Genomic DNA, 111,896 nt, shown 5'->3' with positions numbered 1-111,896 from the left:
CCTGCGCGGAAGATGTAACGGGGCTCAAACTACACACCGAAGCTACGGGTTCATCGCAAGATGAGCGGTAGAGGAGCGTTCTGTAAGCCTGTGAAGGTGAGTTGAGAAGCTTGCTGGAGGTATCAGAAGTGCGAATGCTGACATGAGTAACGACAATGCGAGTGAAAAACTCGCACGCCGAAAGACCAAGGGTTCCTGCGCAACGTTAATCGACGCAGGGTGAGTCGACCCCTAAGGCGAGGCTGAAAGGCGTAGTCGATGGGAAACAGGTTAATATTCCTGTACTTCTAATTACTGCGATGGGGGGACGGAGAAGGCTAGGCCAGCTTGGCGTTGGTTGTCCAAGTTTAAGGCGGTAGGCTGACTGTTTAGGTAAATCCGGACAGTTAAGGCCGAGAGCTGATGACGACTCTTCTTATGAAGAGGAAGTGGTTGATGCCATGCTTCCAGGAAAAGCCTCTAAGCTTCAGGTAATTAGAAATCGTACCCCAAACCGACACAGGTGGTCGGGTAGAGAATACCAAGGCGCTTGAGAGAACTCGGGTGAAGGAACTAGGCAAAATGGCACCGTAACTTCGGGAGAAGGTGCGCCGGTGAGGGTGAAGGACTTGCTCCGTAAGCCCATGCCGGTCGAAGATACCAGGCCGCTGCGACTGTTTATTAAAAACACAGCACTCTGCAAACACGAAAGTGGACGTATAGGGTGTGACGCCTGCCCGGTGCCGGAAGGTTAATTGATGGGGTTAGCGCAAGCGAAGCTCTTGATCGAAGCCCCGGTAAACGGCGGCCGTAACTATAACGGTCCTAAGGTAGCGAAATTCCTTGTCGGGTAAGTTCCGACCTGCACGAATGGCGTAACGATGGCGGCGCTGTCTCCACCCGAGACTCAGTGAAATTGAAATCGCTGTGAAGATGCAGTGTATCCGCGGCTAGACGGAAAGACCCCGTGAACCTTTACTGTAGCTTTGCACTGGACTTTGAGCCTGCTTGTGTAGGATAGGTGGGAGGCTTTGAAGCGAGGACGCCAGTTCTCGTGGAGCCATCCTTGAAATACCACCCTGGCATGCTTGAGGTTCTAACTCTGGTCCGTTATCCGGATCGAGGACAGTGTATGGTGGGCAGTTTGACTGGGGCGGTCTCCTCCTAAAGAGTAACGGAGGAGTACGAAGGTGCGCTCAGACCGGTCGGAAATCGGTCGCAGAGTATAAAGGCAAAAGCGCGCTTGACTGCGAGACAGACACGTCGAGCAGGTACGAAAGTAGGTCTTAGTGATCCGGTGGTTCTGTATGGAAGGGCCATCGCTCAACGGATAAAAGGTACTCCGGGGATAACAGGCTGATACCGCCCAAGAGTTCATATCGACGGCGGTGTTTGGCACCTCGATGTCGGCTCATCACATCCTGGGGCTGAAGCCGGTCCCAAGGGTATGGCTGTTCGCCATTTAAAGTGGTACGCGAGCTGGGTTTAGAACGTCGTGAGACAGTTCGGTCCCTATCTGCCGTGGACGTTTGAGATTTGAGAGGGGCTGCTCCTAGTACGAGAGGACCGGAGTGGACGAACCTCTGGTGTTCCGGTTGTCACGCCAGTGGCATTGCCGGGTAGCTATGTTCGGAAAAGATAACCGCTGAAAGCATCTAAGCGGGAAACTTGCCTCAAGATGAGATCTCACTGGAGCCTTGAGCTTCCTAAAGGGCCGTTGAAGACTACAACGTTGATAGGTCGGGTGTGTAAGCGCTGTGAGGCGTTGAGCTAACCGATACTAATTGCCCGTGAGGCTTGACCATATAACACCCAAACAATCTGTTGTTTGGTAAAGACCAGCCGAAAGCTTGGTTGAACCGCAAATACCGATCACATACCCATTCGGGGAAACGACTAGACACCGGTTCCCCACCCGAATTGCTTGACGACCATAGAGCGTTGGAACCACCTGATCCCTTTCCGAACTCAGAAGTGAAACGATGCATCGCCGATGGTAGTGTGGGGTTTCCCCATGTGAGAGTAGGTCATCGTCAAGCACCTATACCCAAAACCCCCAGGCCTAACCGCCCGGGGGTTTTGCTTTTGCGGCAGAAAATAACGGCGGTGGGCTGCCCTTTCCTGCGTGGCCTACAAGAGCTGCTTATTTGCTGCCACCTGTCTCTCCGCCTGGTTTGCGGATCAGGGATAATGCCTGGTTGGCCGAGGCGATGCACTTCTTGGTATCACCTGCTTGTTGATGCTTTACCGCCTCTTCATGAAGCTCTTTGATACGTTGCACCTGGACATTGGAGTCTGTTGCGGTAGCGGTTGCCATTGATGGTGTGGTTTTCATGGCGTCATCAATTTTTTGCAGCTGAATAGCGCAAAGATCTTCAGCAAAAACAGGCGAAGCCATTAGGGCAGCTACGGCAGCTACTAAAGCGGTGCGTTTCATAGACATCTCCTTGAGCATGAATGACGTAAGCGAATTTCCAGGCTAAGTCAGAAGGACCTTGCTGGCTCCATTAAAGGACTAACCAGCCTCATACGAGTGGACTGCTATCGGCCGCTTACGTTTCATTTATCTTTTAAAGAAATACTTCAAATACCCTCACAGAAGCGCGCTCCAAACCGCTATGTAAGTTAAGCATCTTCAATTATTAGGACGACCAAATCCTTGGGTCCATGTGCGCCGTACGCTAGAACTTGTTCTATGTCAGCGGTTTTGGATGGCCCGGAGATGAGCAATGCATTGGTAGGCATACTTTCCGGCCACTGGTATTTGTCGTGAAACGTATAAAGGTTGTCTTCGATCTTGCTGGCCTGCAGGAGAGCAATGTGAACGGGTGGAACCAGACTCATTAGTCGAGGTTCTTCACGGGTTGGCCAGAGCACTAGGCTACCTGTTGCTGCTATGGCTCCGAGCGTCCCCGTTAAGCTGGCTGGGGTCTCGTTGAAGAGTTCCGCTTTCCATTCCTCAATTGGGCGGTCATAGGCCTTGAGAAAAGGAAGTCCCGCTTTATCTTTCCAATAGGCCGTAAGCTGGTCGCCATGGGGTGTCTGAGGGGCTATAAGCAGGCTAGGAATTTGTTTGTCGCGAAGAAGTTGTTCGACCAGTGCGGGCCAACGTTCTTTTGTGGTGAGGTGTATCTCTGTATGAACCGCCTCCATAAGTGCTCGTAGTCGACTGATGCGCTCCTCAGGCGCATAGCTCCAGGGTTGGGTTACTAGTGATACGTCATAGTCATCTTTCACAGGCGTTGTGCCAGCCAAGCTTTTCCGAAGTTTGCCTAAAATATTGCTGCGGGCATTCATGCTTTGTCCTCCCCTAGGTGCTCACGAGCCAACTCGTGAAGTGATCTTGAGGCGGGTTTGGGCGCAGCATGGTTCTCGCTCCATGGCCCAACATTTCCGGGAGTAAGATTTCGAAAGCGTGTTGCGATGTAGGTAAACGATTTATAGAGCGTTGGGGATGTGTAGAGTGTCTTCCAGCCTTTCCAGGTCAGTCTTTCACGCGGAGAGAACTTGCTGCCTTGGCCGCGCATGAGATGAGGGGTGGCTTCTGGTGGTTTAATATTTTCTTCTCGTAGCCGGCGTAGTAGCGCAGGAATGGGGATTTTTACAGGGCAGACTTCTCCGCAGGCGCCACACAGCGATGAAGCACTTGGGTGGTCCGGTGTGTTTTCCAACCCTAGCAAGTGTGGCGATATGATCTTTCCGATAGGGCCAGGGTATACTGTGCCGTAGGCATGTCCGCCGATACGGGTATAAACCGGGCAATGATTCATGCAGGCGCCACAGCGAATGCAGTTAAGTGTCTGTCGCAACTCTCCATCGGCAAAAGCCTGGCTACGCCCATTGTCTAGAAGGACAAGATGTACCTCCTCCGGGCCATCTCGCTCATTGGACTTGCGTGGGCTTGAGATCATATTCACATAGGTAGTTATCGGCTGGCCTAATGCTGAGCGTGTCAAAAGCGATAGCAGCGGCACGACGTCACGCAGGTTTTCCACAACTTTTTCTATTCCGGTGACAGCGATATGTACGTTAGGAACGCTTGTGGACATGCGGCCGTTCCCTTCGTTTTCAACAAGCAGCAGAGTGCCTGTTTCAGCTACTGCGAAGTTAACGCCTGATATGCCGATATCTGCTTCGAAAAATTTTTGTCGTAATACGCGCCGGCCCGTTTGAATCAGTTCATCGACATCTGTGGTGTATTCGGTGCCAAGGGTGTTACTGAATAGTGAGGCCACCTGGGCAGCATTCATGTGAATCGCAGGCATGATGATATGCGAAGGTTTCTGCCCGGCCAGCTGAATGATGTACTCACCCATGTCTGACTCAAGGCACTCTATACCTTGCTTTTCCAGCACATGGTTCATGTTCATCTCTTCGCTGACCATGGACTTTCCCTTGATCAGGCGTGTGGCCTTGTGTGCTTCGGCGATGGACTGAACGATAGCGTTGGCTTCGTCTGCCGTTTCTGCCCAATGAACTTGAATACCGTTGCGTGTCAGGTTGGCTTCCAGCTTTTCAAGGAGGTCAGGCAGCTTAGAAAGCGCCCGTGCACGAATGCGATTGCCCATTTCTCGTAGCCGCTCACGCTCATCAGGATCACTCATGATGGCCAGGCGTTTGGTCATCAGTGAATCCATGGCAACACGGAAATTACGGCGCAGCTGCTCATCGTTCAGCGCTTGGCGCGCTCGCGCCTTAAAGGGTGGTGTGGGAATCTCCAGAGCGGGAATTCGGGTCATCTGGTTCATACGCTATCTCCGGTTCGCTGCCAGATGAAACTGGCAAGATGCCGCCCACGCAATGTAGCGTTCTGCTTTTCCAGGGCACCATTGATGTTCATCAGGCAGCCGCAGTCAGCGGTCACGATTTGAGCAGCACCGGACTCCTGAAGAGCACGTGTCTTGTCTGCCACCATGGCACCAGAGATATCTGGCATACGGACCGAGAAAGTGCCGCCAAAGCCGCAGCATTCGCTTTCATGGTCATGATCCACCCGTTGGACCGCCTCTAGCTGAGCGAGTAAGGCTCTGCCATGGAGGTGTGTATTCATCTCGCGGCGTGCGCTGCAGGAGGTATGAAGTGCAACCTTGGTAGGCGCCCCGCGATCCTTGAGGTCAACTTTACAAACGTTGAGCAGGAATTCGGCCAATTCATAGGTTCGGTCGGCCAGTGCTTCGATTTGACGAAGCGTAGCAGGCTCATGTTTGAACAGTTCCGAATAGTGATGACGAATCATGCCTGCGCATGATCCCGAAACAACAACCAGCGGCCAGTCCTGACGGAACAGGCCCAGCTGTGCTCGTGCGACTTCGCGTGCTTCATCGGTATAACCGGAAGTATAGGCAGGCTGCCCGCAGCAACTTTGACCTTGGGGAAAATGGACCGTAATACCTTCACGCTCCAACAGACGGATACTGTCCATGCCTGCTTCTGGATAAAACAGATCGACAACACAGGTACCAAATAAATAAACGTGTTGCGGCTTCTGCGCGGGGTATTCCCGCTGCTTTGGAATGGGTGGCGCGATGCGGGTGGCATTGGGCGCTGCGTTATAAAAAAGCTCACTCATTCAGGCGTCTCCGGGTTTGCCCGGTTATCCATCCTGTGGGATGGGGTTATGGCGGTGCCGAGGCGAGCCCGACACCCATGTCTTGGCGGCAACTTCTCAATTCGCCTTTGTCTGTTAGTGAAGGATCATGCCGGTGAGTACATAGGCTTGAACCAGCGTGATAAGGCCTACAATAGTGGCGAAGATTAGGCTGTGTTTCAGGGTGAAGCGGAACAAGTCAGATTCTTTCCCAACCATGCCGGTAGCAGCACAGGCAACGGCAATCGACTGTGGTGAGATCATTTTGCCTGTTACGCCACCGCTGCTGTTAGCCGCAACCAGTAGGGTGTCCGATACTCCAATTTGATGCGCAGTGGTGGCCTGTAGGGAGCCGAAGAGAGCGTTTGAAGAGGTATCCGATCCTGTTAGAAAAACCCCCAGCCAACCGAGAAATGGTGAAAAGAATGGGAAGAGCGCTCCTGTTCCCGCCAGTACCAAAGCGAGTGTTGTCGACATGCCGGAATAGTTGGTTACGAACGCAAAGGCCAGCACCATGCCAATCGAAAGGATTGGCCATCGCAACTCCACCAGCGTTTCCTTGAATGTGAACAGTGCTATGCCAGGCTTGATCTTGAGGATTGCCATGGAGATAAAAGCCGAAATCAGGATCGCTGTACCTGTGGCAGAAATAGGATCGAATTTGAAGACCGCAGCTATTGGAGTAGGGTCTGTCGCAATCGGTGCAGTCTTGAGAACAAGCTTGTCCAGGAACGGCACCGAAATATTAATGACCAGACTGTAGAGTGAGCCACCTGCGACAAACATTGCTTTGAAGGGTTTGAGTGTCCAGACGGTAACCAGCGCGGTCAGGATCAGGAAGGGCGACCAGGCTTTGATGATCTGTCCCAGTGTATAGGGCGAAGGTGTGCGGTTGCCTGGTGCTCGGCCAAAGCCGGGGCCACCGCCCAGGGTTGCTGCCCCGCCTGCACTGACCCCGACCACCTCTTGGGCGACGGCGTGACGGCTTTGACGCAGCTTCAGGTAGGCGGTCAGCGAAACCATACTGAACAGGGCCGAGGTGATGTCGGGTAACTCAGGGCCAATGTAGTTCGAGGTAAAGTACTGGGAAACGGCAAAGCTGCTACCGCATACGAGGGCTGCCTGCCAAGTTTCACGCAGACCACGCATGCCATCCATCATGGCCATGAGCCAGAAGGGGACCAGCAGAGACAGCAGTGGAAGCTGGCGACCGGTCATGGCGCCCAGTTTGAAAGCATCAATGCCGGTTACCTGGCCCGCTACGATTGTTGGAATACCTAGAGCTCCGAATGCAACCGGGGCGGTATTGGCAATCAGGCATAGACCTGCCGCCTTGAGCGGATTATGTCCCAGACCCACCAGCAGGGCTGCGGTAATGGCGACGGGTGCGCCAAAGCCTGCGGCGCCTTCAAGAAAGGCTCCAAAGCAGAACCCGATAAGCAGCACCTGCAGACGTTGGTCATCCGTAATGGAAAGGACTGAGCTGCGGATGACATCGAACTGACCGCTTTTGACGGTCAGTTTGTAGAGAAAAACCGCTGCGACGATGATCCAGGCGATTGGCCATAGGCCATAAAGGAATCCATACCCGGCCGCTGCCAGCGCTTTTTCTACCGGCATCCGGTAGACCAGAATGGCAATACCAAGGGATAGCGCCAGGGTAATGGTTCCGGCGAGATGGCCCTTCATGCGAAAGACAGCCAATGCAAGAAAGAAAAACACGATAGGGACAAGTGCCGCCGTCGCGGACAAGCCCAGACTGCCAAGCGGTGTATACAGCTGTTGCCAGGTTTCCATGTAGAGCTCCCTTGATTGTTGTTGTGTAGGGGGCGGTGCTTCCGATAGGCGTATCGGTTTCTTAATGTCTAAATTGGTCATACCAATTTACAATGGCTGACGGTTGAGGTTAAAAGTTGCCTGGCAAGTCTGTCAAACCTTGCTTTTTAAGACTTTAGTCTGGATGCGCAAAGGCCGTTTGGCTCAAAATCAACGCCGCCGCTCTGGCAGGCACATCAGAGGATGGAGATGGGGTTCGATCAGGTACGCCAACGTCGTTTGTCGGATGACATCGTCGAACATATTGAAGCGCTGCTTGTTGAGGGTTCACTGAAGGCCGGTGAGCGGTTGCCGGCCGAGCGGGTGCTGGCGGAGCGCTTTGGTGTGTCACGGCCCTCGCTACGCGAGGCGATTCAGAAGCTAGTTGCTCGGGGAGTATTGATCAGTCGCCAGGGCGGAGGTACTTACGTTGCTGCCTCGTTCGGCTCCACGTTTAGCGATCCCTTGCTTCAGTTACTCGAAAGTCGTGAAGAAACACGGCAGGACCTGCTCGAGTTTCGCCACATGCTTGAGGGCTCTTGCGCTTATTACGCCGCCTTGCGTGCGACCGAACTCGATCATCAGCGTTTGACGCAGGCCTTCAAGGCTTTGCAGGACTGCTATGCGCAACCTGAAACGATCTCCCGCTCGGAAGAGGGCTCAGCAGACGCCAGCTTTCACCTGGCTATTGCCGAAGCCAGCCACAACGCTATCCTGCTGCATACCATTCGCGGTCTGTTCGATTTGCTCAAGCGCAATGTAGTGACCAATATCGGCGGTATGTACGCACAGCGTAGCGAGACACGGGATATGTTGATGCATCAGCACCGGGAGCTGTATCAGGCCATCATCGAGCGGCGTGCTGACGATGCACGGGAAATTGCCAGCCGACACATTCATTATGTGCAGGAAGTGCTGGAAGAAGCACAGGAAGAAGCGCAGCGTATTGCACGCTCACAGCGCCGGCAGAAGACGGAAGACTTTTCGAAGGTATAAAAAGGCGCTTAGAGCGCCTTTTATTATTTCTGATCCTTGTGCATCGCACGCTGGATCTCTCGATTCGAGTCGCGCTCTTTCTCTGTTGCACGCTTGTCGAATTCTTTTTTACCTTTCGCCAGGGCAATTTCGCATTTGATCAGGTGCTTTTTCCAGTAAATGGACAACGCAACGCAGGCGAAGCCTTTCTGTTGCACTGCACCAAACAGCTTGCCTAGCTCTCGTTTGTGTAGAAGCAGCTTGCGAGTGCGCTGAGGATCGGCAATGACGTGGGTGCTGGCTGTCTGCAGGGGGGTGATGTGGCTACCAAGCAGCCAGGCCTCGCCATCCTTGAGCAGAACATAGCTGTCTGTCAGTTGTGCCTTGCCTGCGCGCAGGCTTTTGACTTCCCAGCCGGACAGGGCAATGCCTGCCTCGAAGCGGGTTTCGATGAAGTAGTCGTGCAGCGCTTTCTTGTTCTGCACGATGGTTCCGGAAGAGATTTTCTTTTGTTTGGCCATAGACGCGCATTATAGGGGAGTCAGTGGGGCAACCGCCATGTGCTTGAGAGGGAGCGGTGAAAGTCGGACAATAGCCAACTTTTTTGAGTACCGATAACTTCAATGGCAAATGATCAGGTTTCCGTGCATGGCGGGTGGGCTAGCCGCTGGGTGTTTATATTAGCCGCGACCGGCTCCGCTGTAGGCCTGGGGAGCATCTGGAAGTTCCCTTATATGACAGGGATTTATGGTGGCGGTGCATTTGTCATTATGTTCCTTGTCTGCATCGCCTTAATTGGCTTGCCTGTCATGTTGGCGGAAACGCTGATTGGACGGCGTGCCCGGCAAAGTCCGGCCAATGCCATGCGTGATCTGGCAGTAGCTGCTGCCAGATCGCCCAGATGGTCCTGGGCAGCGCTGGCCGGCATGGTCAATGCCTTGCTCATCCTATCGTTTTACAGCGTCGTTGGCGGCTGGTCGCTTGACTATATTCTTGGTGTCGGCCGTGGCGATTTTCAAGGTGTCGATGGCCCTAAAGCCGGTGCACTGTTTGGTGCGTTGACCTCCGATCCCTGGCGAATGACCTTGTGGCACACCCTGTTCATGGTGTTGTCCGCCTGGGTTATTGCCAAGGGGGTGGTGAATGGCCTGGAAAAAGCCTTGCGTATCCTAATGCCGCTGTTGTTTGTGCTGTTGCTGCTTCTGCTGGGCTATAGCATGACAACGGGACATTTCATGGAAGGGATGCACTTCATGTTCCACTTCGATACCTCGCGGCTCATGGATGGCCTGCTTCCTGCGATGGGGCATGCGTTCTTTTCGCTGAGCGTAGGCGTAGGTTCGTTGATGATCTACGGTGCGTACATGCCGAAGTCCTCTTCCTTGGGCAAAACCGTCGTCGCGGTTGCCCTGCTGGATACATTCGTCTCGCTCCTGGCGGGTGTGGCGCTTTTTCCAATCGTCTTTGCGGCAGGCCTGAATCCTGGTGAGGGACCGGGATTGATGTTCGTGACGCTGCCGTTGGCGTTCGGCAGTGTGACTATGGGGCAGATCGTGGGTCTGGTGTTCTTTGTGCTGGTGGCGATTGCCGCCTGGACCTCGGCAATCTCTTTGCTTGAGCCGATGGTGGCCTACCTGATCGAGCGCACCCGACTGAGCCGCGTCTGGGTGACTGTCATTCTGGCTTTCATCTGCTGGCTGGTCGGGCTAGGCACAGTGTTATCGTTCAACCTGTGGGAGCAGGCCAAGTTCTTCGTAAGCGAGGCGGGGCACTTCCACTTGTATCAATGGGGCGCTGAAGGCGGGTTGAATTTCTTTGGCGTCATCGACTTTCTGACGTCGCGAATCATGTTGCCGCTCGGCGGTCTGTTCTTTGTAGTGTTCGCAGCGTGGGTAATGGGGCGTGAGCAGGTGAGGGATGAGTTGTCGGTGCGCAGCCCGGCCTTATTCGCTCTGGCGCTTTTCCTGATGCGCTACGTTGCCCCTCTAGGCATTCTCATTGTGTTTGCCGCACAGTTTTGGAATTGAGGTACCAATGACTACGCATATACAACGCTCAGCTTTATTGCCTTACCCCGCCTCGGCGCTCTATGCGCTGGTCAATGACGTGGAGCGTTACCCGGAATTTCTGCCCTGGTGTTCGTCTGCCCAGATACTGGAGCAGGGCGAAAACGAAATGCGTGCAGGATTGACGGTCGCCAAAGGTGGGCTTAGCCAGCAGTTCACGACACGCAATACACTGACGCCGGATCAATGCATCGTCATGGATCTGGAAAAGGGACCTTTTAGTCAGCTGCATGGGGTCTGGCAGTTCAAGGCACTGGGTGAGAAAGCCTGCAAGATCTCGCTGGACCTGTCGTTCGAGTATCAGGGCGCTTTGATTCGGGCTACCTTGGGCCCGCTGTTCAATCAGGCTGCAAACACCATGGTTGATGCCTTCTGCCAACGGGCCAAGCAGCTGTATGGCTGAGCGGATAACCATCGAGGTCGCGCTGGCTTTGCCTGACGAGCAGGCCCTGATTGCGCTGGAGGTTCCGGTAGGTACCACTGTACGTGAAGCCTTGGAGCTATCCGGAATGGCTGAGCGCTTTCCAAAGGTGCCGATCGATACCTTGGCTGTCGGGCTCTTTGGAAAGGTCATTCCTGATGCAGATACGCGCGTACTGGAGGCAGGTGATCGGGTTGAGCTTTATCGACCGTTGATTGCAGACCCCAAGGAAGCCCGCAAGCGGCGCGCCGAGTTGGCAAAGGCCAGAAAGGAAGGCGGGGCGGATTAGCCGACAATAAAAAGGCCTTCATATGAAGGCCTTTTTGCTGGGTACTGATTAGAACTTGTAGCCCAGACCTACCATGTAGACCCAGGGATCGATATCGACATCAACCTTTACGCGACCCAGCGCCGAGTCGGCAGTCGCCTTGGTGTCGATATCGGCGTACCAGACGGCGGCGTTGAACAGCAAATGATCCGTTAGCTGATAATCCACGCCTGCTTGAAACGCATAACCCCAGGAATCGTCCAGGCTCAGATTGCTGAAGCCGCCACCGGCTGCCGATTTGCGGCTGCTGGTCAGATCCTCGTCAAAGAAGAGGGTGTAGTTGATACCGGCGCCTACGTACGGCTGAATACGGGACTGAGGGTTCAGCGGATAGTATTGAAGCGAAAGGGTGGGTGGCAGCTGCTTGACATCTGCTAGCTTGCCATCCAGAGCGCCCAGGCCTTTTACACCGATCCGATGATTGAACGGCGTTGCGGCCAGCAGCTCGATGCCGACGTGGTCTGTGATCATATAGGCCGCTGCCAAGCCAAGCTGAGTATCGGAGTCAACGGTGGCCTTGGTCCCTGCAACCTTGCCGCCCGCTGCTGCGGCCGAGATATTGCCGCTGTCTTCATGTGGATCCACGGTCGCTGCGCCAGCACGGATGATGATGTCACCGGCCTGGTGGGCAAGGGCGAGCGGAGAAACAGCGGTGAGGGCCAGCAGGGCGGCGGTTAGGGGCAGCTTGCGCATGATGCACTCCAAAGCATGTTGTTTAGTTGGCTAACGACATGTTAAGGATGAGAGATGCATCATATGTTGACTTGGCTCAACGAAACGCTGATTACAGCGAATAATGAGTTACCTGAGTGGCTTGCATCTGATAACCGACTTCAGCCATGTCCGTACTGGCTGAATCAACATGCAACGTACCTTCTACCCAGTACGGAAGATGTAGCTGGGCCAGTTCAACGCCCTTGGCGCCTTTGACATAGACGATCTGGTTGGACGGAGGCGGAGGTACATGAATGCAGGCACCGTAATAGGGTACTAGCAGGAACTCGGTGACTTCCCCTTCCTCAGTCACCATGATTGGCACGATGTAGCCTGGGAGCTTGACCTCCTGACCTTCCAGCGCTTTTACCACGGGAGCATTGGGTGATTGCTGCAAGGCGGCAGGCCCACTTTCATCCAGTGAGCCCTGATGCAAGGGTACAGGTGGCAGAGGCGGCGGTGCGCCCTCGGGGATCAGCTCCCCCCAGGAAAGCGCGCGAGGCGCTGCCCAGACGGAAGAGGTGAACAGCAGGGCAAGCACCAACAGCACGCGATACATGGACGCTCCGGTCTTTGAGGCTATAAGCGAACGGACAGGCCGTCGGCCAGGGATTGACGGTAAGCGCGCCAGGCAGGAACACAGCCCATCAACAGCGCAGCGATCAGGATACCGCCCAGTAACGTCCACTCGTAACGTGAAGGCCATTCCAGAGGCAGATACAGGCCATAATAAGCCTGTACGGGTGCCTGCGCGATAGCAATCGCCACATAGAGAAGGGCAAGCCCGGCCACGACACCTGCCAGTGCCAGCGCGAAGGCTTCGGCTACCAGCAGGCTGAAGATATGCCACGGGCGGGCGCCCACCGAACGCAGGATAGCCATCTCTCGCCGCCGCTCATTAAGGCTGGTCAGAATAGCCGTCAGCATGCCGATCAGGCCGGTTAGAACCACAAACAGGGAGACGATGAACAGTGCCTGCTCGGCGGTGCCCATCAGGCTCCAGAGTTCCTGGAGCGCAACACCTGGCAAGATGGCCATCAGCGGCTCTCCGCGGTATTCATTGATGGCGCGCTGGAGACCAAAAGTGGCGACTTTACTATTGAGGCCGAGCAGCACGGCGGTGATGGCCTTGGGTGTCAGGTCCATCTGGCGGGCCTGGTCTGCACTGATCTTGCCTGCGCCACGCGCCGGTGCACCGTTCTGCCAGTCCACATGAAGAGCTTCCATGCCCTCAAGGGAGATATGCAGTGTTCTATCCACGGGCGTGCCCGTCCGCGCGAGGATACCCACTACCGTGAACGGTTTGTCCCCATGCTCGACCAGGCTGATTGTGCTGACTCCATGGGCCAGAACAATATGGTCGCCCAGTTTGTAATGCAGGGCTTGAGCGACTTCGGCACCAAGCACTACATCGTAGATATCCTGAAATGGCTTGCCTTCGCTGAGCGTGAGCGCCTGGTTGCGACCATAGTGGTAATGCTCGAAATAGGCCTGGCTGGTACCCAGCACCCGATAGCCGCGGTGGGAGTCGCCCAGTGAAAGCGGAATGGCCCATTTGACCTTGGGATTTTCGGCCAGCTGGGTATAGCTGTCCCAGCGAATGTTGTTGGTGGCGTTGCCAATGCGAAATACCGAATACAGGAGCAGGTTGACCGCTCCGGAGCGTGCGCCAACCACCAGGTCAGTTCCGGAAATGGTACTGGCGAAGCTGGCCTTGGCCTCGGTGCGAACACGTTCGACTGCCAGCAAAAGGCAGGCTGATAGCGCGATGGCGAATACGGTCAGGAGGGCAGTAAAGCGACGATTGGAAAGGCTGGCGAGTGCCAGGCGAAACAAGTACATCTCACACCTCTGCCGGTCGCGCCGCGCGGTTGAGTTCAAGCAGGGACAGGCTGCGGTCAAAAAGCGGGGCCAACCCCTGGTCGTGACTGACAAAGAGCAGGCTTGAGCCGGCGGCGCGGCATTCGGCGAATAACAGGTTCAAAAAGGCCTCTCGAGTATCGGCATCAAGCGCTGAAGTGGGTTCGTCTGCAATAACCAGTTCGGGTTGACCGATCAGTGCGCGCGCTGCCGCTACACGTTGCTGTTGCCCAATCGAAAGAGCTCCTGCGCGACGCTCTCCCAGGGTACGCTCACCCAGCCCCAGAGCGGAAAGCAGGGCACGCGCCGCTTCTGCCTGGCTGCCATGGCGCTCTTTGGCGCGCTGCGAGCGCAGGGCCGAAAAATGACAGGGGAGTTCGACATTCTCCTGAACAGATAGAAAGGGCAGCAGGTTGAACTGCTGAAAGATATAGCCGGTATGGTCGACGCGGAAGTGATCACGACGCGCCGAAGACAGGCTGGAGAGGTCTTCTCCTAATAACCTGACGTGTCCACGGTTTGGCTTGTTTACACCGCCGAGCAGGCCCAGCAGGGTAGTCTTGCCACTACCTGAGGGGCCTTTTAGAAAGGCGGCTTCGCCGCGCTGCAACTGAAAATGAGGGATATCCAGCAGCTCGGGCTGACCGGGCCAGGCGAAGCCCAGGTCGTTGAGTTCGATTAATGCGCTCATGGTGGCCTTGGCATAAAAAGAACGGGCAGCAAAGAGGGAAGCTACCCGTTTTAAGGGGAACGTTTATAGCGCGAGGCGAGTTTGGGCAGGCGTCAGTTCCTCACCTTTCTGGCCTTGAGCAGTAATGGCTTGAACATTGACCTTGTGTGTGGCCGGGAATTGCTTGAACAGGCCCGCCAGGTCCAGCGCAGTCAACGCTTTGGGATTGTCACAGGCGAGGGTGTAGTCCGCGTCGATGTCGCTATGAGCGTGCTCGTGCTCGCTCTTGGCATGGCTATCATGATCATCATGGTCATGGCGCTCTTCAGAGCCAAACAGGGGACTGTCCAGATCAGTCTTGCTTACTTTGCACCCTGCAGCGGCTGGGATGCCAAACAAGGTAATCGGGTTAGCCAACTGCTGCTTGGCCACTTCGACGGCCTTCTTGTCCTGAGCGGACTGGGCCTTATGTTCGAAGCCCACCAGATTCATGGCAGGGCTGTGTAGTTCCAGTTCCAGCGAGTTGTCATCCAGCGCGACGTTGAGTTGTGCGACGCCATGCTCATGGGCGCCCAGGCTTCCATGTGAGTGATCATGTTCATCGTGGGCAAAGGCAGCAGTAAGAGGCAATACGGCAAACGGCAGGGCAAGCAGCAACGAACGCATGGTCAGCTCCATTGATGGATTTGACTGTATGTTATGTCGTAACAAAAGATGACCGCAATAGAAATGCTCTCACCCACTGGCACGTGGCATCATAAGACATGGTTCAAAAAAGGCGATAACGATGATCCGTATCCAAGGGAAAATAGGCACGTGGCCAGTGGATCTGACGGTCGAATTGGAAGCAGAAGACTGGACTCGTCTTGCCGAGGGGCTTAACCATGCTCAGCCTGTGCCGTCCAATACGCCTGTTCCGGTGCCAAAGACCCGTAGCGATCCCCTGTGGGAGTCGGTGCTTGCGTTGGTCGAGCAGGAGCGGCGTATCGAGGGGCCTCATCTGCTAAGTGCGCTGGAAAAGCTGGCAGGTAACGTGGGGTCAGCCAAGCAGCTGATTGTACGGCTGCGGCATAACCCGAATATCCGGATCGAGAAAACAGACGAGGCACAGGTGTTTGTGTGGGCGGGCGCCGGCCAGGAGCCAGCGCCCGACGGGCATCAGTAAAGCGCCTGATAGAGACGACGGCGGTAGGTTGCGACCAGCGGGTGTTCGTTGCCGAGTAGATCGAACACCTGCACCATGGTCTTGCGAGGAAGGTCCTCACCATAGGTGCGGTTGCGCATGAATAGCTTGAGCAGGGCATCCAGAGCCGCTTCATATTGCTGGCGCGCCAATTGCTGGACGGCAAGCTGATAGGTGGCTTCGTCATCGGATGGATCCTGAGCCAGACGCGCCTTTAGATCGGCTGCATCAGGCAGGCTGGCAGCTTGGCGCAGGAACGTCAGCTGTGCCTTTGCACCTGCCAGCGCCTGCTTGTGATCGTCACCAGTGACTGCACCCAGTACCGTTTCAGCCTCATCCAGTTCGCCGCGCTCGGCAAGGCAGCGCGCATAGAGAATCAGCGCGGGCGCATTGGTATTGTCTTCACCTAAGAGCTGCTTGAGTACGGCCTCCGCTTCGCCAGCACGACCTTCATCAAACAGCAACTGTGCGGCGTCCAGCGGGTTCTCGGCCTCGGGTGCAGGCGCCTGTACATGCGGCTCCAGCATGGCGCGAACGGCAGATTCAGGCTGTGCACCCGCAAAGCCGTCAACCGGCTGACCGTCCTTGAACAGGACGACCGTCGGCAGGCTGCGAATGCCGAAACGCATTACCAGTTCCTGCTCGATATCGCAGTTGACCTTGGCCAGATGCAGTGCACCGCCAAAGGACTCGGTGATGCTGGCCAGCATAGGCATCAGTACCTTGCAGGGCGCACACCACTCGGCCCAGAAATCGACCAGTACGGGCGTGTTGAACGACTGCTCCATGACCTTCTGTTCGAAGTTCTCAAGCGTCGCATCAAAAATGTAGGACGTGTCCTGGCTCATAGACAGACTCGGGTAACGAAAAGATGAACTATATGTGGAGACGCGCCTGCCGAAAACAACCTTCAGCAAGTACGTTGTGCGTGGTAGAGATTAACCCATCTGAATTCAGCCGGCTCGGCAAGGTCCGGCCAGGTGCAGGCCTCCCGGCTTGCTAGCGCTGTATACCGAGGGTGGTCAAAATTCTTGACTCGGGAATCCGCTATCAGCACGCTTTGTCCGCGGCTCAGAAAATCGTCCAGCAAGGGCAGGTTCGCACGGTCGTACAGCACATCGGCCACAATGATCAAATCGAAACGGTCGGCCTCAGCAAAGAAGTCGTCGGAGTACTCCAGCATCACCTGATTCAGGTCCGCATTCGCTCGGCTGGCGGTTAAGGCCAGCGGATCGCAGTCACAGGCCACTACTTCAGCGGCCCCCGCCTTGGCAGCAGCAATCGCGGCAACCCCTGACCCGCTGCCAAAATCGAGCACGCGCCTGCCTTGTACCCACTCCGGCTGCTCGGCCAGCCAACGGGCCAGCACCAGGCCACTGGCCCAGCAAAAACTCCAGTAGGGTGGGGACGCCAGCAGTCGTTGTGTTTCTTCGGGTGAAAAAGCACGCTCCATGTTGGTGGGATCGATCAACCAGAGCGCAATGTCGCATCCCGGCAGGGATTGAATGCTCAGTTCAGCATCACCCAGCAGATCCCTTAGCGCTGCTCGCAGGGTGGCGGGTAGAGTCACGGAGTCTGATCCAGCACTAATTCCCCTAGAATCTGGGTATTAGGCTGACTGATCTTGACAGGAGACAGGTAGCAGACCAGCTGACCGGATTGACTGACGCGAGCGTGCAGTTCGACCTTGGCGTTCAGGGGAAATACCTCTGGATTAAAGGGCAGGCGGAACGCCAGGGCCTTGCCATTGCCAGTCAATGTCTCGCTGGCGAGCAGCCGCTGAGGACGGTCCTGACTGTCGATCACCAGCATGGCCACTTCAACTTGTGCGCCTGGTGCGATGGCGCCGTCTAGTGTCCGTAACGTTCCAGAGACCTCCCGCAGATTTCCGGGGCGTGGCGCACCGGCCACCGGCTCGGGTTCTTTGGCAGGTTCTGCCGGTGCAACAGGCTTTTCAGAGCAGGCTGCAAGCAGGCTGATCAACAACACAGGCAACAGCGGGCGCAACGACATGGTAACGGCTCCAGGGCAGATTCGGCGGCGCATTCTTATACAACCCACGACCGGCGGGAAGAGGATTGTGTCACGGAGCCGCCAGACGTGTTCTGTCGATTCTTGAGGTCTTGCAAGGTTCCTTCTCAAGCAGGATGCGCTACCATGGCCCTCCGTTTATTTCGGCTGCTTCTGACATGCACTGTCCTTTTTGCGGTGCCCACGACACCAAGGTCATCGACTCACGCCTAGTTGCAGCAGGCGAGCAGGTGCGCCGTCGTCGTGAGTGCCTGAACTGCCAGGAACGTTTTACAACGTTCGAGACCGCTGAGCTGGTCATGCCGCGCCTGATCAAGCAGGACGGTACTCGCCAGCCTTTCGACGAAGAAAAACTCAGGGCCGGTATGCAGCGTGCGTTAGAAAAGCGCCCGGTCAGTATCGAGCGTCTGGAAGAGGCGATTGCCTATATCAAGCACAAGCTGCGCGCGACGGGCGAACGCGAAATCAAGTCCCGTGTCGTGGGTGAGTTGGTGATGGAAGAGCTACGCAAGCTCGATGAGGTTGCCTTTATCCGCTTCGCGTCCGTTTATCGTCAGTTTCAGGACCTGTCCGAGTTTCGTGAGGAAATCGATCGGCTGGCCCGTGATCCGAGTAAAGCCTGACCGCTGTAGTGGGTCATTTGTCGCTAGCCCATTGCTGGCAGAGGCTCTACTTCGCTATAGTCGTTCCGGTCTTCAGGGCGGGGCGAGATTCCCCACCGGCGGTAAACCACGTGGTGGCAAGCCCGCGAGCGCTCCGATGCGTCGGAGGTCAGCAGATCTGGTGTGATTCCAGGGCCGACGGTCATAGTCCGGATGAAAGAAGATGCGTCTGTCTGCGCGTGCCGGAAAGCGTGCGCGTGCAGCTTTTGCCTATTTGCCCTGAAACGTTCACTCATGTTTAGCGAGGACGTTTCATGTCTACTGTCGATTCCTCTGATCATGCTGGCGCCGCCGGCCGCGGAGGCAATCCCAACGCTTCGGAACCGGCCGATCAGTTCTACATGACCCGTGCGCTCGAGTTGGCGCGTCAGGGGCTGTACTCCACTCATCCCAATCCCCGCGTGGGCTGTGTCATCGTCAAGGATGGCCAGGTCATTGGTGAGGGCTGGCATGTGCGTGCCGGCGAACCTCATGCTGAAGTCCATGCGCTGCGCCAGGCAGGAGCGCGTGCACAGGGCGCGACCGCCTATGTCACGCTGGAGCCGTGTAGCCACTTCGGCCGAACGCCACCTTGTGCAGACGCTCTGGTTAATGCCCGCGTCGGACGTGTAATGGCCGCCATGCAGGACCCGAATCCACAGGTGGCCGGCCGTGGTCTCAAGCGGCTTGCAGAGGCAGGTATTCAGGTGGCCTGTGGCGTACTCGAAAATGAAGCCAGGGCGCTTAACCAGGGATTTATCAAGCGTATGGTCACGGGCCTTCCGTTCGTACGCGTCAAGCTGGCCATGAGTCTGGATGGCCGAACAGCGATGGCCAGTGGTGAAAGCCAATGGATCACCGGCCCTGCAGCCCGCACCCAGGTACAACGCTTACGTGCACAGTCCAGTGTAGTGTTGACCGGTGCCGATACGGTATTGATGGACAAGGCCCGTCTGACCGTGCGCGCTGAAGAGCTTGGCGAGACGGTGGAGCAGGCTGCGCTTGCCATGGGCCGCCAACCCCAGCGTGTACTGGTGGACAGCCGATATCGCGTCCCGCTGGACGCGGCGTTCTTTCAGGCTGGACCTGCCTGGGTCGCGGCACTTTCAACTGAGCGAGCAGCGCAGTACCAGTCCCAAGGGCATGAGCTGCTGGCGCTTCCCGAGGATCAGGGGCATATCGCCCTGCTGCCGTTATTACAGCTTCTGGCTGACCGTGGCGTGAATGAGGTGCTGGTCGAGGCTGGTCCCCAGCTGGCCGGTGCGTTCGCGCGGCAGGGGTTGGTCGACGAATTCCATTTCTTCATGGCGCCCAAGCTGTTGGGCTCGACGGCGCGTCCGTTGCTGACGTGGCCGCTTGAAGTCATGAGCGAAGCGCCTGAGCTTGAAATCAGCGAGATCACGCCCGTGGGCCGTGACTGGCATATCGTGGCTAAACCCATTTCAGGCGCCCCGGCGCCCCTTATTTCTGACGTTTCGAGGTAGACATGTTCACTGGCATCATCGAAGCCATAGGCTCGATCGCCGCGCTGACGCCTAAAGGTGGCGACATGCGCGTGTATGTACAGACCGGCAAGCTGGATCTTGCCGATGTAAAGCTGGGTGACAGTATTGCCGTCAGTGGCGTATGCCTGACGGCCGTAGAGCTTCCCGGTGATGGCTTCTGGGCGGACGTAAGCCGCGAGACACTGGCGCGTACGGCCTTTGTTGATCTGAAGATTGGCAGTCGGGTCAATCTTGAGAAGGCTCTGATGCCAACCAGCCGTCTGGGTGGTCATCTGGTTAGCGGGCATGTGGATGGCGTGGGTGAAGTGGTTTCACGCCAGGATAATGCCCGCGCCGTACAGTTCCGTATCCGTGCTCCTCGCGAGCTGGCGCGCTATATTGCCCTAAAGGGGTCGATCACCGTTGATGGCACCAGCCTGACCGTTAATGCGGTGGATGGCGCCGAGTTTGAACTGACCATCGTACCGCATACCCTGGCCGAGACCATCATGGCGGACTATCGCCCCGGCCGTAAGGTCAACCTGGAGGTAGATCTGCTGGCCCGCTACTTGGAGCGCCTGCTCATGGGGGACAAGGCTGCCGAACCGCAGAAGGGCAGCGGTATTACCGAACAATTCCTGGCCCAACACGGCTATCTCAACTCCTGAGCGTAAAGGAAGACCTCCGTGGCACTGAACAGCATCGAAGAAATTATCCAGGACATCCGTGAAGGCAAGATGGTCATCCTCATGGATGATGAGGATCGCGAGAACGAAGGCGATATCATCATGGCGTCTGAGTGCGTGCAGGCTGAGCACATCAATTTTATGGCCAAGCATGCGCGTGGCCTGATCTGTATGCCAATGAGCAAGGAGCGCTGCGAGGCGCTGAACCTGCCGTTGATGGCAGCCCGCAATGGCTCGGGTTTTGGCACCAAGTTCACCATCTCCATCGAGGCGGCCGAAGGGGTGACGACAGGTATTTCCGCTGCAGACCGCGCACGTACCGTACAGGTGGCCGCGGCTAAAAAAGCAACGGCCGCCGATATTGTCAGCCCAGGTCATATCTTCCCGCTCATGGCTCAGCCGGGCGGTGTGCTGGCCCGTGCCGGACATACCGAGGCGGCTTGCGATCTGGCGCGCATGGCAGGCTTTGAGCCGACCGGGGTGATCTGTGAGGTCATGAACGATGACGGCACCATGGCCCGTCGTCCGGAGCTCGAAGCCTTTGCCGAAGAGCATGGGCTGAAGATCGGTACGATTGCCGATTTGATCCACTATCGTCTGCTGCACGAGCATACCGTCAAGCGGATCGACGAACAGCCGCTGGAAACCGAGCTGGGACGCTTTAATCTGGTCACCTACCGTGACGAGGTGGAAGGTGACGTTCATCTGGCGCTGACTATGGGTACCATCAAGAGTGATGAACCGACCCTGGTGCGCGTGCATAATATGGACCCGCTGCGCGATCTGCTGCTGGTGAATCAGGAAGGCCGTTGGAGTCTGCGCGATGCCATGACCAAGGTCGCGGAAGCTGGCACAGGCGTGGTGTTACTGCTGGGGCATTCCCTGGCAGGCGACGACTTGCTCACTCACTTGCGCGAGCCGGTCAGCAAGCCCAAGCCGCAGAGCACATACAGCACCGTAGGCGCTGGTTCGCAGATCTTGCGTGACCTGGGCATACGTAAGCTTCGTCTGCTCAGTGCACCGATGAAGTTCAATGCCATATCCGGCTTTGACCTTGAAGTTGTAGAATACCTGCCTCCCGTATAAACCGGCCTACGGATGGCCTGAACGGTGCGATGGGTGATAACCGTCGCGCCGACGATCGGATTTATTTGCGGGGCGTACGAAAACGCCCCGGTTCTTTAACAGACGAGACCTGCTCATGACCGTGAAGACCATTGAAGGTACTTTCATTGCCCCAAAAGGCCGCTTTGCCCTAGTGGTTGGCCGCTTCAACAGCTTTGTGGTTGAAAGCCTGGTTGAAGGTGCCGTAGATGCCCTGGTACGCCATGGTATCCGCAAGGAAGACATCACCATTATCCGCGTTCCTGGCGCCTTTGAAATTCCGCTGGCTACCCTAAAGGCTGCCCAGCGTGACGAATACTCCGCCATCATTGCGCTGGGCGCTGTGATTCGTGGTAGCACTCCGCATTTTGACTACGTTGCTGGCGAGTGCACCAAAGGCCTGGCGCAGGTTTCCATGGAGTTCGGTGTGCCGGTCTCCTTTGGCGTGTTGACGGTTGATTCCATCGAGCAGGCTATCGAGCGTTCGGGCACCAAGGCGGGTAACAAGGGTGCCGAAGCGGCGCTGTCTGCTCTTGAAATGGTGAGCCTGCTGTCGCAGCTGGAGGCCAAGTGAGCGCTGTAGACGGCCAAAAGCCCAAAGCTCCGCGCGGCAAGATAGCTGCGCGTCGTGAAGCCCGCAGCCTTTCGGTTCAGGCGTTGTATCAGTGGCATATGGCGGGGCAGGCGATCAACGAGATCGAAGCCCAGTTCCGTGTGGACAACGATTTCGCCAATGTTGATGGCGCTTATTTCCATGAGATTCTGCATGGCATTCCCGGCCTGAAAACCGAGATCGATGATCTGATCACCCCTTGCCTGGACCGCCCGCTGGAAGACGTTGATCCGGTTGAACTCGCGATCCTGCGCATGTCCTGCTACGAACTGCGCAACCGTATCGATGTTCCCTATAAGGTCGTTATCAACGAGGGTATCGAGCTGGCGAAGGTATTTGGTGCAACCGACGGGCACAAGTTCGTCAACGGTGTACTGGATAAGTTGGCGCCCAAGCTGCGCGCTGCTGAATTACGCGCCAAGCGTTGACTGTAGCCATGACCGAGTTCGAGTTGATCCGCCGTTATTTTGCTGCCGCGCGCTGCGCACAGCCACGTAAGGATATCGCGCTCGGTCTGGGTGACGATTGTGCCTTGCTTATGCCTCGCCCAGGCGAGCAACTAGCGATTTCTACCGATACGCTGACAGCCGGGGTGCATTTTCCAGAAGTCTGCGATGGCTTTCTGCTGGGGCAACGTGCCCTGGCTGTCAGCGCCAGCGATCTGGCCGCCATGGGGGCCGCACCCCTTGGTTTCACCCTGGCGCTGACGCTGCCGGATGTCGACCCAGTCTGGCTGGAGCGGTTTGCTCAAGGACTCGATCACATGGCTGCGGCCTGTGGTCTGGCCTTGATCGGCGGTGATACAACCCGTGGGCCGCTCTCTCTGACCCTGACTGTCTTTGGCTCCGTACCCCACGTGCAGGCGCTGACGCGGTCGGGCGCCCAGCCGGGCGATTTACTCTGTGTCGGCGGTGCGCCTGGAGAGGCTGGCGGAGCCTTGCCCTTTGTATTGGGACAACGCCAGGAGCGGGGCGCCTACGTTGATACGCTCGTGGCGCGCTACTGGTCGCCGGCGCCTCAGTTCGAGTTGGGGCTTGCGCTAAGAGGTCGGGCTACCGCAGCGCTGGATATATCCGATGGGCTCCTGGCCGACTGCGGCCATATCGCGGCCGCTTCGAACGTCAAGCTGATCATTGAGAATGAAAGGTTGCCGGTCAGCCCTGCGTTGGCGGCACTGTTCGAGCCTGAGCAGATTCGCTCACTGGCAATGTCCGCCGGTGATGATTACCTGCTTGCCTTTACATTGCCTGCACAGTATCTCAAGTCATTGCAGGCAGACTTTCCCCAGGTAGGTGTCATTGGGCGCGTTGTCTCTGGACAGGGTGTTCAGGTGCAGGACGCCATTGGCCGGGATGTCACACCCTTACGGGGCGGTTATCAACATTTTGCGATGAAGCCATGACGTATCGTGCTGGTGATTTATCTGTCCTGGGAGCCATTTCGTGAGTAGACCTGTTAGGTCAGGGCCGGCTACACCGGCGGTGTGGCGTAATCCCTGGCATTTTCTAGCCTTTGGCTTTGGTTCAGGTACGTTACCTAAGGCTCCTGGTACCTGGGGTTCCCTGGTGGCGTTGCCCTTTGTCCCGCTTTGGCATCTGTTGCCGGACTGGGGCTATTGGCTGCTGCTGGTTGCGCTGATGATATTCGGGTTCTGGTTGTGTGGCCGTGTTGCGGATGACATGGGTGTGCACGATCACGAAGGTATCGTCTGGGACGAAATGGTAGGTATCTGGATCACTTTCTGGATGGCTCCGGCCGGCTGGGCCTGGTGGCTGGTGGGGTTTGCCGTGTTTCGGTTCATGGATATTCTGAAGCCCTGGCCGATCAGCTGGCTTGATCGTCATGTTCAAGGCGGCGTCGGTATCATGATTGATGATGTGCTGGCCGGTGTGTTTGCCTGGGCAGTTATGCAGGGATTGGGCTGGAGCTGGGCGCATATCGGGACGCTGTCCTGATCGCAGGCGCTACAAGGAGGCGGTGTGGTGCGCAAATGGATCGATATCGGTGTATTGAGTCTGCTGCCTGCGCTGGTAACTGCCGCGCCTCAGGTTCAAGTGGTAGGTCTGTTCAACGGAGCAGCCGTAATCAATATTGATGGTCAGCGCAAAATGCTCAAAGTCGGTCAGCGACAGGGTGAGGTCGAGCTGGTCAGTGCGACGAGCCGGGAAGCGGTGCTGCGGATTGGAGAAACCAACCAAACGTTCATGCTTTCACGTGAATACAGTGACGGCTTTGCTGCGCCGCATAAGCGCCAACTTAGCATTGCTCGCCGAAATGACGGCCACTATTGGACGTCGGGCTCTATAAATGGCCAGCCTATCGAGTTTCTGATCGACACCGGCGCCTCGACTGTTGCCATGAACGAAGAGCAGGCGAACCGTCTTGGGTTGGATTACCAGAAGGGGCGGCCGGTACAGGTCAACACGGCAGGCGGAACCCGGAGGGCCTGGCTTGTACGCCTGGATCGCGTCAAGGTTGGCACCATTGAGGTGCTGGGTGTCGAGGCCATGGTGTTGGCAGGCGGTCATCCGACAGAAACGCTACTGGGCATGAGTTTTCTCAACCGGGTTGGCTGGCGCGAGGATCAGGGCGTCCTGTATGTCGAGGCCAAGAACTGACGTGATAGCTTCAAGCGCAATAGCCTCATAGCCTTTATGACTGAGCCGTCTCTGTTCATGAATGGTATACTATAACCCTCTTTCCGATAGGAGCCTGACGGTGTCTGTCGTTTTCGTCGCCGCATCCCAATTACCTACGCCCTTTGGCATTTTTACCATGCATGGCTTTCTCGATGAGTCCGATGGTAAGGAGCACGTGGCGCTGACCCTTGGTGATATTGCTAACGGTGAGCCGGTGCTGGGGCGTCTACATTCCGAGTGTCTGACGGGGGATGCCCTGTTCAGCCTGCGCTGCGATTGCGGCTTTCAGCTGGAGGCGGCAATGCGAGCCATTGCTGAAGAAGGCCGTGGCGTTATCTTGTACTTGCGTCAGGAGGGGCGTGGTATTGGTCTCTTGAACAAGATCCGCGCGTATGAGCTGCAGGACGCAGGAGCTGATACGGTTGAGGCCAATGAACGTTTGGGATTTGGTGCAGACCAGCGTAACTACAGCTTGTGCAAGCCAATGCTCAAGCATCTGGGCGTCAATGCATTGAAGCTGATGACCAATAACCCTCGCAAGGTCAAAGCCTTGGAGGACCTGGGAATTACCGTAGCACAGCGTGTACCGCTGCAGACGGGGCTTAACCCTCATAACAAGCGTTACCTGGCCACCAAGGCCGGCAAGCTGGGTCACATGCTTGGCAATATCCATCAAGGCGAAGTTCTTCCTTCCTGATGAAGGCAGGCAGTCGCTGTTCATTTCTGACCGGCGCCTGCCTGCTAGTCTGCTGTGTTCTCTCCCAGGCTGCTGAGCGTGTCGTCAGTCTGGCGCCTTCGATGACCGATATCATGCTGGAACTGGGCGTAGAGAGCCGCTTGGTAGGCGTGCTGGACGCAAGCGAGCGTCCTGCTTCTTTGGCCGGGCTGCCTTCCGTAGGGCGTTATGGTCAGGTCAATATCGAAAAGATTGTCTCACTGCGCCCTGACCTTATTTTGCTTTGGCCCGGCGCAGTCCCGTCCGCCCAACGCGAGCAGCTCAAGCAGTTGGGCTATACCATTGAAACTCTGGATGTTCATCGGTTGGATGAGCTGGCAGACGGGCTCGCTCGAATCGCTCAGGCGGTAGGTGTTCCTGATAAAGGGCAGCACTTGGCGACCCAGTTTCGTGAGCGTCTCGCCAGTGTGCGTAACCGCTACAGGCAGTTGCCGACTGTACATGTGTTCTATCAAGTCTGGGACAAACCGCTGTATACCGTAGGAGGCACGCAAATTATCAGCAATGCCATACAGGTATATGGGGGCAGGAGTATATTCGCCGATCTCTCACAACCGGCGCCGCAGGTGGGCGTAGAAGCTGTGCTCACAAGAAACCCCGAGGTGATACTGGCCATGGAGCAGGCTCAGCTCGAACCATGGCGACAGTGGCCAACATTAAAGGCGGTGGCACACCACCAACTCTGGGCTGTAGGTGACAAGCGGCTTGAACGGCCCAGCTATGGCATGCTGGACGCAGTGGTCAGGTTGTGTGAGCTGATAGACAAGGCCCGCTAGGCGGGCCTGTCCCAACGCGTCCCGTCAGGGGTTGCGTGAAGCGAGTACAAGCGGAGCGGGCTCGGAAGCTGTATTGGCTTCAAGCTGTGCCAGGCGCTGCTTAACGGCCTTTTCGATGCCAAGTGCATCCAGTCCGCATTCAGCCAGCATTTCACTCGGCTTGGCATGCTCGACGTAGTAATCGGGCAGACCCAGATTCAAGATCGGCTTGAGCAGGTTTTCTCGGGCGAGGAACTCGTTCACGGCGCTGCCTGCACCGCCCATGATGCTGTTTTCCTCGATCGTAACCAGCAGGTCGTGGCTGTCTGCGAGTGCCCGGATCAGGGCTTCGTCCAATGGCTTGACGAAGCGCATGTCGGCCACGCTTGCATCAAGGCCTTCTGCTACCTGCAAGGCCTCTTTCAGCTGTACGCCAAATACCAGAAAGGCAACCCTGCGACCTTGACGGCGAAGAACGCCTTTGCCGATTTCCAGTGGCTCAAGCCCTGGCTCAATGGCTGCGTTAGGGCCGCTGCCCCGTGGATAGCGAACAGCCGCAGGCCCCTTGAATTGGTAACCCGTCGTCAGCATACGGCGCATTTCGTTCTCATCGCTGGGCGCCATGATCACCATACCGGGAATACAGCGCAGGAACGACAGGTCGAAACTGCCGGCATGTGTAGGGCCGTCTTCACCCACCAGACCGGCGCGATCGATGGCAAACAGCACATCGAGGTTCTGTACGGCTACGTCATGGATCAGCTGGTCGTAGGCGCGCTGCAGGAAGGTGGAGTAAATCGCCACTACCGGCTTGGCACCATCACAGGCCAGACCCGCTGCCAGGGTCACGGCGTGCTGTTCGGCGATCGCAACATCGAAATAGCGGTCTGGATACTGCTCGCTGAAGCGGATGAGGTCGGAGCCTTCCTTCATGGCAGGTGTTATACCTACCAGTTTGGGGTCAGCTGCCGCCATGTCACATAGCCAGTCGCCGAAGATGTTCGAATATTTGGGACTACCAGGCTTCTTGGGTGCCGCATTCAAGGGCTCAAGCTTGGTGATGGCGTGATATTCGATAGGTGCTGCTTCGGCAGCGCTGAAACCCTTGCCTTTCTTGGTCACGATATGCAGGAACTGCGGACCTTTGGCGTCACGCAGGTTGCGCAGGGTAGTGATCAGCGTCGGCAGGTCATGCCCATCGACGGGGCCAATGTAGTTCCAGCCCAGCTCTTCAAACAGGGTGCCCGGAACCAGCATTCCTTTGGCAGCCTCTTCGGTACGGCGGGCGATTTCCCACGCACCAGGCAGCTTGGCCAGTACCTTTTTCCCACCCTCGCGCATGTTCTGATACGTGCGACTGGACAGGAGCTTGGCAAGGTAATTCGACAGACCTCCCACGTTATGGGAGATCGACATGTCGTTGTCATTGAGAACGACGAGCATGTCGGCTTCTACGTCGGAGGCGTGATTGAGCGCTTCGAATGCCATGCCTGCGGTCAGGGCGCCATCACCGATCACCGCAACGGACTTGCGCTTGCTGCCTTGCATGCGGGCAGCAATGGCCATGCCCAGCGCCGCGCTTATCGAGGTGCTGGAGTGGCCAACCCCAAAGGTGTCGTACTCACTTTCAGAGCGACGCGGAAAGGCAGCGACCCCGCCTTTCTGGCGCAGTGTACCCATCTGGTCACGGCGTCCGGTCAGGATTTTGTGCGGGTAAGCCTGATGGCCGACATCCCAGACAAGGCGGTCGTCGGGTGTATCGAACACATAATGCAGCGCAACGGTCAGTTCGATGACCCCGAGGCCGGCACCAAAATGCCCGCCGGTCTGCCCGACGGTATAGAGCAGATAGTGGCGCAACTCATCGGCGAGCGTTTCCAGCTCGTGCTCGCTCAGGTGGCGCAGCGCAGCCGGGGTGTCGATGCGGTCGAGCAATGGCGTGGCGGGCCGCTCGCGTGGAATCTCGTGCAGCGTCTTGGGCATCAGGTCATCGTTATAAGGTATGAAAGATCGAAGTTTACCCGAAGCCCTCCAGTCACCCAACAGTGAACCGTCATATAGAGCTTCGAGCTGTTCTGTGTGTGACTAGTGGCGGCGTTGGACGATGTAGAGTGCTAATGCCCGCAAGGGTTCGGCAGACTCGCCAAAGTGCTGCAAGGCCTGCTGGGCTTGTTCACACAATAGCTGCGCATAATGCTTGGCCTCATCCAGGCCCAGCAGGGCCGGGTAGGTTGGCTTGTCCCGCGCAACATCTGCGCCCTGGCGCTTGCCCAGGGTGGCGGTGTCGCTTTCTACATCCAGCACATCGTCCTGTACCTGAAAGGCCAATCCTACTGCGCGGGCATAGCGGCTCAGGGCATCCAGCTGCTCGAGCGTGGCCTTGCCGCTGGCCAATGCACCCAGGCGGACACTGGCCTCGATCAGTGCGCCAGTCTTGTGACGATGCATGATTTCAAGCGCCGTCTGGTCTATCTGTCTACCAACGGACTCAAGGTCAATGGCCTGACCGCCTACCATGCCGGCAGGGCCAGAAGCCTGAGCCAGGATATTAAGCATTTCCAAACGTGTCTCGGCCGTTTGCGGTGCGTTGGTCAGTATTTCAACTGCAAATGTTTGCAGTGCATCGCCTGCCAGAATGGCACACGCTTCGTCGTAAGCCTTGTGCGTAGTCGGACGGCCACGACGCAAGTCGTCGTCATCCATAGCCGGCAAGTCGTCATGCACAAGTGAGTATGCGTGGATCAGCTCGACGGCGCACGCAGCATTGTCGGCCTGAGAGGGCTCTCCCCCAAGGGCTTCGCAGGCGGCATACACCAACAGGGGGCGCACACGCTTGCCGCCACCCATGACGCTATAACGCATTGCCTCATACAGGCGATCGAGCTCCGGACGTGGCGAGACGAACAGGGTGTCCAGCATGGCGTCGACACGTGCCTGACTGCGAGCCTGATAATCCTTGATCATGTGTCGTCGCCCTGTACGTCGAAGGGGGCTTCGGTCATGACTCCGTCGCGCTCGAGCAGAATCTGGACTTTCTGCTCAGCCTGACTCAGTGCACTCTGGCATTCACGGGTCAGGCGAATACCCTGTTCGAAGGCGCCCAGTGATTCTTCGAGGGAAAGCTCACCGCTTTCCAGGCGCTCGACCAGGGTTTGCAGTTCTGCCAGGGAGTGTTCGAAATCGGGAGCTTTCTTGCGGGCCATTGGCAATCTCGGGGGTGATACACAATCGCGGGACACTAGCAGAGGCGTGGAAGCCGAGTAAATACTTGCAGCGGAAATAAGAACGGCCCTGTCCAGGAGCCGATGGGGTAAGCGCCAGGACAAGGCCGTATACGGCTGGACAGAGGCCAAGGCATCGGTCCGGGAGGAAGTGCACTCTATAAGGTGTTACCAAGCGAAACTGTTTGCTCGCAGGCCAACACACATAGCAACTATCGCGCCAGGGCATGACAATTTGATTTCAGATGCTTTTTGCCTGAAAAAATAGAAAACAGATGCGCTTTTGTGGAGCAAAAACCGCTGTCTAAGTATTTCATGGCGCAGTTGAAACTATCTCCTCGCTACATCGTTACGTGAGCGTTGAGCACGGGATCTGCTTTTTGCTAAGCGAGGTGACATTCCTGATATCGGCTATCGACTCAGCTCATATGCACACATGTTAACTGTTGATGCCAGGTTCAGCGATTCGATAGCGCCGCAGCCGGGAATGGTAAAAGGTTGCGCATTAAGTACGGTCAATTGCTCATGGGGTATGCCCCGCGCTTCATTGCCGAACAAATAGCAGTCGAATGTCTTAAACGCTGCCGATTGAACGTGATCACCACTCATGTCCAGACAGGCAATGCGGTCAAACCGTGTGCGCAGGGAATCTATTTTCACGTCCAACTCAATGGAAGCATGAAAAATGGCGCCCATGCTGGAGCGAACAACTTTAGGGTTGTACGGATCAACACTGCCAGGGCTAAGCAAGCAGCGAAAGTTACCGAACCATACCAGCGTGCGCAGGATGGTGCCGAGATTGCCCGGATCCTGAATTTCATGCAGGTAAATGGAGCGCTCGTTATCAGCAGGCGCGCAACCCGGTGCGTTAGTGGCCGGCATCGGTACCAGCGCAATAACGCCTTGCGGTGTTTTGGTATCGGATATCTGCGCCATTTGGCGGTCACTGATCACATGGGTTTCAAACGAGCTTGCCCAATGTTCATAGGCCTCGGTTACATAGAGCTGACTGCTCTGTAGCAGCGGATTCTGTAGCGCCGCCTTTTGTAACTCCAGCAGCAGATGTTCGCCCTCCACCAGAAAATAACCGAACTCGGCCCGGTATTTCTTCTGGTGAAGTTTTTTGACGTCATCGAATTTCATCAAGACGCCGCTCGGCTGGGCTGCATGTTCGCCATCTCAAAGTCCGATAGAAGCGATTTGGCCAAAGCCTCGGCAACTTTAATTCCATCTACGCCCGCCGACAAAATGCCCCCCGCATAACCGGCACCTTCACCAGCCGGATACAGGCCGCGCAGGTTGAGGCTTTGCAAGGTCTCGTTGTCGCGAGTAATGCGGACAGGAGAGGACGTGCGGGTTTCGATACCTGTGAGAATGGCATCATCACGATCAAAGCCACGAATCTGCTTGCCGAATGCCGGCAGCGCTTCGCGGATGGCCTCGATGGCATAGTCTGGCAGCGAGGGCGCAAGATCACCCAGGCGTACGCCGGGTTTGTAGGAGGGCTCTACCTCGCCAAGTTCGGTCGACGGCACTCCACGGATGAAGTCGCCCACCAATTGTGCTGGTGCGCAGTAATCGCTGCCCCCCAGCTCGTAGGCCCGCGACTCAAGGCGTTCTTGCAGATCCAGGCCAGCCAGCGGGTCGCCTGGGAAATCCTGCTCCGGGTTGATACCCACAACAATGCCTGAGTTTGCATTGCGCTCGTTGCGCGAGTACTGGCTCATGCCATTGGTCACGACGCGCCCCGGTTCGGAGGTGGCGGCCACTACGGTTCCGCCGGGGCACATGCAGAAACTGTAGACGGCACGACCGTTTTTGGCGTGATGCACTAATTTGTAATCGGCGGCGCCCAGCTCCGGATGGCCGGCGTATTTGCCCAGGCGAGCCTGATCGATCATGCCTTGCGGATGCTCGATGCGGAAACCCACCGCAAAAGGTTTGGCTTCGATATATACGCCCTGGCGATGTAGCATGCGGAAGGTATCGCGAGAGCTGTGACCCAGCGCGAGCACCACATGGCGGCTGCGGATTGTCTCGCCATTGGCTAACACCACACCTTCAAGCTGGCCGTTGTCGATCAGCAGATCGGTCACTTTACTCTCGAAGCGCACTTCGCCACCCAAGGCGATGATCTCCTCTCGCATCGCTGCGACCACGCCGGTGAGACGGAAGGTGCCGATATGCGGCTTGCTCACATACATGATCTCTTCCGGCGCGCCAGCGCGGACGAACTCGTGCATCACTTTGCGGGCGTAGAACTTGGGATCCTTGATCTGGCTATAGAGTTTACCGTCCGAGAACAGGCCGGCTCCTCCCTCACCAAACTGTACGTTGGATTCCGGCGTCAGGATCTTTTTACGCCACAGCGCCCAGGTATCCTTGGTGCGTTTACGTACATCCTTGCCGCGCTCCAATACGATGGGCTTGAATCCCATCTGTGCGAGCAGCAGCGCCGCGAACAATCCACAAGGACCAAAGCCTACGATTATCGGGCGCTCGCGCAAGTGGGCTGGCGCTTGAGCTACTGGGTAGTAGTGGGTGTCCGGTGCTGGACGTACATGATTGTCATCGGCAAAGCGCGCCAGGATTGCCGCCTCGTTGCGTGCCTCTAGATCGATGATATAGATGAACAGAATGACGCTGTTTTTCTTGCGAGCATCGTAGCTGCGCTTGAATACAGTGAAGTTCAGCAAGTCGGCGTCGCTGATGCCCAGGCGTTTGACAATGGCCTTGCGCAACTCATCTGAAGAATGATCAAGAGGCAGGGACAGTTCGTTGATGCGAATCATGGCGGTAATCCTGGCCGGTGACTCCGGCAAAGGAAGCTTTAGAAAGGATGGGGTAAGAGGCGAATTATACCTCTCTCTATCCCTCCCTGACAGTCCTGCCTAACGGGTGCTACACGATCCCTGCCCACCAGTCTTATATTATCGGTTTATAATCATTGCCATTGTGCGTCCAACCGCTTTCTGTTTTTCCCAGGCGTTGGTCTGCTTCTCCCATTGAATTTTCCGTGCTTGGCTCCCTCATGAAACGATCCAAAAGCAGCCGCCGTTGGCTGGATGAACACGTCAACGATCCTTATGTTAAGCGGGCTCAGAAGGATGGCTTGCGTTCTCGTGCCAGTTACAAGCTGATCGAGCTGAACGAGAAGGACAAGCTGATACGTCCCGGCATGCTGGTCATGGACCTTGGCTCCGCACCGGGCGGTTGGTCACAGGTGGCTGGCGGTCTCGTAGGCGAGAAGGGACGGGTTCTGGCTAGTGATATTCTGCCGATGGACCCGCTGGAAAACGTCGACTTCATCCAGGGCGATTTCACCGACGACGCGGTGTTCCAACAGATTCTCGACAAGCTCGATGGTAATCAACCTGATCTGATCATCTCTGACATCGCTCCCAATATCAGTGGCATCGCTGCTGCCGACCAGGCGTCCTCGATGTATCTGGTCGAACTCGTCCTTGATATGGCGCGTCAGGTGCTCAAGCCCAACGGTAACCTTGTAGCCAAGGTATTCCAGGGAGAGGGCTCCGACGAGTTTCTGAAAGACGTTCGCACCTCATTCGAGAAGGTGATGATACGTAAGCCAGAGGCATCGCGGCCGCGCTCAAGGGAGGTCTATCTGGTGGCAAAGGGCTTTAAAGGATAAAGCCCCGTGGTGCGCTCTTCGAGAGCTTGACGCTTCGCTGGGTTGTGCACAGTCCAGCGATGACAAAAAACCCAAAGGGCACCTTTCGCTGAGCGTTATACCCTCCCTTATTATTCGCTAGATGACCGCCTTGGATAGCGCTCAACGAGTCGATCAGAGCCAAAGGTCTGGCTTTGTTCAGGTTTGACCGAAACCGGGTAAAACGATAGGCATTAAAAAGCCGGCTTGTGGCCGGCTTCGTGAGGTAGTAGCGACTTATTTTTGGTAAGCCGCGACTGCCTTTAAGATCTCCGCACGGGCTTCTTCAGCATTGCCCCAGCGTTCAACTTTTACCCACTTGCCTTTTTCAAGATCCTTGTAGTTCTCGAAGAAGTGCTTGATCTGCTCCAGCAGCAGAGCCGGCAAGTCGGTGTATTCCTTTACATCATGGTACAGCACAGACAGTTTGTCATGCGGAACGGCAACTAATTTTGCATCGCCACCGGCTTCGTCGGTCATGTGCAGTACGCCAACCGGACGTGCGCGAATGACGGCGCCCGGCGTAACCGGGTAAGGCGTTACGACGAGCACGTCGAGGGGATCGCCATCATCAGCCAGCGTGTTGGGGATATAGCCATAGTTGGCCGGATAGAACATCGGGGTCGCCATGAACCGGTCGACAAACAGAGTATCGCTGTCCTTGTCGATTTCGTATTTGATGGGTGCATGGTTAGCCGGGATTTCAATCGCGACGTAGATGTCGTTCGGCACGTCTTTGCCGGCCGGAATCTTGCTATAGCTCATAGAGCGACTCACCTTTGTTGGTAGGCCAAATTGATGTGGTTTGGAGTATAGGCATATTTGACCCGCGATTCGAGCCTTGGGGTGGGATAAGGTTCAAAGCAGGAACTTTGTAACGGTAACGGACCCGAAAAAAGAGGCCTGCCTGTTAGAGGGCGGGGCAGCTTTCCTCTGAATCGGAGACAACATCGGCATGTTCCAATGGATCAATGAGGCGACAGCCATCAACCTGGCGCTTGCACTTGTCATTACTATCATCAGCTATGGCGTCATTCGCCGGCTCGTTACAGCCGTTACCAGTCGCGTTGTGAATTGGTCCTCCCGGGCAAACAGCGGTTGGGCACACTACGTAGGCGAGATCATTGGTCGAACCAGTCGCTTGCTTATTCTGCTCATGGCTATTCAGATCGGACTGTATGTCATTGATCTAAGCCCAAGCTGGGAGGCACGCGTCAGCCATATCTGGTTCCTGGTCCTGGCTCTACAGTTCGGGCTGTGGGTCGATGGCGCAATTCTGCTATGGGCACGTTCGGCACTGCAGAACAGGAATGGCCATCAGCGCAGCCAGCTCACCATGACCATGATTTCGCTGATGGTCCGGGTAGCCTTGTGGACAGTGGTTCTGCTTGCAGTACTCTCCAACCTGGGTGTCGATATCACGGCGTTCGTCGCCAGCTTGGGTATTGGTGGTATTGCCGTCGCGCTGGCCGTTCAGAATGTGCTGAGTGACCTGTTTGCCTCGCTGTCCATTGGTATCGACAAGCCTTTCGAGCAAGGTGATTTCGTCGTATTTGGCGATATTGCCGGCTCCATTGAATACATTGGCCTCAAGACCACGCGTATTCGCAGCCTTAGCGGTGAGCAGGTGGTCTGCTCCAACACGAAGCTGCTGCAGCAGACAATCCATAATTATAAGCGGATGTCCGAACGGCGGATGCTGTTCCAGTTCGATATCAGTTACCGCACACCTGCCGATCAAGTGGGTGAAATTGCTCCACTCGTAAAGCAGATTGTCACGTCATTGGAGAACACCCGTTTCGATCGTGCGCATCTGCTGGCACTGGAAAGTAGCGCCTTGAAATTCGAGGTGGTGTATTACGTGTTGAGCGCGGACTACAACCAGTACATGGATATTCAACAGAGCATCAATCTGGCACTGCTCAAGGAGCTGGACCAGCGTGGCATCAAGTTCGGTATGCCTGTTCGGTCACTGGAGTTTCTGGAGGAGGTTCCCTTGGCCTATCAGGGTTCGCCGGACGCTCCTCGTGGAGGTGACTCGGCTGCGGGAATTGAAATCCGCTGAGCCAACGCCTGTAGCCGCGTCAGTGGATCCTGACGGAAAAACTGACGTAGCTGCATATAAACATCCGGGTATGCCTGATCGAGTACATCGGGTGCGGTAAAGAAGTATTCACAGCAGACGGCAAAGAACTCAGCAGGATGCTCGCTGGCATAGGGATCGATCAGTGTTTCCTTATGGGTATCAATCTGTCGGTTGAGATCATCGTAAGCAGCCTGCATGACCTCAGCCCAGCGAGGAAGCGACATGTCCCGGTGCAGTGGGGGCAGGCCATTGGCATCGCCGTTGAGCATGTCGAGCTTATGCGCCAATTCATGGATGACCAAGTTGTAACCCGTCCAGTCACCGCTTTCCTGAACACCCGACCACGCCAGAATCACTGGACCTTGTAGCCAAGCCTCACCGCTATGGCTTTCGCTTCCCTCATGTTCAATTCCGCTATCGTCACGGTAGCGTTGCGGGCTGACAAAATCCGAGGGGTAGAGGATCAGCTCGTGGAAGTTGCCATACCAGTCTTCCTCAGGCAGGTATAGCAAGGGCAGCTGGGCCTGGGCAGCCAGGGCCAGGCGGTCAACATCAGCAAGCGCAATGTCACCCAGTAGCGTCAGGCGTTTATGCGCCAGAAAAAGGATGCTGCGCTGTTGAAGCCGTTGATCAGATTCAGGCGGGAGTCCGTCGAGGAAAGGCAGGCGGGAATGAACTTCATCCCAGAGCGCCGGCGGGATAACGGTCCGTTCAAGGACCCGTCGATCCCGCCAGGCGCGCAGGGACCACATGCGTTAGCCGATTTCGCTGCGGCTGGGGCTCGGACGCAGGCGACGGCTGACCATGCTGATGACCATGGGCAGCAGCGAGATGGCAATGATGGCGATAACCAGCATGGACAGGTGCTGCTTGATGAACGGCACATTGCCAAAGAAGTAACCCAGGGTAACCAGACCGCCTACCCAGAGGAACGTGCCCAGGACGCTGAAGCCCAGAAAACGGAAATAGTGCATGCGACCGATGCCCGCCACGAATGGCGCGAACGTTCGGATGATGGGCAGGAATCGCGCCAGGGTAATGGTCTTGCCGCCATGCAGGGCATAGAACGCCTGGGTACGCTCCAGATAGTCGCGACGGAATATCTTGGAGTTTGGTCGCGAGAAAAGCTTTTCACCCAGGGTTCGGCCAATGACATAGTTGGTGCTGTCACCGGCAACGGCCGCGAAGGCAAGAAGGCTACCCAGAAGCCAGGGGTCCATGCCGCCTGTTGCGCAAATGGCACCAGCAATGAACAGCAATGAGTCACCGGGCAGGAAGGGCATGACTACCAAGCCCGTTTCGCAAAAAATGACCAGGAACAGGATGAAATAGATCCATGACCCATAGTTGCTGACCAGCATTTCCAGGTAAACGTCGAGGTGGAGGATCAAATCGATCGGGTTAAAGTCCATGTACAGCCTATCTATGGCAGCGGGTCGAAGCTCCATTATAGGGCGAAGGCTCTAGGTCGCGAGTAGCCATTAGGGTAAACGGTAGGGTGGGATTTGCGATCTACCGCACGGATATCTGCTTTCTTCTCTTTCAAGGCCGGAGCTCGGCTGGGATCAGATGGAATTTCGTGATTCACGAGGCGGATGAACCCATAGAGTCCTGACGGCGCTGTGCTAACCTTCGGCTCGTTTTCAATGGGGCTGCCAGGGCCTCGCTTGTCAGGGGTTATTCATGCATATCCACATTCTCGGCATCTGCGGGACGTTCATGGGCTCTTTGGCCGTGCTGGCCAAGGAGTTGGGTCATCGAGTGACCGGTTCCGATGCCAATGTCTATCCGCCCATGAGTACGCAGCTGGAGGCACAGGGTATCGAGCTGATGCAGGGATACGAGCCTGCCCACCTTGAACCGGCGCCGGATCTGATCGTGATCGGCAACGCACTCTCTCGGGGTAATCCGGCTGTGGAGCATGTCCTGAACAAGGGGTTGCCCTATGTATCCGGACCGCAATGGCTGGCAGATCATGTATTGCAGGGACGCTGGGTTCTGGCTGTAGCGGGTACCCACGGCAAGACCACCACCACGAGCATGCTAGCCTGGGTGCTGGAGCATGCAGGCATGAGCCCGGGCTTCTTGATTGGCGGTGTACCCCAAAATTTTGGGATATCCGCCCGGCTGGGCGGAACGCCTTTCTTTGTCGTAGAGGCTGACGAGTACGATAGCGCCTTTTTCGATAAGCGCTCCAAGTTCGTCCATTATCGACCGCGCACCGCTATCCTGAACAACCTCGAGTTTGATCATGCCGATATCTTTCCCGATCTGGCAGCGATCGAGCGGCAGTTTCATCATCTGGTGCGTACGATTCCAGGTGAAGGACTCATCATTCATCCAACTGCTGAAAAAGCGCTGTCTCATGTCCTGACGATGGGGTGCTGGACGCCGGTTCAGACGACAGGAGAGGGCGGGCAGTGGCAGGCCCGCTTGCTCCATGAGGACGGCTCGCGGTTTGAGGTAATCTTCGATGGGAAGACACAGGGAACGGTTGAGTGGAGTCTGACCGGCCAGCATAACGTGGCCAATGCCCTGGCCACCTTGGCCGCCGCGCGGCATGTAGGCGTCGTGCCGCCTCAAGGGATCGAGGCGTTAAATGCATTCAAGAGCGTTAAGCGCCGAATGGAAACGGTTGCCGAAATCAACGGCGTCACGATCTATGATGACTTCGCCCATCATCCCACGGCCATTGCCACTACGCTTCAAGGATTGCGGGCACGTGTAGGAGAGGAATCCATCATTGCAGTCATCGAGCCACGCTCCAACTCGATGAAGTTGGGCGCCCACCGTGACGGCCTGCCGGACAGTGTTCGACAGGCCGACTCCGTTATCTGGTATGCGCCGCCGAACCTGGGGTGGGATCTGGCCGAGACAGCAGCGAATTGCCCTGTCCCGGCGGTTGTTTGCGACTCGCTTGAGGCCATTATCGCGCGCGTTAAAGAAGCGGCGAAAGGCAGGACCCATGTAGTCATCATGAGTAACGGCGGGTTTGGTGGTCTGCACGGCAAGCTGGCTGCTGCGTTGCGTGAAGGAGGCCCTGCATGAGCGGACCGGAACGTATCACCCTGGCAATGACCGGCGCTTCTGGTGCTCAATACGGATTACGGCTGCTTGACTGTCTGGTGCAGGAGGAGCGTGAGGTTCACTTTCTGATCTCCAAGGCTGCACAGCTGGTCATGGCCACTGAGACCGATGTGGCGCTACCGGCTAAACCTCAAGCTATGCAGGCGTTTTTGACAGAATACACCGGCGCTGCGCCCGGGCAGATTCGAGTCTTTGGCCAGAGCGACTGGATGGCGCCCCCGGCGTCAGGTTCCAGTGCGCCGGCAGCCATGGTGGTTTGCCCATGCTCGACCGGTACGCTGTCCGCCATTGCAACAGGTGCCTGCAATAACCTGATCGAGCGCGCTGCCGATGTGGCCATCAAGGAGCGGCGTACCTTGGTTCTAGTACCCAGGGAATCACCGTTCTCCAGTATTCATCTGGAAAACATGCTCAAGCTGTCCAACCTGGGCGCGACGATTCTTCCGGCTGCGCCAGGGTTCTATCACCAGCCGCAAACGGTGGATGATCTGATCGACTTTGTCGTGGCCCGGATTCTTAATACGTTGAGTATTCCCCAAGACATGCTGCCCCGTTGGGGCGAGCATCATCTGGTGAGCGATGAGTAAGTTTCTCTGTGCGTGCCTGGTGCTTGTACTGAGTGGCTGCGCCAGCGTCAGCACGCTTAATGCGGGTAAGTCGGGCGCTCCGATCGTTTACTCGGGAACCCGGCTGGACTGGTATGCCATTCAAGGGGGCTGCTGTCCAACGGAGCGCTTTGGCGTAGAGGCTCCCGCCTATCCCAGGCTCGATCTGCCGGGCAGTCTGCTGGTGGACACGGTGTTATTCCCCCTTGCCCTGGCAAAGGTGTTGGGTATCGGGTTGAACGTTCGCGGAGGCAGTTGAGCTATCCCCAGGCATTGGCGAAGGCGGCTTCACTTCGTTATAGTCGGTCGGGTCTTCAGGGCGGGGTGAGATTCCCCACCGGCGGTAAACCACATGGTGGCAAGCCCGCGAGCGCTCCGATACGTCGGAGGTCAGCAGACCTGGTGTGACTCCAGGGCCGACGGTCATAGTCCGGATGAAAGAAGATGCGTTTGTCTACCTATGCCGCCTGGCATAAGTAGCGTCTGCGCTTTTTGCCCTGAAACGTTCACTCACCCAACGAGGACGTTTCATGCCTATGCTCGACCCGCAACGCCATTCCCGCCTGCATGCTGCTATAGCAGCCTACCGTGAGGGGCGCCCAGTGCTTCTGCTGGATGATGTCGACCGTGAAAACGAAGCTGATCTGGTAGCCGCTGCTGAAAATCTCACCTTGAGCACGATGGTAAAGATGATCCGGGATGGCAGCGGTATTGTCTGCCTGTGCCTGGATGATGCCAGTGTGCGGTGCCTGGACCTGCCGCCCATGGTCAAGAATAACCAGGCACGTCATGGAACAGGGTTTACAGTTTCCATCGAGGCGGCGGAAGGTGTGACTACCGGTGTTTCGGCTGCTGATCGGATGATCACTATTCGGGCCGCGCTGGACTCCTGCGAAGGTCGGAGCCGAATCGTCAGCCCGGGGCATATCTTTCCCTTGCGCGCGCGTGAAGGTGGGGTGCTGACTCGGCGCGGTCATACCGAGGGCTCGGTGGAGCTGGCCATGCTGGCAGGGCTACGTCCGGCAGCCGTATTGTGCGAGCTGATGAACCCTGATGGCAGCATGGCGCGTGGTACTGATGTCGAGCACTACGCGCAGCAGCACGGGATACCTGTGCTGACCATTGAGGAGATCGTACGTTACCGTGAGGAGGAAGCACTATTGGCATCCCAGTCGGTCAGCGTCGTCTGATGTAGCGCCAATGTCTGCCAGCTACTCGGTCGGTTCCTGGCAGACATCCACCCATTGGGCCTCGACCAGTTCGGCCAGCCGTTGCGGGGTAATGCGCACGGCGCTGTGGATTGCGCCAGCTGCCGGCAGAACCTCATCAAAAGCCTTGAGCGAGCAATCGCAATATACCGGCATGGGCGTTGCCAGTCCGAATGGGCAAACGCCGCCTACCGGATGGCTGGTCAGCAGCAGCACGCGCTCGCCATCCAGCATCTTGGCTTTGCCGCCAAACGCAGCCTTGAGCTTTTTATTGTCCAGTCGTGCATCGCCTCGTGCCACGAGCAGCACCTCACGTTCACCAATCTTCAGTCCAAGCGTTTTAGCAATTCGCCCCGGTTCGACGCCATGTGCTTCGGCCGCCAGGGCAACGGTTGCGGTGCTGGTTTCAAGCTCAATGATGTGAATGTCCGGGGCGTGGGTCGTGAAAAAGTCGCGGACTGAATCCAGGCTCATGAGGGGCTCCCATTCGGTAGAGCCTGGATTCTTGAAAAGCCGGGCGCGTGCGTCAACCCTTGATCAGCATTCAACCATGCTGACAGCGAGCCCGCCCCGAGAGGTTTCCTTGTATTTGTCCTGCATGTCGGCACCGGTATCACGCATGGTACGAATGACTCGATCCAGCGAGATGAAATGTTCTCCGTCACCGCGTAGCGCCATCTGGGCGGCATTGATGGCTTTCACGGCGGCAATGGCATTGCGCTCGATACAGGGCACCTGAACCAGTCCTCCCACCGGGTCGCATGTCAGGCCCAGGTTATGCTCAAGGCCGATTTCCGCAGCATTTTCCACCTGTTCTGGCGTTGCGCCCAGCAGCTCGGCCAGCCCGGCAGCCGCCATGGCACAGGCCGAGCCCACTTCGCCCTGACACCCCACCTCGGCGCCTGAGATCGAGGCATTCTTTTTACACAAGATGCCTACTGCGGCCGCAGCCAGCAGATAGCGCACGACATCTTCATCGTTCGCATCCGGGTTGAATTTCATGTAGTACATCAGTACCGCAGGAATGATGCCCGCCGCGCCATTGGTAGGCGCCGTTACCATGCGACCTCCCGCGGCATTTTCCTCGTTGACCGCCAAGGCGAACAGGTTGACCCACTCCATGGCTGAAAGCGTCGAGCTGATAACGCTCGGGTTGGTCATCGCCCGCAGGCTACGGTGCAGACGAGCGGCACGGCGTGGGACTTTAAGGCCGCCCGGCAGTACACCTTCATGGGCTAGCCCATTCCGAATACATTCGCGCATGGTCTGCCAGATCTGTAAAAGGCTTGCGCGAATGTCATCCTCACTGCGCCAGGCTTTTTCATTGGCAAGCATAAGGGCGGAGATGGACAACCCATGCTCGCGGCACAGGCGTAGCAGTTCTGCTGCGCTGGAGAAGTCATAGGGCAGGGTAGTGGTATCCTGATCACGCTGGCCGCTGGCCGCCTGTTGGCTGTCGATAACAAAACCGCCGCCCACGGAATAGTAGGTTTCCTCGAACAGCTCTCCAGTCTCGCCAAATGCGGTAAGGGTCATTGCATTGGGATGGTAAGGCAGGTTCTCATCGAGCAGATGCAGGTCTCGTGTCCAAACGAACTCTATGGGGTGGCTACCCCCGAGCATAAGCGTGTTTTCAAGCTTGAGCGTCTGGATGCAGGGCTCGATCCGGTCGGGATCAACCCGGTCTGGCCACTCTCCCATCAACCCCATCAACGTTGCACGGTCAGTCCCGTGCCCGACACCTGTTGCGGACAGGGAGCCATACAGGCGTACTTCTACCCGGCGAGTCTGCTCCAGGCATTGTTGCTCACGTAAGGTGGAGACGAATAATGCACCGGCTCGCATGGGGCCTACCGTGTGAGAGCTGGAAGGACCCACGCCGATTTTAAACAGGTCGAATACGCTGATGGCCATGCTGAAGTCCTGAATATGAGGTTCAATGGTGACCGTAACGTACGTAACAGTCTGAGGATCATCATGGGAAAAGCGGCCTCCCTGCACAATCGATACGTTCTAAGCGACCCTTTAGTAGAGCTAAACCCATGAGCCGGATCCTGAACGCGCAAACGCAAGCCTGGCTTCAAGTATTTGCCTGTGCGGCACGCCACCTGTCCTTTACCCGCTGTGCCAAGGAGTTGCATGTAACGCCTGGCGCCATTAGCCAGCAGATGCGACAGCTGGAAGAGCGGTTGGGGTTCAAGCTGTTTCACCGAATAGCCCGTGGGTTGGAGCTGACGGCGGAGGGGCAACGGCTGGCCTCAACGGTCAATCAGGCCTCAGGACTTGTGGATGCGGAGCTGCGACGGCTGAATGCCGGTCAGTTTGGCGGCGTGCTCCGGCTACGCTCGATTCCTTCCTTTCTCGGCAAATGGGTCATGCCGCGGCTACCCAAGCTGCAGGCTCGCTTTCCGGATATCCAGCTTCGGGTCGTTGCTGAGGACAGTTCATGGTCGCTGCGCGAGGGCGAGTTTGACCTTGCCATTGATCTTAATGACGGTAGTTATCCTGGTCTTGCATCCACGTCGTTGCTGGACGAGCAGATATTTCCGGTGTGTGCTCCTTCGCTGTTGGAGGGGCGCCCGTCACTTGATCGTCCCGAGGCGCTGGATCATTACCCATTGCTGCATGACATCACCGCCTGGCGCGGCAGTTATGAGTATGCCGAGTGGGAGTTTTACCTAGCGTCCATTGGCGCCCCTGCACTGGATGTCAGGCGAGGTCATACGTTCAATCGCAATCACCTGACTATTGAGGCGGCCATTGCCGGCATGGGGGTTGCCATCGCTCGGCGTCATTTGATCACTAACGAGCTGGAGCGGGGTGCGTTGGTTATTCCCTTCGGGGTATCCGTACCGGCGCGCAAGCGTTATGTCCTGCTTTATGCGCAAGGTGCTCTCGCTGATCCACGTGTACGTTCACTGCATGACTGGCTGGTTGAGGAGGCCCTGGCCAGTGCGTCAACGCCCCAGCCGGCGTAACTCGTCCGACTCGACAAAACGAACACCGTCGCCTTCCTCCAACGCGAGTCGCCAGAGTGCTCGTGCCAACACGCAGACCTCAATGCCATGCCACTTGCCAGGCAGCAGCTGGGAGAGCGGGGCGGCAATCTGCTCGCCCAACCGCTGCTCGTTACGAGGGCCGAGCAACAGCGAGGGACGTGCAAAGGTGATCTGCGGCCAGCCTTGATCCTGTAGTGCCTCTTCAAGCTCACCTTTTACCCGGTTGTAAAAGATCGAAGAGGAAGCATCGGCACCAATGGCACTGATAACCACAAAGTGTCTGGCACCCAGTTCGCGTGCGCGACGTCCGACAGCGATGGGCAGGTCATAATCAATGGCGCGAAAGGCTTCCTGTGAGCCGGCTTTCTTGATCGTGGTGCCCAGGCAGCAAAAGGCCGTATCCAGCGGGCCGGTGAGCTGAGGCAGCACATCCAGCAATTCGCCGACCGGGTTTTCCAGGCGTAGATGAGCAGGAAGTGGTCGGCGGGTGGGCGCCAGGACACGTTGAATGGTTGGCTCATTCAGTAGGCGATCCAGTAAGTGTTCGCCGGTAAGCCCCGTGGCGCCTGTAATCAGGACATGTTGCGGAGTCAGGTGCATCGCAAAGCTCCTTTCGATGAGCATGACTGGCGGAGCAGGTAGGCGGCCCGCGCTTCTGCCCGGTCCGCTTCGTTGTAATGCCCACCCTTATCCCATCGGACAACATTTCAGAGCGAAAGGCTCATTGCTCTGCAACGTGGCTGATTGATCCGGCGCGATAGGCCTGCCATTTTTTCAGAACAGCAGGCGGCGCCCAGATCTGCGGCTCCGATGGCTCGAACCCTTGTGCCGCCTCGCGCTCGGCGACACGCTTGCTGGCGATCGAAAATGCCTGCTCGGGATCGTCTGTTGCCTGGAAGGCTTCTGCAAACAAGGCCTTCCCAAAATAAGTGAAGTCCGCTTCGTCCGTGCAGCCAAAAGACGTCCGGTCCGCACGTGAGGCGGTAATGACCATGGTATGGTCATCTTGCAACGGGGGAAGGAAGCCGCCGCTGTAGCAGGCTGAAACGACAACGATCTTGTCGCGGTTCTTCAGCGGCTCAAGCAGGGACGCAAACTCAATGGCCGGCAAGCTGGCCAGTTGCAGACCCGGTTCGCTCAAGGATAAACGATGGTCGGAGGAGCCATGGCTGGTGAGGTAGACAAAGATCAAATCCTCAGGCCCTGAGCGCTCGGCCAGGGTGGCAATGGCGCGATGAAGATTTTCTCGCGTTGCCAGTGGGGTTACGCTTTTAAGATCACGCTGATTGATCAGGCGAACCACGCTACGGGCATTAAAACGATTGACCATCAGCTTGGCGACATAATCGGCTTCACGTTGAAACACGCGCTGATCACCATCGCCTGCTAGAGTAATACCGTAAAGCTCGGTACTGGCCGTAGAGGGACGGACATTATTGAGTTCCTGACCCAGGCGCTCGCCTTGTTCTAGTAGCGCAACTTCCATGGGGTCAGGTTGGTAAACACCGTCATCGCTGCGGATGAACTGGCCTTCGCTCCAGAGCCCGCTTTCGCGGCGCCCATCGGCATGGGTGTAGGTGCCATTGCCATCGAACTGGCCGTTCAGGAAGTCACCGATATACACGCTGCCGTCTGCCTCGGTGTATTGCCCCAGCCCATGGTACTGCCAGCTTTTGAAGCTGCCGCTGTAACGGCTGCCATCGCTGCCGTGGTACTTGCCTTGGCCGGTCATTTCCCCTTTCTGGAAGGACCCTTCCCAGACATTACCATCTACGCTTTGATAGCGACCCTGGCCGGAGAAAGCACTGTCAACAAAGTTGCCTTCGTACAGATTGCCTTCTTGATCGACCCATTGACCTCTGCCGTTCAGGCGGCCATCCGTGAAAATGCCGTTATATTGACTGCCGTCGCTTTCAGTCCGCGCGCCGCGGCCCTGCATGCGGCCCTCGAAGAAATCACCTTCGTAACGCCAGCCGTCATTGGACTCCAAGACCCCTTTGCCATGGTACATCCCCCGGTGGAAGGAGCCTTCGTAACGTCCGCTGGGGGAGGTCAGCTGCCCTTGGCCCTCATAGAGGCCATGGTGAAAGCGGCCTCGATAGCGGGTGCCATCCACAAAAAACTGCTCGCCCAGGCCTTCGGCCAGGCCGTCTCTGAACGAGGCACGCAGCCAGTTGCCATTGGCCCAATCGAGGCGCCCCTCACCTTGTAGGCGTCCGCGCTCCACATCGCCGTGGTAGACCGAGCCATCCGGCAGACGGATCTCGGCTGCCTGAGCGAAAGGGGCGGGAAGAATTACGAGGCTCATGGCGAGCCCCAGGGGAAGAAGCGCTCGGGTCGCCCGATAGGGCGGCCTTACCATCCAGAGGGAACGGCCCTGATGGATGCGGGCCGCCAGCCGGCGTGTGCCGGCTTTAACGGGATTCGAGACGAACCAGATGGCGTTCAAGGGTAGACGAATAGGGTTCAAGCAGGCGTTCGACACAGCTGGCACCTTCTGGACTCGCAATAGAGCGGATTCGGGCACGCTGGCGCAGCAATTCATCATCGGCGATGCTGTGCTCGACCAGGAGCAGGTTGCGACTGTGCCGACTGAGTGCGATAGCGTTCCGGACCGTATCGTTATTGAGCAGCTCGGGCAGCTTCAGGTTCACCAGACGTTCGCCTTGCGTCAGACCCAGCTGCAGTTGCAGCGTGATCCCGCTGTCGGCTACTTCGACCTGAAGGGCATGGCCCAGCGCTCGCATGATTTCACCGCAGCACAAGGCATGAGTCAGATAATCATCTTCGCCCTGGGTTTCGTGGAAAAGGATCAGGCTGCCGCCATCGATGAGGCTATGCAGTTCACCCTTGTACAGCGAGGTGGCCTGCTCCAGGCAATCCCTGTAACGTTCCAGAAGACTGACCAGACGCGTGCGGGGCAGCTTGCGTAACTGCTCTTGAGACCCGAGCTGGATCGCCAGTACCGCGCTGGAAACGATGTCGGGTTCTGACGCCATGGCCGGTGTAACGGGCTCGGCGGCTGCCGCTGTCTCTACAACTTCGTTTTCTGCCTCGTCCGGCATGACATCGGCAAAGGCGTCTTCGTCGAACTCGTCGTCACCGTCTTCGGTAGTCACCGGTGCTTTGGCCGGTTTCTTGGCGGCTGCGGTAGCCTTGCGTGGTGAGGTGGAGCGAACCTTGATACCGGCGCTTTCATCGAGGAACGGGTTGTCCTCGTCGCCTTCTACCGGAGCTGCTGCCTTGGCTTTCTTGGACGATTTAACCGGTGCCGGTTTGGGTTTTTCCGGGACCAACCGCGTCTGGAGCTGACGCGCCAAGTCACCAATTTCATCCTGACGACCAACGCTGGGAGCCGGATCATCCGGGTCACGCAGCCAGACGCGCAGCTCCAGCAGGGGCGTGGAAATGTTACGGCCCAGGCGCAGGCTGAGAATCAGAGTCAGCATCAACAGGATAAGCGCCAACAAACCCATATTTTGCAGGCTGATCACCATGGGTTGCTGGAACTGATTCATGTCCAGACTGATACGCAGCTGGCCAGTGGTCACGTCTTGAAACTTGATCGACGTGGAGTAGATGCCTTCCGCCTCGCCCAGAAGATTGCGCGTCGGGCGGGTGCCTGCTTCGGCCAGTACACGATTATCCGGGCTGAACACTGCCGCGTGGGCAACCAGCGGATTACGCGCCAGATTACCCAAGAGCACGTTGAGGCTCAGCGTATCGTTGGATACCAGCAGCTCCGTCGCTGAGGCGGCCGTCTGGGTAACCAGCGTCTGACCTACGGCATCGGCCTGTTGCTGCATGGCATGCCGGAACTGCAAGGCCACGACAACGGCATAGATCACCAGGGCGGCGATGACGAGAATAAGGCTATGGGAAACAATGCGGAGCGCGATAGGAACACGGCGCTGGCGCATTGCACGAAACAGCAGAACGAAGAAATTGTCGGGCTTGACGGTCGCGTGCCGGGTCACTGGTGAATTCTTTGGGCAAAAATGTGGGGCGAAGTATAACCAGCGACCAGAAGTCGTTAAAGCGTACTAACCGAGTCCGTCAACCACTCGTCTGCGTATGGGTGGTTCTGCACCGTTTTCGGAAACAGGTAGAATCGGGTTTTTGACCCCTTGGTGGAGGCTGCGCCTTGCGAGACATTCTTCTCATTACCAGCACCGGGTATGCCGGACCCGGCTTGAGTGCTGCATTGACGAGCGTAGTGGCCGAGTCAGGCGCAGCGTTGCTGGATATTCGTCAGAGTCGTGTGCAGGGGGCCGTAACACTTGCGTTGCTCATCAAGTTGCCCGAAGGCGCTGATGCCGCTGCCTTGGGTGAAGCGCTCGAACTACGCGCTGCGGCCGTGGGGGCCAGAGTGCACCTGGCTGCTCTGGATGCAGAGGCTTATGCCGCGTGGCAGGCCAACGAGTTGGCTCCTCGCCATATCCTGACGCTTATGGGACGCCAGCTGGACGCCCACCAGGTTCAACATGTGAGCAAACTTGTCGAGTCCCACGGTATGACCATTGAGCGTATCGAGCGGCTGTCGGCACCTGACGCCAGGGAGCGTGCTGCGCTGGAATTTACGCTGGCGGGTGAGCCGCAGGATCTGGAGGGGCTCAAGGCTGCCTTTTTCACTGCGACCCAGAACTTTGAGATGGATATCGGATTTCAGGCTGACACGCTGTTCCGCCGCCATCGGCGACTGGCCGTATTCGACATGGACTCAACATTGATCCAGGCGGAAGTCATTGATGAGCTGGCCAAGGCCGCTGGTATCGGAGAGCGGGTTGCCGCCATCACCGAGCGAGCCATGCGCGGTGAGCTCGATTTCAGGGCCAGCTTCAAGGAGCGACTCGCCCTGCTCAACGGCCTGCCTGAAACGGTACTCGAAGACATCGGTGCAGGGCTGCGCCTGACCGAGGGCGCCGAGCGACTGTTTTCCGAGCTCAAGCGATTGGGATACAAGACCGCCATCCTGTCCGGCGGTTTTACTTACTTTGCCCGCCAGATCCAGGCTCGGCTGGGCATCGATTATGTCTATGCCAACGAGTTGGAAACAGTGGACGGCAAGGTGACCGGTGTGGCAGTAGAGCCCATTGTGGACGCGCAGCGCAAGGCCGATCTGCTGCGTGAACTGGCTATGAAGGAAGGGCTGAGCCTTGAACAGACCATTGCCGTAGGGGATGGGGCAAACGACTTGCCTATGCTGGGTCTGGCCGGGTTGGGCGTTGCCTTTCGCGCCAAGCCGCTTGTGCGTCAGTCGGCGCGCCAGTCAATTACAACACTGGGTTTGGATGGCGTGCTGTATCTGCTGGGTGTCAGAGACCGAGACCACGTGCTTTGATCAGGCGCTGAAAGAAAAGCCGGCTATTGCCGGCTTTTTCATGTCTGCCGCTTATTCGTCTGCGACGAATTCATAGTTCATTGCCTGGCTGGGTTCCTGCAGGTAGTAACCCTGGATGTAATTCACACCAGACTGCCAGAGCGTTGCGAGGATCGTGGCGTTTTCAACGAACGGCACGATGCACAGCTTTTTATGCTCTTGAATGCCGCTAATGAGGTTTTTCAGCGTTTCCTGGTTTTCCGGATTGCCCAGGTCGCGGACATACGAGCCGTCTACCTTAAGGAAATCGATTGGAACCTGCTTGAGAATATTGAACGGCGCCAATGCACAGCCGAATTGACCCAGAGTGACGCGATGCCCCAGCTTTTTCAGGCCGTTGGCCATGATCTTGGTCTGGTTGAGGTGAGCCAGAGCATTGGCCTCGCTAATTTGGAAGATCAGGGATTCAGACGGTAAGCGAGCGGCCTGCAAGGCCGCCTGCAGCCAGAGCAGGAGTCTTGCGTCCTGTAGCGAGGCGGCGGACAGGTGAATGAACAGGCAGGTATCGTGCCCACGGGCGCGGTGGTCGACCAATACCTTGATGGCGTTATGGATTACCCATCGGTCTATCTTTGCACTTAGTCCGCTTTCTTCCGCTACCCGGAAGAACTCGGCCGGCGGTACTTCTTCGTTCTGAGTATTGTTCAGGCGGAGCAGCACTTCATAGTGCTCGCGGCTGTCACCACGCAGGCTGATGAGTGGCTGGAAGAGCAGGCGGAAACGGCTCTGTTCCAGCGCCTGTTGCACAATGGCAATCAGGCTGCCTCGGCTGGCTGCTGCGGCCAGTTCTTCTGCCGGGTCGTATCGTTTGATGGCATTACCGCCCTGTTTAGCAATCGCCAGGGCGCAGCGGTGAGCGCGGTCCATGATTTCGTGCGCATTGACGGTCTGCTCATCAAGAGCCGTCAAGCCAATGGAATAGGAGGGTTGCAAGGCCCGCTTGTTGATTTCGATAGGCTGTGACACCGCTTGACGGAGCAGTGGTTTCAGGCGGCTTTCAAGCTGCTCGGCAGTGCTGCCCTGAACCAGGACGGCAAATGCATCGTCGCTGAACCGTGCAAGCACCGCCGGCGGTGCGAAGTGCTCTTTCAGCTGGTTGGCCAGGGCGGCCAGCAGCGCATCAATGTCGGAGATACCGATTTCAGCAAGGATGGCCGCGTACCGGTCCAGCTGCAGGTAGGCGAAGCTGGCTGTCTGACCGTGCTGGACCACTTTCTCCATTTCCGCTTCCAGCGCCTCTACAAGCCGGGTGCGATTCAGCAGGCCGGTGACAGGGTCTACGCTGGTAGCTTCCCGCAACTTTTCTTCCAGCTCGGCATCGTTCTGGTTGCCGTCACGTATGACAACCTGAATGCAGGGCTCATCTTCGTAGGTGGCTGGAGAGAAGCTCATGTCCGCCGTGAAGGTAGAGCCATCGGCGCGCAAGCCCTGGCAGAGGAAGCGGGCTGTGCCGTTGGCTTCGGGATCGTTGGAATATTGCTTGAGAAAATCGCGAAACGCCTGCTGATCATCGCTTGCCACCAGATCAATGACCGGCATCCCTTCCAGTTCTTCCACATCCGTATAGCCGAAGAGCTGCAGGTAAATGGGATTGGCATGAACATGCATCCCGTCATGGACATAGGCGATGGCATCTTCGGAGCTTTGCAAAAGCAATTGGCATCGCTTTTCTGCTTCATGCAGGGCTAGTTCGGCGGTGCGATAGGCACGCCGCACTTCCAGATTGCCAATCTCGCGCCGGGATACGAGCACGAGTCGTTCGTCTTCACCCAGCGGAACGGCATCCTGAGCCCCATTCAGTAACGCCTGGGTAATCGCGTCGGGCTCTTCAGGGTCGACCAGCTGGATAACCGGAATATCCTTGGCCTGGCGCTTGATGGTCTTGAGCGCCTCGTGAGGAGAAAGCTCTTCACAGTTGGGCGCCGCAATGAGCAGGTCCCAGCTCTGCTGAAGTGCAGCGGCCAGCTCGTCCGGCTCTGTGACGCACTGTGCCCGGGTTGCGCAGCCCGCATTTCGAAACAGACTTACCAGTCGCTCGGCTTCATTCTGTGACTCCTCAACAATGAGCAGGCGGATGGTCTTCTTTTCGATAGCCATAGGTCTACGTATGAACCCGGACAGTTAAAGCGGTTAATAATCGAAGAGGCTGGAATCTACAGAGACTTCCATAAGGAGTCAAAATCGTCCTCTGTGTTGGAGGACGGTCCCTGGCTTCCCGGCCTGGGTGTTTCTGGCGTCGGTCGCGCCTGCTCCAGCAGACGGTATTCGAAGACGCTGAAGCTAACGGTAGCATTTTGACGTCTTGTCAGCATGCCTTGTTGCTCGACTCCCTTCTGATTGATCTGAATCTTGCTGCCTTCCTGGAAGGGAAGACGCGGGGCAATAAGAGAGGGAGACTGGTCTATGGCCTTGATTTCTGGAAGCAGCAGGCCCCTCAGATATTGGCTATGTTGCTCGGTCTTGCGAAGCAGCTGCAATCCACAGGGGCGAGCCGTAGGCGCCAGCAGCTCAACGCCCATCTGGGTGCCGCTGCCAGGGACCTGCCGTATCCAGCGAATGACTGCAATCCCCCAGCTGTTCTCGTTCAGGCCGCGCAGCCCCAGCACTTCACCCGCTTGCAGTTGGTCCGGCACTTCCCCAGGCCAGCTGACGCAGTAGCCGCCCGGACTGTGATTGACGATGGGCAGCGAGAAGAGGGGGTAGGTTTTATCCAGCTCAATCTGTTCGCTTTTCACATCCACAGGCGTGTCGTAGTGGATTTCCTCATGCGCGTCCAAACTTGTATTGTGCTCGGCATCGAAGGCCAGTGACCATACATCCGACGTCTTCTCGGCCGGGGCAAAGTCCGGCTTGGACTTGGGCGGTTCCGGCAGGTTGAGCGTCTGGGCAAAGGCTACGCGACCCGAAAGGTGATAGTGCAGCGCACTCATGCCAATGCAGATCTCCAGGCGTCCTTGACCCGGGGTGCGCTGAAAGGCCCGGTCGGATTCCTGGCCCCATGCCGCGCGCAGGTGTTGCAGCAGGTCCGTGCTGATGTCCGGCTGCACTGGCAGGCGTGCACGGCTGCGCTCCTCCGGCGGCAATGCCAGATAATCAGAAATCTGGCTGACCAATACCTGTGTTGACAGGCCTAGCAGGCCGCTCAGGCTGGCCTCCTTGAGGAGGGTTCGGTAACGTGGCGGCGCATCGATCTGAGGTGCGACTACAAACAGTACGCCTGGCTGGTCAGCGGGTTTTATCTGCACGAGATTTGCCCATTGATCGAGGTACTCGACCAGCTGGGCAATCTGACGCTGGCGCATCTGGTTACACCGCGCTGCCCCAAATAGCAGCGGGACAGCATAGGCCTCCTGCAAACTCTGGCCATCAGGGCGCGTCAGTAGGTCGTCCCGTACACGCTGGCCCTGCAGATTGAGACGCAGGGCGATCTGGAAGAGCTGATGCAGCTCCAGCCAGAGATGATCGGCTGCTGGGGTATACAATTGGGCTGCGCGAATCAGCGGGCCGTAAAGGCCTTTCATGGCGCGCTGTAGGGCCAATGGCAACAGGCTGGCCCGATCACGCGAGGGCGTATTGAGTTCGTCGACCACCACTAACTTGTAGCCTGCCGCCATATGGTTCTGTAGCGCCTGACACAGGTTGGCCACCTTGCGTGAGCGCTCGTCCAGCACAATGGGCTGGTCAAGAACATGGCGTTCGAGCATGACACACGTCCGGTTCACTTCCGGTCGCAATAACTCAAGCATGCGCAGACGTTGATCGTTCGGCTGGATCAGCTGGTTGATTTCCAGCATCCCCTGGTACAACAGACGCGCCACTTCCCCGAGCTTTGCTCGCGGCAATTGGTCCAGCCAGCGTTTCAATCCGGCGGGGCTGGCTTCGCAGAACGTAAGGCTCCGCTGCGTGGGCGTCGGTACCCGCAGCAACTGCTGAGGGCCTTTACTATCCATTGACTGTCGGTTCTCCAGACTGAGCGGCGATAACAGTCATTATCCCCAATATTCAACTACTGGACGCCAGCGGTATCGGGCTAGCGTCCCTGTGTCGCAGGTGTCAGACGTCTCCCAACAGAGGCTCGATAACCTCGGCGACCTTGGGCGAGCCAATCTGCTGTCCCATATTGACCGTGCTGAAGGCGCCTAGCTCCTGAGCCCAGTTCACTTGATCAGGGCCAAACAGGACGATAACCGTGGAGCCCAGCTTGAAACGGCCCATTTCTTCACCTTTTTCCAGATGAATGGGCGCACGTGCCGCTTCGTCGTAACGTGTTGTTTTCAACATGCGCTTGGGTGGTGTCACCATACCGGCCCAAACGGTCTCGATACTGGCCACGATCATGGCACCGACCAGAATCATGGCCATCGGACCGCGTTCGGTATCGAAGATGCACACGACACGCTCATTGCGGGCAAACAATTCCGGAACATTCTCGGCGGTCAGGTGATTGACCGAAAAGATTCGCCCGGGTACATACACCATCTCTTTCAGCGTGCCGGCAATGGGCATGTGTACGCGGTGATAGTCCTTGGGCGATAAGTAGATCGTCGCGAACGATCCACCCATGAACGGTGCAGCCCGTTGGGCATCACCACCTACAAGCTCCAGCAGACTGTAGCTATGCCCCTTGGCCTGAAAAATACGGCCATGCTCGACCTGGCCGATCTGGCTGACTTCGCCGTCGCTCGGGCTGACAATGGCTGTCGGATCTTCCGGTAGCGGACGTGCATCTGGCTTTAAGCTGCGGGTAAAGAATGCATTGAAGTTTTCGTATGCCGTCAGGTCTTCGACCTGAGCCTGGCGCATATCCACGTCGTAGCGACGGGCAAACCATGCCGTCAGGGCATTCTTGAACCAGGGCATCCGGCATTCGGCGAAGCCGCCAATCAACCGTGACAGGAAGTGATGGGGCAGTACGTGCTGGCTAAGAATGAACAGGCGGTCTTTCAAATTCATGGTGTGTCCTTGAGCGGCAATATATGAAGCGTGAACCCGCGGGCGAGGCCAGACAAGGCAAAACAGAAAAGGCTGGATCAGATTGCTGTGACCCGGATCTCGTTTTATTGTACAGCCATTCGGCTCGCCGCTGGAAACCCGCTATCAGCGTTCGACCGGTGTATCCGGATGATTTCCCCATTCTCCCCAGGAGCCGGCATAACCCTTGATTCGGGGGTAGCCCAGCGCCTTGGCGACCAGATAGGTAAATCCCGAGCGGTGGTGCGTCTGGCAATGGGTAATCACTTCCTTGTCGGGCGTGATCCCCAAGACATTAAGTGTTTCGGCCATATCGCTGCGGATACGCAGGCTACGTGCCGGGTCCATGCCGGCCGTCCACTCGAAATTGATGGCGCCCGGGATATGCCCGCCCTTGGCTGCCAGGACTTTTTCGCCTCGATATTCCTGTGGCCCGCGTGCATCCCAGATGGCCAGATCTTCCGCACCCAAGCGGCTCTGCAGGTACTCACGCGTTGCAGTAGGCTCATCATGCAGCGTGAGGTTAACCGGCGTATCCACCGGCGGTGGCACATCCTGCGTCAATGGCAGGCCCGCTTCGATCCAGGCATGACGGCCGCCGTTAAGGTAATGGTAGCGGTGATGACCGATCACATCCAGCAACCAGATGAACCGTCCTGCCCAGCCACCGCCTTCGTCGTCATACACGACATAAACGGCCTCAGGGCGATGGCCCAGTTCGCTGAACAACATTTCCAGGTCGGCTTTTTCAGGGAGAAGCCCTGGCGCTGGAGGTTTGCCCAATTGTGTACGCTGGGGCGCAATGAAGTGGGCGCCGGGCACATGCCCCTCGGCATAATGCGCAGCGCTGGATAGATCGACCAGAATCAGCTCCGGCGTGTCGAGGCGGGCGGCAAGGTCGGCAGGCTCGATCACGAGCGGCAGGTCTGTAAAGGACATATCAGGTCATCCGGTCTGAAATCATGGGTTCGATTGTAGCGATCATGTGAGTCGTTGGGCGTAACTCGTCACGCCACGCTCGATGCAGGTGACGGTTTTATTGATAGCCTGCTGGTCGCGCTCGGAAAACGGCTCGCCCCCGTTGTCAATGATAGCCAGCATCGAAACGCGACCTTTGTTGCCCATCGAGCGCAGCACCATGTGTGAGTGTGGAAACAGGGCTTGCAGATTACCAGGCAGGTGAGGGCGAAACTGAGCGCTGTTCTCCGGGGTAATACGGAGTTGGGCGGGATCGCTCATCAACTTGCGCAGCAGGGGATGATTGTTGATAGGCAGCTGAAGCCCCTTGGCTGCTTCGGGCAGGCCATGGATGCCTTGGGCCATGAGCACTGTCTGGTCCGCATCGGGTGTCAACAGGAGCAGGCGTGGCAGGCCGGTTGCCGCCAAGGCATCCCTGGCGCAAGCCGTCAGCTGGATGCCGTTGCTAAAGGGACTGGGCGTCTTTACCAGTTCCGCACAGTGCCGACGCCACGCGTCTAGTTCATCGCCTGTCGTTTGGTTATTGGCCGCGGCTGATTGGGTGTCAGGTGCTGCCTTCCTGTTTGACTGCAGGCGTCTTGTATCCCAGGGCCAGATCAGGGCTTCGGCCGGATGCCAAAGGCCTGGAATGAACTGTTGGCGAGCATGCTGCGCGGCGGCCTGATGGGTGACCTGCTGAATATGATCCAGCGACTCATGCATATAGAGGCCGACCAGCCGTTGCCAGCGGAGGATGTGCGGGTTGCTCCAGCTCTGGTGGGCGGCCACGGCTAGGCCATTCGCCAACAGAATTGTATTGCCGGGCTGGGTGAGCCACCGACGTAGCGGCAAGTCTTCATCCAGGCGCTGTTGCTGCTGAAGAGGATGGGCATCGTTGTGGGCAATGTGCAGCGCCTTGACCAGCCGGCGACGATCTTTCACCAGCAGGCGATATCCGTCTACAACCCAGGCGGGCAGGCTCCAGCGCTCGGCTAGGGTCAGGCACAGGTCCAGAAGGGGTACGCCAAGCAGCTCCTGCTCGACCGTGATGGCCGGCTCGTTGTTGCCCAGTACCCGTTGCTCCCATTCTTCCCAGAGTTCTGGATAAGCCTGAGCCAGTGGCCACACGGGCGCCAGGAACAGAAGCGTAGAGAGACGAACCTCCTGGCGCAGGCGAGCCAGGGTATTGCCAAAGAGGCCATTGGCCTGCGCCATGGCGTGTTCGCTGATCAACAAGAGCTGCGAAAGGGCTGGCGAGTATTTCTCTTTAGCTTCCGACGGAAGTGCCGATAACAGGTACTCAGTGGGACCCAGCCCGAGCCGGCTCAAGGCTACTTCCAGCGAAACCGCAGGATTCTCCCGGCCAAGCTGGCTTCGGTTGGACTCCCTTAGCAGCACCAGCGACAGGATCGGTGACTGAAGCGCCACCTCGGCAATTTCAGGAACGGTCTTGTTGCCATTGGCCAGAGCCCTGCGGACATCTTCCTTGACTTCCTGGGGTACGGATAAACGTACGCTTTCCAGCCTTTTCAGCCAGGCGTCGAGCGTATTTGGACGAGCGGTAGTAATGGACATAGAGAGCTCGCATGAATGGCTTACAGAAATACCTACAGTCTGGCGCAGATTATCCGATAACTAAATCAGCAGCCTCTTTGTGGGCCCTTGTTTAACTAGAAGTGTTTGAAAATCATGGTCAAGATCATCGGCATTATCGTTGTCATCGGTAGCATACTCGCAGGCTTCGTGCTATCGGGCGGCAGTATCATGGCTCTCGTGCATCCTTACGAAGTGCTGACGATTGGTGGCGCTTCGTTGGGTGCCTTTTTACAGGCCAACTCGGGCAGCACCTTCAAGATCGTGTTTAAGAAGTCTTTGTCCATGTTTGGTCATCGCTTCACTCATGCGTACTACCTGGACGTGCTCAAGCTACTCTACGAAATCCTCAACAAGAGCCGTCGTGAGGGCATGATGTCCATCGAGGGCGATATTGAAGAGCCTAACGAAAGCCCAATCTTCAGCAAATACCCAGCCATCCTCAAAGATGCACGGATGACAGCCTTCATCACTGATTATCTGCGTCTGATGTCGTCTGGCAATATGGCTCCGCACGAATTGGAAGGGTTATTCGACATGGAGCTGAACAGCACCAAGGCTGACCTTGAGCACCCCTCTCATGCCGTAGCCAAGATCGCCGACGGTATGCCAGCCATGGGTATTGTGGCAGCGGTACTGGGTATCGTAATTACCATGGGCCTGTTGGCCGAAGGGGACACCATCAAGATTGGTGCGAGCGTAGGTACTGCCCTGGTAGGTACGTTCCTGGGTATTCTGGCGTCCTACGGCTTCTTTGCACCCTTGGCTGCCTCGCTCGAGCATGACGCCAAGGAAGAACTGAACGTTCTCGAGTCCATCAAGGCCACCCTGGTTGCTTCCGCATCGGGCATGCCGCCAACCGTGGCTGTCGAGTTCGGTCGTAAAGTCCTGTATCCCGCCCATCGCCCAAGCTTCATCGAGCTTGAGCAAGCAATGCGCGGCGCGTGAGGTTAAGCCGTCATGGATAACAACCAGCCCATTATCATAAAGCGCGTCAAGAAAGTTGAAGGTGGGCACCATGGCGGCGCCTGGAAGATTGCCTTCGCCGACTTCATGACAGCCCTGATGGCGTTCTTCCTGGTGATGTGGCTGTTGATTTCGACCACTCCCGAGCAGCGGATCGCCATTTCAGGCTACTTTCAGGACCCAATTGGGTTTACGGAAAGCGGAAGCCCTTATGTGATCGACCTTGGCGGTACGCCGACGGCGTCTCCCAATCAGACGCTGAACCCGACGATGGAAAATGACCCCAAGACGCCGGATTCACCTGATAGCACTGATGAGGAGCAGATCGACCAGACTACCAAGCCGAGTCCGGCTGATGCGGGCGGCATTGATGCTCAGCAGGCCGAGAACATCGCGGAGAAGATCGACAAGGAGCGCCTGCAACTGCTCCTGCAGGAATTGCAGAACAAGATCAACGAGAACCCGGATCTGCAGCGTTTCAAGGACCAGATCCTACTCGAGATCACTCAGGACGGCCTGCGTATCCAGATCGTCGATGCGGAAAATCGGCCAATGTTCGACTCGGGCAGTGCTGAGCTGAAGATGTACTTCGAGAATATCCTGCTGGCCATGGCGGATACGATCAAGGAAGTACCAAACAAGATCAGTGTGAGCGGCCATACCGATGCCAAGCCATTCGTAGGAAAAGGTTATTACGGTAACTGGGAGTTGTCGGCTGCTCGTGCCAACGCAGCACGTCGGGCTCTGATAGCAGGTAGTTATCCTGAGGATCAGGTAGCACGTGTGGTGGGTTATGCCTCATCAGCGCTGTTCGACCGCAAGGACCCGCTCGATCCGGTCAACCGTCGTATCGACATTGTTGTTCTGACCAAGAAGGCTCAGAAAGCCATCGAGGGTGACAATGGCGGCCAAGCCGACACCCCGCCGGCCGCGACTCCGGGCCAGGCTCCGGCAGGCAGCGACACGGGTGCCTCGACCGGTAGCCCCGGCAGCGTGAAGGCTACGAGTAATCTGGCCAACCCGCTCAAGGGCATCGACCTGAAGAAGGAAATCAATGCCTTCGACGACGGTGCTCTGCAAATGAGCCCGCCGCCTAAGCCCTAGCGGCAAAGAGGGTCTGCCCGGACCTAGTACTCAGGTTCGGGCAGGCTGGCGATAATGTGACGGTAACTGGCCATGCGTTGAGGGTGAATTCGACCCTCTTCCTGCGCCGCCAGAAAAGCACAGCCCGGCTCCCGGTCATGCTTACAGTCACGGAAGCGGCAATGTCCGATAAGGTCGGCGAACTCGATAAAGCCGGCTTCCACATCCTGACGGCTTACATGACCCAGGCCGAACTCGCGGATACCGGGTGAGTCGATCAGATCGCCGCCGCCCGGGAAGTGGAATAGGCGGGCCGTGGTGGTCGTATGCGTTCCTTTGCCGGTTACCTCGGACAACGCCCCGACACGCGTGTCCACGCCCGGCAACAAGGCGTTTACCAGCGATGATTTGCCTACACCGGACTGCCCTACGAAAACACTGATGTGTCCATCGAGCGTCTCTTTCAGCTTGTCCAGGCTTAGGCCGTTCAACGCCGATACTTCGAGCAAGGGGTAGCCCAGGTTGTTGTAGATGCCCAGCAGGTTATCCATCCGCTCGGCATTACTTTCATCGATCAGATCAGCCTTGTTCAACAGTAGAATAGGCTGAATGCCGGCATGCTCAGCTGCGACCAGATAGCGGTCGATCAGGTTGCTGTGGGGCTCGGGAATCGGCGCAAATACAATGATCAATCGATCGACGTTGGCCGCAACTGGCTTCAGGACACCCCGCATGTCGGGACGGCACAGCTCCGAAATTCGAGGCAGTTGGGCGACGATAACGCCAATGCCCTGATTACCCGCCCGCCAGACTACCCGGTCTCCCGTCACCAGAGCTGGCAGGTTGGCGCGCAGGTGGCAGCGCTGGAGCTGGCCGTCTTCGCCCTCCACCTCTACCTGTACACCAAAGTGGGCAATGATCCGACCCGTCAACTCCGGGCCCAGGTCGCCACCCTCAAGCTCTTCGATCAACCGGGACTCCCGACGCTCGGCGCGAGCCGCACGTTCGGTCTGAATCTTTTCAATACGCCAGCTTTGCCGGCGAGTGAGGTGGCGTTTGGCCATTAAGTAGCTCGATAAACCTGAAGTAAAGATGAAGTCTAACAGGCGGTTCGTCTGCCGGGGCAGAGATCGTCCAGCGGTCGGATCTTGGCTAGACTGCACAGCATTATCCGCTGTTATGACTTGGCCATATGCTCGACACCTTACGCCGCCGATATCCCGCTATCCTTGCATTACTGGTGCAGGTGCTTGCACTGCTTGTTACCTGGATTGTTCTACAGGTTGGTCTGGTTACGCTCCATTACCGCGCACCGTTGATCGGTGCGGCGTGCCTGCAAGGGGTCCTGGCCGCAGCGCTTGGGCAGTGGATGGGCCTGCACCGCTGGTGGCTCTTCATCAATCTGGCTTTCGTACCAGCCCTGGTTGCCTTCGCCGGTTATGCCATTCCCGGTTGGGTCTTTCTCGCAGGATTTTTCGTTATTCTGCTCTTGAACTGGAACAGCCTGACCGAACGGGTTCCGCTCTATCTGACCGGGCATGAGACACAGCGAAAGCTCAGTGAGCTGATAGCTGAACGATCAGACAAGGTGTCTTTCATCGACCTGGGAAGCGGTCTGGCCGGAACGCTCGTCTATCTGTCGCGTTTACACCCTAAGAGCCATTTTACGGGCGTCGAGACCGCGCCGATGAGTTTTCTGCTCTCCTGGCTGCGCTGCCTACCGCGGCGTAACTGTCGGATTCGTTATCAGAGCCTCTGGAAAGTCGATCTGGCTGAATACGATGTTGTCTACTGTTTTCTCTCGCCCGCCCCGATGCCTGATCTATGGAAAAAAGCGCAGGCCGAAATGCGTCCGGGTGCGCTGTTTATCAGCAACACGTTCGAGATTCCGGGTGTGCCTCCCCGGCAGGTCATCGAGCTGAATGACTGGCGCCAGTCAAAAATTCTCATCTGGCAACGCTGACGGCGTGGCGCAAGGCCAGCCGAGCTGTATTTATTCCGCTAAACTGCCTGCATTGCTTAAGGAGTATTGCCATGCAGAATGACCAGAACCTGATCTGGATCGACCTCGAAATGACCGGCCTGGATCCGGATAACGATGTGATCATAGAAATGGCCACCATCGTGACGGACAGTGAGCTGAACACCTTGGCCGAAGGTCCGGTCATCGCGATTCATCAGCCGGACGAGATTCTGAACGGCATGGACGAGTGGAACACACGTCAGCACGGCCAGTCAGGCCTGACCCAGCGGGTCCGCGAAAGCACCATCAGCATGGCAGAGGCCGAGCGCCAGACCCTGACCTTCCTTGAGCAGTGGGTGCCGGCGCGCAAGTCGCCCATTTGCGGAAACAGCATTTGCCAGGACCGCCGCTTTCTTTATCGGTACATGCCGCAGCTGGAAGCCTATTTCCACTATCGCAACCTGGATGTTTCAACCCTGAAAGAGCTGGCGGCGCGATGGGCTCCTCATGTCCGTGATGGCGTAAAGAAGACCGGCAGTCATCTGGCATTGGACGATATCCGTGACTCCATTGAGGAGCTGCGCTACTACCGCAAGCATTTCATCAAGGTCTAGGCATAGCCGTGACGACCCAGCGCCCATTCCACATGTTCGCGTACAAGTGGGGATGGGTGTTGCTGGTGCACCTTTAGCGCCTCGACCACAGGAATGCTGGTAGGTGCATTGCCCAGCGCCACCGCCAGGTTGCGCAGCCAGCGCTCGTAGCCTGCCCGGCGCAAGGGCGAACCCTCCGTACGGCTTAGAAATTCGTCTTCCGTCCAACGAAATAGCGTCACCAGATCACTGTTGTCCAGGTTATGCCGTGGCTGGAAGTCCGGTTGCGCGGTGGGCTTGGCGAATCGGTTCCAGGGGCAGACAATCTGGCAGTCATCGCAGCCAAAGACCCGGTTGCCGATCAACGGGCGCAGTTCCTCGGGAATCGAGCCCTTGAACTCGATCGTCAGGTAGGAAATGCAGCGCCGCGCATCCAGTACATAGGGGGCAACGAACGCCTGTGTCGGACAGATATCCATGCAGGCGCTGCACCGGCCACAGTGATTGCTGGGATGAGGCTCATCGACAGGTAAGGGTAGGTCGGTAAAGAGTTCTCCCAGAAAGAAATAACTGCCTGCCTTGCGGTTGAGTACCAGCGTATTCTTGCCGATCCAGCCCAGGCCGGCCTTTTCCGCCAGCGCCTTCTCAAGCACAGGGGCGCTGTCGACGAATGCACGGTAGCCGAACGGGCCAATCGTGGCTTGAATACGTTCGGCCAGCTGTTGCAGCCGTTTGCGGATCAGTTTGTGATAATCGCGGCCCAGGGCGTAGCGAGAGATATAGGCGTGTGCAGGGTCCGCCAGTCGCTTCGCCATGTCGGTATCGCCCGGCAGATAATCCATGCGAAGCGAAACGATCCGTAGCGTACCCGGCACCAGTTCGTCCGGGCGCGAACGTTTTTGCCCATGTGCGGCCATATAGTCCATCTCGCCGTGATAGCCCGCGGCCAGCCAGCGCTCGAGGTACGCTTCGTGGTCGCCCAGCGCTACACCGGTAATGCCGGTCTGCTGAAAACCCAGCTCGCGACCCCATTCCTTGATGGAGGCTGCTAGCGTATCGAGATCGAGTGCGTAAGAAGACATGACGTGTTTAAGTTACTGACGAGAACCTATTTTGCCAGACCTTGGAGCTTGGTATCGCATGCACGACGAACTGCCGCTTTCCCTCTATAGCGCTGCGCAGGTACGAGCGCTCGACGCGCGTCTGATCGAATCGGGTACTTCCGGTTTCGAACTTATGCACCGTGCCGCGCGAGCCGCCTGGCGGTCCCTGCGTCAACGCTGGCCCGATGCGGGCGCACTGACTGTTTTTGCCGGGGGCGGTAACAATGGCGCAGACGGTTATCTAATCGCCTCGCTTGCTCAGCGGAGTGGCTGGCCGGTAAACGTGTATTACCTGAGCGACCCTGAAAAGCTCGAAGGCGATGCGGCCAAGGCATATATGGAGGCCAAGGGTACCGGTATCAACCCGGAGCCTTGGCGAGCGGGCGTAAAGCTGACAGGTGTTGTAGTGGACGCCATGCTGGGTACCGGCTTTTCCGGCGAGGTACGTGAGCCGTATGCCAAGGCCATCGAACAGATCAATAGCTGCGACCTTCCGGTCGTGGCCGTCGATATTCCCTCGGGGCTTAACGCTGATACAGGCTTTGTCAGGGGGCAAGCCGTCAAAGCCAACCTTACCATTACCTTTATCGGTCTCAAGCTCGGGCTGTTGACAGGCAATGGGCCTGACTACTGCGGCGATATCGAGTTTGCCGCCTTGGTTGAGGAACCCCAGAACCCTGCCGATGCCATGGCGCAACGCCTGGCGCCCCGTAATCTGCCCAAGCTTAAGCCGCGCAAGCGCAGCTCGCACAAGGGTAACTTTGGCCATGTGTTGGTCATTGGAGGGGATGAGGGCACTGGCGGCGCTGCGCTCATGACCTCCGAGGCAGCGCTCCGCTGCGGCGCCGGCATGATTTCCCTGGCTACGCGACCTTCGAATGTGGCGCCTGTGCTGGCACGTCGACCTGAAGTGATGGTGGCAGGTGTCGAGTCCGCGGGCAAAGTGATGGCCCTGGTAGAAAAGGCCGATGTCCTGGCCGTTGGGCCTGGTCTGGGGCAGGGCGCTTGGAGCCGCAGCGTAATCAGCGTGGCGGCGTCCCGCGAGATACCTCAGGTATGGGATGCCGATGCACTCAACCTGCTGGCCAGCCAGGCGGTCACCAAGCCCAGGGGCGAGTGGATCATGACCCCTCACCCAGGTGAGGCTGCGCGCCTGTTGCGCAGCGATATTGCCACGATTCAGAGTCGACGCCCGGCCGCAGCCCGAAAGCTGGCGGAGCACTATGGCGCAGTGGTGCTGCTCAAAGGCCTCGGGACCCTTATTGCTGCGCCGGATGGCCGCATGGCGCTCTGCGGGCGTGGTCACCCGGCGATGTCTACCGGTGGCGCAGGCGATGTGCTCACAGGCATTATTGCCGCCTTACTGGCACAACACCTCTCGGCGTTCGAGGCCGCCTGCCTGGGCGCCTGGCTACATGGCCGGGCGGGAGAGCTGCTGGGGCAGCATGGCCGAGGGCTGGCTGCCAGTGATTTACCTGATACCGTTCGTCAGCTTTTAGAGAGTTACAATCCATGTCTGCAGTAACGCCTTCGTGCGAGACGATAACCCTGTTCGCGCCTGACGAGGACGCCATGACAGCCTTGGGCAGCACAATAGCCCAGGCCAGCGGCGGCCGTGGAACGCTTTATCTTCACGGAGATCTCGGAGCCGGCAAGACGACCTTGTCACGCGGCATCGTGCGGGGTCTAGGCCATACAGGTGCGGTCAAGAGCCCTACCTTTACGCTGATCGAGCCGTACGAAATCGGTGAGATCCGGGTCTACCATTTCGATCTGTATCGTCTGGCTGATCCGGAAGAACTCGAGTTCATGGGAATCCGGGATTACTTCACCGGTGATGCCCTTTGTCTGATCGAATGGCCTGAACGGGGCATGGGTCTTTTGCCAAAGCCGGACCTGGACATTACCATTACGCCGCATGCGGGCGGCCGTAACGTGCAGTTGGTTTTTCAAGGCTCACATGGTGATGCCTGGCGTGCCGCCCTATCCACAGGAGTTTGATGCAAATGGGGTGGGGGAAGCGTGTACGCCTGGGATGGGCAACGTTGGGAGTCATTTTGTGTTGTCTGGCCAGCCAGGTGTTGGCGGCGTCAGATATCAAGGATATGCGTGTCTGGCGTGCGCCGGACAATACGCGCCTGGTATTCGATCTGTCAGGGCCGGTCAAAGCCAATGTCTTTACTCTGACGTCGCCCAACCGGATCGTCATTGATGTCAGCGGAGCCAAACTGGCGACCAAGCTCAACGAGGCTCGCCTGAAGGGTACACCGATTACCGGACTGCGCTCGGCCCAACGCTCAGCCGACGAGCTGCGCATGGTGCTCGATGTATCCCAGCAGGTTACGCCCAAGAGCTTTACGCTTGCGCCTAATCAGCAGTACGGGAATCGCCTGGTAGTCGATCTGTTCGATCAGGGCGCGGACCTGTCATCTGATATTCCCGCGACGCCTACGCCGGGTGAGCCATCTGCGCCGGTAACCCCTGCGCAGCCCAAGGTCACCGTGCCGGCTGGTCCCTCTGGCAAGCGCGACATCATTGTAGTGATCGACCCTGGTCATGGCGGTGAAGACCCTGGTGCAATTGCCAAGGGTGGCGGCCTTTATGAAAAGAACATCACGTTGGCCATCGGGCGAAAACTGCAAGCCCAGATCAACAGCATGAAGGGCTTCAAGGCCGAGCTGACCCGTACGGGTGACTATTACATCCCCTTGCGCAAGCGTACCGAGATAGCGCGTAAGAAAGGGGCTGATCTGTTTGTGTCCATTCATGCCGACGCAGCGCCCAACCGAACCGCCTCGGGTGTATCGGTATTTGCGCTTTCTCAGCGGGGCGCCACGTCTGAAACAGCGCGCTGGCTGGCAGACACTGAAAACAGCTCGGACCTTGTGGGCGGGGTGGGCAGTGCTCTGGACAACAAGGATCAGATGCTTGCCGGTGTTTTGCTGGATCTGTCCATGACCTCTACCATGTCCGCAAGTCTGGATGTTGGACAGAAGGTTCTGGCCAACATCGGGCAACAGACCAAGCTCCTGCATAATCGCGTGGAGCAGGCTGCCTTCGTGGTGCTGAAATCGCCGGATATTCCTTCAATCCTGGTTGAAACTGGGTTCATCTCGAACCCGACCGAGTCCGTCAAGCTTGCAACGGCCTCACATCAGGAATTGCTGGCACGGCAGATCCGCAGCGGTATTTCCACGTACTTCCAGAAGAGTCCGCCGCCAGGTACATACCTGGCCTGGCTACGTGACCAAAAAGCACAGCAAGTGGCAACCGGCTCGCGCTAAAATAGCGAGATGCCTACGCCATAGCGGTTCGAATCGGCCGGCTGCCACTGCCTCGGGCAGCGCGGCCGGTTTCGTTTTGGCACTGCTTTCCATTCGACTCTCAGACCAGCCTGGCTAATTCCATGACTGAACTTCGTCGTATTCAACTGCTCAGCCCACGTCTGGCCAACCAGATTGCCGCCGGCGAGGTGGTTGAGCGCCCGGCCTCGGTAGCCAAGGAACTGTTGGAAAACAGTCTGGATGCCGGGGCACGCCGTATCGACATCGATGTCGAGCAGGGCGGTGTCAAGCTGCTGCGAATCAGGGACGATGGTAGCGGTATTCCTTCTGACGACCTGCCTCTGGCGCTGGAGCGCCATGCGACCAGCAAGATCTATAACCTGGATGAACTTGAGCATGTCATAAGCCTGGGATTTCGAGGAGAAGCGCTTGCCTCTATCAGCTCGGTCTCGCGTCTGACCCTTACATCACGCCACCAGAATGCCGACCAAGCGTGGCAGGTCGAGACCGAAGGGCGAGAAATGCACTCGACGGTCAAGCCGGCCGCGCATCCGCAAGGCACCACGGTTGAGGTGCGCGATCTTTTCTTTAATACACCGGCGCGCCGTAAATTCCTGCGTTCGGAAAAAACTGAATTCGACCATCTGCAGGAGGTTATCAAGCGCCTGGCCCTGGCCCGCTTCGACGTAGGGTTCAATCTTCGCCACAACGGCAAGAGCATTCTAGCCCTGCGTGAGGCTACGGATGACCTTACCCAGGCCCGCCGTGTCGCGGCGGTTTGTGGGCCGAATTTTCTGGAGCAGGCCCTGCCTATTCAGAATGAGCGCGGCGAGCTGCGCCTGTGGGGCTGGGTCGGCATGCCGACTTTCTCTCGCAGCCAGGCGGACCTGCAGTATTTCTACGTGAACGGTCGCATGGTGCGCGACAAGCTGGTTGCGCATGCTATCCGTCAGGCCTATCGCGATGTCCTCTATAACGGGCGGCACCCTGCATTCGTGTTGTTTCTCGAACTCGACCCGGGTGTGGTGGATGTGAACGTACATCCCACCAAGCATGAAGTTCGCTTCCGGGATACGCGGATGGTGCATGATTTCCTTTACGGCACCTTGCACCGTGCGCTGGCCGATGTGCGTCCGGACGATCAGGTGACGGCACCGGCATCGGCTGTTACCGTGCCGCCTCGCGCCACAGGCTCCGCTGCAGGAGAGTTTGGTCCTCAAGGTGAGATGAGCCTGGCGGCGCATGCACTGGAAAGTAGCCAGCCTGCGCCTGCATCGTATCGCATCGAACCGGCCATGCCGGAAGCATCGCCACGGCCAGCTGCTGGCGGTGGTTCTGGCGGGAGCTACGGAGGCTCCGGCAGCTATTCGCCCAAGCCGGCATACCCTACCCAGAGTGTGGCCGAGTTGCAGGGAGCGTACCAGACCTTTTTTGCTCCGTTGCCTTCTGCGGCCAGTAGCACAGGAGCTGCGCCAGCTGCCTTGCCGGAAAGCCAGGGTGATATTCCTCCATTGGGCTATGCACTGGCTCAACTCAAGGGCATTTATATCCTGGCGGAAAATGCTCACGGTCTGGTGCTGGTCGACATGCACGCCGCCCATGAGCGTATTACCTATGAGCGTCTAAAGGTTGCCATGGCCAGCGAAGGCCTGCGTGGACAGCCACTTCTGGTGCCTGAGTCATTGGCGGTCAGCGAGCGGGAGGCCGATTGTGCAGAAGAGCATGCCCAATGGTTTTCCAAGCTGGGTTTTGAGCTGCAGCGGCTAGGGCCGGAAACCCTGGCTATCCGACAAATACCTGCGCTGCTGAAACAAGCCGAAGCGGGTGATCTGGTTCGAGATGTTCTAACAGATCTCTTAGAGTACGGCACGAGTGATCGTATCCAGGCGCATATCAACGAACTGCTGGGCACCATGGCCTGTCACGGCTCCGTCAGAGCCAACCGGCGTTTGACAGTGCCTGAAATGAACGCTTTGCTACGGGATATGGAGATCACCGAGCGAAGCGGCCAATGCAATCATGGTCGACCCACATGGACGCAGATGGGCCTTGATGATCTCGATAAATTATTCCTGCGTGGCAGGTAATCGACGTTGCATGACGCGGCGTCGACTTTCATGAGAGTTTCCATGTCTTTTCCACCTGCCATTTTTCTGATGGGACCTACAGCCTCCGGCAAGACCGATCTAGCCCTTGAGCTTGCCAAGGTTCTGCCGTGCGACTTGATCAGTGTCGACTCGGCGCTGGTGTATCGCGAGATGGATATCGGTACGGCTAAGCCCTCGAAAGCACTTCTGGAGGCTTTTCCCCATCGTCTGATCGACATCCGCGAGCCCAGCGAGACCTATTCGGCGGCTGATTTCTGTGCTGATGCCCGTCAGGCAATGGCAGACATCACGGCGGTAGGGCGTATTCCTCTGCTGGTAGGCGGCACCATGCTGTATTTCAAGGCACTTCTTGAGGGGTTAGCGGACATGCCCAGCGCCGATCCAACCATTCGTGCCGAAATCGAAGCCGTTGCGGCAGAGCAGGGGTGGGGTGAGGTTCATCGGCAACTGGCAGAGGTTGATCCTGAGTCAGCGGCGCGCATCCATCCCAATGACCCCCAGCGCCTGACCCGTGCACTGGAAGTGCATCGCGTCAGCGGAATGACGATGACCGAGCATCGGGAGCGTCAAAGACAAGGAAATGCAGATTCCGACGCGCCGTTTGTCGCACATTTCCCGTATACTGCCGTTCATCTGGCTATTGCTCCTCAAGAGCGTGCGCTGTTGCATGCGCGAATAGCCCAGCGTTTCCGCCACATGCTGGAACAGGGCTTTGTCGATGAGGTCTCACGTCTACGGGCGAGAGGTGATTTGCAGCCTGAACTACCCTCCATGCGTGCCGTAGGCTACCGTCAAGTATGGGAGTATCTGGACGGCGGAATGAGTTACGACGAAATGACAGAGCGCGGCATTATCGCTACGCGTCAGCTGGCTAAACGGCAGCTTACCTGGCTACGCAGCTGGGGCCAGCTACAGTGGTTAGACAGTATGGCCCGTGACAATGTGTCGCGTGTCTTGAAAAGCCTTAAGGCGGTCTCCATATGCAGTTGAGTCTCAAGAAGAACCACGCCGGTGATGGCGAACCTTCTGACCTTGCAACAAACGAATCTTTTACCTTTGAGGAGAGCGGCACAATGTCAAAAGGGCATTCGCTACAAGACCCTTACCTGAATACTTTGCGTAAGGAACGCGTTCCAGTTTCCATTTACTTGGTCAATGGCATCAAGTTGCAAGGTCAGATCGAGTCCTTTGATCAGTTCGTCATCCTGCTGAAAAACACTGTCAGCCAGATGGTTTACAAGCACGCAATCTCAACGGTAGTTCCTAGTCGTCCTGTTCGTCTGCCTAGCAGTGATCAGCCGGCTGAACCCGGTAACATGTAAATAGGAGTCGCCTTTGTTCTTTGAACGCCCGGGTGGTGGTGAACGGGCCATTCTGGTCCATCTCGAAGGCCAAGATCCTGAATCCCGCGAGGATCCTCAGGAGTTCCAAGAACTTGCGCGCTCTGCTGGCGCTGACACGGTGGCGATGGTTACCGTGTCGCGACATCAGCCTTCTGCACGTTTTCTCATCGGTACCGGCAAGGTCGATGAACTCCATGACTTGGTGAAGGCCGATGAAGCCGAACTGGTCATTTTCAACCATACCCTTACGCCCAGTCAGGAGCGCAACCTCGAGCGCGCCCTGGAGTGCCGGGTGCTTGATCGTACTGGGTTGATTCTCGATATCTTTGCCCAGCGTGCTCGAACCCATGAAGGTAAGCTTCAGGTTGAGCTGGCACAGCTTGAGCACATGAGTACTCGTCTGGTGCGTGGCTGGACCCACCTTGAGCGACAAAAAGGTGGTATCGGTCTTCGAGGGCCGGGCGAAACACAGCTCGAGACGGACCGTCGCCTTTTGCGTGTTCGTATCCGTCAGATCAAACAGCGCCTTGAAAAGGTACGCAGTCAACGTGAGCAGGCCCGAAGAGGGCGGCGACGTGCCGAAGTTCCAGCGGTATCGCTTGTTGGCTATACCAACGCTGGCAAGTCTACGCTATTCAACACCCTGACCTCTTCCGAGGTCTATGCAGCGAATCAGTTGTTCGCGACGCTGGATCCTACATTGCGTCGTCTGGAACTGGCTGACCTGGGACCGGTGGTACTGGCTGATACTGTGGGTTTCATCCGACATCTGCCACACAAGCTGGTTGAGGCGTTTCGCGCCACGCTGGAAGAATCAAGCAACGCGGATCTGCTACTGCATGTGATCGATTCTCACGAAGAGGATCGCATGCTGCAAATCGAGCAGGTGAACGTCGTGCTGGAAGAGATCGGTGCTAACGAGATTCCCATGCTGGAGGTCTATAACAAGATCGACCTGCTTGAGAATGTCGAGCCGCACATCCAGCGCGACGAGGAAACTGGTCGTCCGATCAGAGTTTGGGCTTCTGCTCGGGAAAACCGGGGCTTGGAACTGATTCGTCAAGCTGTGGCCGAATTGTTGGGCGACGACCTGTTCGTAGGTAAATTGCGGCTGCCTCAGGCTATGGGACGTCTGCGTGCGCTATTGTTCAGTCAAGGTGCTGTACAGGAAGAATCGCATGACGAAGAAGGGTATACGGTGTTGTCAGTACGTTTGCCTCGTGCAGAACTTAATCGTCTCGTCAGTCGTGAAGGTTTCAAGCCGGATGACTTCGTGGCGCAACATACTTTGCAATAAAGCCTTTATCGACGTTTTTGGTCCGGGTGCCCGGCATCCGGTAGCATTGGTCGGCGCGCCAACCGGCGCGTTTTCGCTTTAGTCAGTAGGGAGAGCGCTATGGCTTGGAACGAGCCGGGTGGCAACTCAAATAATCAAGACCCCTGGGGCGATCGCCGTGGCGGTGGTAATGGTAATGGTGGCGGCCGTCAAGGTCCACCGGACTTGGATGAAGCGCTTCGTAAGCTGCAGAACAAGCTGAATCGCTTGTTTGGCGGTAAAAAGCGCCCGGACTCCAGCGGGGGTAACCGCCAGGCGGGCAGCAGTGCGGGTCTGATTTTAATCGGCTTGGCCTTGCTGTTTGGCTTGTGGCTATACAACGCTATTTATGTCGTTGACGAGCAGGAGCAAGCAGTTGTGCTGCGCTTCGGCAAGTATTACGAAACGGTAGGTCCTGGCCTGAATATTTATTTCCCTCCAATGGATCGCAAGTTCCAGGAAAACGTTACGCGTGAGCGTGCGTATAGCAAGCAGGGGCAAATGCTGACTCAGGACGAGAATATCGTCGAGGTACCGCTGACCGTTCAGTACAAGATTACCGATTTGGAGTCCTTTGTATTAAACGTGGATCAGCCGGAGCTCAGTCTTCAGCATGCTACTGATAGTGCTCTGCGTCATGTGGCTGGCTCTTCGACCATGGATCAGCTGCTGACATCTGGCCGTGAGCAGGTCGCAGGTGAGGTGCGTGAGCGCTTACAGCGTTTCCTGGATACCTACAAAACAGGTATTACGGTAACTCAGGTAAACATCCAAAGTGCTGCTGCACCTCGCGAGGTTCAGGAAGCATTTGATGATGTTATTCGTGCACGTGAAGACGAGCAGCGTGAGCGTAACCAAGCCGAAACTTATGCTAACGGCGTGATTCCCGAGGCGCGTGGTCAGGCTCAGCGTTTGATTGAAGATGCCAATGGTTACCGTGAGGAGGTCATTGCACGCGCTCAGGGTGAAGCAGATCGCTTTAATAACTTGGTAGCTGAGTATGAGAAGGCACCTCAGGTAACGCGCGAGCGTCTGTATCTTGAGGCTATGCAAGATATGCTGAGCCAATCGAGCAAGGTTCTGATCACAGCACAGGGCGGTCAGAATAATATGCTCTATCTGCCGCTAGATAAGATGGTGCAAAACCGTCCTGCCGAATCGAGTGATTCATCGACCTCGCCTTCTTCAGGCAATAACAGCTCGAATAATCCTTCGCCATCGGTAAGGGCTTTGCCGCAGCTGCCTGAAGTACGGACAAGGGAGAGCCGCTGATGAGTAACAAGTCTATCGCCGCTCTGGTTGTAGTGGTCATTCTAGGAATATTTGCCTGGAGCAGCCTGTTTATCGTTCAGCAGACCGAACGTGCAGTTATGTTGCAGTTTGGTCGTGTAGTAGATGCTGACCTTAAGCCTGGTTTGCATTTCAAGCTGCCCTTTGTAAACAAGGTGCGTAAGTTCGATGCCCGTCTTATGACGCTAGACTCTCCAACACAGCGGTTTTTGACCTTGGAAAAGAAAGCTGTGATGGTTGATGCCTATGCCAAATGGCGTGTCTTTAATGCTGAACGTTTCTATACGGCAACCTCAGGTATGAAGCAGATTGCCGATGAGCGTCTGATGCGTCGTTTAGAAGCCGGACTGCGTGATCAGTTTGGTAAGCGCACTTTGCATGAAGTGGTTTCTGGCGAGCGTGATGCCATGGTGGCCGAGTTAACAGGTTCACTTAACAAAATGGCTAATGCAGAGCTAGGCATCGAAGTGTTAGATGTTCGAGTCAAGGCTATTGATCTGCCGAAAGAGGTGAGCCGTAGCGTCTATGAGCGTATGGGTACTGAGCGTGAGCGTGAAGCGCGTGAGCACCGTGCCAAGGGACGTGAGCTGGCTGAAGGTATTCGTGCAGATGCAGATCGTCAGCGTCGCGTCATTCTGGCGGAAGCCTATCGCGAGGCAGAAGAAACACGAGGCGATGGTGATGCTCGTGCTGCTGCGATCTATGCCCAGGCTTATACAAAAAACCCTGAGTTCTACTCTTTTACACGTAGCTTGCAGGCTTATCGCAACAGTTTCTCTAATAAGAGCGATATCTTAGTGATGGATCCGAAGAACGAGTTCTTCAAATACTTGGGCGATCCAACCCCGTAAAAAGGTTGGCGGGCGCTCGTCGCCCGCCGCTGACCTTTTTGTATTTCGTGGTATCATGAGTCAGCCGGGAACATCCCGGCTTTTTTGCGTCTGCATGAACCATTGCATGGCGGCGAGGTTGTATCACGGGGATAGCTTAGGCGATCTACCGTCGCTGCGCGCTTTGCTCGCTACTGTACCGTGCTCTGTGCGGCAGGTTTTGCCTGCGCGTGCATAAGGTCTTCATGACAGGCTGCCGCTCGCATGATGGAGAAAGGCTAAATGGCAACGGTAGACCGCTGGCTGCTGCCTGACGGAATTGAAGAAATCCTGCCTCCCGAGGCTGCCAGCATCGAGATCGCGCGTCGACGGGTGTTGGAGTTGTTTCAACAGTGGGGATACGAATTTGTCGTAACGCCCCATGTCGAGTTTCTGGAGTCGTTGCTGACGGCGGCGGGCCAGGATCTGGAGCTGCGCACCTTCAAGGTAACCGATCCGCTGTCGGGGCGCCTGATGGGATTCCGCGCTGATATCACACCCCAGGTCGCTCGAATGGATGCCCATGCGTTGCATAGGGAAGGCCCGAGTCGCCTGTGCTATGCCGGCAGTGTCCTGCATTCCCGTCCGCGCGCGCTGTCTACGTCGCGCAGTCCGATTCAGATCGGGGCTGAGTTATATGGTGCCAAGGACACAGCCGGTGATCTTGAAATCATCAGCCTGATGCTGGGTGTGCTTGAACTGGCTCAAATCCCAGATGTGCACATGGACCTTGGACATGTCGGAATCTATCGTGGTTTGTGCGAAGCGGCGGGCCTATCCGGCGCAGCAGAAGAGGCGCTTTTCGATGCGCTGCAGCGCAAGGCGGTAGATGAAGTTATTACCCTGACTCAAGAGCTTCCTGCGCCTTATGGCGACATGTTGCGTAGCCTGGTTGAGCTGTGCGGTGGGCGTCAGGCCCTGGAGGCTGCGCGTCAGCGCCTGGCGGAAGCGCCGCCTGCCGTTGTCTCTGCCCTGGAGGCGCTGTGCTCTCTTGCTGATACGTTAGCTCAACGGTTTCCAGATGTTCCGCTGTATTTTGATCTGGGCGAGCTGCGTGGGTATCACTATCACACCGGCGTTGTTTTCGCGGCGTTTGTCCCAGGTAGCGGTCAGGCTATTGCTCAAGGGGGGCGCTACGACAATATCGGCGCGAATTTTGGCCGGGCACGCCCGGCAACAGGCTTTTCTACCGATCTGAAAACATTGGTTATGCTGGGTCAGGCGGAAATGACCGAGCCGCTAACAGGTATCTGGGCACCTCATGGCGAGGATGCTCAGCTATGGAATGCGATTCGCCAGTTACGTTCAGGCGGTGAGCGCGTGGTGCAGGCGTTGCCTGGCCAGGCGGATTCGGATGCGCGCGAGTCGGGCTGTGACCGACAGCTGACGTGGCAGGATGGAAGTTGGCAGGTGGCGCCCCTGGCGTCGTGAGAGTTCGCCGGGTTAGCCGGCTCCAGAGATTCCTATAGGGGAAAGGTTATGGGTAAGAATGTCGTCGTCCTGGGCACCCAATGGGGTGATGAGGGCAAAGGCAAAATTGTCGATCTGTTGACTGATCAGGCGGCAGCGGTTGTTCGTTACCAAGGTGGCCATAATGCTGGGCATACATTGGTTATCGATGGTGAAAAAACTATTCTGCGATTGATTCCGTCCGGTATTTTGCGTGCCGACACACAGTGCCTGATCGGTAACGGCGTGGTGCTGGCGCCGGATGCACTGTTCAAGGAAGTTGCCGAGCTTGAGGCGAGAGGCGTTCCGGTTCGTGAGCGACTGCGTATCAGTTCGGCCTGCCAATTGATTCTGCCTTATCACGTGGCGCTTGATCAGGCGCGCGAAAAGGCCCGAGGTGATGCCAAGATCGGAACAACCGGTCGCGGAATCGGCCCGGCTTATGAAGACAAGATTGCCCGTCGCGGCTTACGCGTAGGTGATCTGTTCCATCCTGAGCGCTTCGCTCAAAAGCTGAGTGAGGTGCTGGAGTATCATAACTTTGTGCTGCAGAACTTCTTCAACGAGCAGCCTGTTGATTTCCAGAAGACCTATGATGATGCGATGGAGCACGCCAAGGTGCTCAAGCCGCTGATGTTGGATGTAGTGTCGCGTTTGCACGAGCTGCGTAGAGCCGGCGAGAACATCATGTTCGAAGGGGCTCAGGGTACGCTGCTGGATATCGATCACGGTACTTATCCATTTGTTACCAGTTCTAACACCACGGCAGGCGGTGTAGCGACGGGTTCTGGCGTAGGGCCTTTGTACCTGGATTACATCCTTGGAATCACCAAGGCCTATACCACGCGTGTAGGTTCCGGTCCGTTCCCAACGGAACTGTTTGACGAGACTGGCGCTTATCTGGCCAAGAAAGGTCATGAGTTTGGTTCGGTAACAGGTCGTCCGCGTCGTTGCGGTTGGTTCGATGCAGTCATCCTGCGTCGCTCTATCGAGGTAAACAGCATTTCTGGTCTATGCCTGACCAAGCTGGACGTTCTCGATGGTCTGGAAACCGTGCGTATCTGTGTAGGTTATCGCAATGCTGAAGGCGAGCTGACCGAAGCGCCGACCGATGCTGACAGCTATATCGGCTTGGAGCCTATCTATGAGGAAATGCCGGGCTGGTCCGAGTCTACCGTAGGTGCTCGCAGCATGGATGAGCTGCCTGCAAATGCGCGTGCTTATATTGCGCGTATTCAAGAGCTGGTTGGTGCGCCTATCGATATTATCTCGACAGGCCCTGACCGCAACGAAACGATTACGCTTCGTCATCCGTTTGCCTGATCTGATCGGGTAGATAGAAGGGAGGGTCGCTTAGGCGGCCCTTTTTTATAGGCGCCAGTAAAAGCAACTGAGAAGGGGAGGGAATTAAAAAGCATAACCCCAGAAACGACAAAACCGAGCTATTTAGCTCGGTTGTCTGTAAAGTGGTGCCCAGGAGAAGACTCGAACTTCCACGGTGTTGCCACCGCTAGGACCTGAACCTAGTGCGTCTACCAATTCCGCCACCTGGGCACTCTGCGATATGCGATGATCTCATCGTATTTCGCGTTAGCAACGTTGTTGCCGTTGCTGTGGCGCGAACTATACGAGGCTTTTTTAAACCTGTAAACCCTTGAAGTGGAAAATTTTTATTATTTTTCGAAGACTAACCTTTAAGGCATTTTCGAGCTTCAATATATAGAGAGCTCTTAACCAGACAAAAGGTAACTCTAAACTGATGGCCGATTGGCAATCCCTCGATCCCGAGGCCGCTAGAGAAGCGGAAAAATATGAAAACCCTGTTCCAAGTCGCGAGCTTATTCTGGCGCATCTGGCGCAGCGGGGCGGTCCTGCCTCGCGCACGCAGCTGATAGAAGAGTTCGGTTTGACGGAAGAGGATCAGTTTGAAGCATTGCGCCGTCGCCTTCGTGCCATGGAGCGGGATGGGCAGCTTCTTTATACGCGTCGCGGTGCTTACGCCCCTGTTGATAAGCTCGATCTTGTCTGTGGGCGAATCAGCGGTCACCGTGACGGCTTTGGCTTTCTTATCCCTGACGACGGCAGTGATGACCTTTTCCTGAGCCCTGCGCAAATGCGACTCGTGTTCGATGGTGACAAGGCGCTGGCACGTGTATCCGGTCTGGATCGTCGAGGCCGCCGTGAAGGTGCTCTGGTCGAAGTCGTACACCGTGCCCATGAAAGCGTGGTCGGCCGGTTCTTTGAAGAGAGCGGCATCGCGTATGTAGTGGCGGACAGCCCCAGGATCCAACAGCAGGTGCTGGTCCCCGCCGGCAAGCATGGCGGAGCGCAGCATGGGCAGTTTGTTCAGGTTCATATCACCGACTGGCCTACTGTTCATCGCCAGGCCCAGGGCGAGGTAGTTGAGGTGCTGGGTGATTACCTCGCGCCGGGGATGGAAATCGAAGTGGCATTGCGCAGCTACGATATTCCCCATGAGTGGCCAGTCGATGTAGAGAAAGAGGCGGCCAAGCTCAAGCCTGAAGTCTCTGAGAAAGATAAGGAAAAGCGGGTCGATCTGCGCAACGTACCGTTCGTGACAATTGACGGTGAAGATGCGCGTGACTTTGATGACGCGGTCTATGCCGAGAAGAAGAAGTCCGGAGGCTGGCGGCTCTTCGTCGCGATTGCAGACGTGTCTCATTATGTGAAGGTCGGCTCTGCGCTAGACACCGAGGCCGCACGCCGGGGCAACTCGGTATATTTTCCGGGGCGCGTAGTACCCATGCTGCCTGAGATATTGTCCAATGGGCTGTGTTCCCTGAACCCCTTGGTAGATCGCCTGGCCATGGTATGCGAGATGACCATCTCGGCGACGGGCAAGCTTACGGGCTATCAGTTCTACGAGGCGGTGATCCACTCCCATGCGCGCCTGACCTATACCCGGGTCAGTCAGTTACTGGAAACGCCGGAAAGCACTGAGGCGCAGCAGTTCCGTGAGCAACTGCCGCAGCTGGTGCCGCATATCCAGGAACTGTATGCCTTATATAAGGTGCTCGTGATTACCCGGCAGGAGCGGGGGGCTATCGATTTCGAGACACAGGAGACGCGAATCGTCTTTGGTGCCGACAAGAAGATTTCGGAGATCCGGCCTACTCAGCGTAACGACGCCCACAAGCTGATCGAAGAATGCATGCTGTGCGCGAACGTAGCGACAGCCAAGTTTCTCGAGAAGCACAGCATTCCAGCCCTGTACCGGGTTCACGATGCGCCGCCGCTTGAGAAACAGACCAAGTTGCGGCAGTTCCTGGGTGAGATCGGCCTGACTTTGACGAAGGGCAAGGCTACACCGACGCCCAAAGACTACCAGGCGCTACTCAAAGCCGTTCATGACCGTCCCGATTACCGTCTGATCCAGACAGTAATGCTGCGCTCACTGAGTCAGGCGGTTTACAGCCCGGACAATGAGGGCCATTTTGGTCTCAATTACGAAGCCTATACACACTTCACATCGCCCATTCGGCGTTATCCGGACCTATTGGTTCACCGTGCGATTCGCAGCGTCATTCGTTCCAAGCTTGAAACACGGCATGTGAAGCGTGCCGGCGCCGCTGCCATGCCCAAGTCGCGTATCTATCCGTATGATGAAGCGCAGCTGGATCAGCTGGGTGAGCAGTGCTCCATGACCGAACGCCGTGCCGACGAAGCTACGCGAGACGTTGCGAACTGGCTCAAGTGCGAGTACATGCGTGATCGGGTCGGCGAGACGTACCCGGGTGTCATCACCGCTGTGACGGGATTTGGCCTGTTTGTCGAGCTGAGCGATATCTACGTCGAGGGGCTTGTTCACGTCACGGCGCTGCCAAGCGACTATTATCATTTCGATGCCGTACACCATCGGCTTTCAGGTGAGCGTAGCGGGCGCAGTTATCGGCTGGGTGACTTGGTCGAAATCGTGGTGGCGCGTGTGGATCTGGATGAGCGCAAGATCGACTTCGAGCTGTCCGAGACGGCACAATCGGCTCCGGCAGGTCGTCGTCAGCGAGGCGATGCGAAGTCCTCAAGAGATAAGTCTCGAAAGCGCGAGAAAACCCAGGTACCTGCCCAGAATTCAGCAGTAGGGATCGAGGTCTCGCCTGAATTGCTCAAGCAGGCAGAAGTGTTGCTGGGCAATACGGACGTCAAGCGCAGTCGTGCAGTCAAGCGCGCCCTGTTGGATGAGGCCAAGACCGGTGGAGAAAAGCCCGCAAGGGCGCAACCTGCCAGACAGGAGGCTGCCCCGGCGCGCACGTCAGCAAAGAAAGGTAAAAAGGCAGACAGCGCTAAACCCGGCAAGCCAGCTAAATCGGCCAAGGCAACGAAGCCGAGCAAACATCGCAAGGGGCCTTCCAAGGCCAAGGCACAGGCGGCTTCTGGTGAAGTCCGTAAACGTAAGGTCAAGTCATGAGTCAGTGGGAAATGGTCTATGGCATCCATGCCGTAGAAGCGTTGTTGCGTCATCATCCAAAGCGGGTGAAGCAACTATGGATAGCCGAAGGTCGTCAGGAACCGCGCGTACAGGCAGTGGTCACATTGGCCGATGCTGCACGTGTGCCGGTGCAGACCCATAGCCGTCAATCGCTCGACGAGCAGGTGGACGGTGTGCATCAGGGGATCGTGGCGCATGTAAGTCCGAGCCAGATCTGGGGCGAGGCGATGCTTGAAGAACTTTTGGATAGAGCCGAAGGCCCGCCACTGCTTCTGATGCTGGATGGGGTGACGGATCCGCATAACCTGGGGGCCTGCCTGCGTACAGCCGACGCGGCAGGTGTTCAGGCGGTCATCATACCCAAGGACAAGTCAGCCAGTCTGAATGCTACGGTTCGTAAGGTAGCGTGTGGTGCCGCTGAGGTTATTCCATTGGTAGCGGTTACCAATCTGGCGCGTACGCTGGAAAAGCTCAAGAAGCGAGGGCTGTGGGTTGTGGGCACAGCAGGAGAAGCAGAGCAGGATGTCTATGATGTAGACATGACCGGGCCAACCGTTCTCGTCATGGGTGCAGAGGGCAAGGGAATGCGCCGATTGACACGTGAGCTATGCGATTTTCTGGTGCGTTTGCCTATGTCCGGCAGTGTTAGCAGTTTGAACGTCTCCGTAGCAACAGGGGTTTGCCTGTTCGAAGCCGTTCGTCAACGTCGTTCTCGCTAGAGGGATCGGCTCGCCCGCTGAAAGTAGTTAGGTTACATGCTCGATTTTGAAAGCATTTTCAGGGCTTCGCCGAATTCGTATGTTCTGCTGAACAGCGTCTTGACCGTCGTGGACGCCAACGAGGCGTACCTGAGGGCTGTGGGGCGGCAGCGTCAGGAGTTGCTTGGGGTCCATTTGTTCGAGGCTTTTCCTGTCGATCCGTTGCAGGGCAACGTGCCATCGCAGCAGGCCCTGAAAGCTTCCATCGAGCGAGCTGTTACGCTCAGGCAGGAAGATGCCCTCCCTGTCATTCGCTACGCGATACCGCGTAGCAGTGCCAGGGGGGTAGTGTTTGAAGACCATGTCTGGAGTGTTACGCATACGCCACTCTTCGATGCTGAAGGTCGATTGCAGCATATCCTCCAGCACGCTACGGATATTAGTGAACTCCAGGCCATGCGTGCCGATGTAGTTCGTTCTCCCAGCCTGACATCGACGAACATTCAACTGGGGCAGCGCCTGATCAATCGAGCGAAAGCCTTGCAGGATGAAGGGGCCCAGCTGAGACGGCTGTTTCAGCAGGCGCCGGGTTTCATCTGTGTCTTGAGCGGGCCTGACCATGTATTTGAGCTGGCTAACGATGCGTTTCTGCACCTTGTAGCGCGAGGAGACGTTGTCGGTCATCCTATTCGTACTGTCTTTCCCGAATTGGTGGAGCAAGGTGCTCTCAGGTTATTTGATGAGGCTCTGGTCTCTCTCAAAACGTTTTCCGGACGCGGCGTTCGCCTGGATATTCAACGTACCGCCTTGGGGCCTTCCAACGAAATCTATGTAGATTTCATCCTGCAGCCGATTATTGATAACGGGCAGGTGGTAGGGCTTTTTATCCAGGGTAATGATGTCACCCAGCAGAAGCGGGCAGAAACCGAGCTGGCCAATTACCGGCTGCACCTTGAAGATCTGGTACAGGAGCGGACGCGCGAGCTCAAACGCAGTGAAGATGAGCGGCAAGCCGCTATGGTTCAGGCGCAAAAGCTGGAAGCCGTTGCCAAGCTGACGGGGGGCGTTGCCCATGATTTCAATAACGTCCTGCAGATCATCGGAGGCAACCTGCAGTTGCTGAAAACCCGACTGGCAGGCGATGAGGTTGGCCAGCGTCGGCTGCAGGCGGCCAATACAGCCGTAGAGCGGGGTGCAAGCCTCGCTTCTCAGCTCTTGTCCTTTGCGCGGCGGCAGCCCCTGCAGCCAATGTCAGTCGATACGAAGAGTCTCCTGGATGGCATGAGTGATTTGCTGCATCAGGCGTTGGGCGAGTCCATCACGCTGACTGTGCTTGCTGACCCTGATGTCTGGTCGATATTTGTCGATGCAGGTCAGCTGGAAAACGTGCTGGTCAGTCTGTTACTCAATGCCCGCGAAGCAATGGCTAATGAGGGGCATGTCACTGTTGAGCTACATAACGTGTTGCTTTCCCAGGAGCAGTGGCAGGCCGCTGACGAGTTGATTCCAGGCGAGTACGTGCAGCTGATCATCACGGATACCGGGCGCGGAATGTCCGAAGAGGTCAAGGCGCAAGCCTTCGAGCCCTTTTTCTCAACCAAGCGTGAAGAGCATGGCACCGGGCTTGGCCTGTCCATGGTCTATGGTTTCGTGAAGCAGAGTGGCGGACATATCTTGATCAACAGTACCTTGGGCAAGGGAACATCGATCATCCTTTATCTGCCACGCTCGCTACCGAATACCGATACAGCCGATAGCTCCATGGCCTTGCCGTCGGTTGAGGAAGGTGGAAGCGAATGTATCCTTGTAGTGGAAGACGACCCCGATGTTCGTCACATCGTGGTGGATATGCTGAGTGAGCTAGGCTATGACGTGCTGGAAGCCGGTGATGGGCAGGCTGCCCTGACAATGCTTGAGCAGGGGGCGCCTGTAGATTTATTGTTTACAGACATTGTGATGCCGGGCCCGGTACGCAGCACCGAGCTGGCACGCAGAGCAGGGGCGCTCAGGCCTTCCTTGAAGGTACTGTTTACCTCGGGCTATACACAGGACGCTGTAATACAGGGCGGACGGCTCGAGGCAGGAGGCAACCTGCTCAGTAAACCCTATCGTCGGGATGAGTTAGCCCAAAAGGTGCGTATGATGCTCGGTATGCACAGACAGCACACCCCTACTACAGCTGTAACAGAAGAGGACATGGCGTTGGAGGAAACCGCAAGTAACAAGGTATTGAATATTCTGCTGGTCGAGGATGACCTGACGCTACGTAGCCTGACTGGCGAGGTGATGGAAGAGCTGGGCTATCAGGTTACGGCCGTGGCTTCTGCCGAAGAGGCACTGGACGCGCTGCAGAGCAGTACCTTTGATGTCCTTTTCACAGATATCGGGCTTGGAGGCATGTCAGGGCTGGACCTGAGCCGTCAGGCGCTCAAGCGTTATCCTGGATTGCATGTCGTAGTGGCTTCCGGTTATGCCTTTGACAAGGACGACGAACTCAAACACGTAAAGGCGCTGCTCAAGCCATACGATCTTTTCAAGATCCGGCAGCTGCTCGATGACCTGTCCGTCAGATAGTTGTACCGGCGAGCCGGTTGGCTCGTGATCTTCCTTGCGCCACCCGGTGCCCTTCTCTAGAATACCGCCCCTTGCCTGTATCGGGCCTCCGCTTGCAGGCAAGTCAAAACGAAACATTCACTCCTTGTCTGACCGCATCATGTGGCAGGCTATAACCCGTAAGGAGCATTTATGCGTCATTACGAAGTTGTGTTTCTGGTTCATCCTGACCAGAGCGAACAGGTGGGCGGCATGGTTGAGCGCTACACCAAAGCGATTGAAGAAGACGGTGGCAAGGTTCATCGTCTGGAAGACTGGGGCCGTCGTCAGCTGGCTTACGCTATCGACAACGTGCACAAGGCTCACTATGTTCTGATGAACATTGAGTGCAGCGCCAAAGCACTGGCTGAACTGGAAGACAACTTCCGTTACAACGACGCCGTGATCCGTAACATGATCCTCCGTCGCGATGAAGCCGTTACCGGCCAGTCTGAAATGCTCAAGGCCGAAGAGAACCGTAGCGAGCGCCGTGAGCGTCGCGAGCGTCCTGCCGAGTCCGAGTCCGCCGATGGCAGCGACAATGCTGACGTCGATGGCGACGATAGCGCCGAGTAAGCCTGGATTATTGAGGAATCATTGTTATGGCACGTTTCTTCCGTCGTCGTAAATTCTGCCGCTTCACCGCTGAAGGCGTGAAAGAGATCGATTACAAAGATCTGAACACCCTGAAAGCCTACGTCTCCGAAACCGGCAAGATCGTTCCGAGCCGTATCACTGGCACCAAGGCCAAGTACCAGCGTCAGCTGGGTACTGCCATCAAGCGTGCTCGTTATCTGGCCCTGTTGCCTTACACCGACAGCCACGGCCGTTGAGACCGGGCATCGACACGAACTAACGGATAATTCGCATGCGAGCCCTTGCTGATTTCATCATGCGCGGTCGCATGCAAGCCACCCTTACGGTGGCGATTGCAGCGGTTGTGCCATTTCTGTACTGGCTCAGCGCTGCAGCAGGGAGTCTGGTCGTCCTGCGCCGTGGCGCACGTGACGCTGCAGGTGTAGTGGTCTGGGCATTGCTGCCGGCTGCGTTCTGGTGGTATCTGGGAGATCCGAGCATTGCGCTCGTATTCATCGGTACCCTAGCGTTGGCGCTGGTTTTACGCAGCAGTGTTTCCTGGCCGCGTGTCCTGCTCGCCAGCATCCTGGTCGGTCTGGCGTTTGCTGTGACCATTGGTCATGTCTACGCAGAGCCCATTAACCTCTTGGCAGAGGAAATTCAAAAGCTTCTGCCTCAGATGGCGGGTCAGTCACCGGATGCTTTGCCGGAAGCCAAGCAGGCCCAGCTGCATGAGATGCTGGTACCTGTATTGACCGGTCTGATGGCGAGTCTTTTCCAGATTGTCTGTCTGCTGTGCCTGATGTTGGGACGTTATTGGCAAGCTGCGCTGTATAACCCAGGCGGTTTCGCGCGTGAGTTTCATGCGCTGAGATTGTCGCCCGCCCTGGCACTGGGAATGCTGTTGGTCATGCTACTGGCACCCAACATCAACCTGGGACTTGGGATGTTGACACCGCTGTGCAGTGTACCCCTGGCGATAGCTGGCGTTGCCCTGATTCACGGACTGGTAAGACAGAAGCATATGGCCACGTTCTGGCTGGTGGGGTTGTACGTGACACTGCTGATCTTTGGGCAGTTGATCTATCCGTTGTTGGTGATCGTAGCCGTGGTCGACAGTCTGTTTGATTTTCGTGGGCGCCTGGGCAATACGCCCAAGGACTCCACGAACGGTGAAGGTTAAAAGTTAAGAGGTAAGACTCAAATGGAAGTCATCCTGCTGGAAAAGATCGCCAACCTGGGCAACCTGGGCGATAAAGTGAACGTCAAGGGCGGTTACGCTCGTAACTTCCTGCTGCCGCAGGGCAAGGCAACTGCCGCTACTGCTGACAACGTTGCTGCGTTCGAAGCACGTCGTGCAGAGCTCGAGAAGCAGGCTGCCGATAAGAAGGCTTCTGCTGAAGCTCGTGCTGCCAAGCTGAACGAACTGACCGTTACCATCGCTGCCAACTCTGGCGACGAAGGCAAGCTGTTCGGCTCTATCGGTACTCGCGACATCGCCGAGGCTGTTTCTGCTGCTGGCGTTGAGCTGGACAAGAGCGAAGTTCGTCTGCCCAACGGCGCTCTGCGTAACGTTGGCGAGTTCGACGTAGATGTGCAGCTGCACACCGACGTTGAAACTACCGTCAAGGTGGTCGTGGTTGCTGAATAAGCGGTCATGACAACTGACTGGCGGGCTTGCACGAACATGCAAGCCTGCCGACAATCGGGCACGTCATTCTCGTAATGACGTGCCCGTTTTTTTTCAGGCCATGAAGGCCTGTCTTCTCTGATCGAACTTTCGGTGCCAATCGCTACGCCATGAATGAGATCGCCATCGCTGAACAATACGATTTGCAAACTGCCGCGCTGAAGGTGCCACCGCACTCCATCGAGGCCGAGCAGGCCGTGCTGGGTGGCTTGATGCTGGATAACAATGCGTGGGAACGCGTCTCGGACCAGGTATCGGACGGCGACTTCTATCGCCATGACCATCGCCTGATCTTTCGTGCCATTGCTCGTCTGGCTGAAAGCAACCAGCCTTTCGATGTGGTTACGTTATCCGAGCAGCTCGACAAGGAAGGACAACTACCCCAGGTAGGGGGGCTGGCTTACCTGGGTGAGCTGGCAAAAAACACCCCCTCTGTTGCAAACATCAAGGCCTATGGCCAGATCGTGCGCGAGCGCGCCACGCTGCGCCAGCTGATCGGCATCAGCAATGACATTGCCGACAGTGCCTATAACCCTGAAGGTCGGGGCGCCAATGAGCTTCTTGATGAGGCGGAGCGCAAGATTTTCGAAATCGCCGAGGCCCGTCCCAAAACAGGAGGTCCGATTGGCGTTAATGACATTCTGACCAAGGCCATTGATCGAATCGATACACTGTTCAACTCGGATAATGCCATTACGGGTGTTTCCACAGGATTTGTGGATCTGGATGATAAAACCAGCGGCCTTCAACCGTCGGACCTGGTTATCGTGGCGGGACGTCCCTCGATGGGTAAGACGACCTTTGCCATGAACCTGGTCGAAAATGCGGTACTGCGTACGGACAAGGCCGTGCTTGTATTTTCACTGGAAATGCCAGCTGATTCGATCGTGATGCGTATGTTGTCGTCCCTTGGGCGAATCGATCAGACCAAGGTCCGCTCGGGTAAGCTGGAGGACGATGACTGGCCAAGGCTGACCTCAGCGGTCAACCTCCTGAATGACCGCAAGCTGTTTATCGACGACACGGCAGGTATCAGCCCGTCGGAAATGCGTGCGCGTACGCGGCGTCTGGTGCGTGAACACGGTGACTTGGCGCTGATCATGGTCGACTACCTGCAATTGATGCGGATTGGCGGGGCAGCCAGCGAAAACCGGACCAATGAGATTTCCGAAATTTCGCGCTCGCTTAAAGCGCTAGCCAAGGAGTTCAACTGTCCAGTGGTCGCGTTGTCCCAGCTTAACCGCTCGCTGGAGCAGCGGCCGAACAAGCGTCCGGTGAACTCCGACTTGCGTGAATCCGGAGCGATCGAGCAGGACGCCGACGTAATCATGTTTGTGTACCGGGATGAGGTATATCACCCTGAAACTGAGTACAAGGGTGTAGCCGAAATTATTATCGGTAAACAGCGTAATGGCCCTATCGGTACGGTGCGACTCGCCTTTATCGGCAAGTACACCCGTTTCGAGAACTTGGCACCCGGCAGTTATAACTTCGACGACGACTAAGTTGTCGGGGGCGCAAAAAAGCCGCACACCTGTGCGGCTTTTTTATAAGCGCCTTGGCCTTGCATGTGGTAATCCAGGCGTGGATGCGCGCGTTCGGCAAGCTCAGCAGTCCAGTAACCATGCGGCTGTCAGGCGACGGATAGCGGCTCGCCTCTCTTAACTGGCTATTTTTTGTGCTATTCTTGCACCTCCTCCCGCACTACTTTTAATCCCCGGAAGCCTTCATGCTCGCTGCCAAGCCGTTGTTCGACTATCCCAAATATTGGGCTGAGTGTTTTGGACCTGCGCCTTTCTTGCCGATGAGCAGGGAGGAGATGGACCTGCTCGGCTGGGACAGTTGCGACATCATTGTCGTGACAGGAGATGCCTATGTGGATCATCCATCCTTTGGCATGGCCATCATTGGACGTCTTCTGGAAGCGCAAGGCTTTCGGGTAGGGATTATCTCCCAGCCAGACTGGCAATCCAAAGACGACTTCATGAAGCTTGGCAAGCCGAACCTGTTTTTTGGCGTGGCGGCAGGCAACATGGATTCGATGATCAACCGCTATACAGCCGATCGCAAGATTCGCTCCGACGACGCCTATACACCAGGCGGTTTGGCCGGCAAGCGTCCCGATCGTGCCAGCATGGTCTACAGCCAGCGTTGCCGTGAAGCCTATAAGGGGGTACCGATTGTCTTGGGCGGTATCGAGGCATCACTGCGCCGGATTGCTCACTACGACTACTGGCAGGACAAGGTACGCCATTCCATCCTGATGGATGCAAAGGCGGATATTCTGCTGTACGGCAATGCCGAACGTGCAGTCGTGGAGATTGCTCACCGCTTGGCTGCGGGTGAACCCATCCAGGCGATTACCGATATTCGCGGCACTGCGTTTATCCGCAAGGACACGCCGGAAGGCTGGTTCGAGCTGGACTCGACGCGTATTGACCGTCCGGGGAAGGTCGACAAGATCATCAACCCCTACGTCAATACACAGGATCTGCAGGCGTGTGCCATCGAGCAGTCCAAGGGGCCGCAGGAAGATCCTGAGGAAGCCAAGGTTGTTCAGCTGCTGCCCAGCCCGAAGCTCACCCGTGACAAGACGGTCATTCGGCTCCCGTCGTTCGAGAAAGTAAAGGGCGACCCGGTCCTGTATGCCCACGCCAACCGCGTGCTGCACCTGGAGACCAACCCGGGCAATGCCCGTGCGCTGGTTCAGCGTCATGGCGATCAGGACGTATGGCTCAATGCGCCGCCGATTCCGCTGACCACTGAAGAGATGGACTACGTCTTCGGGCTGACCTATGCCCGTGTTCCGCATCCTGCTTATAAAGGCGAGCGGATTCCTGCGTACGAGATGATCCGGTTCTCGGTCAACATCATGCGCGGCTGTTTTGGCGGCTGCACTTTCTGCTCCATTACCGAGCATGAAGGCCGCATTATCCAGAACCGTTCGGAAGAGTCCATTATTCGAGAGATCGAGGAAATTCGCGACAAAGTGCCAGGGTTTACCGGGGTTATTTCCGACTTGGGTGGCCCGACGGCCAACATGTACCGGATTGCGTGCAAGGACCCGGAAATCGAGAAACATTGCCGCAAGCCGTCCTGCGTGTGGCCGGGTATCTGCGAAAACCTGAACACCGACCACTCGGCGCTGATCCAGTTGTATCGCTCTGCACGTGCCCTGCCGGGTGTGAAGAAGATCCTGATTGCGTCGGGCTTGCGGTATGACCTGGCGGTAGAGTCGCCGGAGTACGTAAAAGAGCTGGTAACCCATCACGTGGGGGGTTACCTGAAGATTGCGCCAGAGCACACCGAGGAAGGTCCGCTTTCCAAGATGATGAAACCGGGCATCGGCAGTTACGATCGCTTCAAGCAGATGTTCGAGAAGTATACGAAGGAAGCCGGTAAGGAACAGTACCTGATTCCTTACTTCATCGCTGCGCATCCAGGTACGACTGACGAAGACATGATGAACCTGGCGCTCTGGCTCAAGCGTAACGGCTTCCGGGCGGATCAGGTACAGGCGTTCTATCCGTCGCCAATGGCAACCGCGACTGCGATGTACCATTCGGGCAAGAATCCGCTGCGCAAGGTAACTTACAAGAGCGATGGCGTACCGATCGTGAAGGGGGAGCGTCAGCGCCGCCTGCACAAGGCATTCCTGCGCTATCACGATCCAAACAACTGGCCGATGCTGCGTGAAGCGCTCAAGGATATGGGGCGTGCCGACTTGATCGGTAACGGCAAGCATCACCTGATTCCCACGTTCCAGCCCGCTGTGGATGGTACTTACCAGAGTGCACGTCGTAAGAATTCGACGCCGCTGGGTAGCAAAAAAGCAGGCAAGCCGCTGCTGACTCAGCATACTGGCTTACCGCCGCGGGCGGCGGATGGCAGCAAGGGATGGGACAAGAAGCAGGAAGGTCAGGCGGTGGCGTTTGCCAAAGGCAAGAAAAAGCCCCGGCGAGAACCCAATATTCCGCGTTGATGAAACGGCGAGCCTCGGGCTCGCCGTTTTGCTATCAGCGGATCGTCAACGCGCCGGTAAGATCGCCCAAGGGGGCGAGACCGTGGGTGACGCGTGCGATGTCGCGCTCCACCAGACCCTTGAGCGGCGGCAAGCCGTGGAGCCGGGTGATCAGGCGCAGGATTGAGGTGGTGTCGTACAGGTCGTGATCGACATGTCCTTTGCGTGCGAAAGGTGACACGACAAGGGCCGGAATACGTGTGCCTGGACCCCAGCGATCACCCTTGGGCGGTGCTACGTGATCCCACCAGCCGCCGTTCTCATCGAACGTAATGACGACCACGGTGTTTTCCCATTGCGGGCCTTTCTGCAGATGTTCGATAACCTTGGCAATGTGCTGATCGCCTGAAGCGACATCGGCATAACCGGCATGCAGGTTGAGGCTGCCCTGGGGCTTATAGAAGGTTACAGGCGGCAGGCGACCGGCATCAATGTCTGCCAGAAAATGGTTGGTGCTCGGATCATCGCCAATCCCGCCGTCGCGGATGTGCTGCTCGCGTGCTGCCGTGCCCGGAGCGAAGCGCTTGAAGTAGTTGAATGGCTGGTGGTGCGCCTGGAACCGGGTATCGGCGCCATTGCCCTCCAGCGCTGCCTGCCAGCCACCCGAGTACCAGGCCCAGTCCACGCCCTTGGCTGACAGCAGGTCGCCAATGGTGGCATGGGTCTGTGGTGGCAGTACGCTCGGGTTGGTCGGATCGGACAGGGCTGGGTCGCCTCCTGCCGGCGGCGGAATCTGGCTGGGCTGATAGGGCGGCAGCATGGTGTTGATGGCATAGCCGTCAGGGCTAAGCGCGCCCGGATTGACGAACATTGGGCGTCCGTCCAGGGCCGAGGCAGGAGAGTTATCCGCCAGAGCCAACTCATAGCCCAGCGGATTCTTCCCTTTAAGCACCGCCACCTTGTCCTTTGCCGGGCTGGTGGTGTGGTTGGGGTAGAACGGCGCGCGACCCGAGATCAGGAACTGATGGTTCAGGAAAGAGCCACCAAAAGCCGCCATGAAGAAGTTGTCGCAGAGGGTGAATTCCTGGGCCAGTTTCCACAAGCGCAATTTCTCGGGCTGGCTGTAGTAACCCATGACCAGTGCGCCGGAGTCGCCCCAGGCGACAAAGCCGTCATTGCGTCCGCCGTTGATCTGCATCTGGTTCTGGTAGAACGCATGTACGAGATCACGAGTGATCAAGCCCGGGTTAAGCGGCTTGCCTTGAGCATCCTTCAGAGGAAAGGGTGCATTGGAAAGCCCACTGATCTGATCTTCAGTAATCAGGTATTGCTGACCGTCAATGGTCTGAGCCATAGGCACCAGGCCACCCCAGATCTTGGGTAAGTGTGGTAGCAGCTGTCCGTTACGGTCCTTCTGCTGGAAATGCTTGGCGTTGACCGCAGACAGTGGCTTCGAGACGCCAGGAAAATTGCCAAACAGGTTATTGAAGCTGCGGTTTTCCGCGTAGATCACGACGACATTTTTGATTTGCCGTTTCAGTGAATGGTCGAATGCCTTGCGCTCGGCAGCTTCAGCCATTCCCATGCGGTCAAGACCGGGCAAACCTAGCCCTAACCCGACGACACCTGCTCCGATCAAAAAGCGGCGTCTTGATTTCTCGAGGGTGGAATCGGGCTTATTACGGTCGTCATCTTTCATCGGAGGAAACCTCAGTAACGGAGCTGGCCTCTACATTAGTAACAAAATATTTCAGATTTTCGAGCGATACGTTCTTATTAAGTCAGTTATTTGTATGCCTAGCTAACTTTTTTGCAGGCGCTGGCTGATCAGTTTTATCACTGAGAGCATGCGAGCCAGTAAGGGCAGGCGGACTACCGCTGCAGTCCGTAGATGAAGCGCCGTGTTACATAGCATGGCGCTAAGACGGGTCATATCAGCCACGCTTACAAGCGTTGAATACGTCCGGCAGGTTTAGCTTGGCCGGCCGGCTTGCCGGACGTGTCCCGTTCAACGAGATAGTGTTCAAGCGCATCGACATCAAGAATGCCGGTCTCCTGTACGTGGCGGGCGTGCTTGAGGGTCTCGAGTCCATCTCCTCCCTGGGCCATGAAGTTGTTCACTGTAATGCGGTAATCCCGGTCGAGCCGGATCGGCTGTCCGTTCAGCTTCATGCTTCCGGAAACCACTTTCTGGCCCGGTTTGCCTGCCGGATTCCAGCGGTAGCTGAAGCCTTCCGAAACCTGCATCAGACTGGCGCTGTCGTCACTGCTCCATTGCTCCTCCATGAGCTGATAGAGCTGGGCACCGCTCAAGGTCAGCAAGGTCAAGGTATTGCCGAATGGCTGATTAGCGGCCAGTTGGGCGTAGGTCAACCTGGATTGGCCAGGCTCCAGAGTCAGATTGCTGCGGATGCCGCCTGCGTTCATGAGGGCAATCTGGGCGCCCAGCTTGCGTGTCGCCTGAAGTTGGGCGTCGGCAATGAGATCGCCTAGCGTCGATTCGCCATTCGCATCGGTCATGCGGGTGATCTGGGGGACGGCAATACGTGCGATAGGCCGCTGAAGCACATGCTGGCTACGCTTTTCAACTTCCTGACGCAGCGCGGCGAGCGCAGGATCGGGGGTGTAGCGATGGGCGTCCACGGTCAGGTTTTCGCTGCTGGCCGAGACGATGTCGTGGGTCTTGGGGTCAATGCCGAGCCGTACATGGCTGACGAACTGCCCGTAGGAGCCGCCCTGAAAGACAAGGCGATTGTCCACGTGACAGGTATAAGACTGATGCGTGTGGGCACTGGCAACGACATCGACTGCCGGATCAAGGCGCTTGGTAATCTCGACGATAGGGCCGCGCAGGCGGATGCAGTCTGGGGCGTTGTAGGATTCATTCGTGCCTCCGCCCTGGTGAATGACTGCGACGATGGCCTCTACACCCTGGGCCTTGAGGGCAGGGATCTGGGCGTTGATGGCATCGGCTTCGTCCTGAACGCTCAGTCCGTTCATGCCAGCCGGCGAGACGATCCGGGCTACGTCTTTCAGCACGGCACCCACGAATGCGATTTTTTGTCCGTGGGCTTCCAGGATCTGGTAGGCCGGAAACACGGGTTTACCCGTCTGGTTGTCGATCAGGTTTGCAGCCAGGTAAGTAAAGTGCGCCCCCTGGTATTTTTTATGCAGCTGGCAGGCTTTCTGGGGTCGGTTGGAAGCGCAGCCGCCATTGATGATACGCAGCAGTTCATCCTTTCCATTGTCCAGTTCATGATTACCGACCGCCGAGAGTTGCAGCCCCAGCAGGTTCATGGCTTCGATGGTGGGCTCGTCCGCCCAAAGCGATGAGATGGGTGGGCTGCCACCGATGAGATCACCGCTGGCAATGACCAGTAGCTCTGGATCCTGTTGACGCAGATAGTTGATAACGCCACCCAGCACCTCGATACCACCCGCTTCGATTGTACGTTTGCCATCGGGTGCGGTGGAGTCAGGGTAGGTCAGTCTGGCGGATTGCAGGTAGCCGTGAAAGTCATTGAATACGGCCAGGTTGATCTCTAACGGTTGGGTCGGGGCCGAAGAGCAGGCCGTCAGCAGGAGGGACAAGGCCACAGGGCCCAAGGCAGCATAAGAGCGAACAGGCATCATCTAGCGCTTCCAGGTGCAGAGGGATATGCATGCCAGAGAGGCATGCCAAGCGGATCGCTTCATCCTTTAAGCAATAGCATGCTTTCAACGAAACGGTAGGCGCAGTATGAAGCGGAGAGATGACAGAACCGCGTAAGAGGCCGGCTGGGCCGTTAGACAGCCCAGCCGTGATCGATCAGAGCACGGGCGAGCCGCCAGTGACAGGCACCATGGCACCGGAGACGTAGCTGGATTCATCCGAGGCCAGCATTACATAGACTGGCGCCAGTTCGACAGGCTGGCCAGCACGACCCAGCGGCGCCATCTTGCCGAAGCTTTCCACCTGTTCGGCTGGCATGGTGCAGGGTATCAGCGGCGTCCAGATCGGTCCGGGTGCCACGCTGTTTGCACGAATACCTTTTTCGGCCAGAAGTTGCGCCAGACCTGCCGTGAAGTTGGCGATTGCTCCTTTGGTGGCGGAGTAAGCCAGTAGTGAAGGAGGCGCGATGTCCGCATTGATCGACGAGGTATTGATGATGGAGCCGCCCTTGGGCATGTGCTTCACAGCCGCCTGGGTAATGCGGAACATGGCGGTGATGTTCACATCGAACGTGTGCACCCACTCTTCATCCGGAATTTCTTCCAGTGATTGGCGGGTCATCTGAAACGCGGCGTTGTTGACCAGCACGTCGATACGGCCAAACGCTTCAACGGTTTTCTGCACGACGGCCAGGCAGTTTTCGCGCTGGCTCAAGTCACCTGGAATCAGGATTGCCTTGCGGCCTGCTTCGGTAACAAGCCGTGCCGTTTCACGGGCGTCCTCGTCTTCGCTCAGGTAGGAGATGGCAACGTCCGCACCTTCGCGAGCAAAGGCCAGGGCCACCGCGCGGCCGATACCGCTGTCACCGCCGGTAATGAGTGCGGCCTTGCCTTTCAGGCGGCCGGAGCCTTTGTAGCTCTGCTCGCCAAAGTCCGGACGCGGATTCATCTGGCTTTCATAGCCTGGATAGGGCTGGGTTTCGGCAGGCATGGGTGGCGTTGGATAGTCGGACATAAAGACCTCCTTTCAAGTGGTTAGAAAAACGGGTTAATGCGTGGCGCCCAGGACTGCAAAGGCTTGATCACCGTAGCCTGCAGCGCGCAAGGGCGTCCGAATGTCTTGCTCAAGGTCAGGCACGTAGCCGAACAGGACGTCAGCCGGTCCGGCTAACTGAATTTCTCCTAGCGCGGCAGGCAGCAGAAGGGTTTCGGCAGCGCCCAGGACGCCAGACCAGTTACCGGCCTGAATGCGGATGGGTGTGCCGACGTTGCTAAGCAGCGTGGCCTTGTTGAAACGGTAGGTAAGGGGCTTGGCGCCCGCACCGGCTACACGCCAACGCTCCAAGGCAAAGTAGGGGCTGGCAGTGCAGATTAAGCGATCAATGTCATCGCCTTGGGGCAGCCGGAAGCCGGGTGTGAATTCGGGTTGGGGTTCGAGATAGCACTCTTCGAGCAGTTGATCGATGCCGGCAATCCAGTCCTGATGGCTGAGCGGCGAGCCGTCGGACATCTGCCAGGGCATTGCCTGTTGCTGGATATCCGAAGTCTGCTCGATCTCATAGATCAGCGTACCGGGGCCAAAGCTGTGCAGTGTGCCTCCAGGCACATAGATGGTTTCGCCTGCACGGACCGGCAAACGGCGCATGACGGCGTCGTAATCCTGGGCAATCAGGGCGCTGCGCAAGGTATCGCGATCAATCCCCGGCTTGATTCCGACCAGTGCGGTGGCACCGGGCTCGGACCAGAGGATATGCCAGGCTTCGGTCTTGCCGTTGGGCTGGCATTCGAGACGGCGAGCGGTTTCGTCATCAGCATGCAAATGCACCGGCAACATGCCGCAGCCATCGATAAATTTGCTGAGCAGGGGGAAATAGGGACCGTCAAACCCCGGGCCCACCAGCTCGGTGGGATAACGCCTCACCAGATCACGAAGCGATTGACCGGCAAGCGAGCCCTCGGTGACATTTGCAATGCTGCCTTCGACATCGCTGACTTCCCATGTCTCGGCAATACGGCCAGCAGGCAGCCCGCGGCGACCCAGTATTTCAGCAATGGCGTGACCGCCAAACATGTGGCTACGGATAGGGGTAGATAACCGAAGAGGGTACCAGTCCATGTGTGCTCCTTAGTACAGATGAGGAACAGGCAGGCAAAACAATCCCGTACGCTCATAAGGGCGCATGAGTCATTAAGAGCATGTAGATATTTGGTCTGGCCACGGTCGGCCGGTTTGTAGCCGACCATGGCGCAGTGGGTCTTACAGAATCGGCTTGCCGCCAGTGACCGCAACGCGAGCGCCAGACACATAGCTGGCTTCATCAGAGGCCAGCATGACGTATACAGGTGCAAGCTCGGCCGGTTGACCTGCTCGTCCCAGCGGAACCTGGCTACCGAATTGCGAGGCCTGTTCAGGCGGCATGGTGGACGGAATCAGCGGTGTCCAGATCGGGCCGGGTGCCACGCTGTTCGCGCGGATGCCTTTTTCGGCCAGAAGTTGTGCCAGACCTGCCGTGAAGTTGGCAATCGCCCCCTTCGTGGTGGCATAGGGCAGCAGAGTGGCCTTGGGCATGTCCGAATTCACAGAGGTGGTGTTGATGATCGAGCCACCTTTGCCCATGTGTTTGACGGCTGCCTGGGTGATACGAAACATGGCCGTGATGTTGGTATCGAACGTGTATACCCATTCTTCGTCCGGAATCTCTTCCAGGGAGTCATGGGACATCTGGAATGCGGCGTTATTGACGAGTACATCAATGCGGCCGAACTCGGACACGGTCTTCTGAACGATATCCAGGCATTGCTGGCGCTTGCTGATATCGCCTGGCAGTAGCAGAACCTTGCGTCCGGCTTCTTTCACGTAGCGCGCAGTATCCTCGGCATCTTCATGTTCGTTCAGGTAGGAGATAGCAACATCGGCACCTTCCCGAGCGAAGGCAATAGCCACTGCACGACCGATGCCGCTGTCACCCCCGGTGATGAGCGCAACCTTACCAGCCAGACGACCGGAACCCTTGTAGCTCTGCTCGCCACAGTCCGGAACGGGTGTCATTTTGGATTGAAGTGCTGGCGGCTCTTGAGGTTGTTCGGGGAAAGGTGGGCGTGGGTAATCGGTCATGGTGAATTCCTCCAAACGTGTTAGGGCGATGTAAAAATGCGACATGCCATACGCTGAGCGGGTTCACCAAAAGAGATGAATGGTGCTGAATCGATAAAACGAGGCCATACGCCTCGCTTTATCGACCGAAGCGATCTATTGGGGCGCGTTGGCGTGCCAGCGAGGCGCCACGGTGGGCTTCCACTGCTCGAGCGCATTGAGCAGTTCATCCGGCGACTGGCTGACCTGAAGCATCTCGCGATGAGGGCCAGCCACAAAGCCCTGACTCACTGCATGATCCAGGAACTGTGCAAGGGGCGCGTAGAAGTTATTTACTTCCAGAAGGCCCAGCGGCTTGGCGTGATAGCCGAGCTGACCCCAGGTCCAGACTTCGAAGAGTTCTTCCAGCGTACCTAGTCCACCGGGCAAGGCAACAAAGGCATCCGCCAGTTCAGACATACGTGCTTTGCGTGCATGCATGCCATCGACTACTTCAAGACGAGTTAGTCCCTTGTGGCCGACTTCGGCATCCTGGAGGCTTTTGGGGATGATGCCTATCACCTCGCCTCCGGCCGCGAGGGTCGCGTCGGCCACGATGCCCATCAGGCCCACGGCACCGCCACCATAGACGAGCGTAAGACCGCGCTTGGCCAGGGCGCGACCCAAGGCTTCGGCAGCTTTACGGTAGATTGGGTCGGCGCCTGTCTTGGCGCCACAAAATACACAAACGGCTTTCAACGACATTGCTGATCCTTGGCTGGTAGGAAGCGTAAGCGTAATCCTCACGCCCAGGTTAACCAAGTCTTGTCATAATCAGTGCCGTAGTGCATGCGGGAGAGGTGGCCATGAAGCAATCGGCTGATCGCAGGTGCGCGCGTGCCGATTACTTCAGGCTGGAGGGAGCATCAGGCAGAAACCTGTTCAGGACAGGTGCCGCTGGCACCCAGAGCGTAGGCGATGAAAAGCTGGTTGATGTAGTCCGGGAATTTCATGGTGGGTACTCCTCAAGACGGCAAGTGACAGGGGCATCCTCTCAATATCAGGCTGGCCTTGCCGCTCAAAAGTTTCGATGGCAGCCATAGCCGTTTCGTTGCAAACCATGTTCCAGACGTTTTAGCGATTGGAACTCGCTTTCAAACATGCCAGTCTTCACTTAGTGAACACATGCGTTAGGAGATTTCATGAAACGTTCGCTTTTCGCTGTTTCTCTGCTTGCTCTGGCCAGCTCATCCGTATGGGCAGCCGACCAGTGCTCGGTCGATATTCAGGGAACTGATCAGATGACCTTCAGCACGGACAAGATCAAGGTCAATGAGGACTGCAAGCAATTTACGGTCAACCTGATCCATCCCGGTACGCTACCCAAGAATGTGATGGGGCATAACTGGGTCTTGACCAAAAAGGATGATGTCCAGGGTGTTGCCACTGACGGTATCGCGGCCGGTATGGACAAGGATTACCTCAAGGAAAACGATTCCCGCGTGATCGCCCATACCAAGGTGATTGGAGGTGGCGAAAAGACGTCCGTGACGTTTGATACCTCCACATTGAAGAAGGGAGAGGACTATGAATATTTCTGCTCCTTCCCCGGTCATGCGGCCATCATGAAGGGCACGCTTACGATCGACGACTGAATGTCGAAAGACCGATAAAAAGCCCGGCATTGACCGGGCTTTTGCATTTCAGGCTAACGGGGCTTCAAACCGTCCAGAATCAGTGCCTGTACACTGCTCAGCACCTCTTCGAAAAACACAGGGTCATCGAGGGTCTTGCCCAGGATGGCCTGAACCTGGACACGAAAGTCGGCGTAGTGCTGGGTGGTTGCCCAGAGCGTAAAGATCAGGTGATGTGGATCGACGGGAGCCAGTTGACCGGCGTCGATCCAGGCGCGGATTACTGCAGCTTTGGCCTCGACCGTCTCCCGCAGGGGTACTTCCAGCTCGCTCAGGAGCAGCGGCGCGCCTTGCAGGATTTCCATGCAGAACAGGCGGGATTCGGCTGGGTAGTCACGAGAGATTTCCAGCTTGTGCCTGATGTAGCCCTTGATGGCGTCGATCGGGTCCTGCTCTGTGCTAAAGGTCTTCAAGGGGGCCAGCCAGATCACCAACAGCTGGCGTAGCACGTTGAGGTAGAGGTCTTCCTTGCTGCCAAAGTAGTACAGCAGATTGGTCTTGGAAACCTCTGCCTGGGCGGCTATCTGGTCAAGACTGGTGCCATGCAGGCCGTACCGGGAAAACAAGTCCAGCGCTGCCTCAAGGATGATGCCGCGCTTTTCCTCGATCTGCCGTCGGCGGCGCTCCAGTGTCGCAGCACTGGGCTTGCGAGTGGGCTTGCTGGGTGTGGATGAACGGTCCTGGCTCACAACGACTCCTGCCTCTACAGCACGAACTGCACTTTACCGCGAGCGGCCTTGAGTGAGTACCGTCAGTCGAATTTCATGCTCGCCAGAGTAGCAGGTCGCCTGCGGTTTTCGCCCCATCATCGTGCGGGCTGCACAAACCAGGTGCTCTTGTTTGGACCAAATGGTCCACGCTAAGAAGCAGGTTTTGACCTAACTCCTTGTTTGCTCAGCAGAAACCTAAAGCTGGCAGAGTTTGTGCTCTGTCCTTGGTATTCCTGGCTTGCGGTACGGGCGGGAAATCACTTCGACCCACGAGCGAATCCGAGGCTGAGCATGACTCTAGACATTGGCGTATTCATCCCGATCGGCAACAACGGCTGGCTCCTCTCCGAGAACGCACCGCAGTACAAACCTACCTTCGAGCTGAATAAGAACATTGTGCAGCGCGCCGAGCACTATGGCTTCGACTTTGCCCTGTCGATGATCAAGTTGCGTGGTTTTGGTGGCAAGACCGAGTTCTGGGATCATAACCTGGAATCCTTCACCCTGATGGCAGGCCTTGCCGCCGTTACCTCCCGCATCAAGCTGTTTGCTACTGCCGCTACATTGACCCTGCCGCCTGCCATCGTGGCGCGGATGGCCTCTACCATTGACTCTATTTCCGGTGGCCGCTTCGGCGTGAACCTTGTGACCGGTTGGCAAAAGCCTGAATACAGCCAGATGGGCCTCTGGCCGGGCGATGAGTTTTTTGCTACCCGCTACAACTACCTGGGTGAGTACGCCCAGATCCTGCGAGACTTGTGGGGAACCGGTCGCTCCGACTTCAAGGGCGAACATTTCCAGATGGAAGACTGCCGTGTCAGCCCGCAACCGCAAGCTGATATGCAGATCGTGTGTGCTGGCTCCAGCGACGCCGGCATGGCGTTCTCGGCACGGTACGCCGATTACAATTTTGTCTTTGGCAAAGGTGTGAACACGCCCAAGGCTTTTGCGCCGACCTCCGAGCGTCTTATGGCCGCCACCGCCAAGACAGGCCGCGACGTAAGCTCCATCGTGCTGTTCATGGTGATTGCCGGCGAAACCGATGAAGCGGCACGTGCCAAGTGGGAACACTACAAGGCCGGCGCCGACGAAGAGGCCATCAAATGGCTGGGAGCCCAGGCGGCAGCTGATACCAAGTCAGGCGGCGATACGAATGTACGACAGATGTCGGACCCGACGTCCGCGGTCAACATCAACATGGGTACGCTGGTGGGCTCCTACGCCAATGTGGCCCGCATGCTGGATGAGATCGCCGAGGTACCCGGGGCCAGTGGCGTGTTGCTGACCTTTGACGACTTCATGCAGGGCGTTACCGAATTTGGTGAAAAGATCCAGCCCTTGATGCAGAGCCGCCGTCATGTCACTCGGCTGCAGGAGAGTGCCTGATGAACGCGCTTGAATCCGTGGCAGGGTATGCCGTGCCGACAGGCAGCCAGGACGCGGTCACGCTACCTGCACGCCCTGAGCCCCTGCGACTGAAGGCCAGCGAGACGGCAGTCATAGTCGTCGATATGCAGAACGCCTATGCAAGCAAGGGTGGCTATCTGGACCTTGCCGGCTTTGATGTAGACGCAACCGGCCCGGTAATCGAAAACATTGCCGGGGTGGTGGAAACCGCGCGTGCGACCGGTATTCAGATCGTCTGGTTCCAGAATGGTTGGGATCCAGAGTATCAGGAAGCTGGTGGACCTGGTTCACCCAACTGGCACAAGTCCAACGCGCTCAAGACCATGCGTAAACGCCCGAACTTGCAAGGCAAGCTGCTTGCAAAAGGCGGTTGGGATTATGCGCTGGTGAATCAACTTCAGCCGCGTGAAGGAGATCTGGTCGTACCCAAGACCCGTTACAGCGGTTTCTACAATACGCCTCTCGATAGCCTCCTGCGTGCCCGCGGCATTCGTAACCTCGTGTTCGTAGGGATCGCCACCAATGTCTGCGTGGAGTCCACACTGCGAGACGGGTTCTTTCTCGAATACTTTGGCGTCTGCCTGGGTGATGCCTGCCATCAGGCCGGGCCGCGCTCGGCGCACGAGGCGGCGCTATTCAATATCGAGACGTTTTTTGGCTGGGTTTCAACCGTTGCCGATTTTCACGCCACCTTCAAAAAGGACTGACCATGCCCAAGCACAGCGTGATTCCCGCCGGAAGCGGAAAACCCCTTGCGCCCTTTGTTCCAGGCTCACTAGCTGATGGAGTTCTGTATGTTTCCGGCACCCTGCCATTCGACAAGGACAACAACGTTGTACACGTAGGCGATGCCGCTGCACAGGCGCGGCATGTGCTGGAAACCATCAAGAGGGTCGTGGAGGAGGCCGGCGGAACGATGGATGACGTGACTTTCAACATGATCATGATCACCGACTGGGCGAACTACGGGGCGATCAACGCGGTGTACGCCGAGTATTTTCCAGGCGAGAAGCCCGCGCGTTATTGCATCCAATGCGGCCTGGTAAAGCCGGATGCGTTGATCGAGATCGCCAGTATCGCCCATGTGGGAACGTAAGTGAGCAAGTGAAGTGGTGGGTATCGCTTCGCTCAACCCATCTTATGAGTCTGTAGGTTGGGTCGAGCCGTCAGGCGATACCTGCTACCAGGGGGATTTCCCGTCACGCATCTCATGAAACAACCCATGCGCGTTATCCAACGGTATACAGGGGAGCCTTGCATGCACTACGAGATCCATGGCCGGCAGGATGCCGAGGCCGATACCATCGTACTGTCATCCGGTCTTGGCGGTGCGGGGGCATTCTGGACGCCGCAGCTCGCGGCGCTGGGCGAGCACTTTCGCGTGGTGACTTACGACCAGACCGGCACAGGCAAGAGCCTGGCGGTTATCCCAGAGGGCTATACCATCAAGGCCATGGCCCAGGATGTACTGGATATGGTCGATGCGCTGGGTATCGCGCGTTGCCATTTCATGGGGCACGCCCTGGGCGGTCTTGTAGGGCTTCAGATCGGCTTGATGCGGCCTGAACTCTTGATCAGCCAGATTCTGGTCAACGCCTGGAGCAAGCCTAATCCGCACAGCGCCCGCTGTTTTGCTGTACGACTCGCTCTTTTGAACGATACAGGCCCGGCCGCCTACGTACAGGCCCAGCCCCTGTTTTTGTATCCCGCCGACTGGATGCTGCAAAACACCAAACGCCTCGAGGCTGACGAAGCCCATGCCTTGGCGCATTTTCCCGATAGCGAGAATGTGCGCCGACGTATCGCTGCATTACAGGCATTCGATGTGGATACCCAGCTGGCGCAGATCAGAACACCCACCCTGATCGTCGCCAACCAGGACGATCTGCTAGTACCGTGGGTGTGTTCCGAGCATCTGGCCAAACACCTGCCCGATGCGCAGTTCGAGCTACTCAGCTACGGCGGGCATGCCTCCAGCGTGACGGACCCCGATACCTTCAATGCCTTGATGCTCGACTACCTGACCTGAATCCGATGACAGGAGCGTCGCTCCTGCAGTGAGGCTATGCCATGTCACTTGCCAACCTGAATATCGTTTCGCCCGTACAACCTCTGCGTGTACCCAAGCAGGACTATCGCGATGCCATGGCCCGGCTGGGCGCGGCGGTCAATATCGTGACGACTGATGGACCCCAAGGCCGTGCCGGCTTCACGGCAACAGCCGTGTGCAGCGTGACCGACGAGCCGCCTACCTTGCTGGTCTGCCTGAACCGTTCAGCCTCGGTCTATCCGATCTTCAAGGCCAACGGCATTCTGTGCGTGAATACCTTGAGCAGTGAGCACAAGGCACTCTCCAATCTGTTTGGCGGTAAAACCGGTATGCAGGATCGATTTGCCGCGGCGTGCTGGAATACCTTGATCACCGGCTCGCCAGCGCTGGAAGGAGCGGTAGTCTCATTTGATTGTCGAATCGTTTCGATTAATACCGTAGGTACTCACGACGTACTCCTGTGCGAAGTGGTCGCTATCGAGCGCCAGGACGATGTACATGGATTGGTCTACTTCAACCGGGGTTATCAGGACCTGCTGACATCCGCTCCCTGCGGATAACTATGGTAGGGATGTGCTGAGCCGCTTATTCCTCGTAGAGTATGGGCTGACACATGGGTCGATTAGGCTGTGTCGGTTCGTACAAGAAAGGGTCGAGGATAAGAGTCCATGAGAGGTATCGTTTCTGTGCTGCAGTGCTGTGGCGCGGCACTGTTGCTGGCTGCCGGTTCGGCCATGGCAGAGCCGGAGCTGCTGCAGGGCACTGTGGGGCAGGCCAAGGTGCTGGTTGAGCTGGATCTGGCTAAACCCGACGAGGTGACCGGGCGCTATTTCTACCAGAAGTACCACACCGATATTGCGCTCGACGGAGCGTTGGACAAGCAGCGTACCCTGCGTCTGAGTGAGAATCGTCCTTTTTTCAGCACGAAAAGCGTGCCCATGCAGTGGACGCTCAAACAGGGCGCCAATGGTCGCTGGACCGGCCGCTGGGCCAGCAAAGGCAAGACGCTCGATATCAGTCTTTCCCCTGTAGCGCTGCCGCCGGCACGTCCTGATGATTTACCCGCCCTGGACGAGCTGCGGCGTACATCACCCTATGAGTATCTGCGCCTGAAAGGGCTGAGCCTGAAGAAAGACAGGCAAGACACCTTTATGGGGTATGGTTTGCAGTGGTGGGTGGAGCCTGTTTCCCGCATTCGCCTGTTCCAGCTGGTTTCATCCCCTACGGCGATGGATCTAAGCGCTGCCAACAGGACGTTGCAGAATCGGCAGTGGCAGGAGGTGAACAGCTACTTTGGGTGTCTGTCCGGGGCACGTGATCGTGAGACAGAGTTCGATCAGACGGTCAAACCGGTATTTATCAATGACTCTGTACTGAGCGTCAGTCTGTTCACCAGCTACGACTGCGGCGGTGCGCATCCAGACTTTGGTGATGCGCCGCTCAACATGGAGTTGGCCACCGGCAAGATTCTAGAGTTGGAAGATGTGTTCTGGCTGGGTAAGGGGCCGTCCATCCATTACGAGCGGGGCATGGATAATCTGGAGGCGTACTCCAACTACCGCGAGCAGTTGTTTGCCCCGTGGGTGGTTGACCAGTTCAAGCGTCTGTATCCCGAGCTGATGAACGACGACCCAAACGAATGCAATTACCAGGACCCTTCTGTCTGGCAGTTTTCAGTGTGGTATTTCGAGCCTCGTGGAATTTACCTGGGGCCTACTTTTGCCCGGGCCGCCAGAAGCTGCGATGAGCCAGGCGATACGGTGATTCCCTACAAGACCATCAAGGCGCATCCGGGGCCGGTCAAGGTCACGCTACCGGAGTGATCGGATCAGACTAGAGGCAGCCGGAGCGGCCTCTAGTCTACTCACTCAATGAGCCTGTGAAGGTGCGCCCACGGTACGAACAGGGGCAGACAGTTTGAGCAGAAGCACCGTAGCCGCCGCCAATACAAACACCACGGCGTAGCCCTGATACAGCTGAGCCGGACCCCACTGCAGGTCAATCAGCCCACCGGCCACCAGTGGCGAGAGAATAGCCCCGAAGCGGCCAATGCCAATACCCCAGCCCATACCCGTTGCGCGTACCGAGGCGTCATATGCCATGGAGGCCAAGGCATACAACCCGGCAATGCAGCCGTTACTGAAGAGGCCAATGAGTAAACCCAGGGTAAAGGCCGTGGTCAGTGAGGAGGTGGAGGAAACGAACAGGCTGAGCAGCACGGCTGTGCAGGCCATGAAAACAGCCAGTAGATGACTGATCTTGAAGCGCGCGGCAAGCATGCCGATCAAGGCTGCGCCAAAGATGCCGCCAATGCTCAGCAATACTCCACCCGTTACGCCCTGCTGTGCAGAAAGACCGGCCGACACCAGCAGCTTGGGTGTCCAGCTCATGATGAAGTAGAAACCGAACATCGTCAGGAAGAATGAACCCCAGATCAGCAGGGTGGTGCGTAGCAGCGCGGGTGAAAATAGCTGCTTGAAGCTGCTGCCCTTGTGCGCTTCGCGCAGGGGCTGCGGAGGCAGCTCGGTAAGCGGTGCATAGCCCAGTTTTTGGGCCAGACGATTGACCCGCACCAGGGCATTGTCCGGGCGCTTGGCCAGCAGAAAATCCAACGATTCGGGCAGACGCCACAGTACGAAGGGAATGATAGCGAACGTCACCAGGCCACCAAAGACGAAGACCGAGCGCCAGCCCCAGGCAGACAGCAATGCCACGGCAATAAGCCCGCCAATGGTGGCCCCAAGGGCATAGCCGGTGGATTGCAGGGTTACTGCAAGCCCACGCCACCGCTTGGATGAGTACTCGCTGGCAATCACATTACTGCTGGCCAGGATGCCACCGATACCAAGCCCAGTGATGGCCCGCAATACAGCCAGCTGAGTAGCTGACTGACTGAATGCAGACAGCAACATGCCAAGGCCTGCAACGGTTACGCACGCCAGAATGAGCGGGCGACGGCCAAAGCGATCCGCCCAGGGAGCAATAAATAGCGAGCCCGCAGCCATGCCAAACAGTCCTGCGCTGAGCAGTACGCCCAGCTGAGCGCCAGAGAGCTTCCATTCAGCGGAAACGGACGCGGCGGTAAAGGCCATGACCAGTACGTCGAAGCCGTCGATCATGTTTAACGCGATACAAATGATAATGGCAGTCCATTGAAAGCCGTTCATGCGGCCTTCATCGACAGCCCGGCGAAGGTCGTTATGCATGGTCAGCCTCCCGAGTAGTGGTGGCGCGCAAGTGACGTGCATAACAGAGCAGAGATAGCGGTGTCATGAGCATGGGGGGGCCTCTTGTTATTGTTGTAGTGCTGGAAGTCTGCTCGAAGCGTTCAAGCCCTGATCGCGATATTCGAGGCAGACCGGATGCAGTACTTATACGACACCGCGGCCCTCCCGACGTAGAAGAGTGGCCGCTTAACGAACAGCTTTTGATGGCGATCTGATGACCTGACGGGCGTCCATCAGGCCTATCAGATATCCAGGACCAGCACAGCGCTCTTGGCGCGTGAGCAACAGGGCGTGAATTGATCGTTCGCGGCCTGTTCATCCTCTGTCATGAACATGTCCCGGTGTTCTGGCGTACCGTCCAGCACGCGGGTCAGACAGGTGCCGCAGATGCCTTGTTCACAGGACATTGGAATGTCGAACCCTGCCTCCAGCAGAACGTCGAGTGCGGTACGTTCAGCGGGAACATGCAGGGTCTGTCCGGTGCTAGCAATCCTGAGGTCGAAGCTGCCATCGTTGGAGGTATCGGTGGGTGCTGCCGCAAAGTATTCACGATGCAGTTGCTCCTCCGGCCAACCATTGGCTTTGGCTATGCTGAGAACATATTCCATGAAGCCTGTCGGGCCGCACACGTACACGTGTACATCCGGCTCCGGCTGGCCCAGCACTTGAGTGGCATCCAGCTTCTGCTGCGCGGGGCCATCGTCATGGTGAAAATGTACCTGACCGGCAAACGGTGAGGTGCTGATTCGCTCGACGAATGCCGTGCGATCGGCGGAGCGGGTGCAGTAATGCATCTCGAAGTCTGCGGCCATATTCGATAGACGCTCGGCCATACACAGAATGGGCGTCACGCCGATACCGCCAGCAAACAGCAGGCTGCGTTTGGCGCCATGCGCCAGGGGAAACAGATTGCGCGGCTCGCTGATAGTGAGGTGTGTACCTTCCTTGAGCTGATGGACACCGAGCGAGCCGCCACGGGAGGCGGGGTCCTTGAGAACGGCAATCTGATAGCGATGGCGCTCGTTTGGCGGGTTGCAGAGCGAATATTGCCGAACGATGCCGTCCGGCAAGTGCACATCGATATGCGAGCCGGCACTGAATTCCGGCAAGGGTGAGCCATCGACACTGGCCAGCTCGAGGCTGCAGATGTCCGTGGCTTCGGTTTTCTTCGAAACGATCAGAACGTCGATCACGATAAAGTCCTCGGCTGAGTGACCTGCCATGCAAGCCACCTCAATAGCAGGCGCCTCTGTACGAAGGCGGCGCCAGGGGCATCAGGCGGTAGCAATCATGCCCAGCGGGGCAGCTGCGCTACGCTCGCTTTCGATGAGGCGATCCAGAATCCGGCGCGACTGTACGCCGCCCGCGTCGATGTTCAGCTTCAGCAGTTGCCGTTCGGGATAGGCCAGCAGGTTCTGTTGCTGACGTTCCAGCATTTCCAGGTCTTCGGAGAAGATCTTGCCCTGGCCTTCACGGATGGTCGCCGTCAGCGCCTCGTCTTCAGGTCTGAAATTGCGCGCCATGCCCCAGAAGTACCAGATAGAGGTCTCGGTCTCCGGTGTAATGAAGTCGACCACAATGCTGGAGGCCTTGTATTTGGGATCGGCCTCGTAACCGCCATGCCCGGCATGGGCCACACCGACTTCAATTAGAACATGGCTTGGTGGCGTGAAGCGGCAGATCTGCCAGCGATCCACGGGGACGTCATCCGCCAGGTTGTTGCCGCGCAAGGCCATGCGCCAGAAGGGCGGGGCCATGATGTTTTCCATATGGCGGCTGGTGATGACGGTATCGCCTTCCACTTTCGTGATGGGTGCGGCTTCATCGATCTCCTTCTGCCCGATGCTGCTGGCATGGACATAGGTCTCATGGGTCAGGTCCATGAGGTTGTCGATCATCAGGCGATAGTCACAGTTGATGTGATACAGGCCGCCGCCATATGCCCACTCGGGGTTGTCGGCCCATTCCAGATGATGAATCAGGGCAGGATCGGCTTTTTCGGCCTCGCCGGTCCAGACCCAGATGAAGCCGTAGCGCTCTTCGACCGGATATTGACGGATACAGGGGAAACCACGAACGCGCTGGCCTGGCATGGCAACGGTCTTGCCATCGCAGCCCATCTCCAGGCCGTGATAGCCGCATACAAGGACACCGTCACGTACAAAGCCCAGCGAGAGCGGGGCGCCACGGTGAGGGCAGAAATCCTCCAGGGCCGCGACCTTGCCTTCCGGACCACGGTAGAAAACGATCTTTTCACCACAAATCTGACGACCGAGCGGTTTATCGGCGATCTCGTCAGGCGTACAGGCTACATACCACGTATTTTTCGGGAACATGGTGGGCTCCTCGCAGGGCTGTTTTGTTTTTATTGGATCCAATACTTCGCGCTATACAGATGCTGAGTCAATCTATAAGTCACTATTGGATCCATTTTTGGTGCGATTAACGGCCATTGGGTCCGACGAACGTCGGGTTGCTCCCTGACGATAGCTGCCGCAGGTGTCGTGCCCAGCCGGAAGCTGCCTGCGCTAAGATGAATTGATTACAGCGCCGAGAGGACCTCATGAGCAAGCCAGGACAACGAGTGTTGGTCACATTACGGAAAATGATCGTGTCCGGTGAATTACCGGCCGGTGAGCGGCTGGTGGAAATTCCTACCGCCGAGCGGCTGGGGGTTTCGCGCATGCCGGTGCGTATGGCCTTTCGGACGCTGGAGCAGGAAGGATTGCTGTCCAAGAACGAAGGCCGTGGTTATACCGTGCGGACGGTGACTGGCGAAGAGATTGCAGGTGCGGTGGAAGTCCGGGGTGTATTGGAGGGGCTGGCGGCGCGACAGGCGGCAGAACGCGGTTTGGATCCAACGACTCAGGAAGCCTTGCAGCAGTGCCTTGCCACGGGAGATGTCCTGTTTGCAAAAGGTTATGTCACCGAGGAAGACATGGAGGTTTACCATGATTTCAACCGGCGCTTTCATCAGGTCATTATTGAGGCCAGCGGTAATCCTGCGATCAGTCATGCCCTGGCGCGTAACGATCACTTGCCGTTTGCCTCGGTCAGCTCGCTGGCAGTGGATCGCAACGACATGGCCCGAGAATATCGGCGCTTCAACTTTGCGCACATGCAGCACCATGCCATCGTCGATGCCCTGGTAAACAGACAGGGCGCGCGTGCAGAAGCTCTGATGCGTGAACATGCTAATGCGACGATGCGCTATGCCGATCTGTTTGGCTCCCCGCACATCGATCACGAGGGGCTCAAGGTCATTCGCGATATGTAACAGCACCTGTCCTATCCGCCTTCCCGCTCGCACCCTCATCAATTCCTGCCTAAGCTGAGCGGACTTTCCGAACAAGAGAGGCCTCCATGAGCAAGATTATTCTGATTACCGGCGCCAGCCGGGGTATTGGTCGTGAAGCAGCGCGACTGGCCGGTGCACGCGGCTGGCGTGTGGGTGTGAACTACACGGCTGACGAGACGGCGGCTAATGAATGTGTGGCGCTGGTAGAGCAGGCTGGTGGCGAGGCGATTGCCATTCGTGGCGATGTGTCCGTTGAGGCGGACGTTCTGGCCATGTTCGATACCATTCAGCACAAGTTCGGCGGGCTGGACGGATTGGTCAACAACGCCGGTATCACGGGGCAGTCCCTGCAGCTCGCCGATATGCCCATCGACCGTATGCGGCGCATGTTCGAGGTGAACATCCTGGGTGCCTTCCTGTGTGCGCGTGAGGCTGCACGGCGCATGTCTACCGAGCGAGGCGGCCGGGGCGGGGTGATCGTGAATGTGTCTTCGGTTGCCTCGCGGCTGGGTTCGCCCAATGAATACATCGACTATGCCGCGTCCAAAGGCGCAATCGACACCATGACGCTAGGGCTTTCCAAAGAGCTGGGACCGCAGGGCGTGCGCGTCAACGCGGTACGTCCTGGTCTGACCCTGACCGAGATTCATGCCAGTGGCGGCGATCCTGATCGCGGTTTGCGGCTTGGTGTCACGACGCCCATGGGCCGGGCAGGTGAGCCGCAAGAGATTGCAGCCGGAATCATCTGGTTGCTGTCGGATGAGGCCTCTTATGCCAGCGGTGCGATACTCGACATTTCTGGAGGTCGCTGAGCGAGCGGTTGAACCACTGCCGTTCGTCGTTGACGTAGTAGGTACATGGCATAACGCCGTGACCTTCTGATGGCTGGCGAAACGGAGAAAAGGCGTGACACGGACCCGGAAAATCATTGTCTGGACGCTAGGCATCCTGGTGGCGTTAATTGTCGTGATGATCGTCTTTGTCTCGACGTTCGACTGGAACCGGCTCAAGCCTACCCTCAATGACAAGGCGTCAGCCGCGCTCAACCGTCCGTTTGCCATCAACGGCAACCTGGGTGTGGACTGGCGCCGCGAAACGGATCAGGGCGGCTGGCGGGCCTGGGTCCCGTGGCCGCACATCTCGGCGGAAAACATCGAGATCGGCAATCCTTCCTGGGCAAGCAACCCACGCTTCGTGCACCTGGACCGAGTACAGTTGCGGATCTCGCCTCTGGCGCTTTTGAGCAAGCAGGTCTATATCCCACGTATCGACGTGACCAAGCCGGAAGCCAACCTGCAACGCCTGGCCGATGGCCGTAATACCTGGACCTTTGACCAGGGCGACAAACAGGAAAAGAATCCAAACGAAGCATCCTCAGCCTGGACCGTGGACATCGGCACCATTGGTTTTGATGCAGGCCAGGTCGCCTATGACGATGACATCGTACAGGCCCACGTCAAAACCACGATCACCTCACTGGATGCACCCATTGCCTATGCCGATATCGTTGGGCAGGCCGGGACTCAGCGGCAGCGGGCCAATGTCAAACAGACCCAGGCACTGCAATTTGGCTGGACCGTGAAGGGCCGGTACAAGGAGCAAGCCGTGGAGGGCAGCGGCAAGATCGGTGGGCTGCTGGCATTGCATGATCCGGACGCACCCTTTCCCATTCAGGCCGATGTCCGCGCGGGTGCCACGCACCTGAATGTCTTCGGAACGCTGACCGAACCGCTCAAGCTGGGGGCTCTGGATCTGCGGCTCAAGCTGTCCGGGCAGAGCCTGGGGCAGCTCTATCGCCTGACGGGCGTAACGCTCCCGGAAACGGCGCCGTACTCGACTGATGGACACCTTACCGTTGTCCTCAACGACCCGGCCGGGCCACGTTTCCAATACGAGGACTTTTCTGGAAAGGTAGGGCAGAGCGATCTTCATGGAGATCTGCAATATACAGGGGGCAAGCCACGGCCAAAACTGACCGGCGAGTTGACCTCCAATCAGCTGCTTTTTGCTGATCTGGCGCCTCTTATCGGCGCCGACTCTGCCGAGCAGAAGCAGGCCCGCGGTGAAGAGAACAAGCAGCCCGCGAACAAAGCGCTACCTGTTTCCGAGTTTCGTACCGAACGGTGGCGCGCCATGGATGCCGACGTGAAGTTTACCGGCCAGCGCATCGTTCAGAACGCCTCATTGCCGCTGTCTAATCTGTATCTGCATCTGAAGCTGACCGATGGCGTCCTGCTCATCGATCCACTGCGCTTTGGCGCCGCAGGCGGTGCGCTGAATAGCACGGTTCGCCTGGAGGGAGACAAGAGCCCCATGCCCGCCCGGATGGATCTGCACATACGGGGCGTCAAACTCAAGCAGCTGTTCCCTACGGTTGAAGCCATGCGTGACAGCTTTGGCGAACTCAACGGTGATGCCACCCTGACGGGAACGGGTAACTCGGTCGCAGCACTGCTGGGCAGCAGCAATGGTGAACTCAAGGTGCTGATGAATGATGGCTCCATCAGTCGTAGTCTGATGGAAATCGCTGGCCTCAATGTGGGCAACTATCTGGTCAGCCGCCTGTTTGGTGACGATGAGGTGGCGATCAATTGCGCTGCGTCGGATCTGCAGGTCACGAATGGACTGATGAAGACGCGTATCTTCGTATTCGATACGGAAAACGCTTTGATCAACATCGACGGCACCGTCAACTTTGCCAACGAGCAGATTGACCTGTCCATTGAGCCGCACAGCAAGGGCTATCGCATCTTCTCGCTCCGCTCGCCTTTATATGTGAGGGGAACATTGAAGAGTCCTTCGCCAGGCGTCAAACCCTTGCCCTTGGCTGCACGGGGCGCCGCTGCCGCACTGCTTGCTACATTTGCTGCCCCGGCTGCGGGCCTGCTGGCACTTGTGGCCCCGAGCAATAACAGTCAGGACAACCAGTGCAAGGCCCTGCTTCAACAGATGAGAAGAGGAAACTAATCAGGCTTTACCGTTTATCTGTCAGGCCGCAACGAAGCGACCGTTCAGCGGGCGTGACAGAACAAGTGAAGGGTTATACCTCTCAAAACAGGTGTATCTCACTCAGGGAGACCGAAGCCATGAGCGATATGGGCCAGGAGTATGAAATTCACTACAAATTGCTGGGCGAGCCCCACACCGACCGCATTGCCGACCTGAACGTACCGGTCACCGATGTGGTTCGTGAGCTGGCCGTCAAGCATCTGATTGCCGTAAACGATGCACAGTACCTGCTGTTCGATCTCGAACCGGGCTTGCCTATCGTGGGTATCAGTGATGTTTCGATCCACCGACTGGATGATGGAGTAGCGCAATGATTCGCGCATTCAGGGAAAACCTGACACAGAGTTTTGCGGGTGTATTACTGCTGCTGAGCGCTGTTGTTTTGGGCGGTTGTTCCACCGCCACGGTTGTGACCCTGCAGGATGGTACCGAGTACATCACCCAAGACAAACCCAACACTAAAACTGCCGATGGTTTCTATGAATTCAAAGACGTTTCCGGCCGCCAGATTCGCGTCCGGGCTGATGACGTAGCAACGATCAAAGCCGAAGACTGATCCGTCTGAACAGGAGGCACCTATGCCACGCGGCGACAAGTCAACCTACAGCGATAAACAAAAGCGCAAGGCCGAGCACATCGAGGAAAGCTACGAAGCCAAGGGCATGTCGGAAGATCAGGCGGAGGCGCGTGCCTGGGCTACTGTCAACAAGCAGTCTGGTGGCGGCAACAAGAGTGGCTCCGGCACACAGAAAAGCGAGACGGCCAAGCGCGCCGATCGTAAGGACTCTGCTCGCCGTGCGGTTGCAACCAAGCATGGGCATTCGCCGAATTCAGGACGCTCAACCAGTCGTAGCGCGTCGACGCGCGGGCGTCGCGGCAGTACATCGCTGAGCGACATGACACGTGATGAACTAATGAAGAAAGCCGCAGAGCAAGGCGTTACCGGTCGCTCGCGTATGAAGAAAGACGAGTTGATCAAGGCCCTGAGCTGATCAACCCGATTTCGAGTTACACAGACCTCTTCTGCATACCGTGGGTATGTGGTCTGTGCGGGCGCAGCTGGCGCATTAGGTGACCCTGCCCCACCTTGAGCGTATAAAAAAGCCCCAGCGCCTATCAGGCGCTGGGGCTTTTTCGTCAGGGCAGGATCAATCCTGTGCCTGATTGGCTTCCGGACGGAACATGCTGCCCGTCACCAGATAGCGTTCATGCCAGGAGAGGGCTTCCGGCAACAGGTGAGGCGTATGTTTGCCGTAGCTACCATTGTTGGCCCGATCGATGTAGTCCGCCAGCATGTCGCGGTAGCTGGGGTGAACGCATTTTTCCAGGATGACCTTGGCACGCTGCTTAGGACTGAGCATGCGCAGGTCAGCCAGACCCTGATCGGTCACGATGACACTGACATCGTGCTCGGTGTGATCGACGTGACTCACCATCGGCACAATCGTGGAGATCAGGCCATTTTTTGCCGTGCTCGGCGCCATAAAGACTGACAGGTAGGCATTACGGGCAAAGTCGCCTGAGCCACCGATGCCGTTCATCATCTGGGTGCCCATGAGGTGCGTGGAGTTCACGTTGCCGTAAATGTCGGCCTCGATCATTCCGTTGAGTGCGATACAGCCCAGGCGACGCACCAACTCAGGGTGGTTGCTCACGCCTTGCTGGCGCAGGATGATTTTCTTGCGCAGCATCTCCGAGTGTTCAAGGAAGCGGTCGATACCGGCGGGGCTCAGGGAGAACGAGGTAGCGGCCGCCAGGTCCATCTTGCCGCTGATCAGGAGTTCGAGCATGCCGTCCTGGATCACTTCGGTAAAGGCGGTCAGGCCCGCGAATTCGCTTTCGCCCAGCCCCTGCATGAAGGCATTGGCGATGTTGCCGACCCCGGACTGGATCGGTAGCAGGTTGGCCGGAATACGACCCTGACGCACTTCGAAGCGCAGGAAATCGATCATATGCTCGGCAATGGCCTTGGAGGCAGCATCCGGTGCCTTGAACGGGCTGTTGCGGTCTGGCGCGTCGGTCTCGACCACGGCCACTACTTTCTCCAACGGCACCTGCAAATAAGGCTCACCTACACGCTCACCCGGATGGGTCAGTGGGATAGGGGTACGGTTGGGCGGCAGGGCGGTGTCATAGAAGATGTCGTGCATACCGTCGAGCGCATCCGGCTGCCAGCGGTTCACCTCCAGAATCACGGCATCGGCCATGTCCAGCCAGGTCTTGTTGTTGCCGACCGAGGAGGAGGGCACCAGGCTGCCGTCTTCACGAATGGCGGTTACTTCCACCACGGCAATGTCAACCTTGCCGAAAAAGCCGTAGCGAACCTTTTCGGCCAGTTGCCCCAGATGAATATCCATGTAATCCAGCTGGCCGGCATTGATGC

At 57.2% G+C, this 111,896-nt stretch carries 106 protein-coding genes, 1 tRNA gene, 2 rRNA genes and 2 riboswitches (2 of these 111 running past the window's edge); of the genes, 63 read left to right on the top strand and 46 right to left on the bottom strand.

Features of this window, described 5'->3' with window-relative positions:
• Together EAW52_RS19155 and rrf are read left to right on the top strand one after the other, a co-directional pair.
• Positions 1 to 1,784, top strand: a 23S ribosomal RNA gene (locus tag EAW52_RS19155); it begins 1,107 nt to the left of the window's first position.
• Positions 1,785 to 1,902: 118 nt separating this feature from the next.
• Positions 1,903 to 2,018, top strand: a 5S ribosomal RNA gene (rrf, locus tag EAW52_RS19150).
• Positions 2,019 to 2,122: 104 nt separating this feature from the next.
• On the opposite strand, the gene EAW52_RS19145 is transcribed toward rrf, so the two are convergent.
• The 5 genes from EAW52_RS19145 to EAW52_RS19125 form a co-directional block, all read right to left on the bottom strand.
• Complete coding sequence (locus EAW52_RS19145; RefSeq protein ID WP_010796854.1) at positions 2,123 to 2,416, bottom strand: hypothetical protein; 294 nt, start codon at positions 2,414 to 2,416, stop codon at positions 2,123 to 2,125.
• A 188-nt stretch (positions 2,417 to 2,604) separates the two neighbouring features.
• Positions 2,605 to 3,276, bottom strand: a complete 672-nt coding sequence (locus EAW52_RS19140; protein WP_122043633.1) for a lactate utilization protein — start codon at positions 3,274 to 3,276, stop codon at positions 2,605 to 2,607.
• Entirely contained in the window at positions 3,273 to 4,727 is a 1,455-nt protein-coding gene (locus tag EAW52_RS19135) for a LutB/LldF family L-lactate oxidation iron-sulfur protein (RefSeq protein ID WP_122043632.1), read from the bottom strand. Before EAW52_RS19135 ends, EAW52_RS19140 begins: the two co-directional genes overlap by 4 nt.
• Entirely contained in the window at positions 4,724 to 5,548 is an 825-nt protein-coding gene (locus EAW52_RS19130; RefSeq protein ID WP_122043631.1) for a (Fe-S)-binding protein, read from the bottom strand. The genes EAW52_RS19135 and EAW52_RS19130 overlap by 4 nt, the downstream gene beginning before the upstream one ends.
• Positions 5,549 to 5,662: 114 nt before the next feature.
• Complete coding sequence (locus EAW52_RS19125; RefSeq protein WP_122043629.1) at positions 5,663 to 7,363, bottom strand: lactate permease LctP family transporter; 1,701 nt, start codon at positions 7,361 to 7,363, stop codon at positions 5,663 to 5,665.
• A 228-nt stretch (positions 7,364 to 7,591) separates the two neighbouring features.
• On the opposite strand from EAW52_RS19125, the gene EAW52_RS19120 reads away from it, so the two are divergent.
• Positions 7,592 to 8,377: an FCD domain-containing protein gene (locus EAW52_RS19120; RefSeq protein WP_122044867.1), complete on the top strand. Its 786-nt coding sequence runs from the start codon at positions 7,592 to 7,594 to the stop codon at positions 8,375 to 8,377.
• A gap of 23 nt (positions 8,378 to 8,400) precedes the next feature.
• Here EAW52_RS19120 and smpB read toward each other — a convergent pair whose 3' ends face one another.
• Positions 8,401 to 8,877, bottom strand: a complete 477-nt coding sequence (gene smpB / locus EAW52_RS19115) for an SsrA-binding protein SmpB (RefSeq protein WP_010796860.1) — start codon at positions 8,875 to 8,877, stop codon at positions 8,401 to 8,403.
• Positions 8,878 to 8,979: 102 nt separating this feature from the next.
• Between smpB and EAW52_RS19110 the strand changes: the two genes are divergently transcribed.
• Genes EAW52_RS19110 through EAW52_RS19100 form a run of 3 tightly spaced genes read left to right on the top strand, consistent with a single transcriptional unit; the run spans position 8,980 to position 11,132 of the window.
• The gene (locus EAW52_RS19110) at positions 8,980 to 10,383 is read left to right on the top strand and encodes a sodium-dependent transporter (RefSeq protein WP_122043628.1); all 1,404 of its coding nucleotides are present in this window, start codon (positions 8,980 to 8,982) and stop codon (positions 10,381 to 10,383) included.
• Positions 10,384 to 10,390: 7 nt separating this feature from the next.
• Positions 10,391 to 10,825 (top strand): type II toxin-antitoxin system RatA family toxin, encoded by a 435-nt coding sequence (locus EAW52_RS19105; RefSeq protein ID WP_010796862.1) that lies wholly within the window; start codon positions 10,391 to 10,393, stop codon positions 10,823 to 10,825.
• Entirely contained in the window at positions 10,818 to 11,132 is a 315-nt protein-coding gene (locus EAW52_RS19100) for an RnfH family protein (RefSeq protein WP_122043627.1), read from the top strand. Before EAW52_RS19105 ends, EAW52_RS19100 begins: the two co-directional genes overlap by 8 nt.
• A gap of 48 nt (positions 11,133 to 11,180) precedes the next feature.
• On the opposite strand, the gene EAW52_RS19095 is transcribed toward EAW52_RS19100, so the two are convergent.
• From EAW52_RS19095 to EAW52_RS19075, 5 genes are all read right to left on the bottom strand, one after another.
• Positions 11,181 to 11,864, bottom strand: a complete 684-nt coding sequence (locus EAW52_RS19095) for an OmpW family protein (RefSeq protein WP_010796864.1) — start codon at positions 11,862 to 11,864, stop codon at positions 11,181 to 11,183.
• Between the two features lie 91 nt (positions 11,865 to 11,955).
• A complete protein-coding gene (locus EAW52_RS19090) occupies positions 11,956 to 12,444 on the bottom strand; it encodes a DUF3299 domain-containing protein (RefSeq protein ID WP_122043625.1) in 489 nt (162 codons plus the stop codon).
• Between the two features lie 20 nt (positions 12,445 to 12,464).
• Positions 12,465 to 13,727, bottom strand: coding sequence for an ABC transporter permease (locus EAW52_RS19085; RefSeq protein ID WP_122043624.1), 1,263 nt, complete (start codon positions 13,725 to 13,727; stop codon positions 12,465 to 12,467).
• Position 13,728: 1 nt separating this feature from the next.
• Positions 13,729 to 14,436, bottom strand: a complete 708-nt coding sequence (locus EAW52_RS19080; protein ID WP_122043622.1) for an ABC transporter ATP-binding protein — start codon at positions 14,434 to 14,436, stop codon at positions 13,729 to 13,731.
• Between the two features lie 63 nt (positions 14,437 to 14,499).
• Positions 14,500 to 15,081 (bottom strand): DUF2796 domain-containing protein, encoded by a 582-nt coding sequence (locus tag EAW52_RS19075; RefSeq protein ID WP_122043621.1) that lies wholly within the window; start codon positions 15,079 to 15,081, stop codon positions 14,500 to 14,502.
• 121 nt (positions 15,082 to 15,202) lie between these two features.
• On the opposite strand from EAW52_RS19075, the gene EAW52_RS19070 reads away from it, so the two are divergent.
• On the top strand, positions 15,203 to 15,580 hold the full coding sequence (locus EAW52_RS19070) for a hypothetical protein (RefSeq protein ID WP_122043619.1): 378 nt from the start codon (positions 15,203 to 15,205) through the stop codon (positions 15,578 to 15,580).
• Here the strand turns inward: EAW52_RS19070 and trxA are convergent.
• The 3 genes from trxA to EAW52_RS19055 form a co-directional block, all read right to left on the bottom strand.
• Complete coding sequence (trxA, locus tag EAW52_RS19065; RefSeq protein ID WP_010796870.1) at positions 15,574 to 16,446, bottom strand: thioredoxin; 873 nt, start codon at positions 16,444 to 16,446, stop codon at positions 15,574 to 15,576. The two genes, EAW52_RS19070 and trxA, sit on opposite strands and share 7 nt — an antisense overlap.
• Positions 16,447 to 16,508: 62 nt before the next feature.
• Complete coding sequence (locus tag EAW52_RS19060) at positions 16,509 to 17,168, bottom strand: methyltransferase (RefSeq protein WP_122043617.1); 660 nt, start codon at positions 17,166 to 17,168, stop codon at positions 16,509 to 16,511.
• Positions 17,165 to 17,611, bottom strand: coding sequence for a YbaY family lipoprotein (locus tag EAW52_RS19055; RefSeq protein ID WP_122043616.1), 447 nt, complete (start codon positions 17,609 to 17,611; stop codon positions 17,165 to 17,167). Before EAW52_RS19055 ends, EAW52_RS19060 begins: the two co-directional genes overlap by 4 nt.
• Before the next feature lie 176 nt (positions 17,612 to 17,787).
• On the opposite strand from EAW52_RS19055, the gene nrdR reads away from it, so the two are divergent.
• The 11 genes from nrdR to EAW52_RS19000 all read left to right on the top strand — a co-directional run bounded on the left by nrdR (position 17,788) and on the right by EAW52_RS19000 (position 26,308).
• Complete coding sequence (gene nrdR, locus EAW52_RS19050; protein WP_010796873.1) at positions 17,788 to 18,252, top strand: transcriptional regulator NrdR; 465 nt, start codon at positions 17,788 to 17,790, stop codon at positions 18,250 to 18,252.
• Positions 18,253 to 18,316: 64 nt separating this feature from the next.
• A riboswitch (FMN riboswitch) is annotated at positions 18,317 to 18,460 on the top strand.
• 172 nt (positions 18,461 to 18,632) lie between these two features.
• Positions 18,633 to 19,754: a bifunctional diaminohydroxyphosphoribosylaminopyrimidine deaminase/5-amino-6-(5-phosphoribosylamino)uracil reductase RibD gene (ribD, locus tag EAW52_RS19045; RefSeq protein WP_122044866.1), complete on the top strand. Its 1,122-nt coding sequence runs from the start codon at positions 18,633 to 18,635 to the stop codon at positions 19,752 to 19,754.
• Between the two features lie 2 nt (positions 19,755 to 19,756).
• Positions 19,757 to 20,422 (top strand): riboflavin synthase, encoded by a 666-nt coding sequence (locus EAW52_RS19040; RefSeq protein ID WP_010796875.1) that lies wholly within the window; start codon positions 19,757 to 19,759, stop codon positions 20,420 to 20,422.
• Between the two features lie 18 nt (positions 20,423 to 20,440).
• Entirely contained in the window at positions 20,441 to 21,526 is a 1,086-nt protein-coding gene (gene ribBA / locus EAW52_RS19035) for a bifunctional 3,4-dihydroxy-2-butanone-4-phosphate synthase/GTP cyclohydrolase II (RefSeq protein WP_122043615.1), read from the top strand.
• A 115-nt stretch (positions 21,527 to 21,641) separates the two neighbouring features.
• Positions 21,642 to 22,118 carry a 6,7-dimethyl-8-ribityllumazine synthase gene (gene ribE, locus EAW52_RS19030; protein WP_010796877.1) on the top strand — a complete coding sequence of 159 codons (477 nt, stop codon included), beginning with the start codon at positions 21,642 to 21,644 and terminating at the stop codon, positions 22,116 to 22,118.
• Positions 22,115 to 22,585 (top strand): transcription antitermination factor NusB, encoded by a 471-nt coding sequence (nusB, locus tag EAW52_RS19025; protein WP_010796878.1) that lies wholly within the window; start codon positions 22,115 to 22,117, stop codon positions 22,583 to 22,585. Before ribE ends, nusB begins: the two co-directional genes overlap by 4 nt.
• An 8-nt stretch (positions 22,586 to 22,593) precedes the next feature.
• A complete protein-coding gene (gene thiL, locus EAW52_RS19020; protein ID WP_122043613.1) occupies positions 22,594 to 23,559 on the top strand; it encodes a thiamine-phosphate kinase in 966 nt (321 codons plus the stop codon).
• Between the two features lie 40 nt (positions 23,560 to 23,599).
• A complete protein-coding gene (locus EAW52_RS19015; protein WP_122043612.1) occupies positions 23,600 to 24,112 on the top strand; it encodes a phosphatidylglycerophosphatase A in 513 nt (170 codons plus the stop codon).
• A gap of 24 nt (positions 24,113 to 24,136) precedes the next feature.
• Positions 24,137 to 24,775, top strand: a complete 639-nt coding sequence (locus tag EAW52_RS19010) for a TIGR02281 family clan AA aspartic protease (RefSeq protein ID WP_122043611.1) — start codon at positions 24,137 to 24,139, stop codon at positions 24,773 to 24,775.
• A 100-nt stretch (positions 24,776 to 24,875) separates the two neighbouring features.
• The gene (gene ribA / locus EAW52_RS19005; RefSeq protein WP_019366825.1) at positions 24,876 to 25,493 is read left to right on the top strand and encodes a GTP cyclohydrolase II; all 618 of its coding nucleotides are present in this window, start codon (positions 24,876 to 24,878) and stop codon (positions 25,491 to 25,493) included.
• Complete coding sequence (locus tag EAW52_RS19000; protein ID WP_122043609.1) at positions 25,493 to 26,308, top strand: cobalamin-binding protein; 816 nt, start codon at positions 25,493 to 25,495, stop codon at positions 26,306 to 26,308. The genes ribA and EAW52_RS19000 overlap by 1 nt, the downstream gene beginning before the upstream one ends.
• A 24-nt stretch (positions 26,309 to 26,332) precedes the next feature.
• Here the strand turns inward: EAW52_RS19000 and dxs are convergent, their stop codons facing one another.
• The 5 genes from dxs to EAW52_RS18975 form a co-directional block, all read right to left on the bottom strand.
• Positions 26,333 to 28,270 (bottom strand): 1-deoxy-D-xylulose-5-phosphate synthase, encoded by a 1,938-nt coding sequence (dxs, locus tag EAW52_RS18995; protein ID WP_122043608.1) that lies wholly within the window; start codon positions 28,268 to 28,270, stop codon positions 26,333 to 26,335.
• 102 nt (positions 28,271 to 28,372) lie between these two features.
• Positions 28,373 to 29,251, bottom strand: coding sequence for a (2E,6E)-farnesyl diphosphate synthase (ispA, locus tag EAW52_RS18990; RefSeq protein ID WP_122043606.1), 879 nt, complete (start codon positions 29,249 to 29,251; stop codon positions 28,373 to 28,375).
• Positions 29,248 to 29,490, bottom strand: a complete 243-nt coding sequence (locus EAW52_RS18985) for an exodeoxyribonuclease VII small subunit (protein WP_010796886.1) — start codon at positions 29,488 to 29,490, stop codon at positions 29,248 to 29,250. The genes ispA and EAW52_RS18985 overlap by 4 nt, the downstream gene beginning before the upstream one ends.
• 429 nt (positions 29,491 to 29,919) lie before the next feature.
• Positions 29,920 to 30,651 (bottom strand): RNA methyltransferase, encoded by a 732-nt coding sequence (locus EAW52_RS18980; RefSeq protein WP_122043605.1) that lies wholly within the window; start codon positions 30,649 to 30,651, stop codon positions 29,920 to 29,922.
• Positions 30,651 to 32,300 (bottom strand): NAD(P)/FAD-dependent oxidoreductase, encoded by a 1,650-nt coding sequence (locus EAW52_RS18975; RefSeq protein WP_122043603.1) that lies wholly within the window; start codon positions 32,298 to 32,300, stop codon positions 30,651 to 30,653. The genes EAW52_RS18980 and EAW52_RS18975 overlap by 1 nt, the downstream gene beginning before the upstream one ends.
• 239 nt (positions 32,301 to 32,539) lie before the next feature.
• Here EAW52_RS18975 and rlmE point away from each other — a divergent pair, with 239 nt between their 5' ends.
• Complete coding sequence (gene rlmE, locus EAW52_RS18970) at positions 32,540 to 33,160, top strand: 23S rRNA (uridine(2552)-2'-O)-methyltransferase RlmE (RefSeq protein ID WP_019366818.1); 621 nt, start codon at positions 32,540 to 32,542, stop codon at positions 33,158 to 33,160.
• Positions 33,161 to 33,415: 255 nt separating this feature from the next.
• On the opposite strand, the gene ppa is transcribed toward rlmE, so the two are convergent.
• Complete coding sequence (gene ppa, locus EAW52_RS18965; RefSeq protein ID WP_010796890.1) at positions 33,416 to 33,943, bottom strand: inorganic diphosphatase; 528 nt, start codon at positions 33,941 to 33,943, stop codon at positions 33,416 to 33,418.
• A gap of 190 nt (positions 33,944 to 34,133) precedes the next feature.
• Between ppa and EAW52_RS18960 the strand changes: the two genes are divergently transcribed.
• Entirely contained in the window at positions 34,134 to 35,243 is a 1,110-nt protein-coding gene (locus EAW52_RS18960; RefSeq protein WP_122043602.1) for a mechanosensitive ion channel family protein, read from the top strand.
• Here EAW52_RS18960 and EAW52_RS18955 read toward each other — a convergent pair.
• Together EAW52_RS18955 and EAW52_RS18950 are read right to left on the bottom strand one after the other, a co-directional pair.
• Entirely contained in the window at positions 35,183 to 36,016 is an 834-nt protein-coding gene (locus EAW52_RS18955) for a zinc-dependent peptidase (RefSeq protein WP_010796892.1), read from the bottom strand. The genes EAW52_RS18960 and EAW52_RS18955 overlap by 61 nt on opposite strands.
• Positions 36,017 to 36,019: 3 nt before the next feature.
• On the bottom strand, positions 36,020 to 36,676 hold the full coding sequence (locus EAW52_RS18950) for a DedA family protein (RefSeq protein WP_122043601.1): 657 nt from the start codon (positions 36,674 to 36,676) through the stop codon (positions 36,020 to 36,022).
• A 271-nt stretch (positions 36,677 to 36,947) separates the two neighbouring features.
• On the opposite strand from EAW52_RS18950, the gene mpl reads away from it, so the two are divergent.
• The 4 genes from mpl (at position 36,948) to ribB (ending at position 40,146) form a co-directional block, all read left to right on the top strand.
• The gene (gene mpl, locus EAW52_RS18945) at positions 36,948 to 38,312 is read left to right on the top strand and encodes a UDP-N-acetylmuramate:L-alanyl-gamma-D-glutamyl-meso-diaminopimelate ligase (RefSeq protein ID WP_122043599.1); all 1,365 of its coding nucleotides are present in this window, start codon (positions 36,948 to 36,950) and stop codon (positions 38,310 to 38,312) included.
• Entirely contained in the window at positions 38,309 to 38,938 is a 630-nt protein-coding gene (gene ubiX, locus EAW52_RS18940; protein ID WP_010796895.1) for a flavin prenyltransferase UbiX, read from the top strand. Before mpl ends, ubiX begins: the two co-directional genes overlap by 4 nt.
• The gene (locus EAW52_RS18935) at positions 38,931 to 39,215 is read left to right on the top strand and encodes a YceK/YidQ family lipoprotein (protein ID WP_122043598.1); all 285 of its coding nucleotides are present in this window, start codon (positions 38,931 to 38,933) and stop codon (positions 39,213 to 39,215) included. The genes ubiX and EAW52_RS18935 overlap by 8 nt, the downstream gene beginning before the upstream one ends.
• A gap of 47 nt (positions 39,216 to 39,262) precedes the next feature.
• Positions 39,263 to 39,406: riboswitch (FMN riboswitch) on the top strand.
• Positions 39,407 to 39,486: 80 nt separating this feature from the next.
• Complete coding sequence (gene ribB / locus EAW52_RS18930) at positions 39,487 to 40,146, top strand: 3,4-dihydroxy-2-butanone-4-phosphate synthase (RefSeq protein ID WP_122043596.1); 660 nt, start codon at positions 39,487 to 39,489, stop codon at positions 40,144 to 40,146.
• A 21-nt stretch (positions 40,147 to 40,167) separates the two neighbouring features.
• Here the strand turns inward: ribB and EAW52_RS18925 are convergent, their stop codons facing one another.
• Together EAW52_RS18925 and EAW52_RS18920 are read right to left on the bottom strand one after the other, a co-directional pair.
• Positions 40,168 to 40,638, bottom strand: coding sequence for a YbaK/EbsC family protein (locus EAW52_RS18925; RefSeq protein WP_122043595.1), 471 nt, complete (start codon positions 40,636 to 40,638; stop codon positions 40,168 to 40,170).
• 63 nt (positions 40,639 to 40,701) lie between these two features.
• A complete protein-coding gene (locus EAW52_RS18920; RefSeq protein ID WP_122044865.1) occupies positions 40,702 to 42,078 on the bottom strand; it encodes an L-serine ammonia-lyase in 1,377 nt (458 codons plus the stop codon).
• A gap of 128 nt (positions 42,079 to 42,206) precedes the next feature.
• Here EAW52_RS18920 and EAW52_RS18915 point away from each other — a divergent pair, with 128 nt between their 5' ends.
• Complete coding sequence (locus EAW52_RS18915; RefSeq protein ID WP_122043594.1) at positions 42,207 to 43,142, top strand: LysR substrate-binding domain-containing protein; 936 nt, start codon at positions 42,207 to 42,209, stop codon at positions 43,140 to 43,142.
• Here EAW52_RS18915 and EAW52_RS18910 read toward each other — a convergent pair.
• The 3 genes from EAW52_RS18910 to EAW52_RS18900 all read right to left on the bottom strand — a co-directional run bounded on the left by EAW52_RS18910 (position 43,122) and on the right by EAW52_RS18900 (position 47,140).
• Complete coding sequence (locus EAW52_RS18910; RefSeq protein WP_122043593.1) at positions 43,122 to 43,763, bottom strand: oxidoreductase; 642 nt, start codon at positions 43,761 to 43,763, stop codon at positions 43,122 to 43,124. The two genes, EAW52_RS18915 and EAW52_RS18910, sit on opposite strands and share 21 nt — an antisense overlap.
• 121 nt (positions 43,764 to 43,884) lie before the next feature.
• The gene (locus EAW52_RS18905; RefSeq protein WP_256680642.1) at positions 43,885 to 45,648 is read right to left on the bottom strand and encodes a C13 family peptidase; all 1,764 of its coding nucleotides are present in this window, start codon (positions 45,646 to 45,648) and stop codon (positions 43,885 to 43,887) included.
• Positions 45,578 to 47,140, bottom strand: a complete 1,563-nt coding sequence (locus tag EAW52_RS18900; RefSeq protein WP_122043590.1) for a HAMP domain-containing protein — start codon at positions 47,138 to 47,140, stop codon at positions 45,578 to 45,580. The genes EAW52_RS18905 and EAW52_RS18900 overlap by 71 nt, the downstream gene beginning before the upstream one ends.
• 167 nt (positions 47,141 to 47,307) lie before the next feature.
• Here EAW52_RS18900 and serB point away from each other — a divergent pair, with 167 nt between their 5' ends.
• Positions 47,308 to 48,504 (top strand): phosphoserine phosphatase SerB, encoded by a 1,197-nt coding sequence (gene serB / locus EAW52_RS18895; RefSeq protein WP_122043589.1) that lies wholly within the window; start codon positions 47,308 to 47,310, stop codon positions 48,502 to 48,504.
• A 51-nt stretch (positions 48,505 to 48,555) separates the two neighbouring features.
• Here the strand turns inward: serB and EAW52_RS18890 are convergent, their stop codons facing one another.
• From EAW52_RS18890 to EAW52_RS18870, 5 genes are all read right to left on the bottom strand, one after another.
• Entirely contained in the window at positions 48,556 to 50,640 is a 2,085-nt protein-coding gene (locus EAW52_RS18890; RefSeq protein ID WP_122043587.1) for an EAL domain-containing protein, read from the bottom strand.
• Positions 50,641 to 50,696: 56 nt separating this feature from the next.
• On the bottom strand, positions 50,697 to 52,493 hold the full coding sequence (locus EAW52_RS18885; protein ID WP_162997659.1) for a molecular chaperone: 1,797 nt from the start codon (positions 52,491 to 52,493) through the stop codon (positions 50,697 to 50,699).
• Between the two features lie 103 nt (positions 52,494 to 52,596).
• Positions 52,597 to 53,496: an archaetidylserine decarboxylase gene (gene asd / locus EAW52_RS18880; protein WP_372238863.1), complete on the bottom strand. Its 900-nt coding sequence runs from the start codon at positions 53,494 to 53,496 to the stop codon at positions 52,597 to 52,599.
• Between the two features lie 144 nt (positions 53,497 to 53,640).
• A complete protein-coding gene (gene rhdA, locus EAW52_RS18875; protein WP_122043586.1) occupies positions 53,641 to 54,453 on the bottom strand; it encodes a thiosulfate sulfurtransferase in 813 nt (270 codons plus the stop codon).
• A gap of 42 nt (positions 54,454 to 54,495) precedes the next feature.
• Positions 54,496 to 56,046 (bottom strand): HDOD domain-containing protein, encoded by a 1,551-nt coding sequence (locus EAW52_RS18870; RefSeq protein WP_122043584.1) that lies wholly within the window; start codon positions 56,044 to 56,046, stop codon positions 54,496 to 54,498.
• Between the two features lie 114 nt (positions 56,047 to 56,160).
• Here EAW52_RS18870 and motA point away from each other — a divergent pair, with 114 nt between their 5' ends.
• Both motA and motB read left to right on the top strand, forming a co-directional pair.
• Complete coding sequence (gene motA / locus EAW52_RS18865; RefSeq protein WP_010796910.1) at positions 56,161 to 57,012, top strand: flagellar motor stator protein MotA; 852 nt, start codon at positions 56,161 to 56,163, stop codon at positions 57,010 to 57,012.
• A gap of 12 nt (positions 57,013 to 57,024) precedes the next feature.
• Entirely contained in the window at positions 57,025 to 58,134 is a 1,110-nt protein-coding gene (motB, locus tag EAW52_RS18860; RefSeq protein ID WP_122043583.1) for a flagellar motor protein MotB, read from the top strand.
• A gap of 23 nt (positions 58,135 to 58,157) precedes the next feature.
• On the opposite strand, the gene rsgA is transcribed toward motB, so the two are convergent.
• Positions 58,158 to 59,177 carry a small ribosomal subunit biogenesis GTPase RsgA gene (gene rsgA / locus EAW52_RS18855; protein WP_122043582.1) on the bottom strand — a complete coding sequence of 340 codons (1,020 nt, stop codon included), beginning with the start codon at positions 59,175 to 59,177 and terminating at the stop codon, positions 58,158 to 58,160.
• Between the two features lie 128 nt (positions 59,178 to 59,305).
• Here rsgA and EAW52_RS18850 point away from each other — a divergent pair, with 128 nt between their 5' ends.
• Together EAW52_RS18850 and orn are read left to right on the top strand one after the other, a co-directional pair.
• The gene (locus EAW52_RS18850) at positions 59,306 to 60,076 is read left to right on the top strand and encodes a class I SAM-dependent methyltransferase (RefSeq protein ID WP_122043580.1); all 771 of its coding nucleotides are present in this window, start codon (positions 59,306 to 59,308) and stop codon (positions 60,074 to 60,076) included.
• Positions 60,077 to 60,147: 71 nt separating this feature from the next.
• The gene (orn, locus tag EAW52_RS18845) at positions 60,148 to 60,690 is read left to right on the top strand and encodes an oligoribonuclease (protein WP_122043578.1); all 543 of its coding nucleotides are present in this window, start codon (positions 60,148 to 60,150) and stop codon (positions 60,688 to 60,690) included.
• On the opposite strand, the gene queG is transcribed toward orn, so the two are convergent.
• Positions 60,687 to 61,751: a tRNA epoxyqueuosine(34) reductase QueG gene (queG, locus tag EAW52_RS18840; protein WP_122043577.1), complete on the bottom strand. Its 1,065-nt coding sequence runs from the start codon at positions 61,749 to 61,751 to the stop codon at positions 60,687 to 60,689. The two genes, orn and queG, sit on opposite strands and share 4 nt — an antisense overlap.
• 58 nt (positions 61,752 to 61,809) lie before the next feature.
• Here queG and EAW52_RS18835 point away from each other — a divergent pair, with 58 nt between their 5' ends.
• The 11 genes from EAW52_RS18835 to EAW52_RS18785 all read left to right on the top strand — a co-directional run bounded on the left by EAW52_RS18835 (position 61,810) and on the right by EAW52_RS18785 (position 74,753).
• Complete coding sequence (locus EAW52_RS18835) at positions 61,810 to 63,297, top strand: NAD(P)H-hydrate dehydratase (RefSeq protein WP_122043575.1); 1,488 nt, start codon at positions 61,810 to 61,812, stop codon at positions 63,295 to 63,297.
• Positions 63,285 to 63,773 carry a tRNA (adenosine(37)-N6)-threonylcarbamoyltransferase complex ATPase subunit type 1 TsaE gene (gene tsaE, locus EAW52_RS18830; protein ID WP_122043574.1) on the top strand — a complete coding sequence of 163 codons (489 nt, stop codon included), beginning with the start codon at positions 63,285 to 63,287 and terminating at the stop codon, positions 63,771 to 63,773. The genes EAW52_RS18835 and tsaE overlap by 13 nt, the downstream gene beginning before the upstream one ends.
• Positions 63,774 to 63,778: 5 nt before the next feature.
• Positions 63,779 to 65,056, top strand: a complete 1,278-nt coding sequence (locus tag EAW52_RS18825; RefSeq protein ID WP_010796918.1) for an N-acetylmuramoyl-L-alanine amidase — start codon at positions 63,779 to 63,781, stop codon at positions 65,054 to 65,056.
• 122 nt (positions 65,057 to 65,178) lie between these two features.
• The gene (gene mutL / locus EAW52_RS18820) at positions 65,179 to 67,143 is read left to right on the top strand and encodes a DNA mismatch repair endonuclease MutL (RefSeq protein WP_122043572.1); all 1,965 of its coding nucleotides are present in this window, start codon (positions 65,179 to 65,181) and stop codon (positions 67,141 to 67,143) included.
• A 42-nt stretch (positions 67,144 to 67,185) separates the two neighbouring features.
• The gene (miaA, locus tag EAW52_RS18815; RefSeq protein ID WP_122043570.1) at positions 67,186 to 68,154 is read left to right on the top strand and encodes a tRNA (adenosine(37)-N6)-dimethylallyltransferase MiaA; all 969 of its coding nucleotides are present in this window, start codon (positions 67,186 to 67,188) and stop codon (positions 68,152 to 68,154) included.
• Positions 68,155 to 68,237: 83 nt separating this feature from the next.
• On the top strand, positions 68,238 to 68,486 hold the full coding sequence (gene hfq / locus EAW52_RS18810; protein WP_026003896.1) for an RNA chaperone Hfq: 249 nt from the start codon (positions 68,238 to 68,240) through the stop codon (positions 68,484 to 68,486).
• A 13-nt stretch (positions 68,487 to 68,499) separates the two neighbouring features.
• Positions 68,500 to 69,804: a ribosome rescue GTPase HflX gene (gene hflX / locus EAW52_RS18805; RefSeq protein ID WP_122043569.1), complete on the top strand. Its 1,305-nt coding sequence runs from the start codon at positions 68,500 to 68,502 to the stop codon at positions 69,802 to 69,804.
• Positions 69,805 to 69,903: 99 nt separating this feature from the next.
• Positions 69,904 to 71,094 carry an FtsH protease activity modulator HflK gene (gene hflK / locus EAW52_RS18800; RefSeq protein ID WP_122043568.1) on the top strand — a complete coding sequence of 397 codons (1,191 nt, stop codon included), beginning with the start codon at positions 69,904 to 69,906 and terminating at the stop codon, positions 71,092 to 71,094.
• Positions 71,094 to 71,963, top strand: coding sequence for a protease modulator HflC (gene hflC, locus EAW52_RS18795; RefSeq protein WP_122043567.1), 870 nt, complete (start codon positions 71,094 to 71,096; stop codon positions 71,961 to 71,963). Before hflK ends, hflC begins: the two co-directional genes overlap by 1 nt.
• A 261-nt stretch (positions 71,964 to 72,224) precedes the next feature.
• Positions 72,225 to 73,412, top strand: coding sequence for an ATP phosphoribosyltransferase regulatory subunit (locus EAW52_RS18790; RefSeq protein WP_122043566.1), 1,188 nt, complete (start codon positions 72,225 to 72,227; stop codon positions 73,410 to 73,412).
• 48 nt (positions 73,413 to 73,460) lie between these two features.
• A complete protein-coding gene (locus EAW52_RS18785; RefSeq protein WP_122043564.1) occupies positions 73,461 to 74,753 on the top strand; it encodes an adenylosuccinate synthase in 1,293 nt (430 codons plus the stop codon).
• Between the two features lie 144 nt (positions 74,754 to 74,897).
• Here EAW52_RS18785 and EAW52_RS18780 read toward each other — a convergent pair.
• Positions 74,898 to 74,984, bottom strand: a tRNA-Leu gene (locus EAW52_RS18780).
• A gap of 205 nt (positions 74,985 to 75,189) precedes the next feature.
• Here EAW52_RS18780 and rnr point away from each other — a divergent pair.
• The 9 genes from rnr (at position 75,190) to EAW52_RS18735 (ending at position 87,415) form a co-directional block, all read left to right on the top strand.
• Positions 75,190 to 77,856 carry a ribonuclease R gene (gene rnr / locus EAW52_RS18775; protein WP_122043563.1) on the top strand — a complete coding sequence of 889 codons (2,667 nt, stop codon included), beginning with the start codon at positions 75,190 to 75,192 and terminating at the stop codon, positions 77,854 to 77,856.
• On the top strand, positions 77,853 to 78,596 hold the full coding sequence (rlmB, locus tag EAW52_RS18770) for a 23S rRNA (guanosine(2251)-2'-O)-methyltransferase RlmB (RefSeq protein ID WP_122043562.1): 744 nt from the start codon (positions 77,853 to 77,855) through the stop codon (positions 78,594 to 78,596). Before rnr ends, rlmB begins: the two co-directional genes overlap by 4 nt.
• A 36-nt stretch (positions 78,597 to 78,632) precedes the next feature.
• Positions 78,633 to 81,149 (top strand): response regulator, encoded by a 2,517-nt coding sequence (locus EAW52_RS18765; RefSeq protein ID WP_122043560.1) that lies wholly within the window; start codon positions 78,633 to 78,635, stop codon positions 81,147 to 81,149.
• Between the two features lie 171 nt (positions 81,150 to 81,320).
• Positions 81,321 to 81,743, top strand: a complete 423-nt coding sequence (rpsF, locus tag EAW52_RS18760; RefSeq protein ID WP_010796930.1) for a 30S ribosomal protein S6 — start codon at positions 81,321 to 81,323, stop codon at positions 81,741 to 81,743.
• A 26-nt stretch (positions 81,744 to 81,769) separates the two neighbouring features.
• Positions 81,770 to 82,000 carry a 30S ribosomal protein S18 gene (rpsR, locus tag EAW52_RS18755; RefSeq protein ID WP_007161145.1) on the top strand — a complete coding sequence of 77 codons (231 nt, stop codon included), beginning with the start codon at positions 81,770 to 81,772 and terminating at the stop codon, positions 81,998 to 82,000.
• Positions 82,001 to 82,035: 35 nt separating this feature from the next.
• On the top strand, positions 82,036 to 82,926 hold the full coding sequence (locus EAW52_RS18750; protein WP_122043559.1) for a hypothetical protein: 891 nt from the start codon (positions 82,036 to 82,038) through the stop codon (positions 82,924 to 82,926).
• A 21-nt stretch (positions 82,927 to 82,947) separates the two neighbouring features.
• Positions 82,948 to 83,394 carry a 50S ribosomal protein L9 gene (rplI, locus tag EAW52_RS18745; RefSeq protein WP_010796932.1) on the top strand — a complete coding sequence of 149 codons (447 nt, stop codon included), beginning with the start codon at positions 82,948 to 82,950 and terminating at the stop codon, positions 83,392 to 83,394.
• A 149-nt stretch (positions 83,395 to 83,543) separates the two neighbouring features.
• A complete protein-coding gene (dnaB, locus tag EAW52_RS18740; RefSeq protein WP_010796933.1) occupies positions 83,544 to 84,938 on the top strand; it encodes a replicative DNA helicase in 1,395 nt (464 codons plus the stop codon).
• 224 nt (positions 84,939 to 85,162) lie between these two features.
• A complete protein-coding gene (locus EAW52_RS18735; protein WP_010796934.1) occupies positions 85,163 to 87,415 on the top strand; it encodes a YgiQ family radical SAM protein in 2,253 nt (750 codons plus the stop codon).
• 34 nt (positions 87,416 to 87,449) lie between these two features.
• Here EAW52_RS18735 and EAW52_RS18730 read toward each other — a convergent pair whose 3' ends face one another.
• The 6 genes from EAW52_RS18730 to EAW52_RS18705 all read right to left on the bottom strand — a co-directional run bounded on the left by EAW52_RS18730 (position 87,450) and on the right by EAW52_RS18705 (position 94,883).
• Positions 87,450 to 89,093 carry an acid phosphatase gene (locus EAW52_RS18730; RefSeq protein WP_122043558.1) on the bottom strand — a complete coding sequence of 548 codons (1,644 nt, stop codon included), beginning with the start codon at positions 89,091 to 89,093 and terminating at the stop codon, positions 87,450 to 87,452.
• 245 nt (positions 89,094 to 89,338) lie between these two features.
• Complete coding sequence (locus EAW52_RS18725; protein ID WP_122043557.1) at positions 89,339 to 91,027, bottom strand: bifunctional UDP-sugar hydrolase/5'-nucleotidase; 1,689 nt, start codon at positions 91,025 to 91,027, stop codon at positions 89,339 to 89,341.
• Between the two features lie 175 nt (positions 91,028 to 91,202).
• Positions 91,203 to 92,060, bottom strand: coding sequence for a glucose 1-dehydrogenase (locus EAW52_RS18720; protein WP_122043556.1), 858 nt, complete (start codon positions 92,058 to 92,060; stop codon positions 91,203 to 91,205).
• A 33-nt stretch (positions 92,061 to 92,093) separates the two neighbouring features.
• Entirely contained in the window at positions 92,094 to 93,161 is a 1,068-nt protein-coding gene (locus EAW52_RS18715) for a class I mannose-6-phosphate isomerase (protein WP_122043554.1), read from the bottom strand.
• Between the two features lie 141 nt (positions 93,162 to 93,302).
• Positions 93,303 to 94,160 carry an SDR family oxidoreductase gene (locus EAW52_RS18710; protein ID WP_074823300.1) on the bottom strand — a complete coding sequence of 286 codons (858 nt, stop codon included), beginning with the start codon at positions 94,158 to 94,160 and terminating at the stop codon, positions 93,303 to 93,305.
• A gap of 135 nt (positions 94,161 to 94,295) precedes the next feature.
• Entirely contained in the window at positions 94,296 to 94,883 is a 588-nt protein-coding gene (locus EAW52_RS18705; protein ID WP_122043553.1) for a TIGR00730 family Rossman fold protein, read from the bottom strand.
• Between the two features lie 437 nt (positions 94,884 to 95,320).
• Here EAW52_RS18705 and azu point away from each other — a divergent pair, with 437 nt between their 5' ends.
• On the top strand, positions 95,321 to 95,773 hold the full coding sequence (gene azu / locus EAW52_RS18700) for an azurin (RefSeq protein WP_122043551.1): 453 nt from the start codon (positions 95,321 to 95,323) through the stop codon (positions 95,771 to 95,773).
• Between the two features lie 53 nt (positions 95,774 to 95,826).
• Here azu and rutR read toward each other — a convergent pair whose 3' ends face one another.
• A complete protein-coding gene (gene rutR, locus EAW52_RS18695) occupies positions 95,827 to 96,501 on the bottom strand; it encodes an HTH-type transcriptional regulator RutR (protein WP_122043549.1) in 675 nt (224 codons plus the stop codon).
• Between the two features lie 312 nt (positions 96,502 to 96,813).
• Here rutR and rutA point away from each other — a divergent pair, with 312 nt between their 5' ends.
• From rutA to EAW52_RS18665, 6 genes are all read left to right on the top strand, one after another.
• A complete protein-coding gene (rutA, locus tag EAW52_RS18690) occupies positions 96,814 to 97,908 on the top strand; it encodes a pyrimidine utilization protein A (protein WP_122043548.1) in 1,095 nt (364 codons plus the stop codon).
• On the top strand, positions 97,908 to 98,636 hold the full coding sequence (gene rutB, locus EAW52_RS18685; protein WP_122043546.1) for a pyrimidine utilization protein B: 729 nt from the start codon (positions 97,908 to 97,910) through the stop codon (positions 98,634 to 98,636). The genes rutA and rutB overlap by 1 nt, the downstream gene beginning before the upstream one ends.
• 2 nt (positions 98,637 to 98,638) lie before the next feature.
• A complete protein-coding gene (gene rutC, locus EAW52_RS18680) occupies positions 98,639 to 99,025 on the top strand; it encodes a pyrimidine utilization protein C (RefSeq protein ID WP_010796946.1) in 387 nt (128 codons plus the stop codon).
• A gap of 162 nt (positions 99,026 to 99,187) precedes the next feature.
• Positions 99,188 to 99,958: a pyrimidine utilization protein D gene (gene rutD / locus EAW52_RS18675; protein WP_122043545.1), complete on the top strand. Its 771-nt coding sequence runs from the start codon at positions 99,188 to 99,190 to the stop codon at positions 99,956 to 99,958.
• Between the two features lie 41 nt (positions 99,959 to 99,999).
• On the top strand, positions 100,000 to 100,539 hold the full coding sequence (rutF, locus tag EAW52_RS18670; protein ID WP_122043543.1) for an NADH-dependent FMN reductase RutF: 540 nt from the start codon (positions 100,000 to 100,002) through the stop codon (positions 100,537 to 100,539).
• 108 nt (positions 100,540 to 100,647) lie between these two features.
• Positions 100,648 to 101,802 (top strand): hypothetical protein, encoded by a 1,155-nt coding sequence (locus EAW52_RS18665; RefSeq protein WP_122043542.1) that lies wholly within the window; start codon positions 100,648 to 100,650, stop codon positions 101,800 to 101,802.
• Positions 101,803 to 101,847: 45 nt separating this feature from the next.
• Here EAW52_RS18665 and EAW52_RS18660 read toward each other — a convergent pair whose 3' ends face one another.
• The 3 genes from EAW52_RS18660 to EAW52_RS18650 form a co-directional block, all read right to left on the bottom strand.
• A complete protein-coding gene (locus tag EAW52_RS18660; RefSeq protein WP_010796950.1) occupies positions 101,848 to 103,185 on the bottom strand; it encodes an MFS transporter in 1,338 nt (445 codons plus the stop codon).
• A 263-nt stretch (positions 103,186 to 103,448) separates the two neighbouring features.
• Positions 103,449 to 104,399: a PDR/VanB family oxidoreductase gene (locus tag EAW52_RS18655; RefSeq protein ID WP_122044862.1), complete on the bottom strand. Its 951-nt coding sequence runs from the start codon at positions 104,397 to 104,399 to the stop codon at positions 103,449 to 103,451.
• An 81-nt stretch (positions 104,400 to 104,480) separates the two neighbouring features.
• On the bottom strand, positions 104,481 to 105,542 hold the full coding sequence (locus EAW52_RS18650) for an aromatic ring-hydroxylating dioxygenase subunit alpha (RefSeq protein ID WP_122043540.1): 1,062 nt from the start codon (positions 105,540 to 105,542) through the stop codon (positions 104,481 to 104,483).
• A 227-nt stretch (positions 105,543 to 105,769) separates the two neighbouring features.
• Here EAW52_RS18650 and EAW52_RS18645 point away from each other — a divergent pair, with 227 nt between their 5' ends.
• The 6 genes from EAW52_RS18645 to EAW52_RS18620 all read left to right on the top strand — a co-directional run bounded on the left by EAW52_RS18645 (position 105,770) and on the right by EAW52_RS18620 (position 110,505).
• Positions 105,770 to 106,483: a GntR family transcriptional regulator gene (locus EAW52_RS18645; RefSeq protein WP_010796953.1), complete on the top strand. Its 714-nt coding sequence runs from the start codon at positions 105,770 to 105,772 to the stop codon at positions 106,481 to 106,483.
• Between the two features lie 86 nt (positions 106,484 to 106,569).
• Entirely contained in the window at positions 106,570 to 107,316 is a 747-nt protein-coding gene (locus tag EAW52_RS18640; RefSeq protein WP_074823269.1) for an SDR family oxidoreductase, read from the top strand.
• Between the two features lie 94 nt (positions 107,317 to 107,410).
• Positions 107,411 to 109,471 (top strand): AsmA family protein, encoded by a 2,061-nt coding sequence (locus tag EAW52_RS18635; RefSeq protein WP_122043539.1) that lies wholly within the window; start codon positions 107,411 to 107,413, stop codon positions 109,469 to 109,471.
• A 119-nt stretch (positions 109,472 to 109,590) separates the two neighbouring features.
• Positions 109,591 to 109,827, top strand: a complete 237-nt coding sequence (locus EAW52_RS18630) for a hypothetical protein (RefSeq protein ID WP_010796957.1) — start codon at positions 109,591 to 109,593, stop codon at positions 109,825 to 109,827.
• A complete protein-coding gene (locus EAW52_RS18625) occupies positions 109,824 to 110,069 on the top strand; it encodes a YgdI/YgdR family lipoprotein (protein WP_122043537.1) in 246 nt (81 codons plus the stop codon). Before EAW52_RS18630 ends, EAW52_RS18625 begins: the two co-directional genes overlap by 4 nt.
• A 22-nt stretch (positions 110,070 to 110,091) precedes the next feature.
• Positions 110,092 to 110,505 (top strand): Rho termination factor N-terminal domain-containing protein, encoded by a 414-nt coding sequence (locus EAW52_RS18620; RefSeq protein WP_122043536.1) that lies wholly within the window; start codon positions 110,092 to 110,094, stop codon positions 110,503 to 110,505.
• A 156-nt stretch (positions 110,506 to 110,661) separates the two neighbouring features.
• Here the strand turns inward: EAW52_RS18620 and EAW52_RS18615 are convergent, their stop codons facing one another.
• Positions 110,662 to 111,896, bottom strand: partial view of an acetyl-CoA hydrolase/transferase family protein gene (locus EAW52_RS18615; RefSeq protein ID WP_122043535.1) — the 3' portion only. It continues 301 nt past the right edge of the window; only the last 1,235 of its 1,536 coding nucleotides appear in the window; the start codon falls outside the window, past its right edge; it ends in the stop codon at positions 110,662 to 110,664.

The organism is Pseudomonas sp. LTJR-52 (assembly GCF_003691465.1).
Lineage (GTDB): Bacteria > Pseudomonadota > Gammaproteobacteria > Pseudomonadales > Pseudomonadaceae > Chryseomonas > Chryseomonas luteola.
The sequence above is the reverse complement of the archived record's forward strand: the minus strand, read 5'-3'. Positions and strand labels throughout refer to the sequence as shown.

Coding starts and splice junctions, on each gene's coding strand:
- EAW52_RS19110 (WP_122043628.1), top strand. CDS start 8,980: ATGGCAAATGATCAGGTTTCCGTGCATGGCGGGTGGGCTAGCCGCTGG.
- EAW52_RS18785 (WP_122043564.1), top strand. CDS start 73,461: ATGGGTAAGAATGTCGTCGTCCTGGGCACCCAATGGGGTGATGAGGGC.
- EAW52_RS18750 (WP_122043559.1), top strand. CDS start 82,036: ATGCGAGCCCTTGCTGATTTCATCATGCGCGGTCGCATGCAAGCCACC.
- asd (WP_372238863.1), bottom strand. CDS start 53,496: ATGAATTTGAAAGACCGCCTGTTCATTCTTAGCCAGCACGTACTGCCC.
- EAW52_RS18730 (WP_122043558.1), bottom strand. CDS start 89,093: ATGAAAGATGACGACCGTAATAAGCCCGATTCCACCCTCGAGAAATCA.
- EAW52_RS19120 (WP_122044867.1), top strand. CDS start 7,592: ATGGGGTTCGATCAGGTACGCCAACGTCGTTTGTCGGATGACATCGTC.
- EAW52_RS18725 (WP_122043557.1), bottom strand. CDS start 91,027: ATGATGCCTGTTCGCTCTTATGCTGCCTTGGGCCCTGTGGCCTTGTCC.
- dnaB (WP_010796933.1), top strand. CDS start 83,544: ATGAATGAGATCGCCATCGCTGAACAATACGATTTGCAAACTGCCGCG.
- EAW52_RS19055 (WP_122043616.1), bottom strand. CDS start 17,611: ATGTCGTTGCGCCCGCTGTTGCCTGTGTTGTTGATCAGCCTGCTTGCA.
- EAW52_RS18625 (WP_122043537.1), top strand. CDS start 109,824: ATGATTCGCGCATTCAGGGAAAACCTGACACAGAGTTTTGCGGGTGTA.
- motB (WP_122043583.1), top strand. CDS start 57,025: ATGGATAACAACCAGCCCATTATCATAAAGCGCGTCAAGAAAGTTGAA.
- EAW52_RS19145 (WP_010796854.1), bottom strand. CDS start 2,416: ATGAAACGCACCGCTTTAGTAGCTGCCGTAGCTGCCCTAATGGCTTCG.
- EAW52_RS19095 (WP_010796864.1), bottom strand. CDS start 11,864: ATGCGCAAGCTGCCCCTAACCGCCGCCCTGCTGGCCCTCACCGCTGTT.
- ribD (WP_122044866.1), top strand. CDS start 18,633: ATGACCCGTGCGCTCGAGTTGGCGCGTCAGGGGCTGTACTCCACTCAT.
- EAW52_RS19000 (WP_122043609.1), top strand. CDS start 25,493: ATGAAGGCAGGCAGTCGCTGTTCATTTCTGACCGGCGCCTGCCTGCTA.
- EAW52_RS18620 (WP_122043536.1), top strand. CDS start 110,092: ATGCCACGCGGCGACAAGTCAACCTACAGCGATAAACAAAAGCGCAAG.
- EAW52_RS18870 (WP_122043584.1), bottom strand. CDS start 56,046: ATGTCCATTACTACCGCTCGTCCAAATACGCTCGACGCCTGGCTGAAA.
- EAW52_RS18650 (WP_122043540.1), bottom strand. CDS start 105,542: ATGTTCCCGAAAAATACGTGGTATGTAGCCTGTACGCCTGACGAGATC.
- EAW52_RS18835 (WP_122043575.1), top strand. CDS start 61,810: ATGCACGACGAACTGCCGCTTTCCCTCTATAGCGCTGCGCAGGTACGA.
- EAW52_RS19130 (WP_122043631.1), bottom strand. CDS start 5,548: ATGAGTGAGCTTTTTTATAACGCAGCGCCCAATGCCACCCGCATCGCG.
- EAW52_RS19090 (WP_122043625.1), bottom strand. CDS start 12,444: ATGTATCGCGTGCTGTTGGTGCTTGCCCTGCTGTTCACCTCTTCCGTC.
- miaA (WP_122043570.1), top strand. CDS start 67,186: ATGTCTTTTCCACCTGCCATTTTTCTGATGGGACCTACAGCCTCCGGC.
- EAW52_RS18735 (WP_010796934.1), top strand. CDS start 85,163: ATGCTCGCTGCCAAGCCGTTGTTCGACTATCCCAAATATTGGGCTGAG.
- EAW52_RS18935 (WP_122043598.1), top strand. CDS start 38,931: ATGAGTAAGTTTCTCTGTGCGTGCCTGGTGCTTGTACTGAGTGGCTGC.
- rutC (WP_010796946.1), top strand. CDS start 98,639: ATGCCCAAGCACAGCGTGATTCCCGCCGGAAGCGGAAAACCCCTTGCG.
- mutL (WP_122043572.1), top strand. CDS start 65,179: ATGACTGAACTTCGTCGTATTCAACTGCTCAGCCCACGTCTGGCCAAC.
- EAW52_RS18790 (WP_122043566.1), top strand. CDS start 72,225: ATGGCAACGGTAGACCGCTGGCTGCTGCCTGACGGAATTGAAGAAATC.
- EAW52_RS18925 (WP_122043595.1), bottom strand. CDS start 40,638: ATGAGCCTGGATTCAGTCCGCGACTTTTTCACGACCCACGCCCCGGAC.
- EAW52_RS18950 (WP_122043601.1), bottom strand. CDS start 36,676: ATGGACTTTAACCCGATCGATTTGATCCTCCACCTCGACGTTTACCTG.
- EAW52_RS18825 (WP_010796918.1), top strand. CDS start 63,779: ATGGGGTGGGGGAAGCGTGTACGCCTGGGATGGGCAACGTTGGGAGTC.
- EAW52_RS18660 (WP_010796950.1), bottom strand. CDS start 103,185: ATGCATAACGACCTTCGCCGGGCTGTCGATGAAGGCCGCATGAACGGC.
- EAW52_RS18975 (WP_122043603.1), bottom strand. CDS start 32,300: ATGATTCGCATCAACGAACTGTCCCTGCCTCTTGATCATTCTTCAGAT.
- EAW52_RS18665 (WP_122043542.1), top strand. CDS start 100,648: ATGAGAGGTATCGTTTCTGTGCTGCAGTGCTGTGGCGCGGCACTGTTG.
- EAW52_RS18910 (WP_122043593.1), bottom strand. CDS start 43,763: ATGCACCTGACTCCGCAACATGTCCTGATTACAGGCGCCACGGGGCTT.
- EAW52_RS19100 (WP_122043627.1), top strand. CDS start 10,818: ATGGCTGAGCGGATAACCATCGAGGTCGCGCTGGCTTTGCCTGACGAG.
- hflK (WP_122043568.1), top strand. CDS start 69,904: ATGGCTTGGAACGAGCCGGGTGGCAACTCAAATAATCAAGACCCCTGG.
- EAW52_RS18955 (WP_010796892.1), bottom strand. CDS start 36,016: ATGTGGTCCCTGCGCGCCTGGCGGGATCGACGGGTCCTTGAACGGACC.
- EAW52_RS18645 (WP_010796953.1), top strand. CDS start 105,770: ATGAGCAAGCCAGGACAACGAGTGTTGGTCACATTACGGAAAATGATC.
- rnr (WP_122043563.1), top strand. CDS start 75,190: ATGGCCGATTGGCAATCCCTCGATCCCGAGGCCGCTAGAGAAGCGGAA.
- EAW52_RS18640 (WP_074823269.1), top strand. CDS start 106,570: ATGAGCAAGATTATTCTGATTACCGGCGCCAGCCGGGGTATTGGTCGT.
- EAW52_RS18705 (WP_122043553.1), bottom strand. CDS start 94,883: ATGTCGTTGAAAGCCGTTTGTGTATTTTGTGGCGCCAAGACAGGCGCC.
- EAW52_RS18720 (WP_122043556.1), bottom strand. CDS start 92,060: ATGTCCGACTATCCAACGCCACCCATGCCTGCCGAAACCCAGCCCTAT.
- EAW52_RS18890 (WP_122043587.1), bottom strand. CDS start 50,640: ATGGCTATCGAAAAGAAGACCATCCGCCTGCTCATTGTTGAGGAGTCA.
- mpl (WP_122043599.1), top strand. CDS start 36,948: ATGCATATCCACATTCTCGGCATCTGCGGGACGTTCATGGGCTCTTTG.
- ubiX (WP_010796895.1), top strand. CDS start 38,309: ATGAGCGGACCGGAACGTATCACCCTGGCAATGACCGGCGCTTCTGGT.
- rlmB (WP_122043562.1), top strand. CDS start 77,853: ATGAGTCAGTGGGAAATGGTCTATGGCATCCATGCCGTAGAAGCGTTG.
- EAW52_RS18885 (WP_162997659.1), bottom strand. CDS start 52,493: ATGGATAGTAAAGGCCCTCAGCAGTTGCTGCGGGTACCGACGCCCACG.
- thiL (WP_122043613.1), top strand. CDS start 22,594: ATGACCGAGTTCGAGTTGATCCGCCGTTATTTTGCTGCCGCGCGCTGC.
- hfq (WP_026003896.1), top strand. CDS start 68,238: ATGTCAAAAGGGCATTCGCTACAAGACCCTTACCTGAATACTTTGCGT.
- rutA (WP_122043548.1), top strand. CDS start 96,814: ATGACTCTAGACATTGGCGTATTCATCCCGATCGGCAACAACGGCTGG.
- rpsR (WP_007161145.1), top strand. CDS start 81,770: ATGGCACGTTTCTTCCGTCGTCGTAAATTCTGCCGCTTCACCGCTGAA.
- ribB (WP_122043596.1), top strand. CDS start 39,487: ATGCCTATGCTCGACCCGCAACGCCATTCCCGCCTGCATGCTGCTATA.
- EAW52_RS18915 (WP_122043594.1), top strand. CDS start 42,207: ATGAGCCGGATCCTGAACGCGCAAACGCAAGCCTGGCTTCAAGTATTT.
- trxA (WP_010796870.1), bottom strand. CDS start 16,446: ATGAGCCAGGACACGTCCTACATTTTTGATGCGACGCTTGAGAACTTC.
- EAW52_RS18715 (WP_122043554.1), bottom strand. CDS start 93,161: ATGGACTGGTACCCTCTTCGGTTATCTACCCCTATCCGTAGCCACATG.
- rutD (WP_122043545.1), top strand. CDS start 99,188: ATGCACTACGAGATCCATGGCCGGCAGGATGCCGAGGCCGATACCATC.
- rlmE (WP_019366818.1), top strand. CDS start 32,540: ATGAAACGATCCAAAAGCAGCCGCCGTTGGCTGGATGAACACGTCAAC.
- EAW52_RS18920 (WP_122044865.1), bottom strand. CDS start 42,078: ATGGCCATCAGCGTATTCGACCTGTTTAAAATCGGCGTGGGTCCTTCC.
- smpB (WP_010796860.1), bottom strand. CDS start 8,877: ATGGCCAAACAAAAGAAAATCTCTTCCGGAACCATCGTGCAGAACAAG.
- EAW52_RS18980 (WP_122043605.1), bottom strand. CDS start 30,651: ATGAAATTCGATGACGTCAAAAAACTTCACCAGAAGAAATACCGGGCC.
- rhdA (WP_122043586.1), bottom strand. CDS start 54,453: ATGTCCTTTACAGACCTGCCGCTCGTGATCGAGCCTGCCGACCTTGCC.
- EAW52_RS19075 (WP_122043621.1), bottom strand. CDS start 15,081: ATGCGTTCGTTGCTGCTTGCCCTGCCGTTTGCCGTATTGCCTCTTACT.
- EAW52_RS19040 (WP_010796875.1), top strand. CDS start 19,757: ATGTTCACTGGCATCATCGAAGCCATAGGCTCGATCGCCGCGCTGACG.
- tsaE (WP_122043574.1), top strand. CDS start 63,285: ATGTCTGCAGTAACGCCTTCGTGCGAGACGATAACCCTGTTCGCGCCT.
- rutB (WP_122043546.1), top strand. CDS start 97,908: ATGAACGCGCTTGAATCCGTGGCAGGGTATGCCGTGCCGACAGGCAGC.
- EAW52_RS19105 (WP_010796862.1), top strand. CDS start 10,391: ATGACTACGCATATACAACGCTCAGCTTTATTGCCTTACCCCGCCTCG.
- azu (WP_122043551.1), top strand. CDS start 95,321: ATGAAACGTTCGCTTTTCGCTGTTTCTCTGCTTGCTCTGGCCAGCTCA.
- ribE (WP_010796877.1), top strand. CDS start 21,642: ATGACCGTGAAGACCATTGAAGGTACTTTCATTGCCCCAAAAGGCCGC.
- EAW52_RS19085 (WP_122043624.1), bottom strand. CDS start 13,727: ATGTACTTGTTTCGCCTGGCACTCGCCAGCCTTTCCAATCGTCGCTTT.
- rsgA (WP_122043582.1), bottom strand. CDS start 59,177: ATGGCCAAACGCCACCTCACTCGCCGGCAAAGCTGGCGTATTGAAAAG.
- rutF (WP_122043543.1), top strand. CDS start 100,000: ATGTCACTTGCCAACCTGAATATCGTTTCGCCCGTACAACCTCTGCGT.
- ispA (WP_122043606.1), bottom strand. CDS start 29,251: ATGATCAAGGATTATCAGGCTCGCAGTCAGGCACGTGTCGACGCCATG.
- orn (WP_122043578.1), top strand. CDS start 60,148: ATGCAGAATGACCAGAACCTGATCTGGATCGACCTCGAAATGACCGGC.
- ppa (WP_010796890.1), bottom strand. CDS start 33,943: ATGAGCTATAGCAAGATTCCGGCCGGCAAAGACGTGCCGAACGACATC.
- EAW52_RS18765 (WP_122043560.1), top strand. CDS start 78,633: ATGCTCGATTTTGAAAGCATTTTCAGGGCTTCGCCGAATTCGTATGTT.
- EAW52_RS19070 (WP_122043619.1), top strand. CDS start 15,203: ATGATCCGTATCCAAGGGAAAATAGGCACGTGGCCAGTGGATCTGACG.
- EAW52_RS18710 (WP_074823300.1), bottom strand. CDS start 94,160: ATGACCGATTACCCACGCCCACCTTTCCCCGAACAACCTCAAGAGCCG.
- EAW52_RS18630 (WP_010796957.1), top strand. CDS start 109,591: ATGAGCGATATGGGCCAGGAGTATGAAATTCACTACAAATTGCTGGGC.
- rplI (WP_010796932.1), top strand. CDS start 82,948: ATGGAAGTCATCCTGCTGGAAAAGATCGCCAACCTGGGCAACCTGGGC.
- dxs (WP_122043608.1), bottom strand. CDS start 28,270: ATGCCCAAGACGCTGCACGAGATTCCACGCGAGCGGCCCGCCACGCCA.
- EAW52_RS19140 (WP_122043633.1), bottom strand. CDS start 3,276: ATGAATGCCCGCAGCAATATTTTAGGCAAACTTCGGAAAAGCTTGGCT.
- EAW52_RS18850 (WP_122043580.1), top strand. CDS start 59,306: ATGCTCGACACCTTACGCCGCCGATATCCCGCTATCCTTGCATTACTG.
- motA (WP_010796910.1), top strand. CDS start 56,161: ATGGTCAAGATCATCGGCATTATCGTTGTCATCGGTAGCATACTCGCA.
- nrdR (WP_010796873.1), top strand. CDS start 17,788: ATGCACTGTCCTTTTTGCGGTGCCCACGACACCAAGGTCATCGACTCA.
- EAW52_RS19135 (WP_122043632.1), bottom strand. CDS start 4,727: ATGAACCAGATGACCCGAATTCCCGCTCTGGAGATTCCCACACCACCC.
- EAW52_RS18985 (WP_010796886.1), bottom strand. CDS start 29,490: ATGGCCCGCAAGAAAGCTCCCGATTTCGAACACTCCCTGGCAGAACTG.
- EAW52_RS18960 (WP_122043602.1), top strand. CDS start 34,134: ATGTTCCAATGGATCAATGAGGCGACAGCCATCAACCTGGCGCTTGCA.
- hflC (WP_122043567.1), top strand. CDS start 71,094: ATGAGTAACAAGTCTATCGCCGCTCTGGTTGTAGTGGTCATTCTAGGA.
- rpsF (WP_010796930.1), top strand. CDS start 81,321: ATGCGTCATTACGAAGTTGTGTTTCTGGTTCATCCTGACCAGAGCGAA.
- queG (WP_122043577.1), bottom strand. CDS start 61,751: ATGTCTTCTTACGCACTCGATCTCGATACGCTAGCAGCCTCCATCAAG.
- EAW52_RS19080 (WP_122043622.1), bottom strand. CDS start 14,436: ATGAGCGCATTAATCGAACTCAACGACCTGGGCTTCGCCTGGCCCGGT.
- EAW52_RS19125 (WP_122043629.1), bottom strand. CDS start 7,363: ATGGAAACCTGGCAACAGCTGTATACACCGCTTGGCAGTCTGGGCTTG.